This window comes from Kribbella alba, from assembly GCF_039529635.1.
Taxonomy (GTDB): Bacteria; Actinomycetota; Actinomycetes; order Propionibacteriales; family Kribbellaceae; genus Kribbella; species Kribbella alba.
Genome location: NZ_BAAANE010000004.1, coordinates 1,126,353 through 1,240,343, shown reverse-complemented (window position 1 = coordinate 1,240,343; position 113,991 = coordinate 1,126,353). Strand labels below are relative to the sequence as shown.

General features: G+C 68.2%; 109 protein-coding genes and 1 pseudogene (2 of these 110 running past the window's edge). 65 read left to right on the top strand and 45 right to left on the bottom strand.

The window, feature by feature from the left end; all coding sequences use genetic code 11:
* The 3 genes from ABD210_RS12705 to ABD210_RS12695 form a co-directional block, all read right to left on the bottom strand.
* Positions 1-1,692: the 5' portion of a molybdopterin-dependent oxidoreductase gene (locus ABD210_RS12705; RefSeq protein WP_344111364.1), read on the bottom strand. It extends 414 nt beyond the left edge of the window; the window shows 1,692 of its 2,106 coding nt (coding positions 1-1,692); it begins with the start codon at positions 1,690-1,692; its stop codon lies off the left edge, out of view.
* A gap of 69 nt (positions 1,693-1,761) precedes the next feature.
* Complete coding sequence (locus ABD210_RS12700) at positions 1,762-2,280, bottom strand: AAA family ATPase (RefSeq protein WP_344111363.1); 519 nt, start codon at positions 2,278-2,280, stop codon at positions 1,762-1,764.
* A gap of 85 nt (positions 2,281-2,365) precedes the next feature.
* Entirely contained in the window at positions 2,366-2,965 is a 600-nt protein-coding gene (locus ABD210_RS12695) for a TetR/AcrR family transcriptional regulator (protein WP_344111362.1), read from the bottom strand.
* A 70-nt stretch (positions 2,966-3,035) separates the two neighbouring features.
* Here ABD210_RS12695 and ABD210_RS12690 point away from each other — a divergent pair, with 70 nt between their 5' ends.
* The 3 genes from ABD210_RS12690 to ABD210_RS12680 are packed head-to-tail and all read left to right on the top strand — an operon-like array spanning position 3,036 to position 4,960.
* Positions 3,036-3,593, top strand: coding sequence for a 2TM domain-containing protein (locus ABD210_RS12690; protein WP_344111361.1), 558 nt, complete (start codon positions 3,036-3,038; stop codon positions 3,591-3,593).
* A 40-nt stretch (positions 3,594-3,633) separates the two neighbouring features.
* Positions 3,634-4,275 carry a Pr6Pr family membrane protein gene (locus ABD210_RS12685; protein ID WP_344111360.1) on the top strand — a complete coding sequence of 214 codons (642 nt, stop codon included), beginning with the start codon at positions 3,634-3,636 and terminating at the stop codon, positions 4,273-4,275.
* A 37-nt stretch (positions 4,276-4,312) separates the two neighbouring features.
* The gene (locus ABD210_RS12680; RefSeq protein WP_344111359.1) at positions 4,313-4,960 is read left to right on the top strand and encodes a class I SAM-dependent methyltransferase; all 648 of its coding nucleotides are present in this window, start codon (positions 4,313-4,315) and stop codon (positions 4,958-4,960) included.
* 139 nt (positions 4,961-5,099) lie between these two features.
* Here ABD210_RS12680 and ABD210_RS12675 read toward each other — a convergent pair whose 3' ends face one another.
* The 7 genes from ABD210_RS12675 to ABD210_RS12645 all read right to left on the bottom strand — a co-directional run bounded on the left by ABD210_RS12675 (position 5,100) and on the right by ABD210_RS12645 (position 11,065).
* Entirely contained in the window at positions 5,100-5,741 is a 642-nt protein-coding gene (locus ABD210_RS12675; protein WP_344111358.1) for a transglycosylase family protein, read from the bottom strand.
* Between the two features lie 443 nt (positions 5,742-6,184).
* The gene (locus ABD210_RS12670; RefSeq protein ID WP_344111357.1) at positions 6,185-6,757 is read right to left on the bottom strand and encodes a DUF5946 family protein; all 573 of its coding nucleotides are present in this window, start codon (positions 6,755-6,757) and stop codon (positions 6,185-6,187) included.
* Between the two features lie 125 nt (positions 6,758-6,882).
* On the bottom strand, positions 6,883-7,851 hold the full coding sequence (locus tag ABD210_RS12665; RefSeq protein WP_344111356.1) for a catalase family protein: 969 nt from the start codon (positions 7,849-7,851) through the stop codon (positions 6,883-6,885).
* An 88-nt stretch (positions 7,852-7,939) separates the two neighbouring features.
* Complete coding sequence (locus ABD210_RS12660) at positions 7,940-9,004, bottom strand: ABC transporter ATP-binding protein (RefSeq protein WP_344111355.1); 1,065 nt, start codon at positions 9,002-9,004, stop codon at positions 7,940-7,942.
* On the bottom strand, positions 9,001-9,762 hold the full coding sequence (modB, locus tag ABD210_RS12655) for a molybdate ABC transporter permease subunit (protein WP_344111354.1): 762 nt from the start codon (positions 9,760-9,762) through the stop codon (positions 9,001-9,003). Before modB ends, ABD210_RS12660 begins: the two co-directional genes overlap by 4 nt.
* 116 nt (positions 9,763-9,878) lie before the next feature.
* Complete coding sequence (gene modA / locus ABD210_RS12650; protein WP_344111353.1) at positions 9,879-10,661, bottom strand: molybdate ABC transporter substrate-binding protein; 783 nt, start codon at positions 10,659-10,661, stop codon at positions 9,879-9,881.
* Positions 10,661-11,065, bottom strand: a complete 405-nt coding sequence (locus tag ABD210_RS12645) for a TOBE domain-containing protein (protein WP_425552657.1) — start codon at positions 11,063-11,065, stop codon at positions 10,661-10,663. The genes modA and ABD210_RS12645 overlap by 1 nt, the downstream gene beginning before the upstream one ends.
* 102 nt (positions 11,066-11,167) lie before the next feature.
* On the opposite strand from ABD210_RS12645, the gene ABD210_RS12640 reads away from it, so the two are divergent.
* Together ABD210_RS12640 and ABD210_RS12635 are read left to right on the top strand one after the other, a co-directional pair.
* Positions 11,168-13,105 (top strand): acyl-CoA dehydrogenase family protein, encoded by a 1,938-nt coding sequence (locus ABD210_RS12640; protein WP_344111350.1) that lies wholly within the window; start codon positions 11,168-11,170, stop codon positions 13,103-13,105.
* Positions 13,098-13,715 (top strand): hypothetical protein, encoded by a 618-nt coding sequence (locus ABD210_RS12635; RefSeq protein WP_344111349.1) that lies wholly within the window; start codon positions 13,098-13,100, stop codon positions 13,713-13,715. Before ABD210_RS12640 ends, ABD210_RS12635 begins: the two co-directional genes overlap by 8 nt.
* Before the next feature lie 987 nt (positions 13,716-14,702).
* On the opposite strand, the gene ABD210_RS12630 is transcribed toward ABD210_RS12635, so the two are convergent.
* On the bottom strand, positions 14,703-17,327 hold the full coding sequence (locus tag ABD210_RS12630; protein ID WP_344111348.1) for a bifunctional FO biosynthesis protein CofGH: 2,625 nt from the start codon (positions 17,325-17,327) through the stop codon (positions 14,703-14,705).
* A gap of 386 nt (positions 17,328-17,713) precedes the next feature.
* Here ABD210_RS12630 and ABD210_RS12625 point away from each other — a divergent pair, with 386 nt between their 5' ends.
* Positions 17,714-18,235: a TetR/AcrR family transcriptional regulator gene (locus tag ABD210_RS12625; protein WP_344111346.1), complete on the top strand. Its 522-nt coding sequence runs from the start codon at positions 17,714-17,716 to the stop codon at positions 18,233-18,235.
* Positions 18,236-18,482: 247 nt separating this feature from the next.
* Here ABD210_RS12625 and ABD210_RS12620 read toward each other — a convergent pair whose 3' ends face one another.
* The 3 genes from ABD210_RS12620 to ABD210_RS12610 all read right to left on the bottom strand — a co-directional run bounded on the left by ABD210_RS12620 (position 18,483) and on the right by ABD210_RS12610 (position 21,054).
* Positions 18,483-19,700: an MFS transporter gene (locus ABD210_RS12620; protein ID WP_344111344.1), complete on the bottom strand. Its 1,218-nt coding sequence runs from the start codon at positions 19,698-19,700 to the stop codon at positions 18,483-18,485.
* Complete coding sequence (locus ABD210_RS12615; RefSeq protein WP_344111343.1) at positions 19,697-20,194, bottom strand: MarR family winged helix-turn-helix transcriptional regulator; 498 nt, start codon at positions 20,192-20,194, stop codon at positions 19,697-19,699. Before ABD210_RS12615 ends, ABD210_RS12620 begins: the two co-directional genes overlap by 4 nt.
* Positions 20,195-20,304: 110 nt before the next feature.
* Positions 20,305-21,054: a phosphotransferase family protein gene (locus ABD210_RS12610; protein ID WP_344111342.1), complete on the bottom strand. Its 750-nt coding sequence runs from the start codon at positions 21,052-21,054 to the stop codon at positions 20,305-20,307.
* A gap of 259 nt (positions 21,055-21,313) precedes the next feature.
* Here ABD210_RS12610 and ABD210_RS12605 point away from each other — a divergent pair, with 259 nt between their 5' ends.
* The 8 genes from ABD210_RS12605 to ABD210_RS12570 all read left to right on the top strand — a co-directional run bounded on the left by ABD210_RS12605 (position 21,314) and on the right by ABD210_RS12570 (position 29,685).
* Positions 21,314-21,973 carry an acyl-CoA-like ligand-binding transcription factor gene (locus ABD210_RS12605; RefSeq protein WP_344112047.1) on the top strand — a complete coding sequence of 220 codons (660 nt, stop codon included), beginning with the start codon at positions 21,314-21,316 and terminating at the stop codon, positions 21,971-21,973.
* Positions 21,970-23,571, top strand: coding sequence for an MDR family MFS transporter (locus ABD210_RS12600; RefSeq protein WP_344111341.1), 1,602 nt, complete (start codon positions 21,970-21,972; stop codon positions 23,569-23,571). Before ABD210_RS12605 ends, ABD210_RS12600 begins: the two co-directional genes overlap by 4 nt.
* A complete protein-coding gene (locus tag ABD210_RS12595) occupies positions 23,568-23,867 on the top strand; it encodes a thiamine-binding protein (RefSeq protein ID WP_344111339.1) in 300 nt (99 codons plus the stop codon). Before ABD210_RS12600 ends, ABD210_RS12595 begins: the two co-directional genes overlap by 4 nt.
* Before the next feature lie 245 nt (positions 23,868-24,112).
* Positions 24,113-25,408 (top strand): ThuA domain-containing protein, encoded by a 1,296-nt coding sequence (locus ABD210_RS12590; protein ID WP_344111338.1) that lies wholly within the window; start codon positions 24,113-24,115, stop codon positions 25,406-25,408.
* 81 nt (positions 25,409-25,489) lie between these two features.
* Positions 25,490-26,587, top strand: a complete 1,098-nt coding sequence (locus ABD210_RS12585; RefSeq protein ID WP_344111337.1) for a WD40/YVTN/BNR-like repeat-containing protein — start codon at positions 25,490-25,492, stop codon at positions 26,585-26,587.
* A 30-nt stretch (positions 26,588-26,617) separates the two neighbouring features.
* Complete coding sequence (locus ABD210_RS12580) at positions 26,618-27,475, top strand: endonuclease/exonuclease/phosphatase family protein (RefSeq protein WP_344111336.1); 858 nt, start codon at positions 26,618-26,620, stop codon at positions 27,473-27,475.
* A gap of 339 nt (positions 27,476-27,814) precedes the next feature.
* Positions 27,815-29,212 (top strand): NlpC/P60 family protein, encoded by a 1,398-nt coding sequence (locus ABD210_RS12575; protein ID WP_344111335.1) that lies wholly within the window; start codon positions 27,815-27,817, stop codon positions 29,210-29,212.
* Between the two features lie 251 nt (positions 29,213-29,463).
* Entirely contained in the window at positions 29,464-29,685 is a 222-nt protein-coding gene (locus ABD210_RS12570) for a hypothetical protein (RefSeq protein WP_344111334.1), read from the top strand.
* A 59-nt stretch (positions 29,686-29,744) separates the two neighbouring features.
* On the opposite strand, the gene ABD210_RS12565 is transcribed toward ABD210_RS12570, so the two are convergent.
* Positions 29,745-30,263: a zinc-binding dehydrogenase gene (locus ABD210_RS12565; RefSeq protein WP_344111332.1), complete on the bottom strand. Its 519-nt coding sequence runs from the start codon at positions 30,261-30,263 to the stop codon at positions 29,745-29,747.
* An 85-nt stretch (positions 30,264-30,348) separates the two neighbouring features.
* On the opposite strand from ABD210_RS12565, the gene ABD210_RS12560 reads away from it, so the two are divergent.
* Entirely contained in the window at positions 30,349-30,777 is a 429-nt protein-coding gene (locus tag ABD210_RS12560; protein WP_344111331.1) for a MarR family winged helix-turn-helix transcriptional regulator, read from the top strand.
* Between the two features lie 29 nt (positions 30,778-30,806).
* Here ABD210_RS12560 and ABD210_RS12555 read toward each other — a convergent pair whose 3' ends face one another.
* Both ABD210_RS12555 and ABD210_RS12550 read right to left on the bottom strand, forming a co-directional pair.
* Positions 30,807-31,622, bottom strand: coding sequence for an HAAS signaling domain-containing protein (locus tag ABD210_RS12555; protein WP_344111330.1), 816 nt, complete (start codon positions 31,620-31,622; stop codon positions 30,807-30,809).
* 624 nt (positions 31,623-32,246) lie between these two features.
* On the bottom strand, positions 32,247-32,735 hold the full coding sequence (locus ABD210_RS12550; protein ID WP_344111329.1) for an inorganic diphosphatase: 489 nt from the start codon (positions 32,733-32,735) through the stop codon (positions 32,247-32,249).
* Positions 32,736-32,785: 50 nt separating this feature from the next.
* On the opposite strand from ABD210_RS12550, the gene dacB reads away from it, so the two are divergent.
* From dacB to ABD210_RS12480, 14 genes are all read left to right on the top strand, one after another.
* Positions 32,786-34,150, top strand: coding sequence for a D-alanyl-D-alanine carboxypeptidase/D-alanyl-D-alanine endopeptidase (gene dacB, locus ABD210_RS12545; RefSeq protein ID WP_344111328.1), 1,365 nt, complete (start codon positions 32,786-32,788; stop codon positions 34,148-34,150).
* Between the two features lie 63 nt (positions 34,151-34,213).
* The gene (locus ABD210_RS12540) at positions 34,214-35,308 is read left to right on the top strand and encodes a zinc-dependent metalloprotease (RefSeq protein WP_344111327.1); all 1,095 of its coding nucleotides are present in this window, start codon (positions 34,214-34,216) and stop codon (positions 35,306-35,308) included.
* Positions 35,280-36,314: a tRNA lysidine(34) synthetase TilS gene (gene tilS, locus ABD210_RS12535; protein ID WP_344111326.1), complete on the top strand. Its 1,035-nt coding sequence runs from the start codon at positions 35,280-35,282 to the stop codon at positions 36,312-36,314. The genes ABD210_RS12540 and tilS overlap by 29 nt, the downstream gene beginning before the upstream one ends.
* 4 nt (positions 36,315-36,318) lie before the next feature.
* Entirely contained in the window at positions 36,319-36,870 is a 552-nt protein-coding gene (hpt, locus tag ABD210_RS12530) for a hypoxanthine phosphoribosyltransferase (RefSeq protein ID WP_344111325.1), read from the top strand.
* Positions 36,871-37,097: 227 nt separating this feature from the next.
* Complete coding sequence (ftsH, locus tag ABD210_RS12525) at positions 37,098-39,134, top strand: ATP-dependent zinc metalloprotease FtsH (RefSeq protein WP_344111323.1); 2,037 nt, start codon at positions 37,098-37,100, stop codon at positions 39,132-39,134.
* Positions 39,135-39,138: 4 nt separating this feature from the next.
* Positions 39,139-39,711: a GTP cyclohydrolase I FolE gene (gene folE / locus ABD210_RS12520; protein WP_425552656.1), complete on the top strand. Its 573-nt coding sequence runs from the start codon at positions 39,139-39,141 to the stop codon at positions 39,709-39,711.
* A 184-nt stretch (positions 39,712-39,895) separates the two neighbouring features.
* Positions 39,896-41,053, top strand: a complete 1,158-nt coding sequence (locus ABD210_RS12515; RefSeq protein ID WP_344111321.1) for a S1 family peptidase — start codon at positions 39,896-39,898, stop codon at positions 41,051-41,053.
* 130 nt (positions 41,054-41,183) lie between these two features.
* Positions 41,184-41,981, top strand: coding sequence for a dihydropteroate synthase (gene folP / locus ABD210_RS12510; RefSeq protein ID WP_344112045.1), 798 nt, complete (start codon positions 41,184-41,186; stop codon positions 41,979-41,981).
* Positions 41,978-42,445, top strand: coding sequence for a nuclear transport factor 2 family protein (locus ABD210_RS12505; protein WP_344111320.1), 468 nt, complete (start codon positions 41,978-41,980; stop codon positions 42,443-42,445). Before folP ends, ABD210_RS12505 begins: the two co-directional genes overlap by 4 nt.
* Positions 42,442-42,831, top strand: coding sequence for a dihydroneopterin aldolase (gene folB / locus ABD210_RS12500; RefSeq protein WP_344111319.1), 390 nt, complete (start codon positions 42,442-42,444; stop codon positions 42,829-42,831). The genes ABD210_RS12505 and folB overlap by 4 nt, the downstream gene beginning before the upstream one ends.
* On the top strand, positions 42,828-43,394 hold the full coding sequence (gene folK, locus ABD210_RS12495) for a 2-amino-4-hydroxy-6-hydroxymethyldihydropteridine diphosphokinase (RefSeq protein WP_344111317.1): 567 nt from the start codon (positions 42,828-42,830) through the stop codon (positions 43,392-43,394). The genes folB and folK overlap by 4 nt, the downstream gene beginning before the upstream one ends.
* Positions 43,395-43,465: 71 nt before the next feature.
* Positions 43,466-43,918: a DUF3180 domain-containing protein gene (locus ABD210_RS12490; RefSeq protein ID WP_344111314.1), complete on the top strand. Its 453-nt coding sequence runs from the start codon at positions 43,466-43,468 to the stop codon at positions 43,916-43,918.
* A gap of 11 nt (positions 43,919-43,929) precedes the next feature.
* Positions 43,930-44,370 (top strand): hypothetical protein, encoded by a 441-nt coding sequence (locus ABD210_RS12485; protein ID WP_344111313.1) that lies wholly within the window; start codon positions 43,930-43,932, stop codon positions 44,368-44,370.
* 84 nt (positions 44,371-44,454) lie between these two features.
* On the top strand, positions 44,455-45,411 hold the full coding sequence (locus ABD210_RS12480) for a hypothetical protein (RefSeq protein WP_344111312.1): 957 nt from the start codon (positions 44,455-44,457) through the stop codon (positions 45,409-45,411).
* Between the two features lie 90 nt (positions 45,412-45,501).
* Here ABD210_RS12480 and ABD210_RS12475 read toward each other — a convergent pair whose 3' ends face one another.
* Positions 45,502-46,707, bottom strand: coding sequence for an NADH-quinone oxidoreductase subunit D (locus ABD210_RS12475; RefSeq protein WP_344111311.1), 1,206 nt, complete (start codon positions 46,705-46,707; stop codon positions 45,502-45,504).
* A gap of 26 nt (positions 46,708-46,733) precedes the next feature.
* Between ABD210_RS12475 and ABD210_RS12470 the strand changes: the two genes are divergently transcribed.
* Positions 46,734-47,222 (top strand): PH domain-containing protein, encoded by a 489-nt coding sequence (locus tag ABD210_RS12470; protein ID WP_344111310.1) that lies wholly within the window; start codon positions 46,734-46,736, stop codon positions 47,220-47,222.
* A complete protein-coding gene (locus ABD210_RS12465) occupies positions 47,219-48,637 on the top strand; it encodes a PH domain-containing protein (protein WP_344111308.1) in 1,419 nt (472 codons plus the stop codon). The genes ABD210_RS12470 and ABD210_RS12465 overlap by 4 nt, the downstream gene beginning before the upstream one ends.
* A gap of 89 nt (positions 48,638-48,726) precedes the next feature.
* Here ABD210_RS12465 and ABD210_RS12460 read toward each other — a convergent pair.
* Both ABD210_RS12460 and ABD210_RS12455 read right to left on the bottom strand, forming a co-directional pair.
* Positions 48,727-49,155, bottom strand: a pseudogene (locus ABD210_RS12460) (SAM-dependent methyltransferase); the annotation flags it as partial.
* A gap of 221 nt (positions 49,156-49,376) precedes the next feature.
* Complete coding sequence (locus ABD210_RS12455) at positions 49,377-49,937, bottom strand: 2'-5' RNA ligase family protein (protein ID WP_344111306.1); 561 nt, start codon at positions 49,935-49,937, stop codon at positions 49,377-49,379.
* A 193-nt stretch (positions 49,938-50,130) separates the two neighbouring features.
* On the opposite strand from ABD210_RS12455, the gene ABD210_RS12450 reads away from it, so the two are divergent.
* The 9 genes from ABD210_RS12450 to ABD210_RS12410 all read left to right on the top strand — a co-directional run bounded on the left by ABD210_RS12450 (position 50,131) and on the right by ABD210_RS12410 (position 60,658).
* Positions 50,131-50,973, top strand: coding sequence for a Rossmann-like and DUF2520 domain-containing protein (locus ABD210_RS12450; RefSeq protein ID WP_344111304.1), 843 nt, complete (start codon positions 50,131-50,133; stop codon positions 50,971-50,973).
* Positions 50,970-51,797, top strand: a complete 828-nt coding sequence (panC, locus tag ABD210_RS12445; protein WP_344111302.1) for a pantoate--beta-alanine ligase — start codon at positions 50,970-50,972, stop codon at positions 51,795-51,797. The genes ABD210_RS12450 and panC overlap by 4 nt, the downstream gene beginning before the upstream one ends.
* Before the next feature lie 22 nt (positions 51,798-51,819).
* Positions 51,820-53,505, top strand: a complete 1,686-nt coding sequence (locus ABD210_RS12440) for an L-aspartate oxidase (RefSeq protein WP_344111300.1) — start codon at positions 51,820-51,822, stop codon at positions 53,503-53,505.
* Entirely contained in the window at positions 53,498-54,352 is an 855-nt protein-coding gene (gene nadC / locus ABD210_RS12435; RefSeq protein WP_344111299.1) for a carboxylating nicotinate-nucleotide diphosphorylase, read from the top strand. Before ABD210_RS12440 ends, nadC begins: the two co-directional genes overlap by 8 nt.
* Complete coding sequence (locus ABD210_RS12430) at positions 54,352-55,116, top strand: type III pantothenate kinase (RefSeq protein WP_344111298.1); 765 nt, start codon at positions 54,352-54,354, stop codon at positions 55,114-55,116. The genes nadC and ABD210_RS12430 overlap by 1 nt, the downstream gene beginning before the upstream one ends.
* Positions 55,117-55,270: 154 nt before the next feature.
* Positions 55,271-55,702, top strand: coding sequence for a hypothetical protein (locus tag ABD210_RS12425; RefSeq protein ID WP_344111297.1), 432 nt, complete (start codon positions 55,271-55,273; stop codon positions 55,700-55,702).
* A gap of 32 nt (positions 55,703-55,734) precedes the next feature.
* Positions 55,735-57,180 carry a multicopper oxidase family protein gene (locus ABD210_RS12420; protein WP_344111295.1) on the top strand — a complete coding sequence of 482 codons (1,446 nt, stop codon included), beginning with the start codon at positions 55,735-55,737 and terminating at the stop codon, positions 57,178-57,180.
* Between the two features lie 522 nt (positions 57,181-57,702).
* A complete protein-coding gene (locus ABD210_RS12415) occupies positions 57,703-59,211 on the top strand; it encodes a catalase (protein WP_344111294.1) in 1,509 nt (502 codons plus the stop codon).
* A 184-nt stretch (positions 59,212-59,395) separates the two neighbouring features.
* Positions 59,396-60,658, top strand: coding sequence for a hypothetical protein (locus tag ABD210_RS12410; protein WP_344111292.1), 1,263 nt, complete (start codon positions 59,396-59,398; stop codon positions 60,656-60,658).
* A 48-nt stretch (positions 60,659-60,706) separates the two neighbouring features.
* Here ABD210_RS12410 and ABD210_RS12405 read toward each other — a convergent pair whose 3' ends face one another.
* A complete protein-coding gene (locus tag ABD210_RS12405) occupies positions 60,707-61,108 on the bottom strand; it encodes a TIGR03668 family PPOX class F420-dependent oxidoreductase (protein WP_344111290.1) in 402 nt (133 codons plus the stop codon).
* An 83-nt stretch (positions 61,109-61,191) separates the two neighbouring features.
* On the opposite strand from ABD210_RS12405, the gene ABD210_RS12400 reads away from it, so the two are divergent.
* A complete protein-coding gene (locus tag ABD210_RS12400) occupies positions 61,192-62,484 on the top strand; it encodes a hypothetical protein (protein WP_344111288.1) in 1,293 nt (430 codons plus the stop codon).
* Here the strand turns inward: ABD210_RS12400 and ABD210_RS12395 are convergent.
* From ABD210_RS12395 to ABD210_RS12380, 4 genes are all read right to left on the bottom strand, one after another.
* A complete protein-coding gene (locus ABD210_RS12395) occupies positions 62,470-63,198 on the bottom strand; it encodes a DedA family protein (RefSeq protein WP_344111287.1) in 729 nt (242 codons plus the stop codon). The genes ABD210_RS12400 and ABD210_RS12395 overlap by 15 nt on opposite strands.
* 46 nt (positions 63,199-63,244) lie before the next feature.
* Positions 63,245-64,168, bottom strand: coding sequence for an SPFH domain-containing protein (locus ABD210_RS12390; RefSeq protein ID WP_344111285.1), 924 nt, complete (start codon positions 64,166-64,168; stop codon positions 63,245-63,247).
* Positions 64,156-64,602: an NfeD family protein gene (locus ABD210_RS12385; RefSeq protein WP_344111284.1), complete on the bottom strand. Its 447-nt coding sequence runs from the start codon at positions 64,600-64,602 to the stop codon at positions 64,156-64,158. The genes ABD210_RS12390 and ABD210_RS12385 overlap by 13 nt, the downstream gene beginning before the upstream one ends.
* 275 nt (positions 64,603-64,877) lie before the next feature.
* Complete coding sequence (locus ABD210_RS12380; protein ID WP_344111283.1) at positions 64,878-65,447, bottom strand: ArsR/SmtB family transcription factor; 570 nt, start codon at positions 65,445-65,447, stop codon at positions 64,878-64,880.
* 58 nt (positions 65,448-65,505) lie between these two features.
* On the opposite strand from ABD210_RS12380, the gene ABD210_RS12375 reads away from it, so the two are divergent.
* The 4 genes from ABD210_RS12375 (at position 65,506) to ABD210_RS12360 (ending at position 71,739) form a co-directional block, all read left to right on the top strand.
* Positions 65,506-66,732 carry an MFS transporter gene (locus ABD210_RS12375; protein WP_344111282.1) on the top strand — a complete coding sequence of 409 codons (1,227 nt, stop codon included), beginning with the start codon at positions 65,506-65,508 and terminating at the stop codon, positions 66,730-66,732.
* 9 nt (positions 66,733-66,741) lie between these two features.
* The gene (gene lysS / locus ABD210_RS12370) at positions 66,742-68,262 is read left to right on the top strand and encodes a lysine--tRNA ligase (RefSeq protein ID WP_344111281.1); all 1,521 of its coding nucleotides are present in this window, start codon (positions 66,742-66,744) and stop codon (positions 68,260-68,262) included.
* Between the two features lie 276 nt (positions 68,263-68,538).
* The gene (locus ABD210_RS12365; protein ID WP_344111280.1) at positions 68,539-68,868 is read left to right on the top strand and encodes a histone-like nucleoid-structuring protein Lsr2; all 330 of its coding nucleotides are present in this window, start codon (positions 68,539-68,541) and stop codon (positions 68,866-68,868) included.
* Between the two features lie 336 nt (positions 68,869-69,204).
* Complete coding sequence (locus ABD210_RS12360) at positions 69,205-71,739, top strand: ATP-dependent Clp protease ATP-binding subunit (RefSeq protein ID WP_344111279.1); 2,535 nt, start codon at positions 69,205-69,207, stop codon at positions 71,737-71,739.
* A gap of 139 nt (positions 71,740-71,878) precedes the next feature.
* Here the strand turns inward: ABD210_RS12360 and ABD210_RS12355 are convergent, their stop codons facing one another.
* From ABD210_RS12355 to ABD210_RS12345, 3 genes are read right to left on the bottom strand one after another with little or no spacing between them, the layout of a single operon-like run.
* Positions 71,879-72,466, bottom strand: a complete 588-nt coding sequence (locus tag ABD210_RS12355; protein WP_344111278.1) for a hypothetical protein — start codon at positions 72,464-72,466, stop codon at positions 71,879-71,881.
* Positions 72,463-72,789 (bottom strand): hypothetical protein, encoded by a 327-nt coding sequence (locus ABD210_RS12350; RefSeq protein ID WP_344111276.1) that lies wholly within the window; start codon positions 72,787-72,789, stop codon positions 72,463-72,465. The genes ABD210_RS12355 and ABD210_RS12350 overlap by 4 nt, the downstream gene beginning before the upstream one ends.
* Before the next feature lie 53 nt (positions 72,790-72,842).
* Entirely contained in the window at positions 72,843-75,515 is a 2,673-nt protein-coding gene (locus tag ABD210_RS12345) for a hypothetical protein (RefSeq protein WP_344111275.1), read from the bottom strand.
* A gap of 106 nt (positions 75,516-75,621) precedes the next feature.
* Between ABD210_RS12345 and ABD210_RS12340 the strand changes: the two genes are divergently transcribed.
* Entirely contained in the window at positions 75,622-77,835 is a 2,214-nt protein-coding gene (locus tag ABD210_RS12340; RefSeq protein WP_344111274.1) for a kinetoplast-associated-like protein, read from the top strand.
* A gap of 72 nt (positions 77,836-77,907) precedes the next feature.
* The gene (locus ABD210_RS12335) at positions 77,908-78,861 is read left to right on the top strand and encodes a DivIVA domain-containing protein (RefSeq protein WP_344111273.1); all 954 of its coding nucleotides are present in this window, start codon (positions 77,908-77,910) and stop codon (positions 78,859-78,861) included.
* 367 nt (positions 78,862-79,228) lie between these two features.
* Here the strand turns inward: ABD210_RS12335 and ABD210_RS12330 are convergent, their stop codons facing one another.
* Entirely contained in the window at positions 79,229-80,122 is an 894-nt protein-coding gene (locus tag ABD210_RS12330; protein ID WP_344111272.1) for an HhH-GPD family protein, read from the bottom strand.
* A gap of 32 nt (positions 80,123-80,154) precedes the next feature.
* Between ABD210_RS12330 and ABD210_RS12325 the strand changes: the two genes are divergently transcribed.
* Positions 80,155-80,835 carry a hypothetical protein gene (locus ABD210_RS12325; RefSeq protein WP_344111270.1) on the top strand — a complete coding sequence of 227 codons (681 nt, stop codon included), beginning with the start codon at positions 80,155-80,157 and terminating at the stop codon, positions 80,833-80,835.
* 64 nt (positions 80,836-80,899) lie between these two features.
* On the opposite strand, the gene ABD210_RS12320 is transcribed toward ABD210_RS12325, so the two are convergent.
* The 8 genes from ABD210_RS12320 to ABD210_RS12285 form a co-directional block, all read right to left on the bottom strand.
* The gene (locus ABD210_RS12320) at positions 80,900-82,408 is read right to left on the bottom strand and encodes a DHA2 family efflux MFS transporter permease subunit (RefSeq protein ID WP_344111269.1); all 1,509 of its coding nucleotides are present in this window, start codon (positions 82,406-82,408) and stop codon (positions 80,900-80,902) included.
* Positions 82,384-82,956, bottom strand: coding sequence for a PadR family transcriptional regulator (locus ABD210_RS12315; RefSeq protein WP_344111268.1), 573 nt, complete (start codon positions 82,954-82,956; stop codon positions 82,384-82,386). Before ABD210_RS12315 ends, ABD210_RS12320 begins: the two co-directional genes overlap by 25 nt.
* 151 nt (positions 82,957-83,107) lie before the next feature.
* Entirely contained in the window at positions 83,108-84,163 is a 1,056-nt protein-coding gene (gene disA / locus ABD210_RS12310; RefSeq protein ID WP_425552672.1) for a DNA integrity scanning diadenylate cyclase DisA, read from the bottom strand.
* Positions 84,164-85,026: 863 nt separating this feature from the next.
* A complete protein-coding gene (locus tag ABD210_RS12305; RefSeq protein ID WP_344111265.1) occupies positions 85,027-85,965 on the bottom strand; it encodes a beta-ketoacyl-ACP synthase III in 939 nt (312 codons plus the stop codon).
* A 153-nt stretch (positions 85,966-86,118) separates the two neighbouring features.
* Positions 86,119-87,528 (bottom strand): DNA repair protein RadA, encoded by a 1,410-nt coding sequence (gene radA / locus ABD210_RS12300; protein WP_344111263.1) that lies wholly within the window; start codon positions 87,526-87,528, stop codon positions 86,119-86,121.
* 103 nt (positions 87,529-87,631) lie between these two features.
* Positions 87,632-87,802, bottom strand: a complete 171-nt coding sequence (locus ABD210_RS12295; RefSeq protein WP_344111261.1) for a hypothetical protein — start codon at positions 87,800-87,802, stop codon at positions 87,632-87,634.
* A gap of 387 nt (positions 87,803-88,189) precedes the next feature.
* The gene (locus ABD210_RS12290) at positions 88,190-88,885 is read right to left on the bottom strand and encodes a class I SAM-dependent methyltransferase (RefSeq protein ID WP_344111260.1); all 696 of its coding nucleotides are present in this window, start codon (positions 88,883-88,885) and stop codon (positions 88,190-88,192) included.
* 119 nt (positions 88,886-89,004) lie between these two features.
* The gene (locus ABD210_RS12285; RefSeq protein WP_344111258.1) at positions 89,005-89,502 is read right to left on the bottom strand and encodes a MarR family winged helix-turn-helix transcriptional regulator; all 498 of its coding nucleotides are present in this window, start codon (positions 89,500-89,502) and stop codon (positions 89,005-89,007) included.
* Between the two features lie 102 nt (positions 89,503-89,604).
* On the opposite strand from ABD210_RS12285, the gene ABD210_RS12280 reads away from it, so the two are divergent.
* The 3 genes from ABD210_RS12280 to ABD210_RS12270 all read left to right on the top strand — a co-directional run bounded on the left by ABD210_RS12280 (position 89,605) and on the right by ABD210_RS12270 (position 93,719).
* On the top strand, positions 89,605-90,495 hold the full coding sequence (locus tag ABD210_RS12280) for a haloalkane dehalogenase (protein ID WP_344111257.1): 891 nt from the start codon (positions 89,605-89,607) through the stop codon (positions 90,493-90,495).
* Positions 90,496-90,651: 156 nt separating this feature from the next.
* Positions 90,652-92,076 carry a beta-N-acetylhexosaminidase gene (locus ABD210_RS12275; RefSeq protein WP_344111255.1) on the top strand — a complete coding sequence of 475 codons (1,425 nt, stop codon included), beginning with the start codon at positions 90,652-90,654 and terminating at the stop codon, positions 92,074-92,076.
* 176 nt (positions 92,077-92,252) lie between these two features.
* Complete coding sequence (locus ABD210_RS12270) at positions 92,253-93,719, top strand: WS/DGAT/MGAT family O-acyltransferase (protein ID WP_344111253.1); 1,467 nt, start codon at positions 92,253-92,255, stop codon at positions 93,717-93,719.
* A gap of 26 nt (positions 93,720-93,745) precedes the next feature.
* Here the strand turns inward: ABD210_RS12270 and ABD210_RS12265 are convergent, their stop codons facing one another.
* Positions 93,746-94,378 (bottom strand): VOC family protein, encoded by a 633-nt coding sequence (locus tag ABD210_RS12265; RefSeq protein WP_344111251.1) that lies wholly within the window; start codon positions 94,376-94,378, stop codon positions 93,746-93,748.
* Positions 94,379-94,479: 101 nt separating this feature from the next.
* Positions 94,480-95,220 (bottom strand): DUF3109 family protein, encoded by a 741-nt coding sequence (locus ABD210_RS12260; RefSeq protein ID WP_344111250.1) that lies wholly within the window; start codon positions 95,218-95,220, stop codon positions 94,480-94,482.
* 135 nt (positions 95,221-95,355) lie between these two features.
* Between ABD210_RS12260 and ABD210_RS12255 the strand changes: the two genes are divergently transcribed.
* Genes ABD210_RS12255 through ABD210_RS12235 form a run of 5 tightly spaced genes read left to right on the top strand, consistent with a single transcriptional unit; the run spans position 95,356 to position 99,300 of the window.
* Positions 95,356-96,288: a Ppx/GppA family phosphatase gene (locus ABD210_RS12255; RefSeq protein WP_344111249.1), complete on the top strand. Its 933-nt coding sequence runs from the start codon at positions 95,356-95,358 to the stop codon at positions 96,286-96,288.
* Positions 96,289-96,307: 19 nt separating this feature from the next.
* Complete coding sequence (locus ABD210_RS12250) at positions 96,308-97,174, top strand: sugar phosphate isomerase/epimerase family protein (protein ID WP_344111247.1); 867 nt, start codon at positions 96,308-96,310, stop codon at positions 97,172-97,174.
* Positions 97,171-97,797 (top strand): TetR/AcrR family transcriptional regulator, encoded by a 627-nt coding sequence (locus ABD210_RS12245; RefSeq protein WP_344111245.1) that lies wholly within the window; start codon positions 97,171-97,173, stop codon positions 97,795-97,797. Before ABD210_RS12250 ends, ABD210_RS12245 begins: the two co-directional genes overlap by 4 nt.
* Positions 97,798-97,843: 46 nt before the next feature.
* Positions 97,844-98,566, top strand: coding sequence for an ABC transporter ATP-binding protein (locus tag ABD210_RS12240; RefSeq protein ID WP_344111244.1), 723 nt, complete (start codon positions 97,844-97,846; stop codon positions 98,564-98,566).
* Positions 98,563-99,300 (top strand): ABC transporter permease, encoded by a 738-nt coding sequence (locus tag ABD210_RS12235; RefSeq protein WP_344111243.1) that lies wholly within the window; start codon positions 98,563-98,565, stop codon positions 99,298-99,300. The genes ABD210_RS12240 and ABD210_RS12235 overlap by 4 nt, the downstream gene beginning before the upstream one ends.
* A 641-nt stretch (positions 99,301-99,941) precedes the next feature.
* Here the strand turns inward: ABD210_RS12235 and ABD210_RS12230 are convergent.
* Positions 99,942-100,982, bottom strand: a complete 1,041-nt coding sequence (locus tag ABD210_RS12230) for a DUF695 domain-containing protein (RefSeq protein ID WP_344111242.1) — start codon at positions 100,980-100,982, stop codon at positions 99,942-99,944.
* 150 nt (positions 100,983-101,132) lie between these two features.
* On the opposite strand from ABD210_RS12230, the gene ABD210_RS12225 reads away from it, so the two are divergent.
* The 6 genes from ABD210_RS12225 (at position 101,133) to ABD210_RS12200 (ending at position 107,813) form a co-directional block, all read left to right on the top strand.
* Positions 101,133-102,062 (top strand): proline dehydrogenase family protein, encoded by a 930-nt coding sequence (locus ABD210_RS12225; protein ID WP_344112044.1) that lies wholly within the window; start codon positions 101,133-101,135, stop codon positions 102,060-102,062.
* A gap of 28 nt (positions 102,063-102,090) precedes the next feature.
* Entirely contained in the window at positions 102,091-102,894 is an 804-nt protein-coding gene (gene proC, locus ABD210_RS12220) for a pyrroline-5-carboxylate reductase (RefSeq protein ID WP_344111241.1), read from the top strand.
* 148 nt (positions 102,895-103,042) lie between these two features.
* Positions 103,043-103,615 (top strand): hypothetical protein, encoded by a 573-nt coding sequence (locus ABD210_RS12215; RefSeq protein ID WP_344111240.1) that lies wholly within the window; start codon positions 103,043-103,045, stop codon positions 103,613-103,615.
* Positions 103,616-103,679: 64 nt separating this feature from the next.
* The gene (locus ABD210_RS12210) at positions 103,680-104,471 is read left to right on the top strand and encodes a beta-phosphoglucomutase family hydrolase (RefSeq protein ID WP_344111239.1); all 792 of its coding nucleotides are present in this window, start codon (positions 103,680-103,682) and stop codon (positions 104,469-104,471) included.
* On the top strand, positions 104,471-106,840 hold the full coding sequence (locus ABD210_RS12205) for a glycoside hydrolase family 65 protein (protein WP_344111237.1): 2,370 nt from the start codon (positions 104,471-104,473) through the stop codon (positions 106,838-106,840). The genes ABD210_RS12210 and ABD210_RS12205 overlap by 1 nt, the downstream gene beginning before the upstream one ends.
* A 67-nt stretch (positions 106,841-106,907) precedes the next feature.
* Positions 106,908-107,813, top strand: a complete 906-nt coding sequence (locus tag ABD210_RS12200; protein WP_344111236.1) for a TIGR03560 family F420-dependent LLM class oxidoreductase — start codon at positions 106,908-106,910, stop codon at positions 107,811-107,813.
* 19 nt (positions 107,814-107,832) lie between these two features.
* Here ABD210_RS12200 and ABD210_RS12195 read toward each other — a convergent pair whose 3' ends face one another.
* The gene (locus ABD210_RS12195; protein WP_344111235.1) at positions 107,833-108,591 is read right to left on the bottom strand and encodes an endonuclease/exonuclease/phosphatase family protein; all 759 of its coding nucleotides are present in this window, start codon (positions 108,589-108,591) and stop codon (positions 107,833-107,835) included.
* Complete coding sequence (gene trpS / locus ABD210_RS12190) at positions 108,588-109,556, bottom strand: tryptophan--tRNA ligase (RefSeq protein ID WP_344111234.1); 969 nt, start codon at positions 109,554-109,556, stop codon at positions 108,588-108,590. Before trpS ends, ABD210_RS12195 begins: the two co-directional genes overlap by 4 nt.
* A 1,427-nt stretch (positions 109,557-110,983) precedes the next feature.
* On the opposite strand from trpS, the gene ABD210_RS12185 reads away from it, so the two are divergent.
* Positions 110,984-111,478, top strand: a complete 495-nt coding sequence (locus ABD210_RS12185) for a GNAT family N-acetyltransferase (protein ID WP_344111233.1) — start codon at positions 110,984-110,986, stop codon at positions 111,476-111,478.
* Here the strand turns inward: ABD210_RS12185 and ABD210_RS12180 are convergent.
* A complete protein-coding gene (locus tag ABD210_RS12180; RefSeq protein WP_344111232.1) occupies positions 111,473-111,859 on the bottom strand; it encodes a PPOX class F420-dependent oxidoreductase in 387 nt (128 codons plus the stop codon). The two genes, ABD210_RS12185 and ABD210_RS12180, sit on opposite strands and share 6 nt — an antisense overlap.
* Positions 111,860-112,015: 156 nt before the next feature.
* On the opposite strand from ABD210_RS12180, the gene ABD210_RS12175 reads away from it, so the two are divergent.
* Both ABD210_RS12175 and ABD210_RS12170 read left to right on the top strand, forming a co-directional pair.
* Positions 112,016-113,191 (top strand): acetoin utilization protein AcuC, encoded by a 1,176-nt coding sequence (locus ABD210_RS12175; protein ID WP_344111231.1) that lies wholly within the window; start codon positions 112,016-112,018, stop codon positions 113,189-113,191.
* 118 nt (positions 113,192-113,309) lie between these two features.
* Positions 113,310-113,525 (top strand): helix-turn-helix domain-containing protein, encoded by a 216-nt coding sequence (locus ABD210_RS12170; protein WP_012923942.1) that lies wholly within the window; start codon positions 113,310-113,312, stop codon positions 113,523-113,525.
* A gap of 175 nt (positions 113,526-113,700) precedes the next feature.
* On the opposite strand, the gene ABD210_RS12165 is transcribed toward ABD210_RS12170, so the two are convergent.
* Positions 113,701-113,826, bottom strand: a complete 126-nt coding sequence (locus ABD210_RS12165) for a hypothetical protein (RefSeq protein WP_344111230.1) — start codon at positions 113,824-113,826, stop codon at positions 113,701-113,703.
* On the bottom strand, positions 113,810-113,991 hold the end of the coding sequence (locus tag ABD210_RS12160) for an LLM class flavin-dependent oxidoreductase (RefSeq protein ID WP_344111228.1). 475 nt of this gene lie beyond the right edge of the window; the window shows 182 of its 657 coding nt (coding positions 476-657); its start codon lies beyond the right edge, outside the window — the gene reads right to left on this strand; its stop codon occupies positions 113,810-113,812. The genes ABD210_RS12165 and ABD210_RS12160 overlap by 17 nt, the downstream gene beginning before the upstream one ends.

Here is a 113,991-nt window from a genome sequence, read left to right as displayed (position 1 = left end):
AAGCAACTGTCGAGCAGCTCGAGGTAGGTCGTCCAGAATCAGTTCGGCAGCTAGGTTGATCCGCTTGTCCTTGGTGTAAAGGGCGCCGGGCAGCGACGGCTGCAGCGGCCCGAGGTCTATCCCGCCGACCGACTTCCTGAGCTTGCGAACCGACAGCCGATACGGGCCGATACGCAACCCCAGATCCACGATCCGCTTGGGGTTCAAGCGCAGCCTGGCTGACGCGATCAGCCTCCGCCGGCTCCTCGGCGTACGGCGTAACAGGGCCAGGCCGAGATCGCGGAAGATCTCCCAGTCATGCCGCGACTCGGCAGGCCGAGGCAGCACCGCGTCGTTCCAGCGGGCGGTGTTCCGTACTGCGAGCTGGTGGAACGCCAGGTCGTAGTGGTCGCGTTCGAGCGGCGGGGTCGGCGGCAGGATCACGTCAGCGTGCCGCGTGGTCTCGTTGATGTAAGGGTCGACGGACACCATGAAATCAAGGGTGTCCAGCGCTTCGTCGAGCTTGCGGCCGTTCGGCGTGGACAACACCGGGTTGCCCGCGATCGTCACCATCGCGTGGATCTGGCCGTCGCCCGAGGTGAGGATCTCCTCGGCCATCGCCGCCGCGGGCAGTTCCCCGCCGAACTCGGGCCGTCCGCCGACCCGGCTCTTCCACGCGCCCACGTGGCCCTTGCCGATTCCGCGCAGGGTGTCGACGGCCGGGCGCGGGATCATCGTGCCGCCGGGGCGGTCGAGGTTGCCGGTGATGATGTTCAGCACCTGCACGGCCCACTGGCAGACCGCGCCGAACTGCTGCGCCGACACCCCCAGCCTGCCGTAGCAGGCGGCCTTTTCCGCAGTCGCGAACTCCCGAGCAATTCTGCGGATTACTTCCGCATCGATCCCGGTGACTCGCGCAGCAGCGTCCGGCGTCCATTCTCTCGTCGCCTCGGTGACAGCCTCGAGCCCGTCCACGTACTGCGCTGGTCGCGCGTGGCCTTCGGCGATCACCTGATGGATGAGCGCGAGCAGGAACGCGGCATCAGTGCCGGGCCGGACGAAGTGGTGCTCATCCGCGACGGCCGCGGTCTCGGTCCGGCGCGGGTCGATCACCACGACGCGGCCGCCGCGCTTCTGAACATCCTTGAGCCGCCGGCCGAACCCCGGCGCGGTCATCATGCTGCCGTTGGAGGCGAGCGGGTTCGCGCCGAGCATGAGCAGGTACGACGTCCTGTCGATATCCGCGACGGGAACCATCAGCTGATGCCCGTACAACAGATGCGACGCGAGCATGTGCGGAAGCTGGTCCACCGAGGTCGCGCTGAACCGATTCCGCGTCTTGAGCAAGCGAACCACCATCGGCATATGCGTCATCGCGCCGAGGCTGTGCACGTTGGGATTGCCCAGATACACGCCGACGGAGTTCTTCCCGTGCGTCTTCCTGATCTCGCCCAGCTTCGCGGCGACGTACTCGTAGGCCTCGTCCCAGGGAATCTCCTGCCACCCGTCGGCAGTACGCCGTACAGGCTTCGTCAGGCGGTCGGGGTCGTCCTGCAGGTCACGCAGGGCCACGGCCTTCGGGCAGAGGTGCCCTCGCGACAACGGGTCCGCGTCGTCCCCCCGGATGTCGGTGACCCGCCCGTCCTCGACGGTGACCAGCACCCCACAGATGGCTTCACACAGATTGCACGAGGTCCTCCGCACAGTCGCCATCCAGTCAAACTACCCCCGGGTAGCCCTTGGCCGACACCCTCCCGCGCGCCGCCGAGACGGTCGATCAGGTCAGTCGAAGCGGGCTTCGTCGAGGCGGCCGAGGATGGCGTCGACCGTTTCGCCGGGGGACAGGTCCGAGTTGTCGAGCCAGAGCCCCCGGCGCGGAGTGAAGGCGTGCAGTTCGTAGTCGAGCTCGTCCACGGAATGCTCATAGCCCGACCCGAGCCGGTTGGAGATCACGTCAGGACGTGGCGTCAAGACGATGAGGTAGCGCGGGCGGGTCTCGATGCCGTCCAGGAACTCGCGGAGCAGCTCACCGATCACCACGTCCTGCAGTACGACGGTGAACCCGGCCTGGGCGTATCCGTCGGCCGCTTGGCAAGCCAGGCGATACCTCAGCTTGAGCTGCTTCTGGGCTTCCTCGCCACTGTCCGCATCCGACGAGGCCTGGCCGCTCACGATCATCCGGCGGAACACGTCACCGCGGAGATGGACGCCGTACTCGAACCGCTCGGCGAGCAGTTGGGACACCGTGGATTTGCCGGCCGCCGTGATCCCGCTGACGACGATCACGCCCTCGGTCTCCATGCAGTGGATCGTGCCACGCAGGGCAAGGCTTACGTCAGGCCTCGTCCAGACTTAGGCACTGTCAGCCACCAACCATCAGCGTTGGTCAGGGCTGCAAGCTGTTCAAGTGCGTCGTGAGGTGCTGGCGGACGCGGGCCGGGGTTGTCCTGTCGGGCTGGATCACGGCGTGCAACGACAGGCCGTCGAGCAGGGCGTGCAGCCTCTCCACCTCGAGGTCCAGGTCGAGGTCGCCTCGCAGTGCACCTGCCTTGGCGAGTCCCCCGACCAGGCTGGCGCACAGTCCCCGGAGTGCGTCGTGCACGGGCCCGAGATGCTCGCGCAGACCGCCCTCTCCTGACTCGGCCTGGGCCTGGGCGGTGAACGACAGCCAGACGTCGAACTCGGCCTGCCGCTCGGTGTCCAGCGGGATGACTTCTTCGAGATAGCGCAGCGCGATCTCGATCGCGGTGCCCTTCGGTTCGATGGCGCTGATCCGGTTCTCCACCCGGCGCGCGACCAGGTCCATCGCGAAGTTGACCAGGCCGTCCTGGTCCGGGAAGTAGTAGCGGACGGCGCCGGCGGACCAACCGGCCTCGGCGGCGACGGTACGGACAGAGGCGGCCCGGATGCCGTCCCGCCGAACCACTCGCCACAGCGCGCGGGCGATCTCCTCGCGGCGGGCGTCATGGTCGACGATCTTCGGCACCTCCCCTTTTTAGCACAGCCGTGTTATGGTCGATCGAGAAAACACAATCGTGCTAAATAATGGAGTCACGATGCTGCTCGCCGTCATTGCCGGATGTGAGATCGGCTTCTGGGTGCTGCTCGCGGCCGGCATGGTCACGCGCTACCTGCTCAAGCTGCCCAAGGTCGGCATGGTGCTGCTGGCCGGCGTGCCGCTGGTCGACGTGGTCATGCTGGTTGCCGGCGTCATCGATCTGCGCGGCGGCGGGGAGCCGTCCTTCAAGCACTCGCTGGCTGCGATCTTCATCGGAGTCAGCGTCGCCTTCGGGCACCAGACCGTGACGTGGGCGGACAGTTGGGCCGCGCATTGGCTGGCTGGCGCGCCAAGACCCGCCAAGCCGCCGAAGGGTGGACGCGAGCGGGCGCGCCGGGAACGCCAGGGCTGGTTCCGCCACCTGCTCGCCTATGCGATCGGCTGCGGCCTCATGCTCGGCCTCGGCGTGCTCTCCGGTGATGGGTACGACGCCCTGCTGGGCCCGGCATGGACTTGGACCATCGTGCTCGTCATCGACGCGTTCGTCTCTTTCAGCTACAGCTACACCTTCGACTCCGGCGAGAAGCAGGAGAGCCGCGAGAAGCAGACCGTCTGACCTCCCGCAGGGATCCGCCCGGCCGTCGTACATTGCCGACATGACGAAGTCGGTGGCAGGGCGGAGCTGGTTCGGCGTCACGGCGTTGGCGGTTGCCGTCGGCATAGTTGTTCAGCTGGTCGTCACCGCGACCACGACTGAGGGATTCTTTCCGGACAACCCTGACCGGGTGTTCAACGTCTTTGCCTACTTCACGATCCAGTCCAACCTGCTGCTCGGCGGGAGCTGCCTGCTGCTGGCGATCGACCCCGACCGGTGGCATTCGATGGTGTTCAAGACGCTCCGGTTGAACGGGGTTCTCTGCATCGCGGTCACCGGCATCGTGTATCACCTCGTGCTGGCCGGCTCAGACACCCTCTCTGGTGGCGCCGCGGTCGCGAACTTCTTCGTCCACACGCTCACCCCGGTCCTCGGCGTGGTCGGGTGGTTGATCTTCGGGCCGCGGGGGCAGACCGACAGTCGCGTCGTCGGGTGGTCCCTGGTGTTTCCGTTGCTGTGGCTGGCATTCACGCTGATCCGCGGCGAAGGAACGGGCTTCTACCCCTATCCCTTCATGAACGTCACGGAGCACGGGTATGGGACGGTATTGCTGAACTGTCTGCTGGTCGCGCTACTGTTCCTGGCTCTGGCGGCCGGCACGACCCTGCTCGATCGCCGGATCAGACAGAAGACCAGCGCCTGACCCGGGCGGTGGGGTGGACACAGAGAGGTAGCGACCCGTGCTGGTGACATCTCGCTCGTACGTCGAGTACGAGGCGATGTTCGACCTGACCGAACTCCCGGACTCCGTGCTTGACTGCTGTGCCGGCGGCGCGAGCTTCACCGCGGAAGCGGTCGAGCGGGGTGTCGACGCGATCGCGGTCGACCCCGCCTACGAGCTGCCTGCGGCAGAACTGGTGGACACCGTGCGGCGGAGTCTGCCGGCGACGGCCGGGATCGTCGATGAGCACGCGGGCAGCTTCGTCTGGAACTGGTACGGGAGTCCCGAGCGCAAGGACGAGCTGCGGATCGAAGCTGCTGACCGGTTTCTCCAGGACGTGTCGATCGCGCCGGAGCGGTATGTGCCGGGGAGTCTGCCGAAGCTGCCGTTCGAGGACGGGCGGTTCGACCTGGTGCTGTGCTCGCACCTGCTCTTCACCTGGGCCGACAAGTACGACCGCGACTGGCACCTGGCGTCGTTGCGAGAGCTCGTCCGGGTGAGCCGCTCGGAGGTCCGCATCTTCCCGCTTGTTCAGCAGGGCGCCGGCGATCCGGTCGACTACCTGCCCGATCTGCTGGCCGAGCTGGCGGGCGTCACGTCGGAGATCCGCAAGGTCCCCTACGAGTTCCAGGCCGGCGCCGACGAAATGCTTGTCCTGAGCCACTAATCCGGGTGGACTCGCGGCAACGCGCTGCTACTCCGCTGCCGTCCAGCGGGAGAGCGGCTTCAGCTGGTACTACGCTCAGCGGGGTGCCGGGCAGGTTGGTTGCCCCCGGCACCCTCGCTGATCTGCACGCTGGAGGGGTTCAGCGCAGGAAGCGGCCGCACACCGGCCAGGGGGATGCTCCGCGCTGGGCGTACAGCTTCTTGGCGCGCATCAGTTGTTCTCCGGCCGACGCGCTCGCCGGGCTGCCCGATCCGCCGACACTGCGCCAGGTCTGCTTGTCGAACTGGAAGAGGCCGTAGTAGCCGGCCGAGTTGACGGCTCGCGGGTTCCCGCTCGACTCGCAGTTCGCAACCTTCGCCCAGGCCCCGCTCAAGTTCGCCTTGCTGCTCCGGACGGGCGCCTTGACGGTGGCGGCACGATTGGCGCGGACCTTCCGATGGGTCTTGCGGGCGGTCGTGGTCTTCTTGACGGTCGTCCGCTTCTTGACCGTCGTCCGCTTGTGGCTGACAGCTGCCTTCTTCGCGCCGTCGAGCTGCAGGGTCTGGCCGATCAGGATCAGGTCCGGGTTCTGGAGATTGTTGAGCTCGGCAAGGTGGTGCCAATCGGCTCCCTTGGCCTGAGCAATCTCTGAGAGGGTGTCGCCGGGCTTGACCGTGTAGTCGGTCGCAAAGGCAGCGCCTGCGCCGGCGGCGGTGATACCGGCACCGAGGCCGGCAATGGAAAGGGTCCGAACGACCCGGCGCGAACTTGGCCGGGGGCGGGCATGTCGGGCTTTGGACATCAGAATTCTGCTCCTCATGAGCTGGGCATGGTTGAACCTCTCCAGCCCGGCCGATTCAGCCGCGTGCGCACTGTCCCCGAGTACCTCGTCCGCTTCCGGTGGTGGGCCGATGGACGAGACGAAGGTGGATGTCACCTGGGTGCGTGAGGCTCGGATCGTCGGCCGCTCTCCTTGCGAGCGGCCACACCGGGCTCCGCAGTCTGGTGAGCTACCACTCCCTTCAGGGGTGCAGGGGATGGCATCCGGCCGATGTCACGAGACAGCGTCCGAATGATCACGCGTCGGTAACGGCGTGACCCGAGTCATCGTGCGCGACCTCGTTGAAGAATGCAAGAGTCTCGCCGCAATCTGGGCAAAGTACTTCGGTCCGTAGTCGGACAAACCCCAACAACAGAACGGTTTCCCCGGCGCACGCGTCCCGAACGCGAACGGACTCAGCGCTCTCAGCGACCGAAATAGCGAGGTGGGACGAGCGCGACGGTGAGATCGCGGATCAACTGCTGGTCGCGGTCTGGCCAAGAATTCCAGACCTGGTCGGCCCAATCAATCATTTGTTTGCCGACGCCTTCGATCGTGCCGGCCCGGAGTACGGCGTGCGCGGTCAGGTCGGCCACGCGGTCGGGCGGGGTGAGGGGCGGCCAGTCGGAGTGAGAGTTCGCCATGATGCCGTGCGCGGTCCGAACGTCCAGGTTGCCGGAGCCTCGTTCGAGGTACATGTAGAGGCCGTTCAGGGCGAAGACCGCACCGATCGCAGGACTCTGCGGGCCGACGTGCTGCGCCGCGTATGCGTCGATCCGGAGCTGGTGCAGCCGGCCCAACTCGGCCAGGTGCTGCAGCTCGAAGCCGACAAGCTCGCCGGCCACCTCGGCGCATTCGGGCGACGCGTTGTACTTCGTGGTGCCGCCCGGCCAGTCCGTTACCGGCAGCTCGACCCGGCACCCGGGGCATCGCCGCATTTCCCGCGCCGGGGCGAACGGCCCAGCGCCCGATCCGTGCGTGTCACCTGCAGCGTTCACCCGTTGATCGAATCACGGGCCGGACCATCCGGCCAGCTGGTTCTGCCACCACATCGGCGGCCAGAAGCCCTGTGGTTGTGGCGAATGCAGCTGATGGGCGCGAAGCGTCCTGTCCTGTCAAGCGGTCACTGCGCCGAACGGTTCTGCTGGCTGGCGAAGTAGGCGACCTTGCGCGCTCGCATCACCTCGCCGAGCGGCCGATGCGCGGTCAGGGCGTTCCAAGGGTCGAACTTGGCCGTCTCGATCTCCTCGTCGAAAGCCGGGTCCGGTTTCTGTCTCGGGATCGTCAGGCGTGCCACCGTCAGGTAGGGCGCCGGCCAGACGACCGACGCGTCCTCGATCGGGGTGGTCGCCTCGTCGGTGAAGAACTGCACCTGGAGCTCGCGCACCAACGGGTTGTCGATCAGCCGCTCGTAGACGTCGCCGGCCCAGTCGTCCTTGGCGTTCTGGTTGACCTCGCTCGAGGCGGCGACCAGCCGCACGCGGACGGCGTACGGGCCGAAGGCTATCGGTGCCGCGCTGAAGAAGTCCTGGGTGGCGAACCCGCTGAAGGGCGACTTGAGCGCGGCCGTCACGGTCTTGAGCTCCGGGATCATGCCGGGGTTCTTGAGGAGTTTCAGCAGGATCTGGCCGCGCGTGCCGGCGCCGGTGGTGACCACCTTGGTGAAGTCGTCGCTGGTCGCGGAACTGAACCTCTCGTGGTTGATCAGCGCGAAGTCCTGCGACACCGCCTCCCCGCCGAGGGCCGCCGGCCCGCGGACGCCTAGCACCTTGATCGCGAAGCCGCGGATGTCTGGGACGGCGTCGGGCGCACGGCTGAAGCCGCCGTTCGAGAGCCGGATCCAGGCGTCGTACCGGTTCGGGATCGCGAAGATGCCTTGCTTCGCGTACTCCGGGAGGTCGCCCGGGACGTCCAGTCTTGCCCGTAGCGCCGCGAGTTGTCTGCGATGCAAAGCCCGCCCGGCCCCGTACTTCTCCGACTTTCTCGACTGCATCTCCGCGAACTGTGCCGCCTGCCGCTCGTGCCGCTCCTTCTCCTCCGGAAGAACCACTTCACGCCAGTCGGTACTCGGCTCGCCCACGACATCTCCCATCGCCTGGATCCAGCGGTCGGTGCCAGTATCCCCGCAAACCTTGGTTGCACGAGGCAACAAGCAGAAGCTGTCCGTGGGGTCGGTGTAGCTAGGTCGGGTAGGTCTGGATCTCAGTAGCTTTGAGGGTGGCGTGGAGGTGTTGGCCCGGGGTGAGTTGGAGGTCGGCTACTGCGGCGGTGGTGATGTCGGCGAGCAGGGTGGCGGGGGCTGCGGCGTTTCGGGCGGTGAGCCGGACTCGAACGGTGTGGGCGTGTTGCTCGATGCCGGAGACGGTCATCGGCCAGGTGTTGCGGGGTGTGCCGGTTGGTCTTTCGGGATAGAGGCTCACGGCCGAGGGCGGGAAGGCTACGTAGACGCCGCCCGAGGTGGGGGACGCGATCGTCAGGGAGCCGCCGCCGGTCAGCATGACTGTGGTGCCTTCGGCGGTGCCTCGGTAGAGGTTGAGGCCGACCAGTTGGGCGACGTAGTCCGTGCGGGGGCGTCGGGCGATCTCGGTGGGGGCGCCTTCTTGGACGACCCGGCCGTTCTCGACGATGACCAGGCGGTCGGCCAGGACCATCGCGTCCAGCGGGTCGTGTGTGACGAGCAAGGTGCGGCCCTCGTAGCGGTTTAGGTGCTGACCGAGCTCAGCCCGCACATGCAGCGTCGTACTCGCGTCCAGTGCGGCCAGTGGCTCGTCCAGCAGCAACAGTTCGGGATGCGTCGCCAAGGCTCGTACCAGGGCGACCCGCTGGGCCTGCCCGCCCGACAGCGATCGCGGGCGGCTCTTCGCGTGCTCGGCCAGGCCCACTGTGTCGAGCCACCGCGCTGCGTCGGCCCGTGCGGCTCGCTTGTCGACGCCCCGCGCGCGCATGCCGAACGCCACGTTCTCCAGTGCGCTCAGGTGATCGAACAGCAGGTAGTCCTGGAACACCACGCCGATCGGCCGACGGTCCGCCGAACGGAACACCCGCGGTGGCTCATCCCAGACCTCGCCGCCCAAGCGGATCTGCCCGCCGTTGATCGGCAGCAGTCCCGCGATGGCCCGGAGGGCCGTGGTCTTACCCGCGCCGTTCGGGCCAAGTAGCGCGACGACCTCGCCTGGTTCCACGGACAGGCTCAGGTCAAGCTCGAAGGCAGCCCGGGCAACGCGCAGGTCGGCGTACAGGGTCATCGCAGACCACTGATCCAGCGTTCCCGCAGACAGGCGAGAACCAGCACGGACACGGCCAGCAGGACAACACTCAGTACTACCGCGACGTCGGGGTCCGTCTCCAACGCCAGATAGACGGCCAGTGGCATCGTCGTCGTCCGGCCAGGCAGGTTCCCCGCGAAGGTGATCGTGGCGCCGAACTCGCCGAGCGCCCGAGCCCAGCACAGTACTGCGCCCGCCACGATGCCCGGCGCGATCGACGGCAACGTGACCCGGCGGAACGTCAGCCACCGGCCGGCTCCGAGCGTCGCGGCAGCTTCCTCGTACCGCGGATCCGCGGCCCGCAAGGCGCCTTCCACCGAGATCACCAGGAACGGCATCGCCACGAACGCCTCCGCGACGATCACTCCGGCGGTGGTGAACGGCAACGAGAAACCGAACCACAGGTCGAGGCGTTCTCCGATCAGCCCGCGTCGGCCGAGCACCAGCAGCAGGGCGACTCCGCCGACTACCGGCGGCAGAACGAGGGGAACCGTCACCAGCGCGCGGATCAGGCCGCGGCCGGGTAGCTCTGCGCGGGCGAGGAGCCAGGCGAGTGGGATTCCTAGGAGAAGGCAGAGCACGGTGGCGGCGCTCGCGCAGAGCAAGGAGAGCTTGAGGGCCTGGCCGACGTCCGCGCTGAAGAGCCGCGACGGCAGGGTCGACCAGGGTGCCTGGGCAAGTAGGCCGATCAACGGGACAACCAGAAACGCCAACCCGAGCAACGCCGGCACCAGCAAGATCAGCGGAACCCTCCCGCCAATCCGCTGCCGCCTGCGCCGCCCCGTACTACGAACCGCCCTCGGCTGCTCGCCGGGCCGCGGGGGTCCGGGGCGTTCCTGTTTGTCCGCAGGGTTCACGGGGTGTCGAAGCCTGCTGAGCTGAGGACGGTTCTGGCTGGGGCGGACAGGACGAAGTCGACGAAGGCCTTCGCGCCGTCCGGGTTCTTCGCCTTTGTCAGCGGGGCGATCGGGTAGTCGTTCACCGCCTTGTCCGCCTCGGGGAACTCGATCCCCTCGACCTTGTCCTTGGTGGCTAGCACATCCGTCTTATAGACCAGCGCCGCGTCCACCTCACCAAGACTCACCTTGGTGAGTGCCGCCTTCACGTCCTGCTCCAGGCTGTCCGGCTGCGCGGTGATCCCGGCGGCCGTGAACACCTTCTTCGCCGCCGCGCCGCACGGGACCTGCTCGGCGCAGAGCGCGATCTTGCGGTTCTTGTCCGCGAAGTCCTTCAGCCCGCTGACCTTGCCCGGATTGCCCTTCGGGACCGCGATCTCCAGTTTGTTGCTCACAAACGTGGTCGCGGTGCCCTTGTCGGTCACCTGGTCCATGTTCTTGGGTGCGGCCGAGGCGAACACGTCAGCCGGCGCGCCCTGATTGATCTGCTGGGCGAGCGCCGAACTGCCGGCGAAGTTGAAGACCACCTTGACGCCTGGGTGGGCAGCCTCGAAATCCTTGCCCAGCTGGGTGAACGTCCCGGTCAGCGAGGCAGCCGCGAAGACGTTGATCGTGCCCGAGAGCGCAGCCGTCGACGACGAGGTCGACGGCCCGGCGGCTGGGGTGTCGGTGCTTCCACACGCAGCGAGGGTCAACGCGACGACCGCAGTCAGGCCGGCGGCAACAATACGGCGGGACATCAGGCCTCCGGGATCTCGACGACGACATGGGTGGACTTGATCGAGGCGACGGCGACCACACCCGGTTCCAGGCCGAGCTCGTCGGCCGCCTCGCGGCTCATCAGGGAGACCACCCGGAACGGTCCGGCCTGCAGTTCCACCTGAGCCATCACGCCGTCCTTCACGACCCGGGTGACGATGCCGCGCATGCGGTTCCGCGCCGAGGCGGCTGTGGTGTTGCCCGGCTCCGGCGTCTCCGCCAGTTCCTGGGCGAACGCGGCCAGTTCCTTGCCGTGGACAGCCATCCGGCCGCCGTCCTGGGTGGCGGGCAGACGCCCCTGATCGACCCAGCGCCGGACGGTGTCATCGCTGACTCCGAGCAACGCGGCCGCCTCACTGATCCGCAAATTCGGCATGAATGACATGATATCTCCGCACCTGCGGGTGGTGTCTGCCGTTTCGATTGACCGTTCCCGAACGTGAGCGTCGTCACGCCGCGGTCAACGCCGGCGGCATAAGTTTGGCCCATGAGCACGACGGGGCTGCGAGAGTATCTGGACGGGCCGCACAAAGCGGCCCGCGATGTCGTCCGGGACGGGCTGGCCGAGCACGCCGACCTCCTGAACGCGGGGCTGACGCTGTCGCGCGACGAGTACCGCGACAAGGTGCTCGAGATGCTGCAGCAGATCACCGCCGACGGGCACACCGGCCGCGGCTTCCCGAAGGAGTTCGGCGGGCAGGGCGATCTCGGCGGCTTCATCGCGGGGTTCGAGACGCTTGCCTTCGGCGACTTGTCGCTGATGGTCAAGGCCGGTGTGCAGTTCGGCCTGTTCGCCGGAGCGATCCTGCACCTGGGCACGACCCGGCACCACGAGGAATACCTGACCGACGCGATCAACGGCCGCCTGCTCGGCTGTTTCGCGATGACCGAGACCGGTCATGGCTCGAACGTCCAGGCGCTCGGCACCACCGCGACGTACGACGCGGCGACCGACGAGTTCGTCATCCACACGCCGCACCCGGCCGCGCGCAAGGACTACATCGGCAACGCGGCGCGGCACGGCCGGATGGCCGCGGTCTTCGCGCAACTTGTCGTCGGCGGACAGACCCATGGCGTGCACTGCCTGCTGGTCCCGATCCGGTCGCTCAATGGCGAGGTGCTCCCTGGCGTGACCGTCACGGACTGCGGTCCGAAGCTTGGCCTGAACGGCGTCGACAACGGCCGCATCGTCTTCGACCAGGTCCGCGTTCCCCGTACTGCGCTGTTGGACCGCTACGCGCAGGTGGATGCCGAAGGCACCTACACCAGCGAGATCGAGAACCCGGACCGGCGCTTCTTCACCATGCTCGGCACCCTCGTCCAGGGCCGCGTCTCCGTCGGCGGCGCCGCGATCAACGCGAGCAAGGTCGCTCTCACCATCGCCATCCGGTACGCCGATCAGCGCAGGCAGTTCGGGGCGCCCGGGACTGCCGAAGAGGCGCTGTTGCTGGACTATCGGATGCATCAGCGCAGGTTGTTGCCATTGCTCGCCCGCACCTACGCGCTCCACTTCGCCCAGGCCGAGCTGGTCGCGGAGTTCGTCCGGATCTTCGGTGGCGAGGGTCTGTCGGACGCGGACGAGCATGACCGGCGGGCGCTCGAGGCCCAGGCGGCCGGCACGAAGGTGCTCGGCACCTGGCACGCGACCGAGACGATCCAGCTGTGCCGCGAGGCCTGCGGCGGCGCTGGGTATCTCGCGGAGAACCGGCTGGCAGCCCTGAAGGCGGACACGGACGTGTTCACCACCTTCGAGGGCGACAACACTGTTCTGCTGCAGTTGGTCGCGAAGGGTTTGCTGACGGGCTACCGGGAATCGTTCGGCAAGCTCGACCCACTTGGCACGGCCCGGTTCATCGCTGCCCAGGCGGTGGAGATCGCCGTGGAGAAGACCGCGCTGCGTGCTGTTGCCGAGCGGCTTCGAGACGTGGTGCCGAACAGGAACGACAAGGCCGATCCCGACGCCGGACTGCGCGACGATGCGTACCACTGCGGAATGGTCCGGTTCCGCGAGGAGCACCTGCTCGCCGGAGTAGCGCGTCGACTGAAGGCGGGGATCGACGCCGGCGATGACGCCTTCGACGTGTTCAACCGCTGCCAGGACCACGTCATCGCCGCCGGGCGTGCCCATGTGGATCGCGTCGTCCTCGAGGCGTTCCTGGCCGCGGTACAGGTTGCTCCTGAAGGTTCTGTCCGGGACAGGTTGAAGGACCTGTACGACCTGCATGCGCTGGCGACGATCGAGGGCGAGCGCGCGTGGTACATCGAGCACGGCCGGTTGTCGGGTGCCCGTTCGAAGGCGATCACCGCGCTGGTGAACGAGCTCTGCGCACTGGTCCGGCCGCACGCGACGGAGCTCGTGGACGCGTTCGGCGTACCGGGCGCTGCAGTCGATGTGCCCATGGTTGTACCGTCGCAGCATGAGTGAGCCGATTGAGCCCGCGTCGGCTGCCGAGGCCGCCCGCGAACTGGCGAAGGTGCTGCTGGAACAAGCCGACGCTCTGGACCTGCACGATCTGAGGGCCACCACGGCGATCGAGAACGTCCGGGTCCAGGCCCGGGTGCTCGCCGAGGCGGTCCACGAGCGTGGCTGGGGCGATATCTTCCTCGGCATCGACTCCTACGACCCCAACGAGCTGGACGACCTGCCGCTCGGGCCGGACGACTTCGACGACCCAGCGGACTACCGGGAGATCATCGAGGGCGCCGGCCTGGACGAGCTGGACGAACCGCTGGTGCCGGAGAACGGTATCCGGCTCAGCTACCAGGCGCGGTACGACTTCGTGGTGACGGACCCGGAGGCGTTCATCGCCTACGTCCGCGGCCGCTCCGACGAGGTGCAGAACGACGACGTGATCGACGACATCGAGGACGCCCGCTCGGCCTTCGAGCTGCTGGGCTACCTCGACGGCATCGGCTCCAGGGACTACGACGGCCACGGCATCGTGTCGGCAGGTGGCGAAGAGTCCCACAAGGTCGTGGAGTTCTCGCTGTGGGACCTGGACCCGACTCGGCGGGACGACACCTACCCCTACTAAGCTCGTACGCCGTTCCACCCCACAGACGCGCTCCTCCATCCGCTCGACAAGCAGGTCGGCTAGCGGGTCTTTCGCCCGCTGGCGTCGAGCAAGCCGCCATCGGTCGAACAACCCGGCATCGGTGGGGCCGAGTGCGAGTGTCGGCTGGCTGAGGCCAGTTCAGGCGAGAGTCGGGGCGGCCCTTGTACCGACCGACAGGTAGAGGTCGCCCGGTTGGGGGATCGCGGGGTTGTTCAAGGCGGGAGGTCGGCGCTGGGTCGCGACTACGTCCTGTCGGTCGGTACACCCCGGCCCTGCGATCCGGTCGACGGACGCTCCGGGATGGGCAGATGGAAGCGGCTGCGGCTCAGATTGACGCTCTGGTTGGGTTTCGGGTGAGGCGGCGGGATGCCGACTGTTGTTGCGTCAGGCAATCTCTTCTACTGGCGAGTACGGAACGTGAGGAGCGGTATACAAAGCGTCGCCTTAGACAAGATCAATGCAAATGTTTGATCCCGCTCGTGGCGGGCCTCTGGCGGGCCGTGACAACGTTCAGTTGTCGGCGACGGACGGGTCGCTGACACAGGCTCTAGGTGGCTCCGCGGTACTCCCGTCCGCGACCGGACTGTACCTCCCCTGCCGGTCACGGAATGAGATGGCGGCACCACCCTCCTTCGGGCCGAAACCGCCCTCTCGGGGCAAAGCAAGACGCCGGCCGTGTCGCCGGGGTGCCGGTCGCCAGTGAGGTGGTGACCGACACCCGACACGGCCGGCGTTTCTTCTTGCGAGCAGGCGCCGGCGTCCAGTCGTGGATCCCTGCTCTGGGCGATCGATGGCCCAGTTGCACGAGTGAGCGCCGACTCGCTACCGGTTCCAGCGTCGCCTCACTCGAGTGGATGTCGTGCCCGACGGCTGCGAGTGTTCGCCCGGATCTGCGGGCGCATCGATCTGCCTCTGGAGACCGACTCCCGGCGTACTGATGGTGTAGATCAGTACGCCGGGGGACGTTCAGGCGAGTTCGAGGGCTGTGGTCGGGCGGGCCTGGATCTCGCCGTAGGTCGTGGTGCGTTGCCGGGCGGGGCGGCCGGCGGCGGTGGCCATCTGGGTGAGCTCCTCGATGGACTTGCGGGAGCCGTGCTTGGACCCGGCCATGCGGCTGATGGTCTCCTCCATCAAGGTGCCACCGATGTCGTTGACGCCGCCGTTCAGTACTGCGACGCAGCCGTCGACGCCGAGCTTCACCCACGAGCACTGGATGTTGTCGATCCGGCCGTGCAGCATGATCCGCGCCATCGCGTGGACCGCCCGGTTCTCGTCGTACGTCGGGCCCGGGCGGGCGACGCCGGCCAGGTAGATCGGCGAGTTCTGGTGGATGAACGGGAGTAGCACGAACTCGGTGAAGCCGCCGGTCTGGTCCTGCACCGCGGCGATCGTGCGCAGGTGCTGGACCCAGTGGTGCGGCGAGTCCACGTGGCCGTACATCATCGTCGAGCTGGACGGCAGTCCCACCTTGTGCGCGGTGCTGATCACCTCGATCCAGCTTGCCGTCGGCAACTTCCCCTTGGTCAGGATCCAGCGCACGTCGTCGTCGAGGATCTCGGCCGCGGTGCCGGGGATGCTGTCCAGCCCGGCCTCCTTGACCGAGATCAGGAACTCCTCGATCGACAGCCCGGTCCGCACCGAACCGTTGACGATCTCCATCGGCGAGTACGCGTGGACGTGCATCTGCGGCACCCGGTCCTTGACCGCCCGCACCAGGTCCGCGTACGCCGTACCGGGCAGGTCCGGGTGGATGCCGCCCTGCATGCAGACCTCGGTGGCGCCGATCACCCAGGCCTCCTCGGCCCGTTGCGCGACCTCGTCCATCGACAGTGAGTAGGCGTCCGCATCAGTACGCCGCTGGGCGAACGCGCAGAACCGGCAGCCGGTGTAGCAGACATTGGTGAAGTTGATGTTCCGGTTCACCACATAGGTGACGTCGTCGCCAACTGTTGCCTTGCGCAACTCGTCGGCAATGTGGGCGAGCTGGTCCAGCGCCGGACCCGTTGCCGTCATCAACGTCAATGCCTGCTGGTCGGACAGTCCGGCCGGGTCCCGCTCGGCCGCGGCGAGTGCTTCCTTGACGTCACCGTCGATCCGCTCCGGTGCCGCGCGGTTCGCGACATCCTCGCGCAGAACGTCCCAGTCGCCGTACGCGGCGTCGAAGTCGGAGCGGGTCTCCGTACGACGTCCTTCGGTGTCGATCGCGGTGTGGAGATCAGTACGACCGGCCGATGACTCATACAAGTTCCAGCCGCCGTCGGGCTCCTGCCACGGAAGACCCTTCGGATAAGCGTCCTCGTTCGCCAGGCCGGTCTCGGGATCGACCAGCGCCTCCACGTGCGAGATCAGCCGCGGGTCGAGCCAAGGCTCGCGCAGGTACTCCGGGTGCGCTGTGAGCCTTTCCCGCAAGGTGAATCCGGCGTCGGCGGTGACCTTCGACAGGTCGTCGATCTGCGGCCACGGGCGCTCGGGGTTCACGTGGTCCGGGGTCAGCGGGGATACCCCGCCGAAGTCGTCGACGCCCGCGTCGAGCAGCAGTTTGCACTCGGCCAGATCGACCAGGTTCGGCGGTGCCTGGACGCGCATCCGGGGGCCGAGCACGACGCGAGTGACGGCGATCGCGGCCAGCCATTCATCCAGCGGTACGTCGGCGTCGTTGCGCATCGCGGTGTCCGGCTTCACCCGGAATCCCTGGATGATGACTTCCTGGATCCCGTTGTACTGCCGGGCGATCCGGCGCAGCGCGAAGATCGAGTCGGCGCGCTCCTCGAGGTTCTCGCCGATACCGATCAGCAGACCGGTGGTGAACGGCACGTTCGACCGGCCGGCATCCTCCAGCACCCGCAGGCGGATCGCCGGGTCCTTGTCCGGCGACCCGTAGTGGGGCTGGCCCTTCTCCTCGAACAGCCGGCGCGAGGTGGTCTCGAGCATCGTACCCATGCTCGGTGCGACCGGCTTCAGCCGTTGAAGGTCCTGCCACGACATCACGCCGGGGTTGAGGTGCGGCAGCAGGCCGGTCTCCTCGAGCACCCGGATCGCCATTGCTCGCAAGTAGTCGAGCGTGCTGTCGTAGCCGGCTTCCTCGAGCCACGTCTTGGCCGCGTCCCAGCGGTCCTCGGGGGCGTCGCCCAGTGTGAACAGCGCTTCCTTGCAGCCCAGCGCGGCGCCCTGCTTCGCGATCTCGAGGACCTCATCGGGACTCAGGTACGGCGAGTGCACCCGGCCGGGGGTGGTGGCGAAAGTGCAGTAGTGACAGCGATCCCGGCACAACCGGGTGAGCGGGATGAACACCTTCTTCGAGTACGTGATGATCCCGCTGCGCCCCGCGTCGGCCAGTCCCTGATCGCGCACCCGCGCGGCCGTCGACATCAGCGCCGTCAGTGCAGCTCCCGACGCCGACAGCAGCACCTCGACCTCGGCCGGGTCCAGCGTCTTGCCGTCATCGGCTCGCTTCAAGGCCCGTCGCATCGCGGTGCTGATCCCCGCGTTCGAGGCTGCTTCCGCCTTCGGCTCTGCTTTGGGCGGCGCGCTCGCGATGGTGTGGATGGGGCCGGTCTCAGGGGAGGTTTCGGGCTGATCGTGATCGGTCACACGGACGAGCGTATGTCGCGTTCTGACCCGATTTCGCCGATTTGGACACCCAAAAACAATCAGTACGTCTGTCCTGCTACTTTGAAGTTCGTGCAGGTCAGAGCCGCCTTGGGTCAGCTGGGACGGCCGCTAGCCGCCATGCGGACAAACTAGTCGGCGCGTGGCCGAAACCCGGACAGGTGGCGTGGGCCAAGGGCTGGCGCGACGAGTGGATGCACGTGCGGACGGTGAAAACGCGGGCGTCAAAGGGCGCGGGCGGACGGTCGGGGTTTGGGTGGGTAGATGGGTGGTGTGGCGGTGAGGGCCAGGGCGTCGGCGGCACGCGTTGATGGGCGGCGGGTGCGGTGAGGGCCAGGGTGTCGGCGGCGCGCGTCGATGGGCGGCGGGTGCGGGGGAGGCAGCGGCGGACGGAATTGCTGACTGCGGCGTTGGCCGTGGTGGAGCGGGACGGGGTGGCGGGGGTCAGCCACCGGGCGGTGGCGGCTGAGGCAAGGGTTTCGGTGGCGTCGACGACGTATCACTTCGCGTCGTTGGACGACTTGCTGGTGGCGGCGCTGACCTGGGCGGCGGAGGATCTTGCGGCCGAGTTGCAGGAGCGGGCGACCGAGCTTGGCGCACGACCTGCGGATGAGCTGGCTCAGTTGATCGAGCACTGTCTGGTCTACCGCCGGGGCCGCACGCTCGCGGAGTACGAGCTTTATCTACTCGCGGCTCGGCGGCCTGCGCTGCGCGAGGCCGCCGCCGCCTGGCTGGAACCGCTGACGGAGATCGCCCGGAGCTTCACTGCCGATCCGCACCGGGCGAGTCTCCTGGTCGCGGCTCTCGACGGAATCTTGCTCCAGGCATTGATCGGCGCCCGCGACTTCAACCGCGCCGACTTCCACGCGCTCCTCGAAGTGCTGAGATAACGCGCCGTCTAGGCGGGCCGGAACGAACTCCGGACGCCCTTGCGGCACATGCCTCGAACGATCACGTGATGGAACGGGCGGATCACCTCGAAGTAGTAGGCGCCCGACCGTACGCCGACAGTGGACCAGCGTGACGACCTTGAATTCGTGCGTGGGCGAGGCATCGTCCGTGGTGACAGCCAGCTGGCCGGTCAGGTGATTGCCGTTTGGTATGGAGGTTAGAGCGCCGGCGACGCGTCCTGTGGTTTCAGGCGTCGGCGGCGGTGAGGGCGGTGGCTTCGGCTGTCGAGTGGGCGGTCGGGGTGCGGAGGTGGGAGAGGGGCTTCCAGCCGGTGGCGAGGACGCCGACGCCGAGCAGCACGGCGAAAGCGCCGACGTAGAAGGGGAGTTGGATGTTGACCGCCTCGCCGAGCTTGCCGGCCAGCCAAGGTGCGACCGCGCCGCCGGAGAAGCGGACGAAGCTGTACGCCGCGGAGGCGGTGCCACGCTCCACCGGTGCAGCAGCCATCACCGCCTCGGTGATCAGGGTGTTGTTCACGCCGAGGAACAACCCGGCGACGATCACGCCGACCGCGAGGACCGGCCGGTGGTGTGCGTACAGACCCATCACCGCAAGGTCGGCGCCGAAGAGGAGCAGCGAGGTCATCACCACCGGCAGAGTGCCGAAGCGGCGCTGCAGGCGAGGTGCGGCGAAGACCGAAGTCAGGGCCAGGCCGATGCCCCAGCCGAAGAAGATGAGGCCGATCTGCCGGGCCGACATCGCCAGCGGGAACGGGGTGAACGCCAGCAGAGTGAAGAAGCCGAAGTTGTACAGCAGCGCGGTGACCGCGACCGTCGCCAGGGACCGGTGCCGGAGGGCCTTCAGCGGTTCGACGATCGACGTACGGCGAGGTGCCGGCGGGGACGCGGGCAGCAGGAACGCGGTAGCGGCCAGGGCGATCGTCATCAGTACGGCGACGCCGAAGAACGGGCCACGCCAGGAGATCGTGCCGAGCTCCCCACCGACGAGCGGTCCCGCTGCGATGCCGACGCCCAGCGCCGCTTCGTACAGGATGATCGCCTGCGCGACCGAGCCGCTGGCGGAGTTCACGATGGTCGCCAGCGCGGTCGCGATGAAGAGGGCGTTGCCCAGGCCCCAGCCGGCCCGGAAGGCGACGATCGCCCCGATCGAGTTGGACAGTCCTGCGAGGGTGCTGAACACGACGATGATGGCCAGACCGATCAGCAGCGTGCGCTTGGCGCCGATCCGGCTGGAGACCGCGCCGGTGATCAGCATCGCCACGCCGATGACGGCCATGTAGCTGGTGAACAGCAGCGAGACCTGAGACGGGCTCGCGTGCAACTGCTCGGCGATCGGCTTGAGAATCGGGTCGACCAGGCCGATGCCCATGAACGCGATCACACAGGCGAAGGCCACGGCCCAGACGGACTTGGGCTGCTTGAGAAACGAGTTGCTGCTGCTCACCGGGGGCTGTCCTCCATCGGATTTGAGCGCGCCGCACGGGAGCTCTGGTGGAGCTTGCTCTCCCCCTCGGCGCGCTGGGTGAGGATCGAGTGCATGACGGTGACCGCGGCCTCGAGGGTGGCGAGGTCGGTCGACGGGAGCTGACGCAGCCGCGCGGCGAGGGCGTCGCCTGCTTCGTGTCGGGCCCGATCGAGCTCGGCGCCGCCTGCCTCAGTAAGGCTGATCAGGCTGGCGCGGGAGTCGGCCGGGTCGGTCTCGCGACGTACCAAGCCGTTCTCCTCCTGGCGTTGCACGAGAGTCGACATCGCCGGCTGCGAGCAGCGGTCGGCCTTGGCCAGATCGCTGATCCGGGTCGGACCGAGCTCGTCGAGCCGCCCCAGTAGCCGCATCGCCGCGGGCGGCAATGCGCTGATGTCCCGGGTGGCAAGCCGCGTCAACCGAGCCGCGGCCACCAGGACGTCAACACCGAGCTGCGAAAGGTCAGTGGCGATCACCCCCTCAACGTTACATAGCAAAGCTATGTATCTCGAGAGTCGGCAGCCGTGAAGCGCGTCACGTGTCGGGATCTGCCAGCTCTCAGATCCTGGTGCCTATCGAGGCAGCCTCACATCCGGGATCTCAGTACGTCGAACTCACAGCCTGGCGAGTTCGGGTCGAAGCCGTGCTCGATCAGCCAGCGGGACGCCAGCAGGCTCCGCAGCGACCACCACGCGCGGATCGCGTCGAGGTCGACGTCGGTGCCGTAGCCGGCGGCGACGTCGGCGAGGTGCTCCTCGTGTCCGAGCGTCAAGCTGGCCAGGTCGAACATCGCATCGCCCTGGCTCGCCTCGGACCAGTCGATGATGCCGGTGAGCTTGTCACCGTCGACGAAGACGTGGGTGATCTGCAGGTCCCCGTGCGTGAACACCGGTGTCCATGGCCGGAGCGCGGCCTCGGCGATCTCGCGGTTGCGCGTGACCAAGTCGGCGGGAAGGACGCCGCTCGTGATGAGCCACTCGCATTCGCGGTCGAGGTGCGCTGCGATCTCGTCGCGGCTCCTCCGACCGGGCCATGGCGGTAGCGGCGCGTCGTGCAACAGCCGGATGGCGGCACCCGCCGCGGCCCACGCTGCCGGCGAGGCGGTCGACGGCTCACCAAGACGGCCGAGTGCCGTCCCCGGGAGGGCGGCGATCGCGAGCACCGGCGGCTTCCGCCACAGGATCTCGGGAGTCGGGACCGGCGCCAGAGCCATCGCCTCGACCTCGACGTCGATGTTCGTCTGATCAGCGTCGATCTTCAGGAACACGTCACCGACGCGCAGAGTCACGCGCTCGCTATGGGCAACGACGACCTCGACCTCCTCCACGTCGGCCATTGTCGCGGGGATGCCCACCGCCGTCACCGGAATTATCAGCCGGCAACACACCCGCGCCCACCGCGTGTCCTGCGTCGCCTTTGTCGACCAGGCGACGGAAGCACTCTGCTGGTCGACCACATCAACACTCAACGCTGGGTCTCGCCCGGGCGGGTCGTGTTGACCAGAGGCACGTCTGAGGGTCAATCCTGCAGTGCTGCAAACTTTCAGCGTTATTAAGTTGCAGCGAGTGCAAGTTCGCTTCTAGTGTGATGGCGTGATGCAGACCGAGGACACAGCGACGCCGGCACCGACCGGCCGCCGGGAGCGCAAGAAGCGAGAGACCCGGGCGGCGTTGGCCGCGGCAGCGCTCCGACTGGCGTTGGAGAAGGGCCCGGACAACGTCACGGTCGAGGAGATCAGCGAAGCTGCCGATGTCTCGGTGCGGACCTTCTTCAACTACTTCCCGCACAAGGAGTATGCGATCCTCGGCCGCGACCCAGAGGACTTGGAGCGCGCGCTGACGACGCTGCGCGAGGCGCCGGTCGACCAGTCGCCGCTCACCACAATGCGGATGATCGTCAGCGAGGTGCTGAGCGAGCTCGAGAACGAAGAGGCGCCGATGTCGCGCCGGATCGCGCTCGTGATGCAGTCGCCGAACCTGCTGTCCCAGTTCGTGCTGCTCGGCGCCGAGGACGAGCGCGCGATCACCGCTGCGATGGCCGAGCGGATGGGCGAAGCGCCGTCCGCGGTCCGTCCGGCACTGATCGTCGGCGCGGCGGGCACCGCTGTCCGCGTGGCGATGGAGCTGCAGCGGACGGCTCCCGGCCGCTCGCTGAGCTCCCTCGTCGACGAGGCATTCCTTTTCCTTGCCGACGGCATCGATCCGGCCTTCGACCGCACCACTCTCTTCCGATCCGACCAGGAAGGTCATTCATGACAACGACCTCTTCGCCCTCTCCGGCGGACACCCCGGCTGCTGACAGCGCGCCGGTCGTCGCCGCGAGCGAGGTCGCCGCCCTCACGCCCCGGCAGACTGTGCAGGCCATCTCCGGCCTGATGATCGGCATGCTTGTCGCCGTGCTGGCAGGCACTGTCGTCTCCACCGCGCTACCGCGGATCATCGCCGACCTCGGCGCGAGCCAGTCGGTCTACACGTGGGTGGTCACCATCGAACTGCTCGCGATGACGGCCACGGTGCCGCTGTGGGGCAAGCTCGCGGACCTCTACAACAACAAGCTGCTGGTCCAGCTGTCACTGTCGTTCTTCGTGATCGGCTCACTGGTAGCCGGCTTCACCCCGAACGTCGAGCTGCTGCTGGCAAGCCGCGTCGTGCAGGGCATCGGAGCAGGTGGTCTGACCGCGCTGGTGCAGATCGTGATGGCGGCCATCATCCCGCCGCGGGAGCTCGGCCGGTACTCCGGCATCTTCGGCGCGATCTTCGCCTCCGCGACCGTCGGTGGCCCGCTGCTGGGCGGCTTCCTGGTGGACTCGCCGCTCGGCTGGCGGTCCTGCTTCCTGGTCGGGGTGCCGTTCAGCCTGCTGGCGATCTACTTGCTGCAAAGGACTCTGAAGCTGCCGACGATCCGGCGGGACGTGAAGATCGACTGGCTCGGCGCGCTGCTGATCACCGGCGGGGTGAGCACGATCCTGGTCTGGTCGACGTTCGCGGGCAACAAGTTCGACTGGGCCTCCGGGTGGAGCTTCGCGATGGTCGGGATCGCCCTCGTGGTGCTCGCGCTCGCCGTGGTGGTCGAGGCGCGGCACCCGGAGCCGATCATCCCGCTGGACCTGTTCCGCAACCGCACGGTCGCGCTGTCCGTGGTGGCGAGCATGCTCGTCGGTCTGGCGATGTTCGGCGGCTCGGTGTTCTTGTCGCAGTACTTCCAGATCGCGCAGGGGCACTCGCCGACCTCGGCCGGACTCCGCAGCCTGCCGATGATCTTCGGCATGCTGATCTCGTCGACCATCGCGGGCGGCCTGATCACGAAGTACGGGAAGTGGAAGATCTACCTCGTGCTCGGGAGCATCCTGCTGCCGCTCGGGCTCGGCCTGCTCGGCACGATCGACGCGCACACCTCGACGTTGATGATGTCGGCGTTCATGGCCGTTCTGGGTGTCGGCGTCGGCCTGGTGATGCAGAACCTGGTGCTCGCGGCGCAGAACGACGTCCCGGCGCGGGAGCTCGGCGCGGCCACCTCCGTGGTGAGCTTCTTCCGGAGCATGGGCGGCACGATCGGCGTCAGCGCACTCGGTGCGGTCCTGGCGAGCCGTGTGGCCAGCTCGCTTGGCGGATCTACCGGCGGTGGTGGCGGAGGCGCAGTACCTGAGATCTCGAAACTGCCCGAGCCGGTGCGGGTCGCAGTACAGGAGGCGTACGGCAACGCGACCGCCGACCTGTTCGTGATCTCGGTGCCGATCGCCGTGCTTGCGTTGGTCGCAGTGCTGTTCATCAAGGAGAAGCCGCTGCTGACGACGTCGGCGTCGGAGCGGATGGCGACCGAGGACAAAGAGGCGGCTGGCAAGCTGGACGCATGATTGTTGCCTTCAGTATCAGTCCGGCCGGTGGAGACGAGACCGGTGGCGTCAGCGCAGCCGTCGCGGAGGCGATCCGGGTGGTCCGCGCCTCCCGTCTGCCGAACGAGACCAACGCGATGTTCACCAACATCGAGGGGGAGTGGGACGAGGTGATGGCAGTGGTCAAGCAGGCTGTGGATGCGGTCGCCGCCGTCTCACCCCGGGTCAGCCTCGTCCTCAAGGCCGACGTCCGCCCCGGCTACACCGGCCAATTGACGGCCAAAGTAGAACGCATCGAACAAGCCCTGACCGACTGACTCTACCTCGACGCCCGCCGCCGTACTGCGTTACGCCGGCGGGCGTCGCTATGTCTGTGCACGTTGGCGGCAGTGGGTATCGGCCGCGTCGGCTCGTTGTCGGCTTTCCGACACTGTCGATTCATGCCGTCAGAACGGGAAGTTGCGGACTTTGCGGAGGACTTGCTGAAGCCTGGACAGGGCTAATGCTGAGAGTTAATTTAAGCTCTGAAATTTGATGCTTCAGTGACGGAAGGACCGCCCCCATGCTTTCCGATCGCAAGTCCCTGATCACCAGGTTGTTGGCGATGCTGGTGGTCTGTCTGTGCCTCACCTCCGCGAGTGCGTATGCCCGCGAGGCCGGCCAGCAGACTGTCCAGGCGAACTTCAACGTGCTCGCGTTCTACAGCGGCACCTGGGATGCCGCGCACATCGACTTCGAGAAGGAGGCCAACCAGCGCTTCCCGCAGTTCGGCGCGCAGAACGGCTTCACCTACACCGCCACGAACAACTGGGACCAGCTGAACAACCTCAGCGCCTCGCAGTACCAGGTCGTCATGTTCCTGGACGACTCGCCGCACAGTGACGCGCAGCGGACCGGGTTCCAGCGGTACATGGACAACGGTGGTGCGTTCTTCGGGTTCCACGTCGCGGCGTACAACGATGCCAGCGGCAACTGGCCGTGGTTCAACAACACCTTGCTCGGCACCGGACGATTCGCGACGAACACGTGGGGTCCGACCGCGGTCACGCTGAAGGCGGAGAACCGCTCGCATCCCTCGCTGGTGAACACGCCGGCCACCTTCCGGTCGTCGGTGAGCGAGTGGTACAGCTGGCAGAACGACCTGCGGAACAACGCGAACATCACCATCCTGGCCTCGATCGATCCGTCCAGCTTCCCGGTCGGCACGGACCCGAACCAGACCTGGTACAGCGGCTACTACCCGATCATCTGGACCAACAAGAACTACAAGATGATCTACGCGAACTTCGGCCACAACGCGATGAACTACCAGACCAACACCCGGCTCTCGTCGACCTTCGACAGCCCGGCGCAGAACCAGTTCATGATGGACGCGCTGAAGTGGCTCGGCGGTGGTGGCACCGTGCCGCCGGTGGACCAGCCGTCGCCGAGCGCGTGGTACTCGGTCGCGAACAAGAGCAACAACAAGTGCGTCGACGCCCGGGCGGCAGGCACGGCCAACGGCACGGTGATCCAGCAGTACAGCTGCAACGGCTCAGCGGCGCAGCAGTTCCAGTTCCAGCCGACCTCAGGTGGGTTCGTCCGGGTGAACAACCGCAACGACGCCACCAAGGTGATCGACGTGACCGGGGTGTCCTCGGCCGACAACGCCGGGCTGCAACTGTGGACGTACAGCAACGGCAACAACCAACAATGGCAGGCGGTCTCGGAGGGCGGCGGCTACTTCCACTTCGTCAGCCGCTTGAGCAGCAAGTGCCTCACCGTGCCGGGCGGCTCCACGGCCGACAGCACCCAGCTGGTCCAACTCACCTGCAACGCCTCACCAGCGCAGTCCTTCCGTCTCACCGCCGCCGCCTGAAAACCCTTGCGTCCGAAGAACCGCGGGTCAGGCCCTGAGGTTCTTCGGACGCAAGCGTGGGAGTTTGTTAGTTTGCCGGGCATGAGAACCCTGCGCGTTGCCGCCCTAGCGGCGGGACTCCTCCTCTCCCTGTCACAACTGGTGCCTGCTCACGCCGTCGGATCTTCGAGCGGCGGCTCGCACAAACCGTCGTACGAGTGGGACCTGAAGCCGACCGGGAGCACCTCCCAGTTCCGCGGGCTCGCCGCGATCAGCGCGGACGTCGCCTGGGTGGCGGGCAGCGAGGGGCAGGTGCTGCTGACCACCGACGGCGGCAAGAAGTGGCAGAACGTCAGCCCGCCCGGAGCCGGCGACCTGCTGTTCCGCGACATCGAGGCGTTCGACGCCAAGCGCGCGGTGGTGCTTGCGATCGGCAACGGTGAGGCGTCGCGGATCTACCGGACCGCCGATGGCGGCAAGACCTGGGCGGAGACGTTCCGCAACACCGATCCGGTCGCGTTCTACGACTGCCTCGATTTCAACGACGCCAAGTTCGGGCTGGCGCTGAGCGACCCGGTGGACGGCAAGTTCCGGATCGCCGCGACCTCTGACGGCGGCAAGTCGTGGAAGGTGCAGCCCACAACCGGGATGCCTGCCGCGCTGCCGGGCGAGTTCGCCTTCGCCGCGAGCGGGACGTGCCTCGTTGCCGGACCGGGCCGGACCGCCTGGTTCGCGACCGGAGGCGGCGATCGGCCGCGCGTGTTCAAGACCACTGACGGCGGTCGTAGCTGGAAGGTGACGGACTCGCCGATGGCCAGCGGCGAGGCGGCCGGCATCTTCAGTCTGGCGTTCCATGGGCCGCTGTTCGGTGTCGCGGTCGGCGGCGACTTCTTGAAGCCGACCGAGGCCGTGAATGCCGCATCGGTCACGTCCGACGGAGGCCGGAGCTGGAAGCTGGTTCCGGCGGACAAGGCGCCGAAGGGCTACCGCAGCGGCTCGGCTTTCGTGCCGTGGACGCCTGCCACGGTGATCGCCGTCGGCCCGTCGGGCAGTGACTTCAGTCTCGACGGCGGTCGGAGCTGGACGCAGTTCTACGACGGCAGCTTCGACAGCGTCGAGTGCGCCGGACACGGTCCGCACGCGGCGTGCTGGGCGTCGGGCGCGAAGGGCGCGGTCGGCCGGCTGGCCTTGGCGCACTGAGGGAGTCCAAGTGGGCGACACTCGTACGTCGTGCGGGGGTCGCCCCACTCCGACCAGGATGAAGCCACGCGCAAACTTCCGAGCGGTCTACTGGTTGCGTTCGCGGGCTTGCTCGTGTTGACCCCGACCACCGCGGCCGCGGCCGAGCCCGCTGTGCCGGGCCGCCAGTTGCACGTGACTACCTACAACATCCACCACGCCGCCGGGACCGACGGCGTTCTCGATCTGGAGCGGATCGCTCAGGTGATCAAGAACTCCGGCGCGGACGTGGTGGGGCTGCAGGAGGTCGACAAGCACTGGAGTGCGCGCAGCAACTGGGTGGACCAGCCGGCCTGGTTGGCCAGTCGACTCCAGATGCACGTGGCTTACGCGGCGAACCTTGATCTGCCTCCGGTGAACCCCGATGAACCGCGCCGGCAGTACGGCACGGCGGTGTTGTCGCGATATCCGATCAAGGACTTCGGCAATACTTTGCTACCGCTGAACCCGGGTGGGGAGCAGCGCGGCCTGGCGGTCGCGTCCATCAAGGTGCGGGGCCGGGAGTTGCGGTTCGCGAACACTCACCTGACGTCGGACAACAACGCCGAGCGGCTGGACCAGGCGCAGAAGGTGGTCGAACTCCTGGGCGGGTCGAATCAGCCGACCGTGCTCGTCGGCGACCTCAACGCCCGTCCCGAGGCGCTCGAGATCAAGGCCCTCACCGCCATCTGGCGGGACACCTGGACCGAGGTCGGCGTGGGCCCCGGCTACACACTCGAGGCCTACAACCCGATGGCCCGGATCGACTACCTCCTCCACACGCCGACGCTTCGGCCGATCTCCGCCGAGGTGCTCACCACCAACGCCTCCGACCATCTCCCCGTCACGGCGACCTTCACCCTCCGCTAGCACTAAGACCTTCACCGGCGCCCCGCCCTCGGTCGGCGGCGCCGGTTCCGTGTTCCCAGCCCGTACTGCGGTGGGCCGCGGCGGGCTGAGGTTGCGGGTCGGCTGAGGAGGTGGTTGCCGCGGGCGCGGGTGAGTGGTTGCCGGGGGCTACCGAAAACGGGCCGCGCGAATTACAAGCCTGTAGTTTGTCAAGCCGACACGCAGGTGCAACAAAGTTATTCGTGTGAAAGGTGTTCCCAATGGGGCTGCAGGCAACTAGTGTCACGTATGAGGTCCAGAAGGACCAAAAGTTCACGAACCCTGGGGAAGGGGTTTGTGACTGGCGGAAGGAAGTACCCGATGCGGACGCCCACGGGGGCTACGTCCGGCACACGGGTCGCAAGCACTGGGAAGACCGGTAGGGCTTTGCTCTCCGGGGTGCTCGCGGTCTCGCTCGCCGGCACCATTGCCCTGCTTCCGGCCCCGGCCCAGGCTGACCCCAAGCCGCCGGTCATTCCCTCACAGTCAGCGGTCGACGCCGCCAAGAAGGCAGCAGCCGCCAAGGCCGCCCAGGTCGCCTCGATCGAGCAGCAGCTCGCCGCCGCGAACGACCGGCTCGAGCAGTTGGGGATCGTCTCGGGCAAGGCGGCCGAGGCTTACAACGGTGCGATGTACCAGCTGCAGCAGGCGAAGGCAGAGGCCGCCGCAGCAGCAGCCCGGGCGACCAAGGCGCAGGAGACGCTCGCCGGTCAGCGCCGCCAGATCGGCCGGTTTGCCGCAGCGTCGTACCAAGGTGGTGGCGACGTCGCGAAGCTCGGTCCGTTGTTCACGGCCACCGGCCCGCAGGAACTGCTCGACTCCGCCGGTGCGGCGCATTCGGTGTCAACGGCAATGCAGGGTTCATTCCTTCGCTTCACTGCGACCCAGGTGGTCGCCAACGCGTTCAAGCTGCAGGCCGACCAGGCTGTCACCAAGGTGAAGGCCGCAACCGACGCAGCTGCGAAGGCGAAGGCAGACGCCGAGGCCGCCGAGGCCAACCAGTCCGCCGCCGTCGCCGCGATCGGCGCTGAGCGCAAGACGCAGATCAGCCAGCTGGCGACATTGCGCAGCACGTCGTACCAGGTTGCTGAGCAGAGGCAACGGGGCCTGGAGGAGCTTGCCAGGCAGCGCGCCGCGGCACTGGCGGCCAAGAAGGCCGAGGAGCTGCGCAAGCGGATTGCCGCGCGGGAAGCAGCCGAGCGTGCGCGGGCGGCAGCCGAGAAGGCTCGCCAGGAGCGTGAGAACCAGGGCAAGAACCACAGCACCAAGAAGCCGCCGAAGCAGAAGCCCGATCGCAACGGCAACGGCAGCGGCAATGGCACGGGTAGCGGGGGCGGATCCGGGCACAACTCGCGCGGTGCTCAGGCCGCCATAAATTTCGCCCTGTCGCAGCTGGGTGATCCGTACGTGTGGGCCGCGGCCGGACCGAACTCGTGGGACTGCTCGGGACTGACGATGGGCGCGTGGAAGCGGGCTGGTGTGCAACTGCCGCACTACAGCGTCGCGCAGTACGAGCAGATCCAGCACATCTCCGAGGACGAGCTGCGCCCTGGCGACCTGATCTTCTGGGCCGACAACGCCAACGACCCCGGCACGATCTTCCACGTCGCGATGTACCTCGGCAACGGCCGGATGATTCACGCGCCGCGGCCCGGAAAGCCCGTCCGGATCGACAGCATCTACTACTGGATCGCCCCCGACTTCTTCGGCCGCCCCTGACCACCTGGAAGCCCTGACCACCTGGAACTCCGCCGTCCGAGCTCCGGCCGCCCGAAGCTCCAACCGCCCGATGCTCCAACCGCCCCGCTCCAACCGCCCCGCTCCAACCGCCCGATGCTCCAACCGCCCGAAGCTTCGAACTGAAGCCTGTGATCGACCGAAGCTGAAACCAGACCGTCAGCCCGCCCCTGATCCGGTCCCGTGACCAGACGAGCCGGTGTCCGCCGTCGGCGCGCAGAACGGTGCCAGTGATGAATCCTTTGCGCAGCAAGGCGATGATCGAGTCCGCGATGTCCTTGGTTCGCTTGACCGACAGGCGCCGTCCGATCACCGCGATGCCGGAGATGAGCTCTCTCGAACCACCCGGCCCGGGTGACGGTGCTCCGTGCTTGGCGAGCAAGAGCGGCCCGGCCAGCTTGGATTCGATGGTGGATCGCGCGGCGGCCACGTCGTACTCGCTGATCGGCTGGTAGGCACGGCCGACCAGCCGGGGTGGTGACGATGTAGTTGCGGTGGTTCGGGCGACCGGCTTCTACGGGATGGCGATCAGACGGCCGAGGTTTGCGCGGTCGTCGAGCACGCGGTGAACGGCGACGGTGTCGGTCAGGGCGTACGTGCCGTGGATCGCGGTTCGTAGATCGCCTGACTGCCACAGTCGGCTCACTTCGGCGACATCCTGGCGAGCCTCCTTTGGTCGTACTTGCCGCCAGTTGTAGAGGCCGACGCCGGTGATGTATCTCAGGCTGAAGACGCCGTTCCCTCCGATGCTGGGAAGCTCGCCGCTGATCGCGCCGTAGGTGACCATTCGGCCCAGCGGCGCGAGCAGCTCCATGCGTTGGTCGAAGACCTTGCCACCGACAGCGTCGAGGACCATCTCGACTCCGCCCGGCGCGGTCTCCCAGAGGCGGTCCGGCCAGCTGGCGTCGCTGATGTCGACCGCGGCATCGGCTCCGCAGCTCCGGATGAAGTCGAGCTTGGCGGTCGACGACGCAGTACCGATCACTGTCTTCGCGCCGAGCGTGCGGGCGAGGTGGTAGCGAACTGCCCGCATAGCACTGCCCTTGATCGTGGGAGATAGAAATAATGGGTATCTCCTACGGTAACGCACCGGTGGGTCTCGTTCTAGAGTGAGCGGCGTGAAGCCGTCCCAGCACCGCCTCGGTGATCGGGTCGTCTGGCAACTGGGCCGGGCGAGCCAGCAGTCGCAGCGGTTGATCCGGCAGCACCTGGCGGCCGCCGATGCGAAGTCGCAGCATTACCACGTGCTGGCGAGTCTGGCGGACGACGGAGAGGCGGCGCAGGCCCCGCTGGCGGACCGGATCGCCTTCGACCGCAGCGATCTGGTGACATTGCTCGACGAGTTGGAGCAGTTCGGCTACGTGCTGCGCCGGACCGATCCAGCCGATCGCCGCCGCAACATCGTCGGGATCACCGGCAAGGGCGAGAAGGCGCTCGCCGAGATGGACAAGCTGATCTTCGCCGCCGAGGCCGACCTGCTGGAACCCCTCAACCAGGCCGACCGCAGAACCCTCCTCCGCCTTCTCGGCCGCTTGGTAGAGGACTAGCCGCAACCCTGCTGCTTGGGCTGACAGTCTTAGCAGTTCGAGTGGACGCCGCTGAAGTTGTAGCCGTCGGGAGCCCAGGCTGAGGCGCCGCCGATGAGGAGGATCGCGACGGCGAGCACGGCGACGCTGTTCAGGGGGATCAGGAGCCAGAGCAAGTAGCGGTTCCGCTGGGACAGGCGGCCCAGCGCGATAGACACGAGCGCGCCCACCACGCCTGCGACCAGGAGCGCCGGTGCGTCTGTGGTTCGCGCCAGTACGCCGTACAGGCTGATGCCGGCCATGATGCCTCGGCCCACCCACCAGACCGGCTGGCCGATCTCCATGAGGTCTCGGCGCAGGCTACTCGGCAGTGCCTCGGCCAGTCGACGGATACGCCGTTCGTTGCGGCGCCACAGCGGAGTGCTGGTGACTACTGAAGGGGCATGGCCGCGCAGGGCGAACAGGCTGAGGGCTGCGGGGACCAGACCGGCCGCCAGCAGGCCGAAGACTGCCTTGGAGGATTCGAAGTCCAGCGCGAACCACGTGATCAGCAGTAGTGGCGTGAGCATTGTGGAGAGGACTAACCAGGCCAGGGCTGCGGTGCCGCGGCTCGTGGGGCCGTAGTCGTCGGGCCTGGGTGGATAGCCGGCGGCGCTGCGGAGGTGATCGGCGTACTGCTGGGGTTGGCCGAGTCGCGCCTCGAACAGTTCGAGGGTCGGTGGGGTCGGGAACTCGTTGCTCAGTTCGGTGAGGTGGTCGGCGACCTCCTGGATCACCTCGTCCAACTCAGGCGCGGGCAGGTCGGCCAGTTCGGTTCGCACGCGGCTCAGGTAGAGGGCGGTCGGCGTTGTCGTCTCGATCGTCACGCTTGCCTCCAGGGTTCAGCGCTCTGCTGTAGAGGCTACTACACATTGCACAGTACTGCGGAAGGAATAAATGCGCCCGGCCCGGCTCCCATGAGGGCGGGAACCGGGGCCGGGGCTTGTCGGGGGGACAGGGGTGAGGCCGTCGACAGGAGGGGGAGGGGACGGCGGGGAGGGGGAGGGGTTGGACTACCAGCGGCCTGTAGCGAGCTCCGGTGCGCTGGTAGCGACCGTGCGGGCGAGGGTTGGGTCGTTGGCGGGGCAGCCGGTATCGGGGAACGGGCAGCGTGAGGGTGGCGAAGTAACCCAAAGTGATTGACCTGGTGTCATCCGGACCAGCCCTGCCCCCTCCGTCAGCGGCACCTTGCTCATTCGTGACAGCGGCATCTTGCTCACTCGTGACATAAGCACTCGCGGTCTGGTTATGTCGCCCGTTCATGAGGTGTGGATGTAGTTGGCTGCTGCTGCGGCGGCGGCTGCGGCTGTGCGGGTGCGGCCGCGGCTGTGCGGGTGCGGTCCGGCTGTCCCTCCGTCTGGGCATGCCGGACGAGGGGAACTTATCGGCAGCGGCGAGTCACCGGCAGAGGATTTGCACCTACGTGCAAAAGATCGGCCGGCACGACGGGCTCAGTACGGGTGGGTCTTCAGCCGCTCGAACGAGGCGGTGATCTCGACCTCCGCGTCGGCTCGGCCGACCCAGCTGGCGCCCTCGACCGACTTGCCCGGCTCCAGGTCCTTGTAGACCTCGAAGAAGTGCTGGATCTCCAGCCGGTCGAACTCGGGCATGTGGTGGATGTCGCGCAGGTGCTCCTGGCGCGGGTCGCCGGCCGGGACACAGATGACCTTGTCGTCCGGGCCCTTCTCGTCGGTCATCCGGAACATGCCGATCGCGCGGGAGCGGATCAGGCAGCCGGGGAAGGTGGGCTCCGACAGCAGCACGAGCGCGTCCAGCGGGTCGCCGTCCTGACCGAGGGTCTCCTCGATGAACCCGTAGTCGGAGGGGTACTGAGTGGCCGTGAACAGGGTGCGGTCGAGCCGCAGCCGGTTCGTCTTGTGGTCCAGCTCGTACTTGTTGCGGGTGCCCTTGGGGATCTCGATGAAGACGTCGAACTCCATACGGCAGATACTGTCACGGTTCGGACCGATGAACTGACAGGAGCAGCCAGGTGGCCCGTCCTCCCCGTGCGGTGTTCGTCACGCTTGCGACGAGCGTTGCGCTGGCCGGCCTGGTGACAGGTGCGCAGGCGGTGCCCGGCCAGTCGCAGAAAGACGCCAGCACCACCGTTGCGCCCCTGGTGCTGCCTCCGGCCGAGACAGCGGGCGTCGCGCCCACAGCCGCCGGCGTACAGAAGGCTCTGGCGGCTGCGCTCAAGGACCCGTCGCTCGGCAAGCACAGTGGCGCTTACGTGTACGACGCGTCGCGCGGCAAGGCGGTCTTCTCGACCGGCACGGCCGGGCCCTTCGTGCCGGCATCCACGATGAAGCTGCTCACCACAGTCTCGGCACTCGCAACCCTCGGCCCGGACCACTGGTTCACCACCAAGACTGTGAGCCCGTCCAGCGGATCCGTCATCTTGGTCGGCGGCGGCGACCCCCTGCTGACGACCAAGCGCTCGACCGACCCACTGGACTTCCCAGCCCGCGCCTCCTTGCAGGACCTGGCCACCAGTACTGCGAACGCGCTCCGGGCGAAGGGGGTGCTCAGTATCAGCCTCGGGTACGACGCCGGCCTGTTCACCGGGCCTGCCGCGAACCCCAAGTGGCAGCCGAACTACCTCACCGAGGGCATCGCCGCCCCGACGTCCGCGCTCTGGGTCGACGAGGGTCGGGTGCGGCCCGGCCTGGCGAAGCGGGCCGCCTCACCCGCGCAGGCAGCTGCCACTGCCTTCGCGGCGCTGCTCCGCGCAAACGGCATCAAGGTTGCTGCCAGCATCAAACCGGCGACCGCGACGACAGCCGCGGCCGGGCTGGCGCAGGTCCGGTCGGCCTCGCTCGGGGACATCGTCGAGTACATCAACCTGCACAGCGACAACGACGGCGCTGAGGTGCTCCTGCGGCAGGTCGGCCTGGCGACGGACAACGGAGGCTCATTCACCGGTGGCGTGAAGGGAGTGCGGGACACACTGACCGAGCTCGGCCTGGACGTGAGCAAAGCCCGGATCGAGGACGGCAGCGGGTTGTCCCGAACGAATCAGGTCCCACTGGACCTACTGGCGGGCGCAGTGCGGCTCGCCGTGGCCAAGCCGGAGCTCCGCCATCTCATCAGCGGCCTGCCGGTCGCAGGTTTCACGGGCAGCCTCGAGGACCGCTTCGCCGGGCCGGGCACGGGTCCGGGCACTGGGCTTGCCCGTGCCAAGACGGGCACGCTCACCAGCGTCCACTCACTGGCCGGGCTGGTCCGGGACCGCACCGGCACGATTCTGGTCTTCGCCGTGGCGACCGACAGCGCTCCACCCGCCAAGGCTCTCGCTGCGCGAGCTGCCCTCGACCGAGCTGTCGCCGCACTCGCCAACTGCGGCTGCGCCGGCTGATCGCCACCGCTCGCTGGAGAGGTTCGAAAGGCGCTTGTTGGACCGTGCCACTAGGGTCGAAACATGAGTACGGCTGAAGGTGGCACCGCGGCTGACATGGTCGACTGGCAGCTGGCGACCGGAGTGGCTCGCAAGCTGCTCCGGCCCGGGCCGGCGGTCAGCCGCGCGGAAGCAGATCAGGTTGTGGCCGAGCTGCGGCAGTTCGCCGCCGACTCCGAGCACCATGTGCGTGAGTTCACCGGGTTGCAGGCCACTTCGGCCACGGCCCCGGTGGTGATCGTGGACCGGCCCGGCTGGGTGCAGGCGAACGCCGACGGGTTCCGGACCGTGCTGCAGCCGCTGGCCGACAAACTTCGCGAGAAGCAGGAGCGCACCGGCGGGCTGTCCTCCGCTGTCGGCTCGCGAGTCACCGCGATCGAAGCGGGCGCGCTGCTGGCCTTCCTCTCTTCTCGCGTGCTCGGCCAGTTCGACCCGTTCTACCCGTCCGAGCCGGACCCGGACCGCCCCGACCTGACAGGGCGGCTGCTGCTGGTCGCGCCGAACGTGATGCACGTGGAGAACGAGCTGGGCGTCGTACCGCGGGACTTCCGGCTCTGGGTGTGCCTGCACGAGGAGACCCACCGCGTGCAGTTCACCGCCGTGCCGTGGCTGCGGGACCACCTCCGGTCCGAGATCGCGCTGTTCCTGGATCAGGCCGAGCTGGACCCGTCGGCGTACGCGGCCATGTTCCGCGAGGCCGTCCAGCGGTTGGGTCGGTCGGTGAAGGGTGAGGCCGAGCTGAGCCTGGTCGACCTGATGCAGTCCCCAGAGCAGCGAGCCGTGCTCGACCGCCTGACCGCAGTGATGTCGTTGCTGGAAGGCCATGCCGACTTCGTGATGGACGGCGTCGGGCCGTCGGTGATCCCGACCGTGGACGTCATCCGGGCCAAGTTCACGTCGCGCAGATCGGGCGGCAACCCCTTGGACCAACTGCTGAAGCGGCTGCTCGGGCTGGATGCCAAGCTCCGGCAGTACCAGGACGGTGCGGCCTTCGTGCGCCACGTGGTCGACCGGGTTGGCATGGACGGCTTCAACCGGATCTGGACCGGCCCGAACACACTGCCGACCAAGAACGAGATCGCCAACCCGGATGCCTGGGTCAGCAGACTCCACGGCTGAACCCGACAGCAAACGGGGCAAGCTGCATCCATCCATCGCCCGGGTGCGCGAGGCGGTCCGTACTGCGCTTGCCGAGCTGCCGCGCGAGACAACCGTGCTCGTGGCCTGCTCCGGTGGAGCCGACTCGCTTGCTCTCGCGGCGGCGACAGCCTTTGAGGCGCCGAAGCTAGGGCTGCGGGCAGGCGCGGTGGTCGTGGACCACGGCCTCCAGGCAGGCTCTGCCGATGTCGCAGCGACCGCTGCCGAGCAGTGCCGATCACTCGGGCTCGATCCGGTGCAGATAAGAGCAGTAGAGGTCGGTGACGAGGGCGGCCCCGAGGGAGCCGCCCGGACCGCCCGGTACGACGCACTGCGGGACGTGGCTGATGAGGTCGGCGCCGACGTGGTTCTACTGGCTCACACCCGCGACGACCAGGCAGAGACGGTTCTGCTCGGCTTGGCCCGGGGCTCAGGAGCTAGGTCGCTTGCAGCGATGGCGCCGGTGGCCGGGGTGCTCCGGCGACCATTTCTGGAGGTATCCCGGGCGACTGCCGCGGCTGCTTGTGTGGCATCAGGCCTGCGTCCGTGGCGCGACCCGCACAACGACGACCCGGCGTACAAGCGGGTGCGAGTGCGGCACGAGGTCCTGCCGGTGCTGGAGGAGGTACTCGGGCCTGGCGTGACGGAGGCACTGGCACGTACTGCGGGGCTGTTGCGGGCCGACGCGGATGCGCTCGACGTATTGGCTGCAGACCTGGCTGAGACGGCAGTACGGCGTACCGAGGACGAGGTGGTCTGCGACATCGGGATGCTCGAGGTGGAGCCGACGGCAATCCGCACTCGGGCGCTCCGGCAGGCCGCGCTGCAGGCGGGTTGCCGGGCGACGGATCTCACTGCCGGGCACGTCGCGGCCGTCGATGCGCTCGTGACGGACTGGCGCGGGCAGCGGTGGATCGATCTCCCGCAAGGGATCCGCGCCGTCCGGAGGGCCGGGTTCATCGTCCTGGCGCCTGGTGTGACAGGCTGAGCGCGTGGATGCGTCGGACATCGAGAAGGACCTGGCCAAGATTCACTACACCGAGGACCAGATCCTGGCGAAGCTCCAGGAGTTGGCTCGGACGATCGAGCAGGACTACGAGGGCAAGGACCTCCTCGTCATCGGTGTCCTGCGTGGCGCGGTGATGGTGATGGCCGACCTCGCGCGATCCTTCAGCCGGCACGTCGAGATGGACTGGATGGCCGTCTCCTCCTACGGCTCGGGAACAAAGTCCTCCGGTGTGGTCCGGATCCAGAAGGACCTGGACACCGACATCACCAACCGGCACGTGCTGATCGTCGAGGACATCATCGACACCGGGCTGACGCTGACCTGGCTGGTCAGCAACCTGCAGTCCCGCAAGCCCGCGTCGCTGGAGATCTGCACGGCGTTCCGCAAGCCGGACGCGGCCAAGATGTCGGTCCCGGTCAAGTACGTCGGGCTCGAACTGCCGGACGAGTTCGTGGTCGGGTACGGGCTCGACTACGCAGAGAAGTACCGCAACCTGCGTTGCGTGGCCACGCTGGCTCCGCACGTCTACTCCTGACCCGCTTCACCAGGTCCTGGCTACCCTCGGTGGCCAGGACTTCCGGTAGCGTCTTGAGGAACAGGACGCGACCGAGCTCCTGGGCCCGTCCGGGCCGCTGTGAGCGCGCTGGAGTGACCCTCCCGCGCGGGACGTTTGCCCGGCACGAGACACTTGACAGCGGTGTACCGTCTCAAGCCCACACCGGGGCTTGCTGAGCTAGGAGGGACGGGGCGTAAGCCTCGATCATGGACGTGAAGCGCATCTTCCGCGGACCGCTGTTCTGGATCGTCATCGCCTTTTTGGGCGTACTGGTGATCGGACAGCTCCTGACCGGCTCGACCGGGTACAAGACCGAGCCCACCGGCCAGGTCGTCCAGCTGATCAAGACCGCCACGGACGCTCCAGCCTCGAACAAGTCGATCAAGGCGGTGACGCTGATCGATCCGGATCAGGAGATCCGGGTCGAGCTGACCAACGGCACCAAGGTCCGCGCGCACTGGGTCGACGGCCAGGGCGCCGCACTGGGCAACGATCTGCAGAACCTGTTCAACGCCGGCAAGATCCAGACGTTCGACGTGGAGAACCCCAAGCCGAGCTTCATCGGCCAGGTGTTCTCGACGCTGATCCCGTTCCTGCTGATCGCCGTGGTGTTCATCTTCTTGATGAACTCGATGCAGGGTGGCGGCTCCCGGGTGATGAGTTTCGCCAAGTCGAAGGCCAAGCTGATCACCAAGGACACCCCGAAGACGACCTTCGCGGACGTGGCCGGGTGTGACGAGGCGATCGAGGAACTCGGCGAGATCAAGGAGTTCCTCCAAGAACCGGGGAAGTTCCAGGCCGTCGGCGCCAAGATCCCCAAGGGCGTGCTGCTCTACGGCCAGCCAGGTACCGGTAAGACTCTGCTCGCCCGGGCCGTCGCCGGCGAGGCGGGCGTCCCGTTCTACTCGATCTCCGGTTCGGACTTCGTCGAGATGTTCGTCGGTGTCGGTGCCTCCCGCGTCCGCGACCTGTTCGAGACGGCCAAGACCAACGCGCCGGCGATCGTCTTCATCGACGAGATCGACGCCGTCGGCCGGCACCGTGGCGCGGGCCTCGGTGGTGGGCACGACGAGCGCGAGCAGACCTTGAACCAGCTGCTGGTCGAGATGGACGGCTTCGACGTGCGCGGCGGTGTGATCCTGATCGCGGCGACCAACCGGCCGGACGTGCTCGACCCGGCGCTGCTGCGCCCGGGCCGGTTCGACCGACAGATCGCCGTCGACGCCCCGGACCTGCCGGGCCGCGAGAAGATCCTGAAGGTGCACGCACGCGGTAAGCCGATGGGGGACAACGCCGACCTGCGCGCCGTCGCCCGTCGTACGCCGGGCTTCACCGGTGCGGACCTGGCCAACGTGCTGAACGAGGCGGCCCTGCTGACCGCCCGGCTGAACAAGCAGCAGATCGACAAGGACGCGCTCGACGAGGCGATCGACCGCGTGATCGCCGGACCGCAGCGCCGGACCCGGTTGATGTCCGACAAGGAGAAGGTGCTCACGGCCTACCACGAGGGCGGGCACGCTCTGGTGGCCGCGGCGCTGCCGCACTCCGACCCGGTGCACAAGGTGACGATCCTGCCGCGCGGTCGCGCGCTGGGCTACACGATGGTGCTGCCGGACGAGGACAAGTACTCGACCACCCGGTCCGAGATGCTCGACAAGCTCGCGTACATGCTCGGTGGCCGTGCGGCCGAGGAGATGGTCTTCCACGACCCGACCACCGGCGCGAGCAACGACATCGAGAAGGCGACCGCGCTGGCCCGCGCGATGGTCACGCAGTACGGCATGACCGAGCGGCTGGGCGCGATCAAGTTCGGCCAGGATTCCGGCGAGCCCTTCCTGGGCAGGGATCTGGGCAGCCAGCGCAACTACTCCGAGGAGATCGCCGCGGCGGTCGACGAGGAGGTCGGCAAGCTGATCCTGAACGCGCACCAGGAGGCGTTCGACATCCTCGCCGAGAACCGCGCGGTGCTGGACCATCTGGTCGAGGAGCTGCTCGAGAAGGAGACGCTGGACAAGGCCGAGATCGCGCGGGTGTTCGCGCCGATCCAGAAGCGCGAGCTGCGGCCGGCCTGGACCGGATCCTCGACCCGGGTACCGTCCGAGCACCCGCCGGTGATGCCGCTGCCTTCGCGCGGTGAGCAGAACGGCTCGCTGTCCGACGTGATCCCCGGCGGTTCGGTCGGGCCGGACGAGGCCGCGCACGGCCCCAACTACGGTGGTGGCCCCACTCCGCCCGCGGAGTGAATCGGTGACGTCGCCGAAATTCGATCACGCGAGGGCGGAGCGCGCCGTCCGCGAGCTGTTGATCGCGATCGGCGAGGACCCGGACCGGGAAGGTCTCAAGGACACCCCGGCCCGGGTCGCGCGCGCGTACGCCGAGATCACGGCGGGCCTGGGCCAGAGCGCCGCGGATGTCCTCAGGACCACGTTCGAGCTCGAGCACGACGAGATGGTCCTGGTCAAGGACATCGAGGTGTGGTCGATCTGTGAACACCACCTGGTGCCCTTCACCGGGGTGGCGCACGTGGGCTACATCCCGAACGCGGACGGGCGGATCACCGGGCTGTCCAAGCTGGCCCGGCTGGTCGATGTGTACGCGAAACGACCGCAGGTGCAGGAGCGGCTGACCACCCAGGTGGCGGAGTCCCTGGTGGAGCTGCTGCAGCCGCGAGGGGTGATCGTGGTGATCGAGTGCGAGCACCTCTGCATGACCATGCGCGGAGTCCGCAAACCAGGCGCCAAGACGATCACCTCTGCGGTCCGCGGCCAGCTCCGCAACCCGGTCACCCGGGCCGAGGCGATGAGCCTCATCGTCGGCTGACCGCCACGCCGGCCGACCCGGCCATGGCCGGCCGCCACCCCGACTTCGCAGTACTGCGTAGCTCTGGAGCTGCTGGTCTCGTTGGAGCTTCAGAGCTGTCACCCATGGACAATCCGTGTCTGAACGCCTACGGTCCGTAGTGGCGTTCTGACACGGGTGCAGGGCGCCGGCGTGAGGAGGATGTATGTCAGGGCGTTTTCGGGTCGGCGCCGCACTCACCGGGATCGTCGTACTGACGGCAGCCGGCTTGATCGCGGCGAACGGCGCGCAAGCGGATCCCCAAACCGGCGCAGTCGGCCGCGCGAGGGATGCCAAGCTGCCTGGGCAGGACGCACAACTGCTGCAGGATCAACAGTTGCTGCAGGCGGGGGACCTCGAGAGCAAGCTCGGTTCCCGCGCGATCGGCAGCTACTTCGACGACTCAGGCGAGCTCATCGTCGCAGTCTCCGACCAGGCGACCGCCGAGTTGGTCCGCCAGGCCGGTGCGATTCCCAAGCTGGTCCGCTACACCGCCGCCGAGTTGTACTCCGTGCAGGCCGAGCTGGACCACCTGGCCGCAGGCTCCAGCGCCGGCCAGGTCAAGTCCTGGTACGTCGATCCGCTGAGCGGGACCGTCGTCGTCACGGCGCCCACGGGGGCTGGTGATCTGCTGACCAAGCGCTTCCTGCGGGCAGCCGAGCAGAACGGCGCCAAGGTGACGGTCCGCCGGTCCACGGGCAGGCTGACCCTCACCGACGGCGAGTTCGGGCTGCTGGGCGGCCTCCAGGTCGACAAGAACACCGGCTACACCTGCTCGCTGGGCTTCAACGCCCGCAGCAGCGACGGTGCGCGCATCTTCCTCACCGCCGGACACTGCACGGCCGGCAAGCCGTCGTTCTCCCGCAACGGGTACATCCTGGGCAACACCCGCACGTCCAGCTTTCCCGGCAACGACTTCGGCACGGTCAGCGTGATCGACGGCTGGGACCAGCAGGGCAGGGTGGAACGCTGGGGCACCGACGACGTCACCATCCGGGGCTACGCGAGCCCGACCATCGGAGCGCCTGTGTGCAAGTCGGGCAAGAGCACCAAGTGGACCTGCGGGCGGATCGTGGCGAAGAACGTCACTGTGAACTACGGCAACAACAAGGTCGTCAGAGGTCTGTTCCAGCACACCGCCTGCGTCCAGGCCGGCGACTCCGGTGGCGCGAACATGTCCGGCGACTACGCACAGGGAATCACCAGTGGAGCCGCCCTGATCAGCGGCCAGTGCATGGCGAAGTACGGGCAGGCGAACGAGTCCTACTCCCAACCGATCGGTGAGGCGCTGTCGGCTAGCGGCGCCTCATTGGTACTGGGTTAGCGACCCCCGGCGGCGCCCGGGAGTTGATGGGTAGGTGGGGCAGTTCCAGCGTGGCCACTACGGTGGTCGGGTGCGAACTGCCCCACCGAGTCATGTTCAGGGACTCCCCACGCCGGACCGCGCTCTGGTGATGGGGGTCGTCAACGTGACCCCGGACTCCTTCTCCGACGGTGGCGAGTGGTTCGAGCCGTCAGCGGCGATCAAGCATGGCCGGGAGTTGCTGGCCGAGGGCGCGGACCTGCTCGACGTCGGTGGCGAGTCGACCAGGCCTGGCGCCGAGCGCCCGTCAACCGCCGAGGAGATCCGCCGCGTGCTGCCCGTGATCGAGACCCTCGCGGGTGAAGGCGCTCTGGTGTCGATCGACACGATGCGTGCGGATGTCGCCGCGCTGGCCCTGGACGCCGGCGCCGTGATGGTGAACGACGTTTCCGGTGGACTGGCCGATCCGGACATGCTCGGCCTGGTGGCAGAGCGTCGTACGGCGTATGTCTGCATGCACTGGCGCGGGCATTCGGCCGGCATGCAGAACAAGGCCGTGTACGACGACGTGGTGGCTGACGTGATTGCCGAGCTGGGGCAGCGGGTAGAAGCGATCCGCGCGGCCGGGATCGACCTCGGCCGGGTGGCCCTGGACCCCGGTCTGGGCTTCGCGAAGAATGCGGATCACAACTGGGAGGTGCTGCGGCGGTTGCGGGAATTCGGAGTACTGGGGCTGCCGTTGCTGATCGGTGCGTCCCGCAAGGCGTTCCTCGGTAGGCTGCTCGCCGACGAGGAGACCGGCGAGCCGAGACCGGCCGTACGGCGAGACGACGCCAGCGCGGCTGTCTCCGCCCTCGCGGCCGCGGCAGGTGCCTGGTGTGTCAGGGCGCACGCGGTGGCGCCGAGTGCGGATGCGGTCCGGGTGGCCGGTAGGTGGGGAGCGGTATGACCGAAGAGCAGCCGGGCGGTACGCGGCGTGGCACCGGTGCCACGGCGGAGTCCGTCGTGCTGAACGCCAACACCGCGTTCTACAACGCGTTCGAGGCGGGCGACCTGGATCTGATGGCGGCGGTCTGGCTGCCGGAGCCGGATCCGGTCTGCATCCACCCGGGCAACGCGGCCATCTACGGCTACAGCGAGATGATGCGCGCCTGGGCGATGATCTTCGCCAATACGCCGTACATCCAGTTCTTCCTGACCGATGTCCAGGTAAGAGTCGATGAAGACGTGGCCTACGTCACGTGTACGGAGAATGTCCTGTCCTCCGGTGAAGGGGCGCCGGAGGAGGGGTTCGCGGGGGGCAAGGCGCTGGCCACCAACGTCTTCCGGAGAACTTCTTCCGGCTGGCGGTTGTGGATCCACCACGCCTCCCCGGTACTGTCGTCTGGGGGTCGACAGGAGGAGGCGGAATGAGCGGTTCCGTGATGCCTCCTGACGTGATCGAGATCCGTGGCATCCGGGGAATCGGTCGGCACGGGGTGTTCGAGCACGAGCGGGCCGACGGCCAGGAGTTCGTCGTGGACGTCCGGCTGGAGCTGGATACCCGGCCCGCGGCGACCTCGGACGACCTGGCCGACACCGTGGACTACGGAGTGGTCGCCGAACAGGTGCACGCCGCCATCGAGAACGACCCCGTCGACCTGATTGAGACACTGGCCCAGCGCATCGCGGATCTCTGCCTCGCCGACCGGCGGGTGGCCGGAGCCGCGGTGACCATCCACAAGCCCTCGGCACCGATCAAGGTGCCGTTCGACGACGTTGTCCTGACCGTGCAGCGCAGATCCGGAGAAACCTCGTGACCGAGACCCCTAGTCCCCACGTCATCGACGCGGACACCCTCAGTGGTGGCCTCAAGCCGATCCGTCAGGTGATCCTGTCGCTCGGCAGCAACCTCGGCGACCGCGAGGCGAACCTGCAGGGCGCCGTCGACGCGCTGCGGGACACCCCCGACGTCGTCGTCGTCGACGTCTCGCCGGTCTACGAGACCGAGCCGGTGGGCGGTCCGGACGATTCGGGTCCCTACCTGAACATCGTGCTGCTGGCCGACACCACTTTGTCGGTCGACACCCTGCTGGACCGCGCGCACGCGGTGGAGCAGGCGTTCGGCCGGGAACGTAGCGTGCCGGGAGCCCCGCGCACCCTCGACGTCGACCTGATCACCTACGGCCAGAAGATGATGGAGTCCGAGGAGCTGACGCTGCCGCATCCGCGGGCGCACGAGCGCGCCTTCGTGCTCGCACCCTGGCTGGACATCGAGCCCGACGCGGTCCTGCCTGGTGTGGGGCCGGTCGCGGAGATCCTCGCCAAGGTCAGCAGCGACGGGGTGAAGAAGCTCGACGACCTCACCATCGAGCTGCAGTAGTGGTGTCTGGCGGGACCGGCCCGGGCCGAGCACCGGGAGGAGCCGGCAAGGAGCCGCCGCGCCCGGGTTCGGTGCGGCCGACCTCCCGTCGGCTGCTGATCGCGATCGCCGTCCTCGGGGTGGCGATCGGCGTGACCCTGGTGAAGGCGATCCAATCCAGCGGCGGGGTCGTCCCGACGGTGTCGTGGCTGACCCTGGTCGCCTGGACCTTTCTGGCCACGCTGCTGTTCGGCGCGGCCCGGAACACCCACCAGCGGATCCAGGTCCGCCGGGAACTGGTCGAACCGTACCGTGCGGTCTTCCTGCTGATGATCGGAAAAGCGAGCGCTTTCGTCGGCGCGTTGTGCACCGGTGTTTACGCAGGGTTCGCGTTATCCTTCCTGAACGCGGTGAGTTCGTCGGGTCCCCGGACCCGGGTGATCACAGCCGGTATCGCGGCGGTGATCTCTGTGCTGGTCGTCACGGCCGGATTGCTCCTCGAACGGGCGTGTCGTATCCCCGACGACCCCGAGGACACCCCCTAACATGTCGACCCATGGGGTCAAGGGGTAGCCGCCGTCGAACCAGGACCACCGTTCTCACCGTCGCCAATGGTCTGCTGATCGTCATCTGTCTCGGTGTGAGCATCGCCCTGTTCTCCCAGAACCAATGGATCCTGAGAGCAGCCGCCGTCCTGGCCGTCCTGGTCGCGATCGCCGCCTCAGTGCTGATCCGCCACCAGTTGGTGGTCGAACGCCTGGCGCACAGCGACGACCGCGCCCAGGTGGCCCAGGAGTACTCCCGGATCACCAGCGCCCGCGTCGTCGAGAACGCGGAGTTCGTCGACCTGATGCAACGCCGCCTGGACCGCATCGACCAACGCCTCGACAAGATCGACGAAGAGGTGGCCACAGTCGTTGCCGCCGGCGACAAACACTCCCAGGCCGATGCACCCACCGTCGTGGACCTCAAGCTCCGCGGCCTCGCCGCCTCCTGAGTTCCAACCTGTCTTTCGGTGCGGAGGGCGGTCTGTCCACAGGCCCGCTGACGCTGTCCGCCGATTTGCGTCACCCTGGATCGGATGGACTGGTGGTGGCGGCAGGAGCTCGAGGACGAGGGCATTCATGTCCTCATCCACACCCAGAACAGGATCGTCTCCCGAAGCCAGCTGCTCGCGGCAAGGTGGCCCGAAGGCGACATCCGCCGTCCCCTGCGGCGGCGGCACTGGCAGACCGTTCACCCCGGCGTCTACGCCACGCACACCGGACCGATCGGCTACGACGAGCGCCTAGTGGCAGCGCTCCTGTACGCCGGGCCGGACGCCGGCTGGAGCCACTACACAGCCGCAGAACAGCTCGGCCTGATCAAGTGCGATGACCGGCGTCCGGTGTATCTGACGATCCCCGGGCACCGCAGGGTACGGGCTCGTCCGAATCTGGTGATTCATCGTGACGAGTACTGGGACCAGCGGCTGGCCAGGGTGATCCCGCCACGCAGAACGGCAGCTCATGCCGTGCTCGACATCGTCGAGATCTCGAGTTCGATCGACGAGGCGGCGGCACTGATCGCGGAGGCGTGCCAGAGTGGCCGGGTCAGCCCGGCCGAGATCCTGCGGGCGCTCGACGGCCGGACCCGGCTCCGGTACCGGAGCGAGCTGAGACCGATCCTGGCAGACGTCGCGGCAGGCTCGCACTCATTGCTCGAGCTTCGCTACCTGCGCGACGTAGAACGTCGCCACGGGCTCCCGACCGGCGTCCGGCAGCGTCAGGTGGACCTGGAGTTCACCGACGTGGCGTATCTGGAATTCGGTCTCGTGGTCGAACTCGACGGGCGTTTCCACCTCGCGCCGCAGCGACGCTGGCGCGACCTGGATCGGGACAACCGTGCCACCCTGCGGGCCGAATCGACCTTGCGTTACGGCTGGTTCGACATCACCAGCCGACCGTGCGAGGCCGCCGTACAGGTGTTACAGGTGCTCCGCCGTCGGGCTCCCGCCCTCACGGCCACCCCTTGCGCACCCTCCTGCCCGCTGACCTGACGACTCCATTACGCCGGAAACTTTTTGTTCCTCCGTGCAAATTTGTTTCCGGCAAACGGCCACCCGACTGTCCAGCGCGGCTACAGGGGGTTATTTGTCGATGTCGCCGACTACGAAGAACATGGAGCCGAGGATGGCGATCATGTCGGCGACGATGGTGTCGGGGAGCATTTCGGGCAGGACCGAGATGTTGTTGAAGCTGGCGGAGCGGAGTTTGAGGCGCCATGGGGTCTTGTCGCCTCGGGAGACCAGGTAGTAGCCGTTGATGCCGAGGGGGTTCTCGGTCCAGTAGTAGGTCTGGCCTTCGGGGACCTTGAGGATCTTGGGGAGGCGGACGTTGACGGGGCCTGCCGGCATCGAGAGCAGGCGGTCGATGCAGGCGTCGACCAGGTCGAGGGAGACCTTCACCTGCTCGAGCAGGACGGAGAAGCGGGCGAAGCAATCGCCTTCGGTCCGGGTCACCACTCGCAGTACGCCGTCGCGGGCGAGTTCGTCGTAGGCCAGGTAGGGCTCGTCGCGGCGCAGGTCCGCGTCGACGCCGGAGGCGCGGGCGATCGGGCCCGAGACGCCGTACGACGCGATCAGCTCGGGGGAGAGACGGCCGACGCCGACGGTGCGGGCGCGGAAGATTTCGTTGCCGAGGACAAGGTTCTCGATGTCGGGGAGCCGCCGGCGGACCGCGGCCGAGGCCGCCGCCGCGCGTGGGAGCCAGCCGTAAGGGAGGTCTTCCTTCAGGCCGCCGACGCGGTTGAACATGTAGTGCATCCGGCCGCCGGACAGTTCCTCCATCACCGCCTGGATGGTCTCTCGCTCGCGGAACGCGTAGAAGACCGGCGTGATCGCGCCCAGTTCCAGCGGGTACGAGCCGAGGAACATCAGGTGGTTGAGCACCCGGTTCAGCTCGGCGAGGAGCGTCCGCAGCCAAACTGCCCGGACCGGGACCTCGAGGCCCATCATCCGCTCGACTGCGCCGACCACGCCGAGCTCGTTGCAGAACGCGGACAGCCAGTCGTGCCGGTTCGCCAGCACGATGATCTGCCGGTAGTCGCGCACCTCGAACAGCTTCTCGGCGCCGCGGTGCATGTAGCCGATGATCGGCTCGCAATGGACGATGCGTTCGCCGTCGAGGGTGAGCCGTAGCCGCAGTACGCCGTGCGTGGCGGGGTGTTGGGGACCGATGTTGAGCACCATGTCGGTGGTCGGCAGTTCGGATGCGGTGCCGGTGCCGCCGCGCTCGTACACGGGGTCCAGTCCGGCCGCTCCCGCGCCGATTCCCACCACTCGTTCCGTACTCATGACCCCTATCGTGACAGGCTTGCCCCGTGGACGACCTCTTCGCACCTTCCGATGTCAGCTGGACTCCGGTCTCACCGAAGCTCGCCACGCTCCGCCGGCTGAACGCGGCGATCGTGGTCGGCCTGCTGGGGATCGCCGCGCTGATCGTGCTCGGAGTGACCGCCGGCTGGCTGTACGGCGTGCTGGCGCTCGTGCTGGTGGGGCTCGGGTACGGATGGGCATGGGTCCTGATCGGCCGCAACCAGAAGTCCTGGAAGTACGCCGAACGCGAGGACGAGTTGCTCGTCAGCCACGGGGTCATGTTCCGCCAGCTGGTGGTGGTCCCTTATGGGCGGATGCAGTTCGTGGACGTGGCTGCCGGTCCGTTGGAGCGGGCATTCGGCCTCGCGACGGTGGAACTGCACACGGCGACCCCGGCGACGGACGCGAAGATCCCCGGGCTGCACCCCGACGAGGCCGCCCGCTTGCGTGACAGGTTGTCCGCCCTCGGCCAAGCGCAGGCGTGGGGCCTGTGACCGAGCCGTCCGCACCACCCCGGGCACGAGTGGTCGAGAAGACCGGGGCCAGGCTGCATCCACTCACCCCGTTCGTGAAGGGCTGGGGCTACTTCGTCGTGGCAGCAGTCGCCATGGCCAACAACGAGAGCCTGCGCAGCAACCTGACGATCGCCGGGATCGGTCTGGCGGCAGTCCTGGTCGGCGGCATCCTGCTCGGCGCGCTGTCCTGGTGGTTCACCAAGTGGCAGTTGACGAATGACGCCATCCGGGTCGACAGCGGGTTCCTGTTCCGCCGGACCAGGATCATCCGGTTCGATCGGATCCAGACGATCGACGTCGCGCAGCCCTTCGTGGCGCGGCTGTTCGGCATGGCCGAGTTGCGGATGGATGTCGCGGGCGGCGGTAAGAGCGACGGCCGGCTGAGCTACTTCAGCGAGGAGGAAGCCAGCAAGCTGCGGGGCATCCTGCTCGTCCGTGCGAAGGGCGAGCAGGCCGCGGAAGAGCAGCACGTTCCGCAGCACGAGCCGCCGCCGCTGCTGGTGGTTCCGACCGGGCGCCTGCTCGGAGCGACGCTGCTGTCGTCCACGGTGCTCGGTAGTGCCGCAGCCCTGATCTGGTTGATCGGCACCACCATGGTGTTCGAGTTCCATGTCGGGCTGTTCGCCGGTCTGCCGCTGCTGCTCGGCGTCGTGCAGCCGATCTGGAAGCAGGTCGTCGGCAACCACGGCTTCACCCTGTCGGAGACGCACGACGGCCTGCGCACCAAGCGCGGCCTGTTCGACGTACAGCGGCAGACGGTACCGCCGGGCCGCGTACAGGGTCTGCTGATCACCGAGCCCCTGATCTGGCGGCTGATCGGCTGGGCCCGGGTGGACCTGGACATCGCAGGTGTAGCCGGCTCCAAAGCAGACGGCGAGGACGACAACGAGGGTGCCCAGTTGCTGCCGGTGGGTGAGCGCGGCGAGGTCGCTGCGGTGCTTGCTCGGGTGCTGCCTGGCCTGGATCTGGCAGCGATCGAGATGCACCGCGCACCGGAGCGGGCGAAGTGGCTGCGTCCGATCGGCTGGCGCTACCTCGCCTATGGGGCCGACGACCAGGTGCTGGTGACAACCCGCGGCTGGGTGAGCCGCCGTACGTCGATCGTGCTCCACCACAAGACCCAGTCGGTCCGCCTCCAGCAGGGTCCGCTCCAGCGCCGCCTACGCCTCGCCAATGTCCACGTGGACACCCCGCAGGGCCCCACAGACGCCGTGGCCCTCCACCGCGACCAGGCCGAGGCCGCCCTCCTCCTGGAGGCTCAGGCCAACAGAGCCCGCGAAGCCCGGCGTACCACGTCCTCCCCGGCCGCGGTCCACACCCAGCCGAACCCGCCGAGCCCCGAAGGGTCCAGCAGTTCGGCAGCCTCTCCGGCTGACGACAGTTCGGCCACGTAGCGCAGGGGATCCGTCCGGGCCAGCTCCTGACTCGGACGCCCCGCACTGACTCCCAGAGCGCGCAGTGCCTCCCGCTGCGTCGTCACAGTGCCGCCCAACGAATCCAGCGCCACGTGGGCGGTGATGTCGCAAGAGCCGTCGACCACCGGCGGACATTCGCGGCCGGCTCTGAAGCCGGTGAGAGTTCCGTACGGCGGACGCCCTGCGCGCAGGTGTCCGTAGTCGATCGCGACTGCGACACCCTCGTCGAGCCGGCCGACCACCTCCGCCCAAGCCGCGTCGCGGGTGATCCCGATCTCGGCCCGATCACCCGGCTCCGCCAACGGCCACCACTTCCGCAGCCAGTCCAGGTCGTTGCCCTCGACAACCTCGCCGAGTGTCAGGTCGGCCAGCAGATAGCGGGGCACTCCGTCCTGGTCGAGTTCAGCGAGTTCGCAGGGTACGTTGTCGAGCCACTCGTTCGCGATCACCAAACCGGACAACCGCGCGGGGAGATCGTCGTCCAGTTCGACCTCCACCACCTCGAGCCCTTCGGCCCGCAGCACCAGCCCGAGTTCACCAGAACCCGCGCCGATGTCCACCACCCGCGAAGCCCCTACCTGCTCGGCCAGCCGGGCGAGAGCCTGCCCGAACAACGCGGACGCGTGCACCGAAGTACGGAAGTGGTCTGCGGGGCGCTCGCGCCGGTAGAAGCCTTCGGGGCCGTAGAGCGCCGCATCCCAGGCTTCCCGGAAGGTCCTCAACGAGCCCCCAGCGGCACCGAGCCGATCAGCTGCCAGACCTGGTCGTCGCCCTCCCGCCAGATGGTCAGGTCGTCGAGCCGGACGGTCGGGGCGGCCGTGGCGGCGAGGGTTGCTCGAGCCTCCTCGAGCAATGAGACACCGCCCTGCGCCGAGGACGAGATGGTCAGGTGCGGATGCGGATCGGGGTACTGACCGCCGTAGGCCGGGCATTCGGGGAAGGCGCCGAGCACGGTCGTCACCAGTTCGCGAACCGCGTCGAAGGGCTCGGGCCTGAGCCATACCGTCCCGTTCGGGAACTGCCCGGCGCTGGGAAAGCTGAGCTCGAACGGCTGAACGTCCGCGACCGACTCGATCAGCCGCTGGACGTCTTCCGGCGAGGGGTCCTCGACCCACGGAACCAGCACGGTCACGTGCGGCGGAATCAGCTCGGACAGCGCCACGTCCGGGCGGGCCGACGACCTCGATGCGGTCCGCCAGCGATCGGTGTACCCGGCGAGCTCAGGAACGGCGATGAGCACGGCGGTCAGCCCCGTCGGTTTGGTCCACGGATCACTCACGGCGCCATCGTCCCACCACCGCCCCACCACCGCCCGCGAACCGGCAGCAGCCAAGTCGTCCCGCCGGCCGGGACTGCCCAAGGTGTGACCAAGCAGGTGGTGTCCCGGGCAGGAACCGGGCCTTAGGGTAGGCGTGACCGCACGAACCGTCTGGTACCCGAGGCACCATGGGACTGGAACGTAGAGAGTGGACATGGAACGCATCGGCATCATCGGCTCCGGCCGGGCCGGTGGGGCCTTGGGAGCAGCCTTGGCGTCCGCCGGATATCCCGTCACCGGCGTCAGCGCTAGCTCGCGCGCGTCACTCGAACGTGCCGCGCGGCTCTTTCCGCATGTACCCGTCCTGGCGCCGGCCGAGGTGACCAGCCGCGCCGACGTCGTCCTGCTCGCAGTACCGGATGACGCCATCGCGCAGGTCGCGGCCGGGCTGCCGTTCACCGAGGACCAGTACGCCGTACACCTGTCCGGCGCGCACGGGTTGTCCGTCCTCCAGGGGATCGCCGCGACTCCCGTGGCACTGCATCCGCCGATGACCTTCACGGGTGAACCCACGAGCCTCCAGGACGTCGTGTTCACCGCGACCGCGCCGGACCGTGCACGGGCGATGGTCGAGCGGCTGGTGAAGGACCTCGGCGCCGAGGTGCAGTGGATCGCGGAGGAGCAGCGCGCGCTGTACCACGCGGGACTCGTGCACGGCGCGAATCACCTGACAACGTTGCTCGCCCAGGCGCTCGACGTACTCCGCGAGGCCGGCGTCGCGGACCCGGCGGCCACACTTCGGCCCTTGCTGACCGCAACTCTCGACAACACGCTTCGGTCCGGTCATGATGCGCTCACCGGGCCGATCGCGCGCGGCGATGTCGACACGGTGAAGGCCCATCTGGCCGTACTGCGGGGCCGGACCGCGAGCACGTACGCCGAGCTGGCCCGGGCGACGGTGGAGCGCAGGCTCGAGGCCGGACGGCTGGACCCCGACACGGCCGCGCGGATCAACGAGGTGCTGGAGCGGGATCTAACAGGGGAGGCACCGCGATGAGACTGACCCAGACGAAGGCGGAGCTGCGAGCGGCGACGGCGATCCGGCCACGGGCGGTCGTGATGACGATGGGCGCGCTGCACGACGGGCATGCCGCCTTGCTCGCGGAGGCCCGGGAACGCGTCGGGCCGGAGGGCAGTGTCGTGCTCACCATCTTCGTGAACCCCCTGCAGTTCGGGCCCTCCGAGGACTTCGACCGGTATCCCCGCACACTGGCCAGCGACCTGGCGATCGCCAAGAACGAGGGCGTCGACCTGGTCTTCAACCCGTCCCGAGACGAGCTCTATCCGAACGAGCCGTCGATCACGGTGCACCCGGGCCCGCTGGCGGACGAGCTCGAGGGGATGGTCCGGCCCGGGCATTTCGCCGGCGTGCTGACAGTGGTGTCGAAGATGCTGCACCTGACCGCGCCGGATCTCGCGTTGTTCGGCGAGAAGGATTACCAGCAGCTGACGCTGATCCGGGAGATGGTCTGCGACCTGGATATGGACGTCGACATCGTGCCGGTGCAGACCGTGCGTGAGCCCGACGGGCTCGCGCTGTCCTCACGGAACCGCTATTTGTCCGAGACTGAGCGTGACGAGGCACTCGTGCTGTATCGGGCACTGACCGCGGGCGCGAAGGCAGGGATGAACGGACCCGACGCCGTGATGTCCGCCGCCCACGCGGAGCTGGAGGCGGTGCCGTCGGTGAAGATCGACTACCTGGCGCTGCGAGCGCCCGATCTGGGCCCGGTGATCGGCCCGGGCGAGGCCCGGATGCTCATCGCCGCCCGGGTGGGGTCCACCCGTCTCATCGACAACATTTCCATCACGCTGCGGTGAAACACATTGATACGGTCGCCTGATGACTGCTCCTGCTGTGCCGCAACGGCTGGCTGCGCCCGAACCAGGCTGGACCGACACCGTGGACGTGGTGGTGATCGGCTCGGGCATCGCGGGGCTGACCGCCGCGCTCGAGGCCCGCGAGCTCGGCTCGGTGCTGGTGGTGACGAAGGATGTGGTCGCCTCCGGCTCGACGCAGTGGGCCCAGGGCGGGATCGCCGCGGCACTCGGCCCGGGTGACTCTCCGCAGGACCACCTCCACGACACGCTGGTGGCAGGTGCCGGGCTCTCGGATCCGGCCGCGGTACGGGTGCTGGTCACCGAGGGGCCGGACGCCGTCCGAGACCTGATCGAGCTCGGGGCGCGGTTCGACACCCTGGCCGACGGAGACCTGTCGCTGACCCGTGAGGGCGGCCACCACCGCAACCGGATCGCGCACGCCGGCGGCGACGCCACGGGCGCGGAGATCGAGCGGGCCCTGGTCGCGGCGGTGAAGCGGGCGGACGACATCCGCATCATCGAGCACGCCCTGGTCCTGGACCTGCTGACCGCCGAGGACGGCGCGATCGCGGGCGTGACCTTGCACGTCATGGGCGAGGGGCAGCTGGACGGCGTCGGCGCGATCCGCAGCCGTGCGGTGATCCTGGCCTCCGGTGGACTCGGCCAGCTGTACGCCGCGACCACGAACCCGAGTGTTTCCACCGGCGACGGGATGGCGCTGGCACTGCGGGCAGGGGCGAAGGTGCGCGACCTCGAGTTCGTGCAGTTCCACCCGACCGTGCTGTGGCTGGGCAAGAGCGCCAAGGGGCAGCAGCCGCTGGTGTCCGAGGCGGTTCGTGGTGAGGGCGCGTTCCTGGTCGACCACGAGGGCAAGCGGTTCATGCAAGGCCGGCACGAGCTCGCGGATCTCGCGCCGCGTGACATCGTGGCGAAGGCGATCATGCGGCAGATGCTTGCCTCGGGCAAGGACCATGTTTTCCTGGACGCGCGGCACTTCGGCGACGAGAAGTGGCGGGTCCGGTTCCCGACCATCCTGGCGTCCTGCCGCTCGCACGGTATCGACCCGGTCCGGGAGCTCATCCCGGTCGCTCCTGCCTGCCACTACTCCTCTGGCGGGGTGTGGACGGACCTGCAGGGCCAGACCTCCGTGCCGGGGCTCTACGCGTGCGGCGAGGTCGCCTGCACGGGCGTGCACGGCGCGAACCGCCTCGCCTCGAACTCCCTGCTGGAGGGCCTCGTCTTCGCCCGGCGCATCACCGACTCGCTGGCAGCAGCCCTGCCGGAATTCCGGGAACCCGCCGTGGATCATCGTGTTCCCGGTCTGGTGGACGCGGACGTCGTACCGGAGTTGCAGCGGGTGATGACGGTCGGCGCGGGGGTGATCCGCAGCGCGAGCGGATTGTCGGAGGCGGGTGCCACCCTCGGGAAACTGATCGAACTCCCGGCCGGCGAGCCGGGCACGCCGGGATGGGAGGCGACGAACCTGGTCACGGTCGCGTCCGCCCTGATCGCGGCCGCCACCACCCGCGAGGAGAGCCGTGGGTCGCACTGGCGCGAGGACCACCCGGATCGCGACGACGAGCACTGGTCGGGCAGTCTGGACCTCACTTTGCCGGCCGACGGCGATCGTGACACCAATATGGCCCGGCCGGTCACGGAGTTCGTCGCACTGAAGGAATCACCTGAGGGGAAGCAGCAGCATGGATGACACGCTCGACAAGCAATGGGTCGAGGACCTCGTCCGGGCCACCATCGAGGAGGACCTGGCCGGCGGTGTCGATGTCACCACCACGGCGACGGTGGAGCCGGACCAGGTCTCGGTCGCCGAGCTCGTGGCCCGGGCCGACGGCGTGGTCGCGGGGCTGCAGATCGCCGAGTTGGTGCTGCGGCTGGTCGCCGGCAAGGAAGAGGTCGAGATCGAGCACTCCGTCGCTGACGGGGCCGCGGTCAAGGCCGGCGACGTCCTGATGACCATCCGGGGGAAGACCCGGCAGCTGCTGACGGCCGAGCGCACCACGCTGAACCTGCTCTGCCACCTGTCCGGCGTCGCCACCCTGACCCGTCGCTGGGTCGACGCGGTCGACGGGACCGGCGCGGTGATCCGCGACACCCGCAAGACGATGCCGCTGCTGCGGTCCCTGGAGAAGTACGCCGTGCGCTGCGGTGGCGGCAAGAACCACCGGATGGGTCTTTCCGACGCCGCGTTGATCAAGGACAACCACGTGATCGCCGCGGGCGGTGTCGCGGAGGCGTTCCGGCTGGTGCGCAAGGCGTATCCGGACATCTCGGTCGAGGTCGAGGTGGACTCGGTCGACGATGCGCTGATCGCGGTGGAGTCCGGCGCCGAGCTGATCCTGCTGGACAACATGGCCGTGCCGTTGCTGCGGGAAGCGGTCGCGAAGGTGGCAGGCCGGGCCCGGCTGGAGGCCTCCGGCGGACTGACGCTCGAGGCGGCCCGGGAGGTCGCCGAGACCGGGGTGGATTTCCTCGCCGTCGGCGCGCTGACGCACTCGGCGCCGGTGCTCGACATCGCGATGGACCTCCAGGAGACCTGATGCTGCTCGCCGTCGCGGTCGAGAACACCCGCACCCTGGTCGGCCTGATCTTCGAAGGAACGGTCAAGCGCCACTGGTGGGTCGGGACGGACTCACGCCGTACGGCGGACGAGTGGGCGGTGCTCCTCGGCGGACTCCTGGCGGGGGAGGCCCCGGTCTCGGGAGTCGCGGTCTGCTCCGCGGTTCCCCACGTGCTGCACGAACTGCGCGAGCTGGTCGCGCGCTACTACGCCGACGTACCGAGCGTGGTCGTCGAGCCCGGCGTCAAGACCGGCCTGCCCGTGCTCGTGGACAACCCCCGCGAGGTGGGCACCGACCGCATCGCGAACGCCCTCGCCGCGGTCCAGCTCTACGGCGCGCCCTGTGTCGTGGTGGACTTCGGTACTGCGACCACGGTGGACGTGGTCAACCCGGCGGGCGCCTTCATCGGCGGGGCGATCGCCCCGGGCATCGAGACGTCGGTCGACGCACTGGGCGCGGTCGCCGCTCAACTTCGCCGGGTCGAGCTCACCCGTCCTCGCTCGGTGGTCGCCAAGAACACCGTCGAGGCCCTGCAATCCGGCGCGATCTTCGGATTCGCCGCCCTCGTCGACGGCCTGATCACCCGGATCATCGCCGAGCAGTCACTCGATCCGTCCGCTACGACGGTGGTCGCCACCGGCGCCTTGGCCCCGCTGGTGGTCCCGGAATCCCACCAGATCACGCGCTACGAGCCCTTCCTCACCCTGCACGGCCTGCACCACGCTTTCACGCGCAACCACTGAGGTCACTGTCCGCCATCGCAGGATCACCGCCTCAGGATCTTGTGCACAGCGGGTAACAAGATCACGATGTGAGGAGCGACCACCGGGCGGGGAGGCCCGGGGCCACGGGGGAATCGTGGTCGCACCGCGCGGGTCGCGTGGTTCGGGGAGGATCATGAAGTCCACCTATCGCGTACTGGCCCTGCTGATCGCAGTCGGCGTCCTGGTTCAGGCGATGGCGATCGCGCTCGGCTGGTTCACCGCCATCAAGGACGTGGACGACGGCCTGGTGATCGACAAGAACTACGAGGGCAACTTCGGTCACAGCCTGCATGGCACGGTCGGCATGATGGTGATCCCGTTGCTCGCCATCCTGTTGCTGATCGTGTCCTTCTTCGCCGGCATCGCCGGCGGCGTCAAATGGGCCGCGATCGTCTTCGGGCTCGTCGCGCTGCAGATCGCCTTGGCTTTCCTGGCCTTCGGCGTACCCGCCCTCGGCGCGTTGCACGGTGCCAACGCCCTGGCCCTGCTCGCAGTCGCGGGGCTCGCGGGAAGACGGGCGGCCGGCCAGCCGACGGGCGCACCAGCCTCGGAGGCGGTCGTCTAGATGCCGTTGGCAACTGGCCGCGGCAGGCGGCGGTGAGGCTCCGTCTGCCGCGCCGCCGCGTGCTGATCGCGCTCGCGGCGACTGTCGCGGTGCTCGCGCCGATCGGCTGGTTCTGGCAGCAGAGCCTGGTGCCGGGCGGCCTGTCGCCGATGACCATGGGGTACGCCGACTTCGGTGGCGGGCCTTCGATGGAAGGGATGCACCACGAGCGTGACCTCAGCACGCTCGTGGCGCCCGAAGACCTGCCGGCCAACGTGTCGGTGCGGCTGGTCGCGCGCAAGGAACGGTTCGAGATCGCCGGGCGGGGTTCGATCGACGGCTACACGCTGAACCACACCTCACCCGGGCCGGAGATCAAGGCGAAGCAGGGCGACCTGGTCGAGGTGAGGCTGGTCAACGAATCGGTCCCGGACGGGATCACCCTGCACTGGCACGGCGTCGACGTACCGGCTGCGGAGGACGGGGTCGCCGGGGTCACCCAGGATGCTGTCGGGCCAGGGCAGTCGTTCGTGTACCGCTTCGTCGCCACGGACGTCGGGACGTACTGGTACCACTCGCACCAGCAGTCTCACGAGCAAGTGAAGAAGGGCCTTTGGGGCCCGCTGGTGATCTCCTCGGCCCCTACCGACGTGCTCGCCGCAGTGCACACCTACGACAAGATCCGCACCGTGAACGGCGGGTACGGCGAACGCCGGGTACCGGCCGCGGCTGGTTCCGTCGTACGAGTCCGGCTGATCAACACCGACAACGGCCCGATGGCGAGCTGGGTCGATGGCGCACCGTTCCGGGTGGTCGCAGTGGACGGCACCGAGATCAACGCGCCGCCGGAGGTCGAACGCAGATCGGTGCTGGTCACGGCGGGCGGCCGGATCGACCTCGAGTTCACGGTGCCGTCCGGCTCAGCTGTGCGCATCGGCCTCGGCGGTGGCCCGACGTCGCTGGTGGTCGGAGCGGGTGGTGCCCCGACGGGCAGCGAACCAGCCGACCCCGTCGACCTGCTGAGCTACGGAAAGCCGGCCGACCTCGGGTTCGACCCGGCGACGGCAGATCGGCACTTCGAGTACCGGATCGGCCGTCGGCCGGGCTTCTTCGACGGCAAACCGGGACTGTGGTGGACGATCAACGGGCATCAGTTCCCCGATGTCCCGATGTTCGTGGTGATGGAGGGCGACGTGGTCAAGATGACGGTGAAGAACACCTCCGGCCAGGTCCATCCGATGCACCTGCACGGCCACCACGTCGTCGTACTGAGCCGGAACGGGGTAGCGGCCTCGGGCAGTCCGTGGTGGGTCGACTCGCTGAACGTCGAGGACGGCCAGACCTACGAGATCGCCTTCGTCGCCGACAACCCCGGCATCTGGATGGACCACTGCCACAACCTTCCGCACGCGGCTCAGGGACTGATCACCCACCTCATGTACAGCGGCGTCAGCACCGGCTTCCGCCTCGACGGCAAGGCGGAAAACCGGCCCGAGTAGCCAGCTCAGTCGATCGGGCGGCCGACGGTGAGTGCCGTGCGGAGGTTGGCGGGAAGGGTTGTTGTAAGCCGAGTCGGGGGTGGTGCCGGTGGCGTCGAGCGTCTTGGAGAAGAAGCAGCGGGCGGCGGCGGCCAGGGCGACCTTGCGGGCGAACGCCATCACCGCTCGATCGACTGGATCGCTTGGCGGCTCGGTGACGAGCCCTGCGACGAACCTGAGTCTGTCCGACCACGACCCGCCAGGGAAGGTCAGCCGAGCAGCGGCGGCGAGGTGTCCGGACGCATCGTCGCGTTGGTCGGAGCCAGGGCGAATCGGGCAGGTTCGGTCTACCGGCTCGGCCGCGGAGGGTCGAATCTGCTGACAGAGAGTGCTTTCTTGACTCATTCCAGATTAGATGGAAGGCTGCCGGATATACCGGGCGTTCCGCGAGGTTCGAGTCCAGCCGTGAGACCAGCGCAGTACTGAGCCACGGCGCGGCGTCCAGCGCGCGGTCAAGACCGAGAACAAGGAGTGAGCCGACAGATGACCGAAGTTTCCTCAGGGTCCACGACGTCGACCGGTGCACCGGCACCGAGCGACCGCAACTCCCTCACGCTGGGGGCCAACGGTCCCCTCCTGCTGCACGACGTCCACTTCCTCGAGCAGATGGCTCACTTCAACCGCGAGCGGGTGCCGGAGCGGAACGTGCACGCCAAGGGCAGTGGCGCGTTCGGCGTTTTCGAGACCACCGAGGACGTCAGCGCCTACACCAAGGCCGCGCTGTTCCAGCAGGGCGCGAGCACCGAGATGCTGGCCAGGTTCTCGACGGTCGCGGGCGAGCAGGGCAGCCCCGACACCTGGCGGGACCCGCGCGGCTTCGCGCTGAAGTTCTACACCACCGAGGGCAACTACGACCTGGTCGGCAACAACACCCCGGTGTTCTTCATCCGCGACACGATGAAGTTCCCGCACTTCATCCGCTCGCAGAAGCGTCGCGGCGGCTCGGGCCTGCGCGACAACCACATGCAGTGGGATTTCTGGACGCTGAACCCGGAGTCGGCACACCAGGTCACCTACCTGATGGGCGACCGGGGCATCCCGAAGTCGTACCGGCACATGAACGGCTACGGCTCCCACACCTACCTGTGGATCAACGCCGCGGGCCAGAAGCACTGGGTGAAGTACCACTTCCACAGCGACCAGGGCGTCGCGGGCCTCACTGGTGAGGAGGCCGCGAAGATCGCCGGCGAGGACGCCGACTTCCACCGCCGGGATCTGCGCGAGGCGATCGACCGCGGCGAGTTCCCGTCGTGGACGCTCTTCGTCCAGGTGATGCCGTACGAGGACGCGAACACCTACCGGATCAACCCGTTCGACCTGACCAAGATCTGGCCGCACGGCGACTACCCGTTGATCAAGGTCGGCAAGATGACCCTGAACAAGAACCCGGAGAACTTCTTCGCCCAGATCGAGCAGGCGGCGTTCGAGCCGTCCGCCGTGGTCCCGGGCATCGGGTTCAGCCCGGACAAGATGCTGCTCGGCCGCGTCTTCGCGTACGCCGACACGCACCGCTACCGGATCGGCCCGAACTATCTGCAGTTGCCGGTGAACCGCCCGAAGGTGCCGGTGAACAGCTATACCTTCGACGGTCCGATGGCCTACGACCACAGCGGCGACGCGGCTGTCTACGCCCCGAACACCCAGGGCCGGCCGTACTCGGACCTGACCGGCCCGGTGGAGGACAGCTGGGAGGCCGACGGCGAGTTCGTCCGCGAGGCCTACACGCTGCGTCCGGACGACGGTGACTTCAACCAGGCCGGCACGCTGGTCCGCGAGGTGTGGAACGACGCCCAGCGCGAGGAGTTCGTCAACACCGTGGCCGGCCACCTGCTCGGCGGCGTGAAGGGCGAGGTGCTCGAGAAGGCCTTCCAGTACTGGAAGAACGTCGACGCCGAGTCCGGCAAGCGGATCGAGGAGCTCGTCCGCGCCGGTGCCGGCGAGCCCAATCCCGGCACCGAGACCGAGGTCGCCAAGGCCGAAGCCACCAGCTGACGCCCGCAGTACACCTTCGCAGTACTCCGAGAGCCCGCCGCCTGACGCACATCCGTCACGCGGCGGGCTCTCCCCGCGTTGCAAGAAGCTGCAATCGCTGTTGCCACTTCGCCCTTCCTCCCTGAAGAATGCGCTGGCCGAGGCCGTGGGGGTACATGGCCCGCCTGATCCTGGGGGACTCCTTTTGAAACCTGTCGTCGCCACCGCTCTGCTTGCCACCACCCTGGCGGCCAGCGCCCTGACCGCGCCGGCCGTGGCAGCACCAGCCGCCGAGCTCTCGGACCCCGCACCCACGAACGTCCAGATCAGCTGGAAGGATGACAGCCTTCAGTTCGTCCACGTCACCTGGGCCGAGGACGCTCCGAGCCCGAACAAGGTGTTCGTGCGTACCGTCGGCCAGCCCACCCAGTCGGTTGTCACCTACGTCACCGCGGACGCACCGAACACCGTGGACCTGCCGAAGGCGCAGATCAGCAGTCTCAAGGGTCCGCTGCAGATCGGCGTCGCGGTGGGCACCGAGGCCGGTGAGACCAGCACCGTTGCGGTCTCGCCGTCGTTCGACAACAACACGCCCGGGCGCCCGGTGCTGAGCTGGTTCGAGCCGACCGGGTCGAGCACCCTCACGGTCGCCTGGTACTCCGGGGACGCTCCTTCGGACCCGACGTACAAGGATCCGCTGGACCGAAGCGACCCAGAGACGTTCCAGCCGCAGTACACCGTGGCCGGCGCGCCGATCGCGATCGGGAAGCCCACCACAGCCGCGCGAGTCACCTTCACCGGGCCGACGACCGGCTACAAACTGTCCGTCGTCGCGCGGAACGAGTGGTCGGCCGGCCCGGCGATGGCAGAGGTGACGGCACGACCGACCAAGGTCACGGCCGACATTCCGACCTGGGCGACGTACGACAAGTTCGTAGGGATCAGGGGTACGTTCGACGGCCCCGCCCTTGCCAGCGTGGTCCTGCATGCCCGAAACTCCGCCAGCAGTCCGTGGTACGTGGTCACCGGGAACACCTACGAGGGTCGTCAGGTCTGGTTGGAGGTGACCAGCCGAGGAACACGGCAGTACAGGGTCGCGCTGCCTAACCAGATCAGCGGCACCACGGCGTACTTCAACTCCGCCTCCGCGCCGGTCACGATGACCACGCAGCAGGTCGTGCGGTCGGCACGCTTCCTGACCACGACGCTCAAGTACGGCGCTGAGGCGCGCGCCGAGTTGCTCACCAACCCGGCCATCACCGGCAAGGTGTCGCTGCAGCGCTGGAACGGCAAGACCTGGATCGTGGTGCGGGACGTCGCCATCACCAACGGGCGGGCCGTCGGCACCTTCCCGGCGAGGCAGCCGGGCCGGGTCGCGTACCGCTACTACGTGCCGTCGAGGACCTTCAACGGTCTGTTCGTGGCCGCGACCTATAGCCCGAACTTCGTGCTCACCACTACCTCCTGACTCGCGGTCGCCTGCCTACAGCCCGAACTTCGTCCTCACGGTCAGGCCCTAGCTCGCGGCCCAGCCGGTCCACGAGTCGACCGTGATGGTGACGTAGGGGCCGGCTGGGGGAGTTTCGCGGTACTGCGGGTACTTGGCGACGAGGCCATCCACCGAGGCCTCGCTGGTCACCACGGCGTGGCCGTCCGCGCGGATCCACCAGAGTGCGGACCAGTCCGCGTCGTACTGGTCGCACAGGACGGCGACACGGGGGTTCCAGGCGATGTTGGCCAGGCGGCGGAGGTTCGGCGTCGTCTTGGGTTTGTGGTCCACCGCGAAGATCAACTCATCACCGGTCAGGGCGAACGTGATCGGCACGATGTGCGGCCTCAGGTCCTCGCCGGTGGTGGCGAGGAAGGCCCGGTCGGCCGCCGCGAGGCGTTCGCGGCACACAGCCGGTGTGAGTATCACGATTCGGTCCTGGCAGTAGGCATCAACTTGTCCTCACTATGTATGGTCTACGCGGTCCAACGTGTGAGGGTAGGTGAGGCGGGATGGCCGGGTGGCGCACGGGTGTTTCCGTTGCCGCTGCGGCGATCCTCGGCGCGGGTCTGCTGACCGCCTGCTCGTCGGATCCGATCCCGACCGGGGTGACGATCGGGTGGGCGGACAAGGCCCGGCAGGCGATCCAGGTCAGCTGGAAGGACTCGAACGCGCCGAACCGGATCTCGATCCAAGGCGTGCTCAGCGCCGGCCCGTCGTACGTGAAGTATCTGGCCGCGAGCGAGCCGAACAGCTGGTCGATCCCGACCTCGGCGTTCCCCCCGGACGGGAACTACAAGATCGCCATCGAGATCGGTACGTCGACCGCTGGTGTCACCAGCAAGGCGGCGTTGTCGCCGATGTTCGACACCGACGGGCCGCTGCGGCCTACGGACGCGGTCGCGACGCCGAGTGGCAACGACGTGGTGGTGACCTGGAAGGTGCCCCCGCCGACGCAGGACTTCTCGCCGGGTGATCCGCTCGACGTGCCGGCCGGCAGCCAGCTTTACGTGCCGGTCGTCGGCAGCGCGGGGCAGCCGTTCCGCGACGTCGGGCCGGGAACCACCGCCACCCGGCAGGTGGTGAAGAATCTCAGACCGCCGTACTTCTTCCAGTTGCGGGCGACCAACGAATGGGCCTCGCTCACCGGCGGGGAGATCCTCGGGCGCACCACGTCCACGGTGGCCGGGGCGCCGACGTTGTGGACCTTCGGCAGCCAGATGCTGGTCAAGGGCCGAACGGTCCAGCAGGAGATCAGCTGCGCGGAGAGTCGTTGCGTCACGCAACAAACGACCGCGGCCGGACTGCCGGTGGTGCTGCAGGCGCAGAGCAAGGCGGGCGGTCCCTGGGTCGAGGCCGGCCGCGGCTCGACCCGGCTGGGCGGGTATTTCGACATCCGTGCCATCGCCGCGGGGACCCGCAGCTATCGCGTCTATGTGCCGCTCACCAGTCGCGTCGGTTCGCTGTCCACCTCCTCCATCAGCAAGCCGAGCCTGTCCCGGAGCCGGCTGGCGATCATGAGCGCCGGCTACGCCGGCGGCAATGTGAAGAACCGCAACGACGTGGTGACCGCGGTCGTGGCGGTTCGCCCCGTCGTCAACAGTGCGGCCATGCTGCAGTTCTGGAGCGGCAAGGCCTGGGGGAACGTGAAGGCGACCCCGATCAGGAACGGTCGCGCCACCCTCGCCTTCCGGGCGTCCAAGCCGGGCGTCTTCGCCTACCGCTTCGTCATCCCGGGCACGTCGTACCGGGGCACTCCGGTCTACGGCACGGCCACGCCCAGCATGGTCCTACGCGTCCGCTGACGACTCCGCGGTCTGCGTCTCCGTCGGCACTGCGGTCACGGGCTCGGGCAGCGCACCCAACTCCGAAAGGGCACCGGCCGGTACTGCGCTCGCCGTGCCGCGGCTGGTGCAGCGGCGAAGCTTGTAGACGGTGTACGCCGCGACGAGGACGACGGCTATGACCACGAGGGCCCAGACGGAGACCTGGCTGAAGATCTTGTCGGCGTTGTCGCCGACCTTGTAGGCGACGACGCCGATCGTGGTCGACCAGACGATGCCGCCCGCCGCGTTGGCCGCGAGGAACTGCGGGTACGGCATCCGGAGCATGCCCGCCATCGGGCCGGCGAAGATCCTCAGCAGCGCGACGAACCGGCCGAAGAAGACGGTCCAGACGCCGTACTTGTGGAAGTACTTCTCCGCTTTGGCGATCCGCTCGTCGGAGAAGTGGTGGGTCCGGCGGCCGAGCCGTTCGAACAGACCGCGGCCGGCCTTCCGGCCGATGAAGTAGCCGATCGAGTCACCCACGATCGCACCGGTGGCCGCGGCGGCGATCACGAGCACGATGTTCACGTCCCCTTGCGAAGCGAGCAGGGCGGCCGCGACGAGCGTGGTCTCGCCGGGCAGTGGCACCCCCATGCTCTCGACGCCGATGACCAGGCCTACGACCAGGTACGCGAGGATCGCGATCCCGCCGGTCGGGATCGCGATCGCCAGTGCGTGCATTGTTGCCCCCATACCTCCATCCTGGCATCCGCACGCAACCAGTTAGCTGAGCTGTGAGCTAATCCCGGGAGATTTCAGGGTTCGCGCCGTTGGGGATCTCCGGCTTGCCGTTGAAGACCTCGGGCTTCGCCACGGTCGGGATTTCAGGGGCCAGCCCATTGAACGCCTTCGTCACGTTCTGTAGTGCCGAGGTCACCTCGGACGGGATCACCCAGAAGGTGTTGCCCGGGCCCTTCGCGAGCTCCGGCAACATCTGCAGGTACTGATAGGCGAGCAACTTGGGGTCCGGGTCGTTGCGGTGGATCGCGTCGAACACGGTGTCGATCGCCTTCGCCTGACCCTCGGCCCGCAGGATCGCGGCCTGCCGGTCACCCTCAGCCGTCAGGATCCGAGCCTGCCGCTGGCCCTCGGCGGTGAGGATCGTGGCCCGCTTCTCCCGGTCCGCGCGCATCTGCTTCTCCATCGACTCCTTGATCGACGACGGCGGGTCGATCGCCTTCAGCTCGACCCGGTTCACCCGGATGCCCCACTTGCCGGACGCCTCGTCCAGCACGCCGCGCAGCGTCGAGTTGATGTGCTCGCGCGACGTCAGCGTCTTCTCCAGGTCCATGCTGCCGATCACGTTCCGCAGCGTGGTCACGGTCAACTGCTCGATCGCCTGGATGTAGTTGAAGATCTCGTACGCCGCGGCGCGGGGATCGGTGACCTGGAAATACAGCACCGTGTCGATGTCGACGACCAGGTTGTCCTCGGTGATCACCGAGCGCGGCTCGAACGAGACCACCTGCTCGCGCAGGTCGATCAACTGCCGCGGCCGGTCGATGAAGGGGATGACGATGTTCAGCCCGGGTTCGAGCGTGCGCAGGTACCGGCCGAGGCGCTCCACGTTGCTGGCTCTGGCCTGCGGCACGATCCGGACGGTACGCAGTACGAGTACGACCGCCAGTAGCGCGACGATCAACCCGACGATCAGTTCGGCCATGGATCCTCCCGGGGATGAACGAGGGCGGTCGCGCCCTCGATGGCGAAGACGTCGACCCTGGTCCCGGCGGGGATCAGCAGATCGGGGTCGTAGGACCGCGCGCTCCACTCCTCGCCGCCGATCCGCACCCGGCCCGGCTCGCGCCCGACCGGACTCAGCACCAGGGCCTCGCGCCCGATCAGGGCGGCCACCCCGGTGCGCAGCTGCGGGTGGGACGTGAGATGCCGGCGAGCGACCGGCCGGACCAGGGTGATCATCGCGGCGGCGGTCGCGGCAAAGGCGACCAGCTGCAACCCGACCCCCCACCCGACCCCCGCGATCCCTGCCGCGGCGAGAGCCGCGATGGCGAGCAGGAGCAGGTCGAGGGTCGCCGTCATCAACTCGGCGATACCGAGGACGGCGGCGATGGACAACCACAGAAGCCAGGACTGCATACGATCACCTGCGGCGGCGGAAGTGCCTCTTCTTCCGAAGGTACTCCCGCTCAGCCGAATGTCCCTAACAGTTCGCGGCGACCTGTCTGTCCGCCGGGTCGCGCCTGCTGGCAAGCCGGTCCCGGCATCCGCTCGAGGCCGGACCGCCAGCACTACAGAAGGTCTGCTGCGTTGCCGGTCCTGAGCGTTCTAGGTATGGGACTGACGGCGGAGCCGGTCTCAGGCACTCGGGGTCTGAGTTGAGGTGAGTGCTGGGCGTCCGGGCCCTTCCGCAATCAGCTCTGCTCGGAGGGCTTGCCGGCTGGGACCAGGGCGAGCAGTGTGCTGACCTGGCGCGTCGTGGCGGGGTGGTTTGCGGCGGTGCGGCCCCGGCGGTAGCTGTCGATGAGTTCGGTGAGCTCCTTGCCGAGGGTCTCTGCCTCGGGTTTCGTCAGCCACAGCCTGGTGTTGGCCATCAGGCTCAGCTCGTCCCACGGGTCGTCGTCGGGCATCTCCTCGAACTGTTCGACCACTCTGTTGACCTTCTCGCGCAGCATGGCCTGGCTGGCCAGCCTGCCGGCGCGGGTGGATTGGGAAGAGATCACCAGGCTGAGCGCGGGAGCGCGCCAGGGCCGTTCGCGGCCGTCGGTGGAGGTGTCGGCGCGCTCGATGATGCCCCAGCGCGCCAAGGCCCTCAGGTGGTAGCTGGTCGCGGACGGCGTCAGGCCGGCCAGCTCGGCGCATTCCGTCGCGGTCAGCACCTTGCCGCCGTACAGCTCATCGATGATCCGCTGCCGGGCCGGGTGGGCCAGGGCACGGATCGCCCGCGGATCGGTCAGTACCACGCGCTTCTTCTTCGCGGCCACGGCGCCAGCGTAGCGGTTCCCTTGACGGCCGCATATATGAAGCATTAACTTCACAGTTGTGAAGCAATCACTTCAGAACTCGATCTGGTCGTTCCGGGATCTCCGCCTCGTCCTGCCGGCCCGCGCCGCCTCGTACGCCGGTGATTCGATCGCCCTGGTGGCGCTGATGCTGCGGGTCTCGGAGCAGGGCGGCCCGGGTGCGATCACCGCCCTGCTGCTCGCCTTCGCCATCCCGACGGTGGTGATGATCCCGTTCGCCGGGCGGATCGTGGACGGCTACGACTCGCGCATGGTGCTCGTCTGGTCGTCTCTGCTCCAGGCGGCGGCCGGTGTCGGCCTCGCCTTCTCGCATGGTCTGGTGGCGACCTTGGCGCTGGTCTGCGTGTTGCAGCTGGGGCAGGCCGTCGCAGGTCCGGCCTGGGGTGCACTGATCCCGCGGATCGTCGGTGAAGGTCTGGTCGGACGGACGACCGGCACCAGCCAGGCCCTGATCGGCGTGGCGACCCTGGCCGGATCTGCGCTCGGTGGGTTGCTGGTCGGCTGGTCGGGTGACCGCGGAGCCCTGCTGGTGGACGCCTCGACCTTCATGGGACTGGCCGTGGTGGCCGGCCTGGTTCGGACCCGGCGCAGGCCTGAGCGGGGTGCGGTGCGCGAGCGCGGCGCGATGACCGCCGGTCTGCGGAGCATGTTCGCGGACCCGATGCTCCGGATCCTCGTACCCGCCTTGTGGGTCTTCGTCCTGGCCGGAGAGGCGGTCAACGTGGTCGAGGTCTTCCTGATCACCGATGAGCTCGGCATGGGGTCGACCGGCTATGGCGGGGTCCTGGCAGCTCAAGGGGCGGGCGCGATCGCCGGCGCCTGGTTCACCGGTCGGCTGCGCAGCGACTCGACCCGCTCGCGGGCCGTCCTGGCCGGTACTGCGGCGATCGGGGTGTCGTGCGTCTTGATGGGCCTGGCGGGACACGTGGTGATGCTGGTGATCGGCGCCGTCGCTGTGGGATTCGGCGGTGGCATGCTGAATGCCGCGACCAGCACCTTGGTGGTAACCCGGTCGGCCGACGTGGTCCGTGGCCGGGTGATCGCCGCCCTGAGCGGAACCGCCCGCGCGGTCAGCTTGCTGGCGCTCCTGCTCGGGGGCCTGGTCGGTGCCCTGTTAGGGCCTCGGGCAACGTTCGTGGTCGCCGGTTCCGGGTGTGCGATCGCGGCCGTCGTCACCTCGGTACTGCTGATCCGCGGAAGCAGGCAGTGGACAAAGGATTCGGCTGAGGAGGTACTCAGTCACTAGCCTTGACATATGACTGAGCCACGTGAGACCCCGGTGACCCCCGACAGCGGGCAGGACGACCTGCCTGAGCAGCTGCGGGTTCGCCGGGAGAAGCGTGACCGGCTGCTGGCGGAGGGTGTCGAGCCGTATCCGATCACCGTGCCCCGGACCCACCTGCTGAAGGACATCCGCGCCGGCTATGACGGCCAGGAGTTGGAGCCGGACACCCAGACCGGTGAGCAGGTCTCCGTGGTCGGGCGGGTGATTTTCCTGCGCAACACCGGCAAGCTCTGCTTCGTCCGACTGCGCGAGGGCGATGGCACCGAGCTGCAAGTGATGCTGTCACTGGCCGATGTGGGCGAGGAGGAGTTGGCCCGGTTCAAGGCACTCGTCGACATCGGGGACCTGCTGGCCGTCCAGGGCGAGGTCGTGACGAGTCGCCGGGGCGAGTTGTCCGTACAGGCGACCGGTTGGCAGATGGTCGCGAAGACACTCCGACCGCTGCCGAATGAGCACAAGCCGCTGAATGAAGAGGCCCGGGTCCGGCTGCGCTACGTGGACCTGATCGTGCGGCCCGAGGCCCGTGACATGGTCCGGACCAAGGCGGCCGTGCTGAAGTCGCTGCGGGCGACGCTGGACGACCAGGGCTACATCGAGGTCGAGACGCCGGTCCTGCAGCTCACCAACGGTGGTGCCGCGGCGCGGCCGTTCCGGACCCACCTGAACGCCTTCGACCAGGACATGCTGCTGCGGATCGCGCTCGAGCTGGACCTGAAGAGGGCCATGATCGGTGGCGTTGACCGGGTCTACGAGATCGGCCGGACCTTCCGCAACGAGGGCCTCGACTCCACTCATGCCGCGGAATTCTCGATGCTCGAGGCATATCAGGCCTACGGCGACTACAACACGATGAAGACTTTGCTGCGCGACCTGGTGCTGAATGCGGGCGAGGCGATCGGCCGCACGGTGGTCACCGGGCGCGACGGCTCGGAGATCGATCTGACCGCGCCCTGGCGCGAGGCGAGCGTATTCGAGCTGATCTCGGAAGCCGTCGGCGAAGCAGTCGACGTGACCACCGACGCGGCCCGGTTGACGAAGCTGGCCGAGCAGCACCAGGTCGAGTTGCAACCGGGCTGGAATGCGGGCGAGATCGCGCTGGAGCTCTACGAGAAGCTGGTGGAGCATACCCTGATCCAGCCGACGTTCGTGCAGGACTATCCGGAGTCGGTGCGCCCGTTGGCGAAGCCGCACCGGTCGATTCCGGGACTTGTCGAGGCTTTCGACCTGATCATCAACGGCGTCGAGCTGGCTCCGGCGTACTCGGAGCTGAACGACCCGGTCATCCAGCGTGAACGCCTGGTGGCACAGTCATTGCTGGCCGCCGCCGGTGATCCCGAGGCGATGGAGCTGGACGAGGACTTCCTGCGCGCGATGGAGTTCGGCATGCCGCCGGCCGGCGGCATGGGGATGGGCGTCGACCGCCTGGTGATGTTGTTCACCGGTGCCGGCATCAGGGAGACGATTCTGTTCCCGCTGTTGCGCCCTGAGTGATCGATAAATCGGACCCGGGAGCTGTTGCATAGCACAACCAACGGCCAAATCCATTCCCGGGTCCGATTTATCGGATCGGCCGGTGCCGGAGCGTGATGAATACCCATCGTCACGATCAGTGCGCTGTGTCGATCGAACCGGAGTCTTTAGTCACATCTTTACGTCCCATTCCGCCTGTTGAATGACACGATGCCGGTTTGTGCGGTACAAATCAGTTGGAAACAAATCAGCAAGGGGGATTGTGCCCGGTGGCGGGCGCGGAAAGGACTGTCATCGATGGCGCAAAGGGTTCAGGTGGTTCTCGAGGACGATCTCGACGGCGGTAAGGCCGACGAGACCGTGACCTTCGGTCTGGACGGTTCGACGTATGAGATCGATCTGTCCAAGAAGAACGCCGCCAAGTTGCGCGACGCCCTCGCTGGTTATGTCGGCGCCGGGCGCCGGGTCTCCGGCCGTCGGGGTGGCGCGGGCCGTGCGCGCGGACGGGGCCGGTCGGCGACCGACTCCGCCGATATCCGCGCGTGGGCCAAGGACAATGGCTACGAGGTGAGCGAGCGCGGTCGTATCTCGGCCGAGGTGCGGGCGGCGTACAACGACGCCAAGTAATTCCCACGGACTGCCCGGTCCCGGTGCCGCGATGGCACCGGGACCGTCCGCATTCCGACCGTTTCAGAGTGTGGACTCCCCTGGTGCGAGCCGGTCTGCCGGATGGCTGAGCCGGCAGCAAAACGACCGGAATTCGCTGGTGGCGAACATCCGGCGCGCCGGGAACACTCCGGCGGGCACACTGGTTGTTCCCTTGTGATCCCCACCAGGCGCCGTGCCGAGGTCGCGACTTTGTTCGCTGAGAGCGAGCCTGTCGGTGCCGGGGACTAGCATGCATGTACGGGGGTTGGACACCACGGCACGTCCGACTCCTCTGAGGCAAGGAGCGCTTTGGCGATGTTTGAACGATTTACGGACCGCGCCCGTCGGGTAGTCGTCCTGGCTCAAGAAGAGGCCAGGATGCTCAGCCACAACTACATCGGGACCGAGCACATCCTGCTCGGCCTGATCCACGAGGGTGAGGGTGTCGCCGCCAAGGCTCTCGAGAGCCTGGGTATCTCGCTGGAGGCCGTCCGTTCCCAGGTCGAGGAGATCATCGGCCAGGGACAGCAGGCCCCGAGCGGGCACATCCCGTTCACCCCACGCGCCAAGAAGGTACTGGAGCTCTCCCTGCGCGAGGCCCTGCAACTGGGCCACAACTACATCGGCACCGAGCACATCCTGCTCGGCCTCATCCGCGAGGGTGAGGGTGTCGCCGCGCAGGTCCTGGTCAAGCTCGGTGCGGACCTGAACAAGGTCCGGCAGCAGGTCATCCAGCTGCTGAGCGGGTACCAGGGCAAGGAGACGGCGTCCGCCGGTGCACCCGCCGAGGGTGCGCCCAGCAGCTCCTTGGTGCTCGACCAGTTCGGCCGGAACTACACCCAGTCCGCCCGTGAGTCCAAGCTCGACCCGGTGATCGGGCGCGAGATGGAGATCGAGCGGGTCATGCAGGTGCTGTCCCGCCGGACCAAGAACAACCCTGTCCTGATCGGCGAGCCGGGTGTCGGCAAGACCGCGATCGTGGAGGGTCTGGCCCAGCAGATCGTCCGCGGTGACGTGCCGGAGACGCTCAAGGACAAGCAGATCTACTCCCTCGACCTGGGTGCCCTGGTGGCCGGTTCGCGCTACCGCGGTGACTTCGAGGAGCGACTGAAGAAGGTGCTCAAGGAGATCCGCACCCGCGGCGACATCGTGCTGTTCATCGACGAGATCCACACCCTCGTCGGGGCCGGCGCGGCCGAGGGCGCGATCGACGCGGCGAGCATCCTGAAGCCGATGCTGGCCCGCGGCGAGCTGCAGACCATCGGTGCCACCACCCTCGACGAGTACCGCAAGTACGTCGAGAAGGATGCCGCGCTGGAGCGTCGCTTCCAGCCGATCCAGGTGGCCGAGCCCTCGATCGCTCACACGATCGAGATCCTCAAGGGTCTGCGGGACCGCTACGAGGCGCACCACCGGGTCACAATCACCGACCCGGCCCTGGTGCAGGCCGCGCAGCTGGCCGACCGCTACATCTCTGACCGGTTCCTGCCGGACAAGGCGATCGACCTGATCGACGAGGCCGGCGCCCGGTTGCGGATCCGCCGGATGACGGCTCCGCCGGACCTGCGCGAGTTCGACGAGAAGATCGCGAACGTGCGCCGGGAGAAGGAGTCGGCGATCGACGCCCAGGACTTCGAGCGGGCGGCGAGTCTTCGCGATGACGAGAAGAAGCTCATCAACGCGAAGGCCGAGCGCGAGAAGCAGTGGAAGGCCGGCGACATGGACGTCGTCGCCGAGGTCGACGAGGAGCTGATCGCGGAGGTGCTCAGCACCGCGACCGGCATCCCGGTGTTCAAGCTGACCGAGGAGGAGTCCTCGCGACTGCTGGACATGGAGAAGGAGCTGGCCAAGCGCTACATCGGCCAGACCGACGCCGTGAAGGCGCTGTCGCGGTCGATCCGGCGGACCCGTGCGGGTCTGAAGGACCCGCGCCGGCCGAGCGGCTCGTTCATCTTCGCCGGTCCGTCCGGCGTCGGTAAGACCGAGCTGTCCAAGGCGCTGACCGAGTTCCTGTTCGGCGACGAGAGTGCGCTGATCAGCCTCGACATGTCGGAGTACTCCGAGAAGCACACCGCTTCGCGGCTGTTCGGCTCCCCGCCCGGTTACGTCGGCTACGAAGAGGGTGGCCAGCTGACCGAGAAGGTGCGCCGCAAGCCGTTCAGCGTGGTGCTGTTCGACGAGGTGGAGAAGGCCCACCCGGACATCTTCAACTCGCTGCTGCAGATCCTGGACGAGGGTCGTCTGACCGACGCCCAGGGCCGCGTGGTCGACTTCAAGAACACCGTCATCATCATGACCACGAACCTCGGTACGCGTGACATCGCCAAGGCGGTGAGCCTGGGCTTCAACCAGGCGAGCGACACCGGCGGCTCGTACGAGAAGATGAAGGCGAAGGTGACGGAGGAGCTCAAGCAGCACTTCCGGCCCGAGTTCCTGAACCGCGTCGACGAGATCGTGGTGTTCCACCAGCACGACAAGGAGGCGATCGTGAAGATCGTCGACCTGATGGTCGCGCAGGTGGAGGAGCGGCTGAAGGACAAGGACATGGGCATCGAGCTCACGCCGGCGGCGAAGGCTTTGGTCGCCGACCGTGGCTTCGACCCGGTCCTGGGTGCTCGCCCGCTGCGTCGCGCGCTGCAGCGTGACGTGGAGGACGTGCTGGCCGAGAAGATCCTGTTCGGGGAGCTTCGCCCCGGTCAGATCGTGCTCGTGGACGTGGCCCCGGAGGGCACCGTCGGTGAGGACGGCCTGCCGGAGTACTTCACCTTCACGGGCAACCAGAAGGCGACCAGCCCGGACCTCGAGCTGACCGAGATCGCCGGCGGATCGTCCGGCCTGCAGGACAGCTGACAGCAGGACCACGAAGGCCCCGCGGACACTACGTCCGCGGGGCCTTCTGCTGTGTCACGCCTGCTGGCCCGGGTCGTTCCCAGGCCTGGTGGCAGGTCTCGCAGCGGGACTGTCGGCGGTGGGTGAAGCGTTGAACCTGTCAGTCTCTGCCGGGAACCTTGCTGGTCGTCTGTCGGTCAGCAGGCTCGATGGGGCCGCGCGTGTTCGAGGGGCGGTTGCCGCGGAGGCGAGCGATGGCGGACCGGAGGGCTTCGGGGGTGGGGCTGGAGGGCTGCGGGCGGTCGGCGATGAGTTGGGCGGTGGCGGCGAGGAGCCAACTGAGGCCGAGGACGATGGCGAAGGCGGGGCCTGGGCCCGGCCAGGTATCGCTCACAGAGTCCTGGGTGTTCGCCTGCCAGCCGCCCGCGCTGTAGATCAGCGCGACGACCGCCGTGGTCGAGGTGACTGCCTGAGCCTTGGGGCCGACGCGCAGGATCAGCGCGAGGCTCGACGTGATCAGGCCGGCCAGCCAGAGGAACACGAGCGAAGGCTGGGCCTCGATGCCGAGCTCCCAGACCGACAGCCCGAGCCGACGGCTGAACGTCCACGGCAACAGCAGGGTGATGCCACTCGCGAGAGCCGCGAGCAACGTGGCTGTGGCGAACCACCGGTGCTGACCGGTCGCGAGGTCCAGCTCCGCCGCGTCCAGTCGCCGCGGCAACTCCTCATCCGGCAACAGGTCGCTCATCGGGTGGGCTCCAGGCGGACTACGTCGTTGCCGAGTTCGAAGTACAGGGATTGGCCGATGACGGTGACGTCGTCGGCGGCTTGTGGGACGCCTTGGCGAGGACCGGCGATGACTGTGACGCGGCCGGGGCCGTCGACGCGGGTGAGGTGGCTGCCGTCGTAGCCCCAGATCTTCCCGTCCGGGCCGGTGAACCACTCGCCGTCCGTGGTCCACTGGCCGGGAGCGACCTTGGCTGTGATCGGCCAACCGGTTGGGTCACCGCCGAACAGCGTGGTGGTCTTGCCGTCGCGGCCGGCGAGCAGCAGTCGCTCGTTGATGACCATAGTGACTTCGCCCGAGCCCAGCTGGGCCAAGCTGTTCGGCCGCAACGGGCCATTCACCGTGAGCTTCCTGACCTGCTGCGCCGGACCGTAGAGGTTGTAAAGGTTCCCGCCGAGCGCGGTGACGAGCCGGTCGCCTGCGGCGGCGCGAACTCTCCTCGCTGGTTCGGCGAGAGCTGCTGCGGGTCGCGTACGACGGTGGCTTTGCCGGCCTTGACGTGGACGGCGACCTCGGTGGACGGCTTGCCTTGGCCGGCCGCCGTCCACCACACGCCGCCCTGCCCGTCCGGAGCCCACACCTGCGCGGCGCTGGGCAGCGCAAGCCGTATAAGTCGCCCCTGCGCGTCCAGAGCTAGCTGCGTGCTGGTGCCCGTCGTTGCCCTACCCGCTGCGCCTTCCGCACTAACCGGTGGTCCCGCTGCTGGCACAAGCGGCAGCACTGTCGCCCTGTACTGCGTACTGCCGTCCGCGGGCTTCCGACGGTCGCACCGGGCTGTCGGCTCGGGCAGCGCCGGGTACGACGCCGCCGATGCTGCTGCGTCGGAGATCTCCAGGACCTGATCGCCGCCACCCGGCGCGACGCCCAGCAGTACGGACCCGTCCGGCCGGGCCTCGATGCTCTCCACCCTGTCGACTTGCCCCGGCAGCTGACGAAGAACCCCATCCGGAGTGAGCACCGCCGCCGGAGCGCTGCCCCCGAGCCACACGTTGCCCCGGACATCCACAGCGAACGCGTCGACCGTCAAGGACGAGCTGGCGACGTCGGAGCTCAGCGCACAGCCGGCAGGAGCTACCCCGGCCAGTTCCTGCGGCTTTCCTCCTGGCCGCAGCAGCGCCAAGCCTGTCTCGCTGGTTCGCCAGGCTGTGGTGCCGTCCGGTCCACTGGAGCTGGCGTTGCCCGGTGCGCCAGGGCCGGGATCAACCAGGAACTGCTTGAGCTCGAGGCCGGGTCGCAGTTGATTCGCCGGGATCTGCCAGGTTTTGGTCGATCCCCACACCACGATCGAGCGGTCGGCGTTGCGGTGGGTCAGCGCCGGGCCTTGGCCTGTTGCGACCACGTCGATGCCAGGCGTCACATACAGGCTGCCGTCGGAGTTCTTGTGGCTCAGGCTGACGTCCGCCGCGACCAGGTTGAGCGGCACTGCCAGGATCGCCCAGGCCTGACCACCGGCTCCTCCTGCAAGCAGGAACAGCTTGTTGTCGGACACACCCAGCAAGGCCGGAGGAGTGACCCCGTGGCTCAAGGCGACCCTGGGGAGGGCCACGCCGTCGCGGTACTCGAACACGGTCGAACCCTCGGAGCCGGTCCGGCCCAGCAACCACTCGCCCGGCGTACCGTCGAGCGCGCCCGCGATGGAGTCGAGTGGGTCCGAGGTGCCGATCGCGACTCGCATACCGAGCCGGTCGACCAGCTGACCACCCCGCAGATCCAGCAGCCGGTGCGGCGACCCCGCAACCACCTCTGGCTTGTACTGCGTTCCTGCCGCGCCTGGCACGAACAGCCCGGCGCCAACCGCGACCAGCCCGGCTGCCGCGACCACTCCTAGGGACCTCCTGGGCGTGTGTCGTGGGGACCAGTCGGGTGCGTGGCGGCGTACTGACAGGACTGTGGAGGTCGTGCCGATTGCTAGGAGGAGTATGCCGAACGTAAGGGCGAGCCAGGCTCCAATGCCGGGTCTGTAGCCGACCCCCTCCGGGAGCCTGGACGGAAGGCGCAGGAGAGCAGCGAGGTCTCCGGCGATGACCACAGCGCCGGTCGCAACCGCGCCCGCACGCAGTACGAGCATTGCGTCCCCTGCCGCCGCACCGGCTGCGCCCGCACCCTCTGCGCCCGCACCTGCTGCGCCCGCACCGGCTGCGCCCGCACCCTCTGCGCCCGCACCCTCTGCGCCCGACGCGGTGTTCGGCTTCGGTTCTGCCAGGGTGGCTATCGAGGCGACGAGGGCGGTGAGCGCGGTTGCTGTGAGGAGCAGAGCCCAGTTCTCGGCGTACGGGAGTTCCCACAGTTGCGTGCGGGCGAGGCCGGCCTCGGACCCGCCGGGGCCGATTGATACCGGGTCGATCAGCTCGCGCCACGGGAGGACGGTCGTCAGGATGAGCAGTGCGGCGAGGCTTCCGGTCAGAACCGGAACGAGGACAGACCGGTTCGGAAGATCGGTCAGCGACGTCAGCCGAAGGAATGTTGCTCGCAGGTCCGACTGGTCGAGGGGCATTTCCGAAGAGCTTTCAGGGCCCTCGGCGAGCACCGGTTCCAGGGTCGGCGAGCGGGTCGCCCAGTACGCGCAGAGGGCGGTGGCGAGACCACCGCAGAGGATTGTTCCGATCACAGTCGGTGAAGTGGAGCAGCCGGACCGGCCTTGACTGACGAGGCCTGTCCAGGTGATCGCGGTGAGGAACGCCAGGATGATCGCACCGTAGCCGCGAACCTGCCGGCGATGCTGGAATCGGTCTGCAGCAAGGCGATCTGCGAGCAGCAGCACGATCATCACGACCGGCAGGACGAGGGCGGCGCCGCGACCGCTGACCGGCTGGGTCGTCGCGCGCCAGAGGTAACAGCCTGTGCTCGACGAGCCCGGGATCAGGATCGACACGGCAGCGCCAACGGCAAGACACGCGAGCGCCGCACTTTGCCACTGGGTCCGTCGTAAGGTCCTCCGATGCCGGAGCTCTTCGGTCCGGAGCAGCGCCGCCGCAGCCGTCGATTCGGTGGGAAGGTCTCGCAGCGGCATGAAAAGAAGTTACCTGTCGCCAGATGTGGCTCGTTGTAAGAGCATGACTGCGTCAAGTGGACCCGGACTGTGCGAGAGGGGGCTGGAGATGGAATCATCTCGTCGCATGGACGCCCCGCGTCTGCCCTTGACCCAGGAACCGGTCCCTGACGCCGGTTCCTTTGGCGTGCGGCAAGCGGGTGGTGTGCTGGAGCGCGCGCAGCGGATCGCGGACACCCTGCGGGAGCAGGCGGAGTACGAGAACGACACCGCGCTCGCCGAAGCGGAGCGGATCCGCGTCGAGGCCGAGCGGGTGCGCAAGGAGGCCGAGCAGGCCGCCCAGGACCTGCGTGCCGACGCGAAGTCGGCCGCCCAGCGCCTCCTCAACGACACCGAACGGGCCGCCGAACAACTGCGGGCCGAATCGGAACAAACCGCCGAGCGCCTCCGCAACGAATCGGAGGCCCGCGCCGAGCAACTCCGCACCGAGTCCGAGGCTCGCGCCGAGCAGTTGCGCGCCGAGTCGGAGGCTCGCGCGGAGCAACTCCGCACGGAATCCGAGGCTCGCGCGGAGCAGTTGCGCGCCGAGTCTGAAGCGACGGCGCATGAGCTGCGCACGCAGTCGGAGGCGGCCGCCGAGCGGCTCCGGACCGAGTCGGAGGGCGAGGCTGAGCGGGTCAAGGCCGAAGCGCTCGCGGAGGCAGAGCGGGTCACCTCCGAGGCGCGCATTGAAGCCGAGCGCGTCACGTCTGAAGCGCGGGCGCAAGCCGAGCGGGTCACATCTCAGGCGCGAGCGGAAGCCGAGCGGGTCTCGGCAGAGGCGCTTGCGGAAGCCGAGCGACTTCGGTCGGAATCGGAAGCGGCTGCGGAGCAGTTGCGGACGACCGTCGCCGACGAGGTGGCCAAGCGTCGGCACGACTCCGAGAGCGCGGCCGACCGGCTGCGCACCGAGGCGCAGGCCGCGGCCGACCAGTTGCGGGCGGAGTCCCAGGCTGCCGCCGGTCGGCGCATCGCCCTTGCGGAGGCAGAAGCGGCTCGATTGAAGGAAGATGCCGACGAGCTGCTGGAAGAGGCACGACTGGCTCGGGAGCGCGCGCAGCAGGCCGTCGAGCGAGCCAGCCGGGAAGCACAGCAACTCGTCGCGGACGCCGGCGAACAGGCCGCGCTCGTCTCGCAGGCAGCAGTCAACAACGAAGCCGAACTCATCTCCCGGGCCGAGTCCGAGGCGAGCGAACTTCGCGCCACGGTCGAGCGCGAGGCCGAGATCGCCCGCGAACGTTCCCGCGCCGAGATTGCCGAGGCGCACGCCGAGATCGAGCGCCTCCGCGGCGAGAACCGCGTTGAGCTGGAGCGCCGGACGGCCGAGCTCGAGGAGACCGAGCGGGCCAAGCTGGCCGCCATCTCGCTGGAGATCGACAAGCTCCGCGCTGCGGCGGTCGAGGACATCGGCCAGCAGAAGGCAGCGGCCGAGGAGACCAACGAGCGCCTGATGGCGGACGCCAGGGCCCAGGCCAAACTGGTCGTGGACAGCATCGAGGCCGACCGCCGAACTGCGACTGCCGAGGCGCAGCGGATCGTCGAAGACGCCAATAGGGCGGCCGAAGCCGCGCTCGCGGAAGCCGAGAAGCAGACGGCGTGGAGCAAGAAGACGGTCGACGAGCTGGTCGCCGCGGCGGAGCGGGAAGCGCGAGGGATCCGGGACAGGGCCGCGATGGATGTCGCCGAGCTGGCCAGGCAGAAGCGCGCCCACCTGCGCCGAGTGGTCAGCCGGTCGACCAGCAGGCTCAAGGAGACCCAGCTCGCGGTCGCCAAGGAGCTCGAGGAGACGCAGGCCGCGGCCGCGAAGCAGAACGCCGAGCTGACGCTGCAGGCGGAGACGGCAGTGGCGGACGCTACGCGGCAGGCCGATCGGATCACCTCGCAGGCCCAGGCCAAGGTGGACCGGCTCAAGGCTGCCGCCGAGGTGGAGGCCAAGGAGATCGTCAGCCGGGCCAACCGCCGCGAGGCCGAGGCCGAGGCGAGCACCCAGGTACTGCGTGAGCGCGCCGCGAACGATCTCGCCGCCGCCCAGCGGCAGTCGCACGACCTGATCCGCAAGTCCCGCGCCGAGGCCCAGCAGCTCGAGGCGCAGGCCCGCGAGCAGGCCGACGAGCTGCGCGCGCAGGCCCGAAAACTTCTCGCCGACGCCGAGGCGAGGGTCGCGGCGCTGAACCAGCGCCGTGATGAGATCACCAAGGAGCTCACCCAGCTTTCGGGTGTGATCGAGGCACTCGCTGTACCAGGATTCCGCGCAGGTGGTGGAATGTCTGGCAGCGAGGGTTCCACGGGGGAATCAGGATGAGGACGTGACAGTCAGATCCTTGTCAGTGACAATGTGTGATCCACCCACCCACCGAAGTGAGCATCAGAAGACATGAGCAGTGAAGCCCCAACCCCGTTCCGCACCGTCTTGCGTGGCTACGAGCCTGCCCAGGTGGACCAGCACGTTCGTGAGCTGACCACCTCGTTGACCGCGCTGCAGCAGCAGTCCGAGCAGCTGCAGCGGCACGTCCAGGAGCTGCAGAGCCGGACGGACGCCGCTGAATCGGCCGTCATCTCCGCTCAGGAGGAGAGCAAGGACCGCGCCCCGACGTTCACCGAGTTCGGTGAGCGGGTCGCCAAGATCCTGTCGCTCGCCGACGACGAGGCCCGCGACCTGGTCACCCGGGCCCGGACCGACGCCGATGCGATCGTGGCCGACGCCGAGGCGCACGCGAAGAAGGTCCGCAAGGAGGCCGAGCAGTACTCCCTGGACTGGAAGAGCGAGGTCGACGCCGAAGCCGCCCGCATCCTGGAGGAGGCGCGCACCCAGGCCGACGACATGCGCGACGAGGCCGAGCGCGACGCCACCGCGCGCCGCAGCGAGGCCCAAGCTCTGTACGAGCAGGAGCGCGCCAAGTCCGCCCAGGCAGCGGCCGCCTTCGAGACCACCCTGGCCGAGCGCCGGGGCAAGGTCGAGCAGGAGTTCGCCGCCCGGACCGCACTGGCCGAGCAGCAGCTGGCGGCGGTCACCGACCGCGCGGCCCAGGTGCAGCGCGAAGCCGACCGCTCCCGCTCCGAGGCGGAGCGGCTGGCCCAGCAGCAGCTGGCCGACGCCAACCGTCAGGCCCAGGAGATCGTCGCCGCCGCGAAGGACAAGTCCGAGCGGATCCGTGCCGAGTCCGAGCGTGAGCTCGCGGCCGCGACGCAGCGCCGGGACAGCATCAACGCGCAGCTGACCAACGTCCGGCAGATGCTGGCCACGTTGTCCGGCAGCCCGGCGATGCCGCTCGACCTGCTGGCCGACGACGACGCCGAAGCCACGGCGAACAGCAGCAAGAAGAACTGAGCACCACCCGCTGAGGCCGGCCGGGGTCCTGTGAACCCCAGGCCGGCCTCCAGCAAGCCCGCTCGATCGCGGTCGACCGGGCGATTCCTCGCGCCCAGCCGATTCCCCGCCCCCCGCCCGCGCGCGTTTCCGTTGCGTCCGCCCGCGCGCGTTTCCGTTGCGTCCGAACAACGGCGGGGCAGGCCCCTCACCTCTTCGGACGCAAGCGATCAACAGCCGCCACATCGGCATCCGCCGCAGGCGCATCCGCCGGCAGCGCGGCATCCGGGGCATCCGCCGGCATCCGAGGCCCGGGTGGTCGGGCGCGGGAGACTCCGTGCGTCCGAATGACTGCGGGGCAGGCCCCGCACCTCTTCGGACGCAAGCGTTAGGCGGGGAGGCGGTAGTGGTTGCGCGGGAGCGGATCCACCAGGCCGTCGGCGACGAGACCGTCGAGGGCGCGTTCGCGCTGGGCTTGGTCGGGCCAGCATGCGTCGAGTGCGGTCTTCGGGACCGGCTCGGCCGCGGCCCGCAGTACCGCCAGGAGGCGTCCGCGGACCTGCCGGTCGGTGCCTTCGTACGTCTGACCCTTGCGCGGCGGACCGTCGTACGGGGGACTCCCAGCGAGCACCCAGGCGCAACGGCTGCGGATCGGGCACTCGCTGCAACGCGGGATGCGAGCAGTGCACACAAGTGCGCCCAACTCCATCGTTGCCACGGCCCAGCGCGCCGCTGTTGGCTCATCCTCAGGCAGAGCCCGTACTGCGAGCCGCTGGTCCGCGGCTGTAGGCGAGATGCTCGGCTGAGCCGTCCCAGTCAACGCCCGGGCGAACACGCGCCGCACGTTGGTGTCTACGACCGCATGCCGCTGCCCATACGCGAACGACGCGATCGCAGCGGCCGTATAACTCCCAACCCCGGGCAGAGCGAGCAGTGCAGCGTGGTCGTCCGGTACTACGCCGTCGTGCCGCTCCACGATCGCCCTAGCAGCCGCGTGCAGCCTGAGGGCGCGGCGTGGGTACCCCAGGCGGTCCCAGGCCCGCACAGCCTCACCTGGCGGATCCGCTGCCAGGTCTGCCGGCCTCGGCCACCGCTCCATCCACAGCTTGTACGCCGGGAGCACCCGGGCGACAGGTGTCTGCTGCAGCATGAACTCGCTGACCATCACCGCCCAGGCGCCGGCGCCAGGTTGACGCCAGGGCAGCGTGCGGGCGTTCTCGGAGTACCAGTGCAGGACGGGCTCGTGCAGGGCTGATGCGAGGGGGAGCGGCGAGTCTGACATGTCGAGCACAATCCTGACACTAGGGTGCGAGCATGAGCAGCCTGCTCCGACCGGTCGGGCACCTGCCCGCCAGCGTCTACTGGTTCAGGCGGGCACTCGTGCTCGTCGTACTGGTGGTTCTGCTGGTGCTGCTCGGACGTCTGGTCGGTGGAGGCGGCAACGATCCGCAGAACTCCGCAGCCACCGCTCCGGAGCAGACCCCCAGTTCCGAGCCGACCGCCGGTCCCAGCACGACGCCTTCAACTACGCCGTCAAGCGCGTCGTCCACAGCTCAGACCCCTGGCGGCAAGGGCTCGTCGGCGCCGGTGAAGTCGGAAGCGCCGAAGGATCTGAATTGCACGGGCAACGACGTGCGGATCGATGTGCTGCCGTCCAGCCGGTCGATCGCGCCGGGTGCTTCGCTGAACTTCGTGGTGCAACTCAATGCTCTCAATGACGAGTGCAAGGCAACGCTCGACCCGACCGTGTTGTCGGTGACGGTTGTGTCCGGCAAGGACCAGATCTGGACCACAACCCAATGTGAGCAGGTCATTCCGCGCGCCACGCTGGTCCTTGCCAAGGGCAAGCAGTCCACTAGCACGGTGTCGTGGAACGGTCGCCGCTCCGCTCCCGGCTGCTTGCCCGGGCAGCTCCAGGCCAAGCCCGGAACCTATGTGGTCAAGGCCGTCTACGACGGACAGGTCTCGGCCGGGCAGGCGTTCCAGATCACCTGACCCGGCCGGATCACTTCACCGGCCGGATCATTTCGACGGGCAGATCACTGATCAGCGGTGTCGGCTAGCCGGCTTCTGCCGCCGCGGGTGCGTCGACCGGGCGCTGCAGATGGGCGGGCCGGCTGAACATCAGCGCGGCGATCAACCCGATCAGCAACACGGCCGCCGGCAGCATCAACGACTGCGCCATCGCATCGCTGAACCCTTGGTGCAGTGCCAGGGGCAAATTGGCGCCGCCCCCTTCACCCGCAGATGCCCCACCCGGCACCGCCGGCAGGTTCGCGGCCAGCCGCGACTCCATCAGCACCGCGATGCCCGCGCTGCCGAGCACCGCGCCCACCTGACGGGTGGTGTTGTAGACACCAGCACCCGCACCGGCTTGGTGCATCGGCAGGTTCCGCGTCGCAGTACTGCCGATCGGCGCCCACATGAACCCGTTCGCGACGCCGAGCAGTGCGATCGGCAGCAGGAGTTTCCAGATCGGCACCGTCGGCTCCATCACCTGGCTGAGCCAGAACAGCGACACCGAGCAGCACAGCAGGCCGAATCCCGCGATGAACCGCGGCGGCGCCTTGTCGGTCAGGCGGCCGACGAAGGGGGCTAGCGCACCCGAGATGACCGCCATCGGGACCAGCAGCAGGGCCGACCGGGTCGGGCTGAGCCCGCGAACGCTCTGCGCGTAGAGCATCAGTGGGAACGCCATCGCGGTGATCGCGAACCCGACCGTAGTGATCGCGATGTTCGCCAGCGTGAAGTTGCGGTCCTTGAACAGCGACAGGGGCAGCAGCGGCTCGTCCTTGGTGCGGGACTGCCAGAAGATGAAGATCGCGATCACCACCAGGCCGGTGATGATCAGCGACCAGACCGAGATCGGCCCCTTGATCTGGCCCCAGTTGTACTTCTGCCCCTCCTGGATGCCGAACACCAGGCAGAACAACCCGATCGTGCTCAGCGCCACCCCGATCAGGTCGAACTTGTGCTCGTGGGTCGGCAGGTCCGGAACGAGCCGCATCGCCAGCACGAACCCGATCACGCCGATCGGCGCGTTCACGAAGAAGATCCACTGCCAGCCGAGTCCGTCGACCAGGACGCCGCCGAGGATCGGGCCGACCAGCGTCGCCACCCCCGCGGTGGCGCCCCACAGGCTCATCGCGCGACCCCGCTGGTCCGGCGGGAAGATCCGGGTGATAACCGCCATCGTCTGCGGCGTCATCATCGAGGCGCCCAGACCCTGGAACACCCGGGCGACGATCAACAGCTCGATCGAGTTGGTCAGCCCGCACCAGACCGATGCGATGGTGAAGACCGCCAACCCGGTCAGGTAGAGCTTCTTCGGCCCGACCCGGTCACCGAGCCGCCCGGTGATCAGCAGCGGTACGGCGTACGCGAGCAGGTAGGCGCTCGTCACCCAGACCACGTTGCCGATATCGGCGTTCAGATCCCTGATGATCGCCGGCGTCGCCACCGACACGATGGTCGAGTCGACCAGGATCATGAAGAACCCGAGCACCAGCGCCCACAAGGCGGGCCACGGCCGGACCTCGGGCCTTACTTGCTCTTGCGGTGTCGCCATGAAAGATCCTTGCTCTCGATCCGATTGATCAGGGTGTTGAGCCACTCGCGCTCGGCGGCCAGTTGCGCCCGGTTGTAGTCGGCGGCGATCCAGGACGGCTCCGGCACGCCGCGCTCCTTGACGTCCACGACTGCCTCTTCGACTTCGGCGAGCCAGGCGTCCAGATCCGCGACGCGGCGCCGGAACCCGACCAGCGCGTCCTCCTCGCTGAGTGTGTGTGCCTCGCTCAGTACCACCGGGAACAGCGGGTACTCGTTGACATAGGTCTCGATCCCGGACCGGACCCGGTCGGCCAGCGCCTGCTTGCCCTCGGCCGTCAGCTCGTACGTCGTCCGCTCGGGGCGGTTGCCGGCGCGCCCGGTGCCGGTCGCTCGGACGAATTCCTGCCGCGCGAGCCGTTCGACAGTGTGGTAGAGCGAGCCTGGTCGGACCTTCACGAGCCGGTCGTTCCGGCGTTTCAGCAGCAGTTGGTACATCTCGTACGCGTGCTTGGGGCCCTCGGTCAGCAACGCCAGCACTGCAATCCCCAATGGCGTCAGCTCGGCCATGTCCCTCCAGCTGGATTGTTCCGCCCGAACTATTCCACGTGGAGTATTACAAGCCGATGTGGCAGCCCGCAAGGTCCGAACGGCGCAGAGACAGCAAGACGCGGCGCCGGCGGAAGGTCAGCCGGCGCCGCGTACGCAGTACGGGTGAGGGCTAGACGTAGCGCTCGAGGATGCTCGATTCAGCCAGACGGGACAGGCCTTCGCGAACCGTGCGGGCGCGGTTCTCGCCGACGCCGTCGACCGTCTGGAGGTCGTCGATGCTCGCGGCCAGGAGCTTCTGCAGATGGCCGAAGTGCTCGATCAACCGGTCGATCACCGCGCCCGGAAGACGCGGCACCTTCGCCAGCAGGCGGTAGCCGCGCGGCGTGACCGCCGCGTCCAGTTGCTCGGCGCCGCCAAGCTGCAGGGCCCGCGCGACCTGGCCGATGTCCAGCAGATCGGTCGGGCTCACGGCGTCCAGCTCGAGCAGGACGTCGTCGGCCGTCTTGGCGCGACGGCCGGTCGCCGGGGGAAGGTAGTCCCGCACGACCAGCTCGCGTTCGCCCGCGACACCCGCGACGAGCTCGTTCAGCTGCAGGGTGAGGAGTCGCCCGTCGGTGCCCAGCTCCACGACGTACCCGTCGATCTCGGTGGCGATCCGGCGGACCATCTCCAGCCGCTGTGCGACCGCGGCGACATCGCGAACCGTGACCAGGTCCTCGATCTCCAGCGCGGACAGCGTGCCGGACACCTCGTCGAGGCGCAGCTTGTATCGCTCGAGGGTGGCCAGTGCCTGGTTCGCCCGGGACAGGATCGCGCCGGAGTCCTCGAGCACGTAGCGCTGGTCGTCGACATACAGGGCGATGATGTGCATCGACTGCGACACCGAGATGACCGGGAAGCCGGTCTGGCGGGCGACGCGGTCGGCGGTGCGGTGCCGGGTGCCGGTCTCCTGGGTGAAGATCGACGGGTCCGGCATCAGGTGCACGGCGGCGCGGAGCATCCGGCTCATGTCGCGATCGAGGATGATCGCGCCGTCCATCTTGCTCAGCTCGCGCAGACCGGTGGCGGAGAACTCCACGTCGATCTCGAAGCCGCCGGTCGAGATCGCGTCGACCGTCTTGTCCTGACCCAGGACGAGCAGGGCGCCGGTCCGCCCCCGCAGGATCCGCTCCAGGCCTTCGCGCAGTTCGGTACCGGGCGCCACGGCTGCGAGGGTCGCACGCATCCGGGCGCCGGTGCTGTTCTTGTCGGAATTCGGGGCCACGATCCCTGAGTCTATGCGGCTCAGACGCGCGGTGTGACGGAGCGGGCCTCTTTACGGCCAGTCGCCTTGACGCCGATCGAGCAGCGCTTGCAAACGCCCGTGCATACGATCGTGCACCCGCTCTGTGCAACCCGATTTCGCCGCAATACGAGCGATTGCGTCCGAACGACCGCGGGGCAGGACCCACACTTCTTCGGACGCAGGCGGAGGCGCAAGCGGCTTCGCCGGGGTACGGGCGCTTGCGTCCGAGTGTCTGTGGGGCAGGACCTTCACTTCTTCGGACGCTAGCGGCTTCCCGGAGCTACGGGTGGTTGCGTCCGAGTGTCCGTGGGGCAGGACCCGTACTTCTTCGGACGCTAGCGGGGGCGCAAGGGGCTTCGCCGGGGTACGGGCGCTTGCGTCCGAATCATCGTGGGGCAGGACCCGTACTTCTTCGGACGCAGGCGGGGGCGCAAGGGGCTTCGCCGGGGTACGGGTGCTTGGGTCCGAATCACCGCGGGGCAGGACCCGTACTTCTTCGGACGCAGGCGGGGTCGCAAGGGGCTCCGCCGGGGTACGGGCGCTTGGGTCCGAATCACCGTGGGGCGGGACCCGCAGTTCTTCGGACGCTAGCGGCTTCCCGGAGCTACGGGCGCTTGCGTCCGAGTCACCGTGGGGCGGGACCCGTACTTCTTCGGACGCAGGCGGGGGCGCAAGGGGCTTCGCCGGGTTACGGGCGCTTGCGTCCGAGTGTCCGCGGGGCGGGACCCGCACTTCTTCGGACGTAAGCGGGGGCGCAAGCGGAGGCGGGGGCGCAAGCGGAGGCGGAGGCGGCGGTCGAGGGGTTAGGGGCAGCGGATGATCTGGCCGGCGTAGGAGAGGCCGCCGCCGAAGCCGAAGAGGAGGACGGGGGCGCCGACCGGGACCTCGCGCTTCTCGACCAGCTTGGACAGCGCGATCGGGATGCTCGCGGCTGAGGTGTTGCCGGACTCGATGACGTCGCGGGCGACCACCGCGTTCACCGCGCCCAGACGCTTGGCCAGCGGCTCGATGATGCGAAGGTTCGCCTGGTGCAGCACCACGCCGCCCAACTCCTCCGGCGTCACGCCACCCTTCTCGCAGACCTGGCGCGCGATCACCGGCAGTTGCGTGGTGGTCCAGCGGAAGACGCTTTGGCCTTCCTGGGCGAACTTCCCATCGCGACCCTCGATCCGGACCGCGTCCGACATCTCCGGCACCGAGCCCCATACGACCGGCCCGATCTCGGGCTCGTCGGTGGCGACCACCACTGCTGCGCCGGCGCCGTCGCCGATCAGCACGCACGTGGTCCGGTCGGTCCAGTCGGTGAAGTCGCTCAGCTTCTCGACGCCGATCACCAGCGCCTTCGACGCCGCACCCGCGCGGATGGCGTGGTCAGCGGTCGCCAGCGCGTGGCTGAACCCCGAGCACGCGGTGTTCACGTCGAGCGCGGCAGGATGCGCGAGGCCGAGCCGGGCAGCCACCCGGGCTGCGATGTTGGGGGAGCGGTCGATCGCAGTACAGGTGGCGACGACGACCATGTCGATCTCGGCGACGTCCAGGCCGGCGTTGGCGACGGCCTTCTCGGCGGCCCGCCAGGCCATCTCGTCGACCTGCTCGTCCGGCGCGGCGATCCGGCGTTCGCGGATCCCGACCCGGCTCTGGATCCACTCGTCGTTGGTCTCCACCATGGTGGAGAGCTCGGCGTTCGTGAGCACTCGCTCCGGCTGGTAGTGGCCGAGGGCGACAACTTTGGAACCGGTCATCTCGAGTGCTCCTCCGGTCGGGGCGGGCAGACTGCTGCCGTACCTGGCAGTTCAGGGGGCGCCACCAGACTACGTTCCAGGTCCCGGTTTCGTGGACGCCCGTCTCACGCCCACCCGACCGGTGTGGGCTTGAACACAAAGCCGACGGAGATGTCAGCCGAGGCCGGCGGCTTGAAGGGCGGCGCGGATGTCGCCCGCCGCGAAGGTGCGCAGACCGTACTTCGCCTGCATGTCCATCGGCTTGGATTCCTTGCTGCGGTTGGGCACGTCGGCCGGCACGATCGCCTTGGTGAATCCCAGCCGGGCGGCCTCGGCCAGCCGTTTCTCCAGCCCGCCGACCCGGCGCACCTCACCAGCCAGCCCCACCTCGCCGATCGCGATCAGGCCGGGGTGGATCGGCTTGTCCATCACCGACGACGCCACCGCGATCGCGACAGCCAGATCCGCGACCGGCTCGGTGATCTTCACCCCGCCCACGGTCGCGACGTACACCTCCTGGTCGGTCAACTTGAGCCCCGCCCGGTTCCCGAGCACGGCCAGCACCATGGCGACGCGGGAAGACTCCAGTCCTGAAGTCGTCCGCCGCGGCTGGGGTGCGGCTGACGGCCCCACCAACGCCTGTACTTCGGCGAGCAGCGGGCGGCGACCTTCCATCATCACCGTCACGCACGTGCCGGCGACCGGCTCGGCGTGCTCGGAGACGAACAGGCCGGTCGGGTCGCTCACCTCGACGATGCCGGTGTCGACCATGTCGAAGCAGCCGACCTCGTCCGACGGGCCGAACCGGTTCTTCGTCGCGCGCACCATCCGGAACCCCGAGTGCCGATCGCCGTCGAACGCCAGCACCACGTCCACCAGGTGCTCGAGCATCCGCGGCCCGGCGATCGCGCCGTCCTTGGTGACGTGGCCGACCAGCACGACCGCGATGTTGCGCTCCTTCGCCAGCCGGACCAGCGCACCCGTGACCTCGCGGACCTGGGTGACTCCGCCGGGCGCGCCGTCCACCTCGGGATGCGCCATCGTCTGCACCGAGTCGATCACCAGGAACGAAGGCTCGACGGCGTCGACCTGACCGACGACCGCCGACAGGTCGGTCTCGGCCGCCAGATAGAGCTCGTCCACCAGGGCATCCGTGCGCCCGGCCCGGAGCCGGACCTGCGCGGCGGATTCTTCACCGGACACATAGAGCGTGCGTTGTCCTCGCCGAGCTGATTGGGCCGCGACCTCCAGCAGCAACGTCGACTTGCCGACACCTGGCTCGCCCGCGAGCAGGATCACAGCGCCCGGCACCACTCCACCGCCGAGCACACGATCCAGCTCGCCGATGCCGGTAGGCCTTGATTCCGCCTCGATCGCGGAGACCTTCGCGATTGGCATGGCCGGGGACGACACGGGACCAGCGGTGATCCGGGCAGCCTTGGGCGCGCCGACCTCGGCGACCGTGCCCCAGGCCTGGCACTCGCCACAGCGCCCGATCCAGCGCGCTGTCGTCCAGCCGCACTCGCTGCAGGCGAACGGCGACTTGCCCGCCTTCGACCTAGTCTGCCCCGCTGCCTTCACCATGACCGACAACCTAAGCGAAGCCTCGGACAAAATCCGTCAGCACCCAGCGATCGGCCGGCACCGCATTTCAATCAGCGGGGCGATGTCCACGAGCAAGACTCCGTCAGCGCACCCAGCGCTCGATCAATCGGCGGACCCAGCCGACCGCCGCCTGTCCAGGTCCTTCCTCGGTGATCATCGGCACCTCGCCGGTTTCGCGCGCCGCCTCGCGGTATTTCGCCAGCGTCGGGTGAGCATCCGGATCCCCACGCAACAAGGCGCTCTGCTCCAGCAACTCGCGAGACAAGCGTCTGCCAGAAGGACAGCAGCAAGACCACCGGCACTATCGAGGCGACGACCGCGGCCGCGGCGACAGTTCCAGCCAAGGCCGAGAACTGTCGAGCCTCACCCCACAACACCAGCGACAGCGGCGTAGTACCGGGTCCACTGATCAAGAAGCCGACGATGAAGTCGTTCCACACCAGCACGAAACGACGGCTCGATGCTCGCCTACGTCGATCCGGAGTCGAGGTGGAAGTCCGGGCACGGGCAACCGTTCGAGCAGCAGTCCGTCCATTCGCGCCCGGTGCGTCCCAGTTCGGTGCGACTGCTCACCCAAGGGGCACCGGCGGGTCTTCGCAGCCGCCCGCGTGGCGCTACCTTCGATCAGCCCGGGCCGCTGTCAGTACGTCTTGCTCCACAAGTTGATGGCATAGTCGACCTCTACGCCCTGATGCGAGGCGATGATGCGCTCGGCGTCGGCCGGCTTGAACTCGATCCGGATCACCGCCTCGAGATCCTCGCGGCGCTCGAACCGCCAGCCCATGTCGAGTTGCGTCCGCTGCCAGCCGCGCGCGGTCCAGAACCGCTCGATCTCGGGCGCCTTGATCATCGGGTAGGCCTCGGCGAACCACTTCCCGAACGTCGACCGGCCGGCGTCGTTGTCGATCACGAAGGCCGTCCCACCCCGGCGCATAACCCGGTCCACCTCGATCAGGCCCGGCTCGCAGCCCGGCCCGAAGAAGTAGGCCCACCGCGCGTGCATCACCTCCACCGAAGCGTCTGGGACCGGCATCTGCTGAGCCGTTCCCTGCCGCACGTCGACGTTCGGCAAGTCCTTCGTACGAAGTCGTGCCGCGGCCACCAATTCCCCATGCGGCTCGACCCCGACCACCTTGCGAGCAGTCGCCGCGAACCTCGGCAGATGGAATCCGGTCCCACACCCCAGATCGAGCACATTCGCCCCGGCCCAGTCCCGCACCGCCCGCATGGCCGGCTCGATCAACCCGTCCGGATCAACCGCCCGGTTCTCCACCTCATACGTCCCCGGATGGTGCCAGATATTGGGACTGGGAATGCCACCTTCCGCAATACTCACAACCCCACCATATAGACCACCTGGCGGCCGCAAGTCGCGACTGTGCGGGTCCGGCTGGTCTGCGGCAGAGAGGCCCGCGCACTGTCGATTACGTTGCCTGAGGCAACCTGAGCCGAGGCTCACCAGGCCGGCGTGGAGCCTTTGCTGATGTGGTGTTCCAGGAGGCGTGTCAACGTCCGGATGAGTTGTTCGCGTTCGGATTCTGGCAGGGGAGCGAGCAGCTCGTCCTGGATGGCGGCCACGAGGTTGTCCAGCCTGCGGAGGTGCCGGCGGCCGTCGGCGGTGATGGTGATGACGTTGCGGCGACGGTCGGCGGGGTCGGCGGCGCGTTCGACGTGGCCGCCGTCGGCGAGCTCGTTGATGACCCCGACCAGATCGCTGCGGTAGATCCCGGTCCGTCGGCTCAGCGTGGCCTGGCTCGCCGGACCGGAGTCCTGCAGCGCCACCAGTACGGCGTACTGCCACTTGTGCGCGCCCGCCTGAGCCAGACCTTCGGTCACCAGCCGCTCGGCGTACATCGCGGTGTGGTTCAGCAGTCGGCTCGGCAGATTCTGCAGCCGTGACGGTGGGCTCGAGGTGCCCATGCCGTCGTCAGTGCTGTCGCCGCTCGGGTTCATGGCACGGATCCTACCCGTTGCGTTAGTGACCCTAACGATGTAGCTTCGCTAGTGCGACTAACGTTAGTGGCATAAACGTTTTGGCCACTACCGATCGGAAGCTTGCCGCCAGCGCAACGAACTGAAAGGACTCTGCCCATGCCCACCATCGACGTACTCGACTCGACCATGTACTACGAGGAGCAGGGGAGCGGCACGGCCATCGTGCTGCTCCACGGCAACCCGGCCTCGTCGCACGTCTGGCGCAACATCATCCCCGGCCTCGGCGCGGGACGGCTGCTCGCGCCCGACCTGATCGGGATGGGACGCTCCGGCAAGCCCGGCGACGCCTACACCTTCGCTGATCACGCCCGCTATCTCGATGCGTGGTTCGACGCTCTCGACCTCGACCGCGTCATCCTGGTCGGCCACGACTGGGGCGGCGCGCTCGCCTTCGACTGGGCCTCGCGGAACCCCGAGCGCGTGCTCGGCATCGCCTTCTTCGAAACCATCGTCCGGCCGATGGCATGGGAGGAACTGACACCCGCCGGTCGTGAGCGCGCCGAACTGGTCCACACGCCCGCCGCCGAGGAGTCGATCCTCGAGCAGAACCTGCTGGTCCGGATGGCCTTCACGGGTGGCGTTCTCACCCCGGTGCCCGAGGACGATCTCGCGGCCTACCTCGCTCCCTACCCGACCCGCGAGAGTCGGCGGCCGCTGCTGGCCTGGGCGCGTCAGCTGCCGCTCGGTGGCGAGCCGGCCGAGCTGGTCGCGAGGATCGAGAAGTATGACGCCTGGCTGGCAGCCAGCGCCGGCGTACCCAAGCTGTTGATGACCTTCGAAGGCTCGCCCACGCTGCTGATCGGCAAGGATCTCGCCGACTGGTGCGCGAACAACGTGGCCGCACTGGAGACGGTCTCCGCAGGGGAGGCGGGGCACCACGCTCAGGAGGATCGCCCTGAGGAGATCACCGCCGCGGTGTCGGCCTGGATCGATCGCCACGCCTTGCGCTAGGGAACCAGCCGATGGCAACGGGAATTTGTGCTCGGCAGTGTTCCTTGGCGGAGGTTGTGAACAGTTCGGAGCGTGGACCTGACCTGTTCCGACGGTAGTCTGCGCTTGTAGGGTCGCCTGAACGTGGCAGCGCTGTCATCGACCTTTGGAGTCCGGATGTCCGTACCGATCTCGATCGTCCCCGCACCCCGTGACCTCGTCGCCGAAGAAGGTCAGTGGGTCAGTTCCGACCCGGATGCCGAAGCCGTCCGCACCGTGGTGGACAACCTCGGAGAGACGGAGTACCGGATCGACGTGACGCCTGACGGCGCCCGACTGTCCGCCGGCTCCAACGAGGCCCTTCGGTATGCGGAGCAGACCTACCGGCAACTGCTGGATTCCGCCTCGCCCGTCGAGGGTGGACTCGCGGTGCCGGCGGTGCGGATCGAGGACGCGCCGCAGTTCGGCTGGCGCGGGATGATGCTGGACGTCGCGCGCCACTTCATGCCGAAGGAGTTCGTGCTCCGGGTCATCGACGTGCTCGCGCTGCATCGGCTGAACGTGCTGCACCTGCACCTGACCGACGACCAGGGCTGGCGGGTCCAGATCGAGGCGTACCCGAAGCTCACCGAGGTCGGCGCCTGGCGGCCGGAGACCATGATCGGCAAGATGTCGCACGGCCAGACCGACTTCGAGTACGACGGGACGCGGCACGGCGGGTTCTACACCAAGGACGATCTGCGCGAGATCGTCGCGTACGCGGCCGACCGGGGGATCACCGTCGTCCCGGAGATCGACCTGCCGGGACACATGCAGGCGGCGATCGCGGCGTACCCGGAGCTCGGCAACAACCCGGACACGCAGCTCGGCGTACGGCAGATCTGGGGCATCAGCGAGGACGTCCTCAACGTGTCCGACGAGACCATCGACTTCGTCCGCACGGTGCTGCGCGAGGTGTTGGAGATCTTCCCCGGTCCGTACATCCACCTCGGTGGTGACGAGTGCCCGGCCAACCAGTGGCGCGAGTCGTTGGCGGCCAAGACCCGGCAGGACGACCTCGAACTCACTGACGCGGGCCAGTTGCAGGGCTGGTTCACCGCGCAGGTGGCGTCCGTACTCGCCGAGAACGGCCGACGGCTGGTCGGGTGGGACGAGATGGTGGAGACGGACTGCCCGAAGGACGCGGTGATCATGGCCTGGCGTGGTCCCGATCGTGGCGAGATCGCCGCGAAGGCCGGCCACGACGTGGTGATGGCGCCGAGCCAGTCGGTGTACTTCGACTACTACCAGGGCGATCCGGAGACCGAGCCGCTGGCGATCGGCAACTTCACCCCGCTCGAGAAGGTGTACGACTTCGAGGTGATCCCGGCCGGCCTGACCGCCGAGGAGGAGGCTCGCATCATCGGTACCCAGTGCCAGGTGTGGACGGAGTACATGGAAGGCCCGGAGCAGGTCGGCTACATGCTGCTGCCGCGGCTGTCCGCGTTCGCCGAACGCGCCTGGGGGTCGCCGAGGACGTCGTACGAAGACTTCCTCACCCGTCTCCGCCCGCACCTCGCCCGGATCGAGGCGCTCGGCCTGAACTACCGCCCGCTGGACTGACAAGAGCTTCAGCTGAACGGCGGACCGGTCACTCTCCGGTCCGCCGTTCGCCTTTGTTGTGACAGCAGGTAACTCCATAACCCGGGGTCCGGCCCGGCGGTTAGGGGGTGTAGACCGTCCTGTGTGATGCGGCGAGGCTTTGGCGCATCGGAGCCGAGGCGGGTTCGGGAGGACGGATGACCGCGGTGGGGCCGCTGGATGCGATGTTCCTGCTGGGCGAGACACGCGAACAGGCGATGCACGTCGGCGGTCTGATGCTGTTCGAGCTGCCGGAGGGCGCCGGGCGGGATCAGGTCTTCCCGGAAGGCAGTAGGGACTATGTGGCCCGGCTGTACCGCGAGATCATCGAGAACCAGGCGGTCAATCCGCTGTTCACCCGGCGGGTCCGGAACCGGAAGCTGGACCTGGGCTACTGGTCGTGGGACCAGGACCGCGAGATCGACCTCGATTACCACGTGCGCTTGTCCGGACTGGCCAGACCGGGGCGCTACCGCGAACTGTTCGAGCTGACCAGCCGACTGCACGGCACCCTGCTGGATCGCCATCGTCCGTTGTGGGAGATGCATCTGATCGAGGGCGTGCAGGGTCGCCGGTTCGCGATCTACAACAAGGTGCACCACTCGATGATCGACGGTGTCACCGCGTTGCGCTGGATGCAGGCGACCCTGACGTCCGACCCGACGCTGACCGGAATGCCCTCGACCTATGCGCTGCCCGACCTGTCCGGCAAGAAGAGCGCAACGCCGAACGACGGCGGCGGCCTGCCGACTGCCGCGGACCTGCTGGCGGCGGCCGCACGGATCCCGGGTGGAGCCATTGGTGGAGCCGGCCGAGCGGTCGGAGGAGCCGGGCGGTTGCTGGCTGAGCTGGCCGGGCTGTCCCCGGTCGGGCTCCGGAGCGCCCTGCATGCGCTGCAGTCGGAGCACTCGTCGGTCGCGTTCCAGGCGCCGCGGACGATCCTGAACGGGCCGATCACCGGAGCGCGCCGATTCGCGGCACAGTCCTGGCCGATGGAACGCCTGGAGAAGGTCCGGGCGATCACCGGCGCCACCTTGAACGACGTGATGCTCGCGATGTGTTCAGGTGCCCTGCGCAACTACCTGCTGGAGCTGAACGCTCTGCCGGACAAGACGCTGACGGCGATGGTGCCGGTGTCGCTGCGCGGGTCTGACAATGCCCCGGGGGGTGGGAATTCCCTGGCGACGTTGATCGCGGATCTCGCCACCGACCAGGCCGATCCCGAGCGAAGGATCCAGCGCATCATGGACTCGACGAGCTACGGCAAGGGTGTGTTGTCGCAGTTGAGTCCCCTGCAGAACTTGATGATCGGAGCACTCGGCCTGGGCTCGGCCGGACTCGCCGCGGTGGTTCCCGGGATGGCCGGCCGCACCCCACCGCCGTACAACGTGGTCATCTCGAACATCCCCGGCCCGACCACCAGCCCGCTCTACTGGAACCGCTCGCGCCTGTTAGGGATGTACCCGGCGTCGATCGTCCTCAACGGTCAGGCTCTCAACATCAGCGTCACCAGCTACGACCACCAACTGCACTTCGGCCTCACGGGCTGCCGCCGGACCGTACCCCACCTCCAGCGCCTTCTCACTCACCTCGAAGACGCCCTGACCGACCTCGAGACCCTCTAGCTGCCGAAGATCTGCGTGGTCAGTGGTCACAGCCGGACGACACCGTTGGGCGCCTGGAAGACGGCGGCCACCAGGCCGGGTTGACCATTCGGTCCGACCCAGGCGACGTCCAGATCATCCAGCAGGTGATCGGCCGGGTGTCCGATCCAGTCGGTCACCCGGGCCGGCTCGCCGGCGATCTCGAGGGCGGTCAGCTTGACGCCCTTGCCGCCGACCGACGGATGCTGGCTGAGGTCGTCCCAGTGGATGAAGAACGGGAGCTGCGGGTCGGCGATCAGGCCCTTCACGCCGAGCTGCCGCCAGGTGATGTTCATGCCGTCAGGCCGGTGCCGGTTGCCGGGCACGGCCTCGCGGCCGAGGCGCTTCTCCATCCGAGCCATGTCGCGGACCGCGACCACCCAGCCGAGCCAGCCGCCGCCCACCTCCTTGCGGGCGCGCACGGCCTGGCCGAACGGCGCCTTGTCGGAGGCGGGGTGGTCAAGCACGTCGACGACCTCGATGTAGCGGTCACCTTCGAGCGGCAGGATGTGGTTCACCGTGCCGAAGCGCGGGTGCACACCACCGTCGACGAACTCCGCGCCCAGCAGCGCGGACAGTCGTTCGACAGTCGCTCGGTACCCGTCGGGGCCGGCCGCATATGAAAGATGATCCAAGCGCATGCAAGTCATTCTGGGCCCAGCACTCGATCACTGCCGCCACCGGGGTGTCGCCAGACCGGGGCGGTGGGGTGGGGCAGAGTTGAAACTGACCGGGCGGCGCCTTACTTCGAAGCGGGGTGCGGTAGCAGCGGCTGCGGCGCCGCCAGGTGCTGACGGCAATACTCAGCCAGCACGTCGTACCCCTTGAGGCCCATCAAGGTCTGCAGTTCCACCTTGCTCGACTCGAACACGGCCTCGACGGCGATGTGCGCCTCGGTGTTCCCGGTGCAGTACCAGTCCAGGTCGTGACCGCCCGGACCCCAACCGCGCCGGTCGTACTCACCGATCCCGACCTCCGTGTACGACGTGCCGTCCGGCCGCTCGACCTCGCGGAAGGTGCGGCGGATCGGCAGTTGCCAGCACACGTCCGGTTTGGTCTCGACGAAGTGGATGCCCTGCTTCAAGGCCAGCCCGTGCAACGCGCAGCCACCGCCACCCGGGAACTCCGGGCGGTTCAGGAAGATGCACGCGCCCTCCCAGACCCGGGTCTTGCGGTCGCCCTCGTCGTCGGTCTCGACCCAGCCGTTCTTCTTGCCTTCCTTGCGGAACTGCCAGTCGTCGCTGGTCAGTTGCTTGACGTAACCCTTCACCCGCTTCTCGTCGTCGGAGTCGGAGAAGTGCGCGCCGAGCGTGCAGCAGCCGTCGTTCGGGCGGCCCTTGTAGATGCCGCGGCAACCACCGCCGAAGATGCACGTCCAGTTCGACGTGAGCCAGGTCAGATCACAACGGAAGACCTGGTCGGCATCGTCCGGATCGACGAACTCGACATAGGCACGGGGAAAATCGAGAGAAACCTCAGGCACCCGGAAAGCCTACGTCTTCCAGCGCGATACCTCGTCATGCCGTGCGGTAGTCCGCGGCGCCTGATGGGATCAAATCTGACCGAAGACCCCCGCGGGCCCGGTAGCCGCCCGCCGCGAGTCCAGTAGCGTGAGGGTATGCGGCTCGGCGTACTCGACGTGGGATCCAACACCGTCCACCTACTCGTGGTGGACGCTCATCGTGGTGCCGCGCCGCTGCCGGCGTACTCGCACAAGACCGAGCTCAGGCTCGCCGAGCACCTCGAGAAGGACGGCAAGATCGCCAAGGAAGGGGCCGACCGGCTGGTCTCGTTCGTCAAGGAGGCCGCCGAGCTCGCCGAGGACAAGGGCTGCGAGTCCGTGCTCGCCTTCGCCACTTCGGCTCTGCGGGAGGCCCCGAACGGCGAAAAGGTGCTGGAGCGCGTCCGCAGCGAGACCGGCGTTCCGCTGGATGTGCTGTCCGGACAGGACGAGGCCCGGCTGACGTTCCTGGCCGTACGACGCTGGTTCGGCTGGTCGTCCGGGCGGCTGGCGGTGTTCGACATCGGCGGTGGTTCGCTGGAGATCGCGGCCGGGTCCGACGAGGAGCCGACGGTCGCGGTGTCCGTGCCGCTGGGCGCGGGCCGGCTGACCCGGGAGTCGCTGACCGCGGATCCGCCGGACAAGGATGAGGTCAAGGCGCTGCGCAAGCGGATCCGGGTGGAGATGGCCGCGGTCGCGGGCGACGTACTGCGGGCGGGCAAGCCGCAGCGGGCGGTCGCCACCAGCAAGACGTTCCGGTCGCTCGCGAGGATCTGCGGCGCCGCTCCCTCCGACGAGGGCCCGTATGTGCCTCGCTCACTGGACCGGGACGACCTGCTCGAGTGGCTGCCGAAGTTGATCAAGATGACCGCGGCTGAGCGGGCCGAGCTGCCCGGCGTTTCGCCTGGCCGCTCCAGCCAACTGGTCGCGGGGGCTCTCGTCGCCGACGCGGCGATGGATCTGTTCGACCTGGCCTCGCTCGAGGTCTGTCCGTGGGCCCTTCGGGAAGGCGTGATCCTGTCCCGTATGGACCAGCTGCAACCCCGATGACCCGCGAAGGCAAGAACAGATGAGCACCCGCAAGACCGCCAAGATCGGCCTGTCCACCGCGTCCGTCTATCCGGAATCGACCGCGAGTGGCTTCGAGCTGGCCGCCCGGCTCGGGTATGACGGGGTCGAGGTGATGGTCGGGATCGACCCGCTGAGCACCCAGATCGATGCGGTGAAGCGACTGGTCGACTACCACCAGCTCCCGGTGCTGGCGATCCACGCGCCCTGCCTGTTGATCACCCAGCGGGTCTGGGGAACCGACCCGTGGGGCAAGCTCGAGCGCAGCGCAGAAGCCGCGAAGGACCTCGGCGCGGACGTCGTCGTCGTACACCCTCCGTTCCGCTGGCAGCGTGACTATGCGCGCGGTTTCGTCGAGGGGATCGCCAGGCTGGAGGCGGAGACCGGGGTCACCTTCGCGGTCGAGAACATGTACCCGTGGCGCGCGCCGGGCAAGGGCCTGCAGGCGTACGCGCCGAGCTGGGATCCGACGGAGCAGACCTACGCGCACACCACGCTCGACCTGTCCCACTCGTCGACGGCCGAACAGGATTGCGTCGAGCTGGCCGCGACGATGGGCGGCAGCCTCACGCACATCCACCTGACCGACGGCACCGGCTCCGCCAAGGACGAGCACCTCGTGCCGGGGCGTGGCACCCAGCGCGCCGCCGATCTGCTCACCGGCCTGGCGAACAGCGACTTCCGCGGCCACATCATCATCGAGATCAACACCCGCCGGGCGTCCAGCCGGTCCGAGCGCGAGGTCGACCTGATCGAGTCCCTCGAGTTCACCCGGAAACACTTCGTCCGCACCGCGGAAGGGGCCGTGTCCCGGCGGTCCGCGTTCGCCGTGACGAGCGACGGTGAGGTGTCGGAGCTCGACTCGTGACCGGCCGCCGCGCTTCAGCCCGTACTGCGGGCGCCGCAGCCTCGGGCCGTACTCCGGGACGCCGGCCGGGTGGTCCTGATACCCGTGGCGAGATCCTGCGGGCTGCCCGCGAATCCTTTGCGGGCAAGGGTTTCTCCGGTACTTCGATCCGCGCGGTGGCCCGCGAGGCGGGCGTGGACGCCGCCTTGGTGCACCACTACTTCGACAGCAAGGACGAGCTGTTCATCGAGTCGATGGCGCTCCCGATCGACCCGCGCCAGGTCGCCGCACGGGTCCTCACCGGTCCCCGCGAAGAGCTCGGTCATCGCATCGTCACGACCTTCCTCGGCGTTTGGGAATCGCCCGACGGGCAGCAGCGGATGAAAGCGATCTTGCGCAGCGTGGTCAGCAGCGACGAGGTGGCCCGGCTGATGCGCGAGGGCATCACCCAGATGATCATCGCGCCGGTCGCGGAAACCCTCGGCGTGCCCGACGCCAAACTGCGCGTCTCGCTGGTCGCCACCCAGCTGATTGGCATCGCCATGACCCGCTACCTGATCGAGCTCGACCCGGTCGCGTCGACTCCCGTCGCCGAGCTGGTCGACCGCATCGCCCCGGTCACCCAGCACTACCTCACGAACTGACTCCGCAGGTCTTGCCGGGCGTCCCGTCACGCGCTAAATTCATCACATGATGAAAAACGCGGTGGCGTGCCGGGACGTGGTGGTGGTCCGTGGTGAGCGGGAGGTCCTGCACGGGGTCTCGTTCGACCTCGCCGTCGGGTCGTTGACCGGACTGCTCGGACCGTCGGGCTGCGGCAAGACCACGCTGATCCGGGCCGTCGTGGGGCTGCAGGCCAAGGTCACCGGGGATGTCCAGGTGCTCGGGCTCCCCGCCGGGGCTCCCAAGCTGCGTGGCCGGATCGGCTATGTCACGCAGGAGCCCAGCGTGTACGGCGACCTGACCGTGCTGGAGAACCTCCGCTTCTTCGCCGCAGTACTGGGTGTGCCCTCGGACGACATCGATCGGGTGATCGATGCGGTCGACCTACGCAGTCACGCAGCTGAGCGCGTGGACAGGTTGTCGGGCGGTCAGCGGTCGCGGGTGTCCTTGGCGGCCGCGCTGCTCGGCAACCCCGAGCTGCTGGTGCTCGACGAACCGACCGTCGGCCTGGATCCGGTGCTCCGCCGCGACCTGTGGGAGTTGTTCCATCGGCTGGCCGACGGCGGCGCCACGCTGCTCGTGTCCAGCCATGTGATGGACGAGGCGAGCCGCTGCGACCGGCTGCTGTTGATGCGCGAAGGCGAACTGCTCGCCGACGACACCCCACGCGGACTGCTCGACTCCGTGGGAACCGACGACATCGAGCAGGCCTTCCTCACCCTGATCGACCAGAAAGCAGGTGCACGATGACTCCGCGAATCACCTTCGCCGTGGCGGCCCGGGTGCTGGCTCAGCTGCGCCGCGACCACCGGACCGTGGCGATGCTGATCGTGCTGCCGGCCCTGCTGGTCAGCCTGATGTGGTGGATGTTCACCGATTCACCGAGCACGTTCGACCGGGTCGGCGGACCGCTGCTGGCGGTGTTCCCGGCGATCATCATGTTCATCGTCACCTCGGTCGCGACACTGCGAGAGCGGTCCAGCGGCACGTTGTCCCGGCTGTTCACGATGCCGATGGGCAAGCTCGACTTCCTGCTCGGCTACGCGTTGGCCTTCGCGCTGATCGCCGTGGTGCAAGCCGCAGTGGTCGTCTCGATCTCGCTCTACGCGCTCGGCCTGGATATCCGTGGAGCCGCCTGGCAGCTCGGCGTGGTCGCTGTTCTCGACGGTGTCCTCGGCACTGCGCTCGGCCTGTTCGCGAGCGCCTTCGCCTCGACGGAGTTCCAGGCCGTCCAGATGATGCCGGCCGTGATGATCCCCCAGATCCTGCTCTGCGGACTCCTCGTCCCACGCGACGCCCTGCCCGGCGTACTGCATGCAGTCAGTGACGTGCTGCCCCTCTCGTATGCCGTCGACGCGGTCGCGGGAGTTGCCGCCGGCAACGGTTTCGGGTCCGGCGCGGGGACCGACGCGCTGGTGGTTCTCGCCTTCATCCTGGGCGCCCTCGCCCTCGGCGCCGCCACCCTCAAACGCCGAACACCCTAGAAACACAGTCCCCGGGCAGAGGCACCGGCGTGGAAACGCAATCCCGAGGGCAGGGTAGCGGTGTCATCGGACTACCTGGTGCGGATGGCCTGCTCGCCCACCAGCCATCTCTCCTGCCCGCTCAACCTTGGCCCTTGACCCTTTGACCCCCGACCCCGATCCCTTACCTCCGCCCTGACCCCTGACCCCCGATCCCTCGCCTCTGACCTCTGACCTCGATGACATAAGCAGAGGCCATCTGGTTATGTCATCATCGCTCCCGCTTCACATCTCGGAACCCAAAGTGATTGACCTGGTGTCATCCGGACCAACCCAGACCGCTCCGTCGGCGGCACGTTGGTCATTCGTGACAGCGGCACCTTGCTCACTCGTGACATAAGCACTCGCGGTCTGGTTATGTCGCCTGTTCATGGGGTGTGGATGGAGGGTGCCGATGACGCGAAGGAGTGAGTCGGCGCCCTACCGGGTCGGGGGGTCGTAGTGCACGGGATCTGCCGTATTCGTCGCTGCCGCGGATGAGGACTGACTGCTCAGTCGCCTTCGCGTCATACAGGTGGAACAACCCCGGATGCAGGTGGAACAACGCCGGTGCGACCAGGTCTGCCCGACTCGAGGCATACCGCGCTGGCGCCGTTGGCTCCTTAGCCGCGGAGGTGGCTGAGGTCGTCCCAGCCGGCGTCGGGGGAGACCTCCAGGTTGACCCGGCCGTGCTGCCAGCCGCCTAGCGCGGCCTGCAGTTGGCTGGCGGCCGGTGTGGTCCCGTCGACGTAGTAGTGCAGTGTCCGCGTGCCGGCCGAGGTCTCGTGGGCGAGGAGCCGGCCGGAGTCGCCCAGCCGGTCGGTGAGGTGATCCTCGAGATCGCGCAGGCTGTCCAGCATCTTGTCCTCGGGCAGCCCGTCCTGCCTGATGACGGGATAGCCGATCGAGATGGCGACGTGAGTGTCCAACTGGGGCCGGCGGATGGAGCGCAGCGGGTACTCCGCGGTCGCGATCAGCCGGTGACCGTTGACGGTGCCCTCCAGCATCCGCCAGGCCGGGCTACCGTCCTCCAGCGTGTGCTCGGAGGCGAACGAGGCGACCGCGGGCAACAGTGCACTGATCGGCTGGGCGTCGGCCGGGCGGGAGGCCAGCGTCTCGATCCCGCCGACCCAAGTCTCGACCATCTCCTCGCCGAGCATCAGATCGAGCATCAGGAAGGTCACCCGCTGCTGCACCTCTACGGGCAGCGCCGGGAAGGCCGGGTGGTGCACACCGACGTGCACCGCCGCCGCGCTGTCGTCCGGGTCGATCGTGACCAGCCCGGCCTCGATCGGGACCGGCGGCAGCCCCTCGAACTGAATGGTGAAGGCAGCGCCCGGGCGGCGTAGGTCGGCGTACTCCCAGAGCCGGTCGGACGGCGGCGCGGCGCGGAGCCAACGCCGCGCGATGCCGCGCACGGCCGGATCGCCCGCGGCCGTGACGACGAGGACGTGCTCGGCGTGCAGCCCTGGCCCGAGTTCCCAGTCCAGCCGGTCGTCGATCTGGCGGACGTGCTCCGAGATCGCGCCGCTGGTCTCGGCCGGCGCCTGGTGGGCGATCGCATCAGCGACCAGCGTCGCGCCAGTGCTGGTCCACCAGGACCAGAACTCACCGATCCGATCGGCGTCGGTGGCCCTGACCTTGCGGCGCTTGAAGATGGGCATGGCGCATCTTCTCTCGGACAGGGTCCAGCACACCAGCGAGGGCAGTGGTGTGGTCCTGGCCACAGGATTAGGGGACGTCCGGTGCAGCCGCGTAGCCTGCTGACACCCCTGGCAAAACGGGTGCCAGGTGGTGATGAGGAGGAACGCGAAGTGCTTCGGCGAGTCCTGCTGGGCGTGTCCCGCAGCCCCCAGATCAAGAAGGCCGTCTCGGCGATGCCGGTGTCCAGTGGCATCGTGGCCCGGTTCGTCGCCGGGGAGACCGCTCCGGAGGCCGTGCTGGCCACCGAGAAGCTGGTCAGCAACGGCCTCAACGTCAGCCTCGACCATCTCGGTGAGGACGTCACCGACATCGCCGCGGCCACCGCCACCGCCGATGCCTACCTCGAGGTGCTCAAGCAGCTGTCCGACGTCGGCCTGACCGCCCACGCCGAGGTCTCGGTCAAGCTCTCGGCCGTCGGCCAGGCACTGCCCGGCGACGGCGAGAAGATCGCCCTGGAGAACGCAAGGACCATTTGCCACGCGGCCCGCAACGCCGGCACCACCGTCACGCTCGACATGGAAGACCACACCACCACGGACTCCACGCTCGGCATCCTCCGCGAGCTCCGGCAGGACTTCCCCGAGACCGGCGCCGTGCTGCAGGCCTACTTGCGTCGCACCGAAGGCGATTGCGTGGACCTGGCCTACGCCGGTTCGCGGGTGCGCCTGTGCAAGGGCGCATACAAGGAGCCCGAGTCGGTCGCGTACCAGAACAAGCAGGCCGTCGACAAGGCATACGTCCGGGCGATGAAGATCCTGATGAACGGCGCCGGCTACCCGATGATCGCGTCGCACGACCCGCGACTGATCGCGATCGCCGGCTCGCTCGCCGACCGCGCCAAGCGCGAGCGCGGCTCGTACGAATACCAGCTGCTCTACGGCATCCGCCCCGAGGAGCAGCTCCGCCTGGCCCGCGAGGGCCACACCGTTCGGGTCTACATCCCCTACGGCGAGGACTGGTACGGCTACCTGGTCCGCCGCCTCGCGGAGCGCCCCGCCAACCTCCAGTTCTTCGCCCGCTCCCTGATCAGCAAGAAGTAGGTAGGTAGGCGGCGGTTACTGTGTGGCCATGACTAGTCAGGTGGCCATCCTCGGGGCCGGTGTGATGGGGGAGACGTTGCTGTCCGGGCTGCTGCGGGCCGGGCGGCGGCCGGAGGAGCTGCTCATCACCGAGCGGCGGGCGGAGCGCGCGACCGAACTGCGTGAGCGCTACGGCGTCGACGTGGTGACGAACGTGGACGCCGCCGCGAAGGCGGACACCCTCGTCCTGGTGGTCAAGCCGCAGGACATGCCCGACCTGCTCGCCGAGATCGCCCCGGTGATCCAGCCGTCCCAGACCGTGGTCTCACTCGCCGCTGGTATCACCACTGGTTTCATCGAGTCCCGGCTACCCGAAGGCGTCGCCGTCGTCCGGGTGATGCCGAACACCCCGGCCCTGGTCGACGAGGGAATGGCCGCGATCTCCCGCGGCGCGCACTGCGACGAGAGCCACCTGGTGCTGGCCGAGGGCCTCCTGGCCGCGACTGGCAGGGTCATCCGGGTGCCGGAGAAGCAGCAGGACGCGGTGACCGCGATCTCGGGTTCAGGCCCGGCCTACATCTTCTTCGTGGTCGAGGCGATGATCGAGGCCGGCGTCCACATGGGCCTGCCGCGATCCACCGCCAGCGAGCTCGTAGTACAGACCGTTGTCGGCTCAGCGAAACTCCTGCGCGAGACGGGCGAACACCCGACCGTCCTTCGCGAACGAGTCACCTCGCCGGGCGGGACCACCGCGGCCGCAGTACGGGAACTCGAAGACCACAAGGTCCGCGCCGCCTTCCTCTCCGCCATAGAAGCAGCCCGCAACCGTTCCCGGGCTCTCGCCGCCGAGTAATCCGCAAGCGCTTGCGCAACCTTGGCGGGCTGGAATACCACCGACCGGCCGTCCGCCGTTATTGTGGGCCGCCGCAGTCTGCCGCCGTTCGAGGGATGAGTCGATGTCGGGTCAGCTGATCAGGGCTGATGGGTCTATGGTCCCGCCCATGGGAAATCCTTCGGGCGGCACCGATGACGCTGCCGCACGTCCCGCGGTGGCCGAGCAGTTGCCGACGGTGCCCTGGCGAGTGCCGCTGGATCCGGCGCCGTGGTGGGCGTGGGCCCTGTTCGTGGTGCCCTTCATCGCCGTGCCCGCGCTGAACTCCTGGCTCTGGATGGGCGCCCGCGACTTCCTCGCGGTCGGCTTGTTCACGATCATCGGCGCGTCCGTGGTCCGCGTCGCCGGCGGGGTCGTGCTCTACCGCGTCGACGTCACGGCGGCCGCGGTCAAGGCGCGTACCAGCCTGCTTGTCCGCAGCCTCGCCTGGCAGGACGTGGATGACATCGCGATCGTCGATGACTCGGTGGTGCTCAGCAGCGGCAAGGACGAGAGCGAGATCAACGGCATCGCCAAGGGCCAGACGGCGCACGCCGCCGCCGTGATGCAGGCCGCCCGCGCCGACGCCGCGGACCGGCCCGTACGGCGGTCCCGCCCGCGCCCGGGGCTCGGCGTAGTACTGGTGCTCCTCTACCTGGTGCTTTCCGTCGGCGCGTTCCTGGTGCGGTGGCATCTGGTCTAGGTGGGTACCGGCTAGGCTCGGTGATAGCCGCCACCGGAACCGTGCCCGATCGGAGGGGTCAGCGATGCTGGGACTGCCCCCGCAGATCCGGGTCTGCCTGTTCGACCTGGACGGTGTGCTGACGGACACCGCTGCAGTGCATGCGGCGGCCTGGAAAGAGATGTTCGACGAGTTCCTCCGGGCCTACGCGGAGCAACACGGCCAGCCCTTCGTGCCCTTCGATGCCCGGGCTGAATACGACGCCTACGTCGACGGCAAGCCGAGAGCCGACGGGGTCCGCGACTTCCTCGCCTCGCGGGGCATCGTGCTTCCCGAGGGATCACCGGACGACCCGCCCACTGCCTGGACGGTGAACGGTCTGGGAAACCGCAAGAACAAGGCCGTACTACGCCGCATCCGCACCGACGGAGTACGGGTGTTCGAGGGGTCCCGCCGATACCTCGAGGCCGCGAAGCGGGCGGGCCTGCGGCGAGCGGTGGTGTCGTCCAGCGCGAATACCCGGGAGGTCCTGGAGGTCACCGGTCTGGCGGAGTACGTCGAGGAGCGGGTGGACGGGCTGACGATCAAGGCCGAGCAGTTGCGCGGAAAGCCCGCGCCCGACACGTTTCTGGCGGCGGCGAAGCGATTCGGGGCCGCGCCGACGGAGTGTGCGGTGTTCGAGGACGCGTTGGCCGGCGTCGAGGCCGGGCGGGCCGGTGGGTTCGGCTTCGTGGTCGGTGTCGACCGCGTCGGTCAGGCCGAGCAGCTCCGTGCTCACGGTGCCGACATCGTGGTGAAGGACCTCGCCGACCTGCTGGAAGGCGACATCCGGTCAGGCAGTGAAGGTGCCGACGCCGATGCTGGGCGGGAGGCCTGATGATGGACCGCGGCCACCATCCGATCGAACCGTGGCAGTTGCGTGAGACCGAGCTTGATCTCGACAAACTGGCTCAGTCGGAGTCGCTGTTCGCCCTCTCGAACGGCCACATCGGTCTGCGCGGCAACCTCGACGAAGGCGAGCCGTTCGCGATCCCGGGCACCTACCTGAACTCCTTCTACGAACGCCGCCCGCTCCCGTACGCCGAAGCCGGGTACGGGTATCCGGAGTCGGGACAGACCCTGGTCGACGTCACCAACGGCAAGCTCATCCGGCTGATGATCGACGACTCGCCTTTCGACGTCCGCTACGGCCATCTGCACTCCCACGAGCGGTCGCTGGACTTCCGCACCGGCATCCTGCAGCGTGACGCGGAGTGGACCTCGCCGGGCGGCAAGCGGATCAAGGTCCGATCCCGCCGGATCGTCTCGCTGACTCAGCGGGCCGTCGCCGCCATCGAGTACGTCGTCGAGCCGGTTGACCAGAGCGCGCGGTTGGTCCTCCAGTCGGAGCTGGTCGCGAACGAGACCCAGCCGAAGTTGTCCGCAGACCCCCGGGTCGCGGCCGTGCTCGAGCAACCGCTGGAGCCGGTGTCGCATCACCACGGCCGGGACGATGTCGTCCTGATCCACCGGACCAGGTCGAGCGAACAGCTGATGGCCGCCGGGATGACGCACGTGGTCGAGCAGCCGGGCCGCGGTGATGTGAGGGTCGAAGCCCGGCAGGACTGGGCCCGCACCACGGTCATCTGCGATCTCAAGCCCGGTGAGAGCCTGCGTGTGGTGAAGTACCTGGCGTACGGGTGGTCGAGCCTGCGCTCCGAGAACGCGATCGGCGACCAGGTCGCAGCAGCGCTGGCGGGTGCGCAGTTCTGCGGTTGGGACGGACTCCTCGAGGAGCAGCGGATCTTCCTGGACGACTTCTGGGACGCGGCGGACGTGGAGATCCTGGGCCACCCGGAGCTGCAGCAGGCCGTCCGGTTCGCGCTGTTCCACGTGCTGCAGGCGGGTGCCCGAGCCGAGCGGAGAGCCATCCCGTCGAAGGGTCTGACCGGGGCGGGCTATGACGGTCACACCTTCTGGGACACCGAGGGCTTCGTGCTGCCCGTGCTGACCTACACGATGCCCGACGCCGCGGCCGACGCGCTGCGTTGGCGGCATTCGATTCTGGGCCTGGCCAAGGAACGGGCAGCGGTGCTCGGCTTCAAAGGCGCGGCCTTCCCGTGGCGGACCATCCGCGGCCAGGAGTGCTCGGGGTACTGGCCCGCCGGTACGGCAGCCGTCCACATCAACGCCGACATCGCCGCGGCGGTGGTGCGCTATCACGCCGCAACCGGCGACGACCGGTTCATCGACGAGGTCGGCCTCGAACTCCTGGTCGAGACCGCCCGGCTCTGGATGTCGGTGGGACACCACGACCGGCACGGGCGTTGGCACCTGCCCGGCGTCACCGGACCGGATGAGTACAGCGCGGTCGCGGACGACAACGTCTTCACCAACCTGATGGCCGCGAGGAACCTGCGCGCCGCGGCCGAATTCGCCGCCCGCTGGCCGGTGAAGGCCCGTGCCCTCGAGGTGAACGCGGAGGAGGAGGCCTCCTGGCGGGATGCCGCCACAGCCGTACACATCCCGTACGACGAGGAGCTCAAGGTCCATCCGCAGTCCGAAGGTTTCACCGGCTACGCCGAGTGGGACTTCGAGGGGTCCCGCGGGAAGTACCCGCTGATGCTGCACTCGCCGTACTTCGACCTGTATCGCAAGCAGGTCGTCAAACAGGCCGACCTGATGCTGGCCACCTACTGGTGTGGGAACGCGTTCACTGCGGAGGAGAAGGCCCGCAACTTCGACTACTACGAGCGGCTGACGGTGCGCGACTCGTCCCTGTCAGCCTGCGTGCAAGCCGTGATGGCGGCCGAGGTCGGTCACCTGGATCTGGCCTACGACTATGCGTATGAAGCGGCACTGATCGACCTACGCAACCTGCACGACAACACCGGCGACGGCTTGCACATGGCCTCCCTGGGGGGCGCCTGGATCGCATTGGTGGCCGGCTTCGGGGGACTGCGGGACGGCGAAGGGGGACTGAGCTTCGACCCCGCCCTTCCGGATGGACTGACGGATCTGGCCTTCTCCATCCGCTGGCGGGGAGTGCGGCTCCGGGTCGAGATCAACCAGCAGGAAGTCACCTACACCGTTCACGACGGATCCGACGCCAGCATCACGCTGAGGCACGCGGGCGAGGACATCACAGTGACAGCCGACGCGTCGGTGACCCGGTTGATCGAGAAACGAACACCGCTGCTGCCGCGGCCGACCCAACCGCCCGGCCGCGAGCCGATGTCCGCGCTGGGCAACAGCCGACTGGTGTGACGGACTCGTCTGGCGGATTCCTTCAATCGCTGGCACCTGCCTGAGGCCGCTGCATAGGGTCAGGATCATGGACTTTTCCTTGTGGCCTAACGCGAGCCGGAGTTGGCAGGAGGTTCTGGAAGGCGCGGAGTACGCCGAAAGGACCGGGTGGTTCGGCGTCTGGATGGCCGATCACTTCATGCTGAACGGCGATGACCTTTCAGTGCCGATCAACGAATGTCTCGCCTTGCTGGCCGGGCTCGCGGTGAAAACCGAGCGGGTGCGGATCGGATCGATGGTGCTCGGCAACACCTACCGGCATCCGGCGGTGGTGGCGAACCAGGCGGCGACGCTGGACCAGATGAGCGGCGGCCGGTTCGTGCTCGGCATCGGCGCCGGCTGGCAGGTGAACGAGCACCGGGCGTACGGGATCGAGTTGCCCCCGGTCCGCGAACTGCTGGCCCGCTTCGAGGAGGCATGCCAGGTCTTCAAGGGCCTGCTGACCCAGGAGCGGACCACCTTCGACGGCAAGTACTACCAGCTCCAGGACGCGCCGCTCGAGCCCAAGCCCGCGAAGCTGCCGATCCTGATCGGGGCGTCCGGCGAGAAGGTCGCGCTGGGAATCGTCGCGAAGTACGCCGACGAGTGGAATCACTGGGGTCTGCCCGAGGTCGCCGTCCAGAAGGGCGAGGCGTTCGCCCGGCACTGCGAGAAGATCGGCCGCGACCCGAAGACCGTCCGGCGATCCAGCCAGGCGCAGATCGCGATCGTCGTACCGGGTGACACCGAGGCCGAGGAGACGCGGGCGCGGCTGCTGGCGAGCGGCCGCATGCCGGTGATCATGGGCTCGGCCGAGGAGGTGCTCGACACCGTCGCCCGCTACCCCGAGGCCGGCATCGACGAATTCCTCGTCCCCGACGGCAACCTCGGCTCCGGGACCCGACGCTTCGACGCCCTCGAGCGGCTGCGCGAGGAAGTCTTCAACAAACTCTAGGCAGGCTCAAACGTCCGGCCTAGGCGAGCTGGAGTGTGGCGGCGACCGGCCAGTGATCGCTCGGCAGCCGGTCGCCCGGGCGATCGTGCGCGACCGCGGCCCCGATCACCTTCCAGGAACTGTCGGTCAGGATGTGGTCGATCCGGTCCCGGTCGGTGGCGCCGGTGAAGGCGTGCTCGGTGCCGCCCTCGGTCGCCGGTACCGCGTCCAGCAAGCCGGCGCTCGTCAACGCCTTGAGCGGTGGCGAGTCCGGGGTGGCGTTGAGGTCGCCCATCAGGATCCAGTGCAACGAAGGCTCGGCCGCGATCCACTGCGCGAGCAGCCGCGACGACTCGACCCGAGCGACCTCGCCGGCGTGGTCGTAGTGGGTGTTCGCCACCCCGACCCGGGTTCCGTCGAGGTGCCGCAACCGCACGAGCGTCGCGATCCTGGTCAGGTCCGCGTCCCACCCGACCGAGCCTGCATCCGATGGCGTCGGCGAGAGCCAGCGCGTCTCGTCCGACTCCACCTCCCAGTCCCCGGGCCGGACCAGGACGACCGAGTGCTCCCCTTCGTGAACCCCGTCATCCCGTCCGGCACCGACGATCTGCCAGCCCGCGAACGCCTCGCGCAGGTAGTCCAGCTGGTCGGGGAGCACCTCCTGCAGCCCGACCACCTCGGCCTCGAGCACCTCGATCGCGGCGACGGTCGACCCGCGCCGCACCAGCCACGAGTCGTCTCCGTCCGGCGCCGAGGAGTTCCGGATGTTGAACGTTGCCACGCGCAGCTGCAAAGTCACACCAGCGATCCTGCCAAACCCATCGCCCGGGCCGCAGCCTGGAGTCGCGGCCGGCTCGCCTCGATCGCCCGATCCCGCCCCGCGGCGAGCATCGCGTCCACCCCGCCCGGGTCGGACGCCAGCCGCGCATACTCCTTCTGTAGCGGCTCGATCACGGCCAGCACCGCGTCCGCAACGTCCGTCTTCAACGCCCCGTATGTCGAGTACGCCGTCGCGAGCTCGACTGGATCCCCATCAGTGCATGACGCCAGAATCTCCAGCAGATTGGTGACTCCAGGCTTCGCCTGCTCGTCATGGCGAACCTCCCCGTCGGAGTCCGTCACGGCCCGCATGATCTGTCGGCGGATCACGTCCGGCGGATCCAGCAGACGGATCGTGCCCACGGCGTCGTCCACGTCGGACTTGCTCATCTTCGCGGTCGGATTCGCCAGATCCTTGATCCGCATCGCCAACGCCGCCTTCTGCAACTGCGGCACCACGAACGTCTCGCCGTACTCGCGGTTGAACCGGATCGCGACATCCCGGGCCAGTTCGACATGCTGGTCCTGGTCACCGCCGACGGGAACCAAATCCGTGCCGTAGAGCAGGATGTCCGCCGCCATCAGGCAGGGATACGTGAACAGCGAGGCCCGGGTCATCGGTCTGCCCCGGCCCTTCTCCTTGTACTGGATCATCCTGGACAGCTCCCCGACGTACGAGGTGCACTCCAGCAGATACGCGAGCTGCGCGTGCGCGGGAACGTCCGACTGAACGAACACCGTTCCGGGCGGAAGCCCGGCGGCAAGCATCAGCGTGGCCATCTCGCGGGTCAGCGAGACCAGCCGGCGCGGATCGTGCTTCGTCGTCATCGCATGCAGATTCGCGACGAAGTAGAACCCGTCCGGATCGGTGAACCGCCGCAACGCGCCAAGGTGGTTGCCGAGCGTGAGCCGGCCGGACGGGGTGATCCCTGAGAGCGAGGTCATGATTCCTTCTTTCGAGGTCGTGCGCCTCGCAGAAGGGCATACAAAAAGGCCGCCTCGGCGAGGCGGCCTTGGGATGCGTGTGAACGCTGGGGGTCCGCCTTCAGGCGGCCCACCACTGCTGCAAAGTCAACTGACGTGATCCGTTCACGGAACGAGAATACCCGTCGGAAGTTCGCCTACGCCACTCCCAGGTCGCTCCCACCCACCCGCGCGCCCGCCCTCGCCGCTCCTACGTCGCTTCCGCCCGCGCGCCCGCCCTCGCCGCTCCTACGTCGCTTCCGCCCACGCACCCCCCACGCCCGCTCCTACGTCGCTCCCACCGACGCGCCTGCCCTCGCCGCTCCTATGCCGCTCCCATCCACGCACGCCCCACGCCGCTCCTACGTCGCTCCCACCCACGCACCCGTGCCCGGCCGTCCCTTCTACGTCGCGCTCGTAAGAACGAGGGCGTCCCACGCGTGGCGCCCACTAGACATCCAGGCTCGTATCCGCGCTGATTCCACTTAGGGCTCGGCGGCTCCGTCGCCCGCTAGGTGTACCGACCGACAGGTAGTCCTACGCAGCCCAGGCTCGGCGCCCCGCCTGAAGCACCCGCGCGGTGACCGCATCGGACGACAACCACCTGTCCGTCGGTACGACATCCCGCCGGGGCCAATGCCCAGGTCTGCCCCGACCGGTGTATTTCACCGACCTGTCCCCACCGCCCCGAAACCGAACTCCCAGGGCGGTGAGAGCGCGGCTACCCCAGCTCGGCTCCGCCCGCCGTTGACCACGTCTTCCGCCCTCCTCGACCCGCCGACGACAACCCGACTACCCGGCTCGACCCGCCGACCTTCACCTGACTTCCCTCGTCGACCCGCCGACGACCGCCGACTACCCGGCTCGACCCGCCGTACCGACGGCGTGATTTCGGCGGGTCGGGCCGGGTAGTGCCACCACCCCGGCGGGTCGGGCCGGGTAGTGCCGCCACCCCGGCGGGTCGGGCCGGGTAGTGCCGCCACCCCCGGCGGGTCGGGCCGGGTAGTGCCGCCACCCCCGGCGGGTCGGGCCGGGTAGTGGGGCCACGCTGGCGGGTAGTGGGGCCACCCCGGCGGGTCGGGTCGGGTAGTGGGGCCACCCCGGCGGGTCGGGTCGGGTAGTGGGGCCACCCCGGCGGGTCGGGTCGGGTAGTGGGGCCACCCCGGCGGGTCGAGATGGGAGGTCGCGGCGGTCCCGGCGGGCCGATGAGGGTAGTGCCGTCATCCCGGCGGGTCGAGCTGGGTACTGCGGTCACCCTGGCGGGGTCGATTCGGTGAAGTCGTGGCGGCGCCGGCGGGTCGGGCCGGGTAGTGGGCCACCAGGGCAGGTCGAGGAGGAAAGTCGGGGGCCACGTGGTTCGCGGCGCAAACTCAGGTGACTGGCTACATGCGTCGGGCGACAATCGGCGCATGACCGTGACAGTGCGCAGGTTGACAGAGGACGACTGGAAGACCCTGCGGGAGATCCGGCTTCGTGCGCTGCTCGACGCGCCCGAGTCGTTCTACAGCACCTACCAGGAGTCGGTTGGCCTGACGGAGGACGACTGGCGCTCGCGACTGGCCAGTACGGATCGTGTCACGCTCCTGGCAGAGCTGGATGATCGTCCCGCGGGAATGGTCAGCGGTGCGCCGACCAGTGAGGACGAGCGCGATCCCCGCGCAGCGCTGATGCTGGCGATGTGGGTGGAGCCGGAGTCGCGTGGTCACGGCGTGGCGAAGGCTCTCACCGGGGCGCTGCTGGATTGGTCGCGTGAGCAGGGCTACGAGCGCCTGCTGCTCTGGGTGTACGACGCGGCTCCGCGCGCGGCCGCGTTCTACCGGCGGACTGGGTTCGTCCCGACCGGTCGCGTCGAGGTCTTTCATGACCCCAGTCGGCCGTTGACTCTGATGTCGCGGGGGTTATGACACGTTCCGCCTGCTGCTCTCGTCGAGGCCCCAGCTGAGGATGCGCTCGGGGTGGATCCGGATGATCTCCCGGCTGTAGCCGGGCCCCGGTGGATCCACGTCGTCGAGGGCCTCGGCGCGGCCGCGGATCTCGATGCCGCGGACGAACCAGCCCTTCTCGGTGGAGAGGTCGTCGATCACCAGGGAGACCTGCGGTTCCTTCTGCACGTTGTGGAACTTCCGGCTGTTCCCCATCACGTGGCCGCCGATGTCGACATAGCCGTCCTTGATGAAGTAGCCGACGGGATTGTTCTGCAAGGTGCCGTCGGGGGCCTTGGTGGCCAGCCGGCCGAGCTTCTGCCGGGCCAGGAAAGCGAGCTCCGAGTCGTTGAAAATCCTCATGCTCGCAGTGTTCATCCTGAACTCAGGTTGAGGTCAAGGAGCTGCCCAGACGAGGTCCGATCGCGGTCCCGGTCGCGCGGGCGGGTCCGCCCGGTCCGGTGGGCGGGCATGAAACGACCGCAGACGCCTGCTGCTGCCGACGGCTAAGGTCGGGGCATGAGCGGTGAGGCGATGCTGGTCTTCGACGAGGGTCTGACGGCGTACGACTTCGGTCATGGGCATCCGATGAGTCCGATCCGGGTGGATCTGACGGTGCGGCTGGCCCGCGCTCTCGGCGTGCTCGACCAACTGAAGGTGGTGCCCGCTCCGGTCGCGGACGACGCGCTGCTCGGCACCGTCCACACCGCCGAATACATCGCCGCGGTCAAGCGAGCGGGCCTGAATCCGGACCGGCCTGACCTCGAGCACGGCCTCGGCACCGACGACACCTACTGCTTCCCCCAGATGCACGAGGCTTCAGCGCATGTGGTCGGCGCCTCGGTCGAGGCCGCACGCGCCGTGTGGGAGGGCGATGTCCTGCACGCGGCGAACATCGCGGGCGGGCTGCACCACGCGATGCCGTCGCTGGCCAGCGGTTTCTGCGTCTACAACGACCCGGCCATCGCGATCCAGTGGCTCCTCGATCACGGGGCGGAGCGCGTCGCGTATGTCGACGTGGACGTGCACCACGGCGACGGCGTACAGGCTGTTCTCTATGACGATCCGCGGGTGCTGACCGTGAGCCTGCACGAGTCGCCCACCACGTTGTTCCCGGGGACCGGGTCCGCCGGCGAGACGGGTGGTCCGCACGCCGAAGGCACGGCGGTGAATATCCCGCTGCCGCCGGGGACCGGTGATGCGGGTTGGCTCCGGGCTTTCCACGCGATCGTGCCGGATGTGGTGAAGGCGTTCCGCCCGTCCGTATTGGTGACACAACACGGCTGTGACTCCCATGTGGAGGACCCGCTGGCCCATCTGACGAAATCCGTCGACGGGCAGCGCGCGGCGTACCTCGCGCTGCATGACCTGGCTCACGAGGTCTGCGACGGCAAGTGGGTCGCGACCGGGGGTGGCGGCTACGCGATCATCGACGTGGTTCCGCGCGCCTGGACGCACCTGCTCGCGATCGTGGCCGGGCACCCGATCGACCCGGCGACGCCGGTGCCCGAGTCGTGGCGCGAGGACGTCCGGATCCGGTTCGCGCGCGTCGCTCCGTTGCGGATGACGGACGGCCGGGATGCGGCGTACACCGACTGGTCGAGCGGCTACAACCCGGACACCTGGCTCGATCGTTCGATCAAGGCGACCCGCGACATCAGCTTCCCGCTGCTCGGTCTGGACCCGACCTACTGAGTCACACGAGACACCCTCTTTCCCATTCGCACCAACAGCCACTACGCTCGGTCCATGCACGGGCGGAGGTGCCGGAGGGGAAGCCGGCGCACGACTCGTGCTGGAAGTGCGGTGCGCAATGGCATCAAAGAAGTCCGGTGGTGAGCAGCCGCTCGCCGAGGTGAAGTTCCTGACCGTGGCTGAGGTCGCCACGGCCATGCGCGTGTCCAAGATGACGGTGTACCGGTTGGTGCACTCCGGAGAACTGCCCGCGGTGCGGGTGGGTCGATCGTTCCGGGTGTCTGAGGACGCCGTGCACGACTACCTCAAAGGCGCCTTCTTCCAGGCCGGATAACCACGAGAAGCGCAAGCGGCCGGACTCCCATGGGAACCGGCCGCTTCGCTGTACCTCCAATCCCGCTCCTGCCTCAGCCGCTGACTCCTCAGCCGGAATGGTTTGACGCGGGACGACTGACGCACGCGCTTCAGACGTAGACGCCTCACCTGTCGTTCCAAAGGCCCCCCGCTGGTCAGTTGAGCTGTGCGTTGACCGGGTCGATGATTTCCGCCGCGGCCCAGGTTGCGAGGCCTTTGCGGAATGGCTTCATCAGGTTGAGTACGACGTGGTCGACGCCGATGTCATGCAGTTCGAGCACCGTACTGCGAGTCCGCTGCGGGTCGTCCGTAAATGCGTGGGTTTGCACCGAGCGGGTGATCTCCGCCGGGTCCCGGCCGATCGCGGCAGTGCTCGTCGAGGATCTTGCTGCGCTCCGCGATGGTGCTGATGTCGTTGTGGGGCGGGCCCGGGATGTTCCAGCTGT

Bases quoted from the DNA above. Each gene is read 5' to 3' on its own strand.
- ABD210_RS12385 (WP_344111284.1), bottom strand. From the start codon at position 64,602: ATGCAGTCCTGGCTTCTGTGGTTGTCCATCGCCGCCGTCCTCGGTATC.
- ABD210_RS12505 (WP_344111320.1), top strand. From the start codon at position 41,978: ATGACCGAAGAGCAGCCGGGCGGTACGCGGCGTGGCACCGGTGCCACG.
- ABD210_RS12255 (WP_344111249.1), top strand. From the start codon at position 95,356: ATGCGGCTCGGCGTACTCGACGTGGGATCCAACACCGTCCACCTACTC.
- ABD210_RS12515 (WP_344111321.1), top strand. From the start codon at position 39,896: ATGTCAGGGCGTTTTCGGGTCGGCGCCGCACTCACCGGGATCGTCGTA.
- disA (WP_425552672.1), bottom strand. From the start codon at position 84,163: ATGCGTGCGACCCTCGCAGCCGTGGCGCCCGGTACCGAACTGCGCGAA.
- ABD210_RS12400 (WP_344111288.1), top strand. From the start codon at position 61,192: ATGGCCGGGTGGCGCACGGGTGTTTCCGTTGCCGCTGCGGCGATCCTC.
- ABD210_RS12450 (WP_344111304.1), top strand. From the start codon at position 50,131: ATGGAACGCATCGGCATCATCGGCTCCGGCCGGGCCGGTGGGGCCTTG.
- ABD210_RS12605 (WP_344112047.1), top strand. From the start codon at position 21,314: ATGCAGACCGAGGACACAGCGACGCCGGCACCGACCGGCCGCCGGGAG.
- ABD210_RS12320 (WP_344111269.1), bottom strand. From the start codon at position 82,408: ATGGCGACACCGCAAGAGCAAGTAAGGCCCGAGGTCCGGCCGTGGCCC.
- ABD210_RS12645 (WP_425552657.1), bottom strand. From the start codon at position 11,065: ATGTCATTCATGCCGAATTTGCGGATCAGTGAGGCGGCCGCGTTGCTC.
- ABD210_RS12360 (WP_344111279.1), top strand. From the start codon at position 69,205: ATGTTTGAACGATTTACGGACCGCGCCCGTCGGGTAGTCGTCCTGGCT.
- ABD210_RS12285 (WP_344111258.1), bottom strand. From the start codon at position 89,502: ATGAACCCGAGCGGCGACAGCACTGACGACGGCATGGGCACCTCGAGC.
- ABD210_RS12235 (WP_344111243.1), top strand. From the start codon at position 98,563: ATGACTCCGCGAATCACCTTCGCCGTGGCGGCCCGGGTGCTGGCTCAG.
- ABD210_RS12610 (WP_344111342.1), bottom strand. From the start codon at position 21,054: ATGGCCGACGTGGAGGAGGTCGAGGTCGTCGTTGCCCATAGCGAGCGC.
- ABD210_RS12315 (WP_344111268.1), bottom strand. From the start codon at position 82,956: ATGGCCGAGCTGACGCCATTGGGGATTGCAGTGCTGGCGTTGCTGACC.
- ABD210_RS12690 (WP_344111361.1), top strand. From the start codon at position 3,036: ATGCTGCTCGCCGTCATTGCCGGATGTGAGATCGGCTTCTGGGTGCTG.
- ABD210_RS12265 (WP_344111251.1), bottom strand. From the start codon at position 94,378: ATGCGCTTGGATCATCTTTCATATGCGGCCGGCCCCGACGGGTACCGA.
- ABD210_RS12675 (WP_344111358.1), bottom strand. From the start codon at position 5,741: ATGTCCAAAGCCCGACATGCCCGCCCCCGGCCAAGTTCGCGCCGGGTC.
- ABD210_RS12270 (WP_344111253.1), top strand. From the start codon at position 92,253: ATGACCGCGGTGGGGCCGCTGGATGCGATGTTCCTGCTGGGCGAGACA.
- ABD210_RS12200 (WP_344111236.1), top strand. From the start codon at position 106,908: ATGGACTTTTCCTTGTGGCCTAACGCGAGCCGGAGTTGGCAGGAGGTT.
- ABD210_RS12205 (WP_344111237.1), top strand. From the start codon at position 104,471: ATGATGGACCGCGGCCACCATCCGATCGAACCGTGGCAGTTGCGTGAG.
- proC (WP_344111241.1), top strand. From the start codon at position 102,091: ATGACTAGTCAGGTGGCCATCCTCGGGGCCGGTGTGATGGGGGAGACG.
- ABD210_RS12640 (WP_344111350.1), top strand. From the start codon at position 11,168: ATGAGCACGACGGGGCTGCGAGAGTATCTGGACGGGCCGCACAAAGCG.
- ABD210_RS12425 (WP_344111297.1), top strand. From the start codon at position 55,271: ATGAAGTCCACCTATCGCGTACTGGCCCTGCTGATCGCAGTCGGCGTC.
- ABD210_RS12550 (WP_344111329.1), bottom strand. From the start codon at position 32,735: ATGGAGTTCGACGTCTTCATCGAGATCCCCAAGGGCACCCGCAACAAG.
- ABD210_RS12685 (WP_344111360.1), top strand. From the start codon at position 3,634: ATGACGAAGTCGGTGGCAGGGCGGAGCTGGTTCGGCGTCACGGCGTTG.
- ABD210_RS12305 (WP_344111265.1), bottom strand. From the start codon at position 85,965: ATGACCGGTTCCAAAGTTGTCGCCCTCGGCCACTACCAGCCGGAGCGA.
- ABD210_RS12275 (WP_344111255.1), top strand. From the start codon at position 90,652: ATGTCCGTACCGATCTCGATCGTCCCCGCACCCCGTGACCTCGTCGCC.
- radA (WP_344111263.1), bottom strand. From the start codon at position 87,528: ATGGTGAAGGCAGCGGGGCAGACTAGGTCGAAGGCGGGCAAGTCGCCG.
- ABD210_RS12415 (WP_344111294.1), top strand. From the start codon at position 57,703: ATGACCGAAGTTTCCTCAGGGTCCACGACGTCGACCGGTGCACCGGCA.
- folP (WP_344112045.1), top strand. From the start codon at position 41,184: ATGGGGGTCGTCAACGTGACCCCGGACTCCTTCTCCGACGGTGGCGAG.
- ABD210_RS12230 (WP_344111242.1), bottom strand. From the start codon at position 100,982: ATGCCCATCTTCAAGCGCCGCAAGGTCAGGGCCACCGACGCCGATCGG.
- ftsH (WP_344111323.1), top strand. From the start codon at position 37,098: ATGGACGTGAAGCGCATCTTCCGCGGACCGCTGTTCTGGATCGTCATC.
- ABD210_RS12600 (WP_344111341.1), top strand. From the start codon at position 21,970: ATGACAACGACCTCTTCGCCCTCTCCGGCGGACACCCCGGCTGCTGAC.
- ABD210_RS12480 (WP_344111312.1), top strand. From the start codon at position 44,455: ATGGACTGGTGGTGGCGGCAGGAGCTCGAGGACGAGGGCATTCATGTC.
- ABD210_RS12660 (WP_344111355.1), bottom strand. From the start codon at position 9,004: ATGACCCTGTACGCCGACCTGCGCGTTGCCCGGGCTGCCTTCGAGCTT.
- ABD210_RS12665 (WP_344111356.1), bottom strand. From the start codon at position 7,851: ATGGGAGATGTCGTGGGCGAGCCGAGTACCGACTGGCGTGAAGTGGTT.
- ABD210_RS12485 (WP_344111313.1), top strand. From the start codon at position 43,930: ATGGGGTCAAGGGGTAGCCGCCGTCGAACCAGGACCACCGTTCTCACC.
- ABD210_RS12570 (WP_344111334.1), top strand. From the start codon at position 29,464: ATGAATCCTTTGCGCAGCAAGGCGATGATCGAGTCCGCGATGTCCTTG.
- tilS (WP_344111326.1), top strand. From the start codon at position 35,280: ATGCCTGGGTCAGCAGACTCCACGGCTGAACCCGACAGCAAACGGGGC.
- ABD210_RS12590 (WP_344111338.1), top strand. From the start codon at position 24,113: ATGCTTTCCGATCGCAAGTCCCTGATCACCAGGTTGTTGGCGATGCTG.
- ABD210_RS12345 (WP_344111275.1), bottom strand. From the start codon at position 75,515: ATGCCGCTGCGAGACCTTCCCACCGAATCGACGGCTGCGGCGGCGCTG.
- folB (WP_344111319.1), top strand. From the start codon at position 42,442: ATGAGCGGTTCCGTGATGCCTCCTGACGTGATCGAGATCCGTGGCATC.
- ABD210_RS12595 (WP_344111339.1), top strand. From the start codon at position 23,568: ATGATTGTTGCCTTCAGTATCAGTCCGGCCGGTGGAGACGAGACCGGT.
- ABD210_RS12175 (WP_344111231.1), top strand. From the start codon at position 112,016: ATGAGCGGTGAGGCGATGCTGGTCTTCGACGAGGGTCTGACGGCGTAC.
- ABD210_RS12390 (WP_344111285.1), bottom strand. From the start codon at position 64,168: ATGGCCGAACTGATCGTCGGGTTGATCGTCGCGCTACTGGCGGTCGTA.
- ABD210_RS12210 (WP_344111239.1), top strand. From the start codon at position 103,680: ATGCTGGGACTGCCCCCGCAGATCCGGGTCTGCCTGTTCGACCTGGAC.
- ABD210_RS12325 (WP_344111270.1), top strand. From the start codon at position 80,155: ATGAGCAGCCTGCTCCGACCGGTCGGGCACCTGCCCGCCAGCGTCTAC.
- modA (WP_344111353.1), bottom strand. From the start codon at position 10,661: ATGTCCCGCCGTATTGTTGCCGCCGGCCTGACTGCGGTCGTCGCGTTG.
- ABD210_RS12250 (WP_344111247.1), top strand. From the start codon at position 96,308: ATGAGCACCCGCAAGACCGCCAAGATCGGCCTGTCCACCGCGTCCGTC.
- nadC (WP_344111299.1), top strand. From the start codon at position 53,498: ATGGATGACACGCTCGACAAGCAATGGGTCGAGGACCTCGTCCGGGCC.
- ABD210_RS12395 (WP_344111287.1), bottom strand. From the start codon at position 63,198: ATGGGGGCAACAATGCACGCACTGGCGATCGCGATCCCGACCGGCGGG.
- ABD210_RS12330 (WP_344111272.1), bottom strand. From the start codon at position 80,122: ATGTCAGACTCGCCGCTCCCCCTCGCATCAGCCCTGCACGAGCCCGTC.
- ABD210_RS12340 (WP_344111274.1), top strand. From the start codon at position 75,622: ATGGACGCCCCGCGTCTGCCCTTGACCCAGGAACCGGTCCCTGACGCC.
- ABD210_RS12355 (WP_344111278.1), bottom strand. From the start codon at position 72,466: ATGAGCGACCTGTTGCCGGATGAGGAGTTGCCGCGGCGACTGGACGCG.
- lysS (WP_344111281.1), top strand. From the start codon at position 66,742: ATGACTGAGCCACGTGAGACCCCGGTGACCCCCGACAGCGGGCAGGAC.
- ABD210_RS12430 (WP_344111298.1), top strand. From the start codon at position 54,352: ATGCTGCTCGCCGTCGCGGTCGAGAACACCCGCACCCTGGTCGGCCTG.
- ABD210_RS12170 (WP_012923942.1), top strand. From the start codon at position 113,310: ATGGCATCAAAGAAGTCCGGTGGTGAGCAGCCGCTCGCCGAGGTGAAG.
- ABD210_RS12185 (WP_344111233.1), top strand. From the start codon at position 110,984: ATGACCGTGACAGTGCGCAGGTTGACAGAGGACGACTGGAAGACCCTG.
- ABD210_RS12585 (WP_344111337.1), top strand. From the start codon at position 25,490: ATGAGAACCCTGCGCGTTGCCGCCCTAGCGGCGGGACTCCTCCTCTCC.
- ABD210_RS12180 (WP_344111232.1), bottom strand. From the start codon at position 111,859: ATGAGGATTTTCAACGACTCGGAGCTCGCTTTCCTGGCCCGGCAGAAG.
- ABD210_RS12365 (WP_344111280.1), top strand. From the start codon at position 68,539: ATGGCGCAAAGGGTTCAGGTGGTTCTCGAGGACGATCTCGACGGCGGT.
- ABD210_RS12475 (WP_344111311.1), bottom strand. From the start codon at position 46,707: ATGAGTACGGAACGAGTGGTGGGAATCGGCGCGGGAGCGGCCGGACTG.
- ABD210_RS12575 (WP_344111335.1), top strand. From the start codon at position 27,815: ATGCGGACGCCCACGGGGGCTACGTCCGGCACACGGGTCGCAAGCACT.
- ABD210_RS12540 (WP_344111327.1), top strand. From the start codon at position 34,214: ATGAGTACGGCTGAAGGTGGCACCGCGGCTGACATGGTCGACTGGCAG.
- ABD210_RS12350 (WP_344111276.1), bottom strand. From the start codon at position 72,789: ATGGTCATCAACGAGCGACTGCTGCTCGCCGGCCGCGACGGCAAGACC.
- ABD210_RS12440 (WP_344111300.1), top strand. From the start codon at position 51,820: ATGACTGCTCCTGCTGTGCCGCAACGGCTGGCTGCGCCCGAACCAGGC.
- ABD210_RS12700 (WP_344111363.1), bottom strand. From the start codon at position 2,280: ATGGAGACCGAGGGCGTGATCGTCGTCAGCGGGATCACGGCGGCCGGC.
- trpS (WP_344111234.1), bottom strand. From the start codon at position 109,556: ATGACCTCGCTCTCAGGGATCACCCCGTCCGGCCGGCTCACGCTCGGC.
- ABD210_RS12635 (WP_344111349.1), top strand. From the start codon at position 13,098: ATGAGTGAGCCGATTGAGCCCGCGTCGGCTGCCGAGGCCGCCCGCGAA.
- ABD210_RS12565 (WP_344111332.1), bottom strand. From the start codon at position 30,263: ATGCGGGCAGTTCGCTACCACCTCGCCCGCACGCTCGGCGCGAAGACA.
- ABD210_RS12240 (WP_344111244.1), top strand. From the start codon at position 97,844: ATGATGAAAAACGCGGTGGCGTGCCGGGACGTGGTGGTGGTCCGTGGT.
- ABD210_RS12335 (WP_344111273.1), top strand. From the start codon at position 77,908: ATGAGCAGTGAAGCCCCAACCCCGTTCCGCACCGTCTTGCGTGGCTAC.
- ABD210_RS12215 (WP_344111240.1), top strand. From the start codon at position 103,043: ATGGGAAATCCTTCGGGCGGCACCGATGACGCTGCCGCACGTCCCGCG.
- panC (WP_344111302.1), top strand. From the start codon at position 50,970: ATGAGACTGACCCAGACGAAGGCGGAGCTGCGAGCGGCGACGGCGATC.